The 115343-nt window shown below is 38.6% G+C and carries 109 protein-coding genes (1 of these 109 running past the window's edge); 80 read left to right on the top strand and 29 right to left on the bottom strand.

Annotation, left to right across the window (positions count from 1 at the left end; all coding sequences use genetic code 11):
* Both galT and galE read left to right on the top strand, forming a co-directional pair.
* Positions 1-61, top strand: partial view of a UDP-glucose--hexose-1-phosphate uridylyltransferase gene (galT, locus tag BZZ03_RS08320; RefSeq protein WP_086582996.1) — the end only. Its footprint begins 1418 nt before the window's first position; the window shows 61 of its 1479 coding nt (coding positions 1419-1479); the start codon falls outside the window, past its left edge; the stop codon is at positions 59-61.
* Positions 62-132: 71 nt separating this feature from the next.
* Positions 133-1122: a UDP-glucose 4-epimerase GalE gene (gene galE, locus BZZ03_RS08315; protein ID WP_086582995.1), complete on the top strand. Its 990-nt coding sequence runs from the start codon at positions 133-135 to the stop codon at positions 1120-1122.
* Positions 1123-1207: 85 nt separating this feature from the next.
* Here galE and BZZ03_RS08310 read toward each other — a convergent pair whose 3' ends face one another.
* The 6 genes from BZZ03_RS08310 to BZZ03_RS08285 form a co-directional block, all read right to left on the bottom strand.
* Positions 1208-2416, bottom strand: coding sequence for a tyrosine-type recombinase/integrase (locus BZZ03_RS08310; protein ID WP_086582994.1), 1209 nt, complete (start codon positions 2414-2416; stop codon positions 1208-1210).
* A 2-nt stretch (positions 2417-2418) separates the two neighbouring features.
* Positions 2419-2613: a DUF3173 family protein gene (locus BZZ03_RS08305; protein ID WP_086582993.1), complete on the bottom strand. Its 195-nt coding sequence runs from the start codon at positions 2611-2613 to the stop codon at positions 2419-2421.
* Positions 2614-2736: 123 nt separating this feature from the next.
* Complete coding sequence (locus BZZ03_RS08300) at positions 2737-3765, bottom strand: replication initiation protein (RefSeq protein WP_233128970.1); 1029 nt, start codon at positions 3763-3765, stop codon at positions 2737-2739.
* A gap of 149 nt (positions 3766-3914) precedes the next feature.
* Positions 3915-4178, bottom strand: coding sequence for a hypothetical protein (locus BZZ03_RS08295; RefSeq protein WP_086582992.1), 264 nt, complete (start codon positions 4176-4178; stop codon positions 3915-3917).
* Positions 4179-4379: 201 nt separating this feature from the next.
* Positions 4380-4706 carry a hypothetical protein gene (locus BZZ03_RS08290; protein ID WP_086582991.1) on the bottom strand — a complete coding sequence of 109 codons (327 nt, stop codon included), beginning with the start codon at positions 4704-4706 and terminating at the stop codon, positions 4380-4382.
* Positions 4703-6028 carry an FtsK/SpoIIIE domain-containing protein gene (locus BZZ03_RS08285; RefSeq protein ID WP_086583041.1) on the bottom strand — a complete coding sequence of 442 codons (1326 nt, stop codon included), beginning with the start codon at positions 6026-6028 and terminating at the stop codon, positions 4703-4705. Before BZZ03_RS08285 ends, BZZ03_RS08290 begins: the two co-directional genes overlap by 4 nt.
* 75 nt (positions 6029-6103) lie before the next feature.
* Between BZZ03_RS08285 and BZZ03_RS11910 the strand changes: the two genes are divergently transcribed.
* Positions 6104-6313: a hypothetical protein gene (locus BZZ03_RS11910; protein WP_143466335.1), complete on the top strand. Its 210-nt coding sequence runs from the start codon at positions 6104-6106 to the stop codon at positions 6311-6313.
* A gap of 113 nt (positions 6314-6426) precedes the next feature.
* On the opposite strand, the gene BZZ03_RS08270 is transcribed toward BZZ03_RS11910, so the two are convergent.
* From BZZ03_RS08270 to BZZ03_RS08260, 3 genes are all read right to left on the bottom strand, one after another.
* A complete protein-coding gene (locus BZZ03_RS08270; RefSeq protein ID WP_086582988.1) occupies positions 6427-6675 on the bottom strand; it encodes a hypothetical protein in 249 nt (82 codons plus the stop codon).
* A gap of 28 nt (positions 6676-6703) precedes the next feature.
* Entirely contained in the window at positions 6704-6985 is a 282-nt protein-coding gene (locus BZZ03_RS08265; protein WP_086582987.1) for a hypothetical protein, read from the bottom strand.
* A 292-nt stretch (positions 6986-7277) separates the two neighbouring features.
* Positions 7278-7481, bottom strand: a complete 204-nt coding sequence (locus tag BZZ03_RS08260; RefSeq protein WP_086582986.1) for a hypothetical protein — start codon at positions 7479-7481, stop codon at positions 7278-7280.
* A 203-nt stretch (positions 7482-7684) separates the two neighbouring features.
* On the opposite strand from BZZ03_RS08260, the gene BZZ03_RS08255 reads away from it, so the two are divergent.
* Entirely contained in the window at positions 7685-8827 is a 1143-nt protein-coding gene (locus BZZ03_RS08255; protein ID WP_086582985.1) for a hypothetical protein, read from the top strand.
* A 390-nt stretch (positions 8828-9217) separates the two neighbouring features.
* Positions 9218-10678 (top strand): basic amino acid/polyamine antiporter, encoded by a 1461-nt coding sequence (locus BZZ03_RS08250; RefSeq protein ID WP_086582984.1) that lies wholly within the window; start codon positions 9218-9220, stop codon positions 10676-10678.
* Positions 10679-10700: 22 nt separating this feature from the next.
* Here BZZ03_RS08250 and BZZ03_RS08245 read toward each other — a convergent pair whose 3' ends face one another.
* From BZZ03_RS08245 to BZZ03_RS08235, 3 genes are read right to left on the bottom strand one after another with little or no spacing between them, the layout of a single operon-like run.
* Positions 10701-10922 (bottom strand): hypothetical protein, encoded by a 222-nt coding sequence (locus BZZ03_RS08245; protein ID WP_064305340.1) that lies wholly within the window; start codon positions 10920-10922, stop codon positions 10701-10703.
* On the bottom strand, positions 10894-11988 hold the full coding sequence (gene recF, locus BZZ03_RS08240) for a DNA replication/repair protein RecF (RefSeq protein ID WP_019292209.1): 1095 nt from the start codon (positions 11986-11988) through the stop codon (positions 10894-10896). Before recF ends, BZZ03_RS08245 begins: the two co-directional genes overlap by 29 nt.
* Before the next feature lie 2 nt (positions 11989-11990).
* Complete coding sequence (locus BZZ03_RS08235; RefSeq protein WP_086582983.1) at positions 11991-12353, bottom strand: RNA-binding S4 domain-containing protein; 363 nt, start codon at positions 12351-12353, stop codon at positions 11991-11993.
* A 133-nt stretch (positions 12354-12486) separates the two neighbouring features.
* Here BZZ03_RS08235 and yfmF point away from each other — a divergent pair, with 133 nt between their 5' ends.
* The 8 genes from yfmF (at position 12487) to BZZ03_RS08195 (ending at position 21842) form a co-directional block, all read left to right on the top strand.
* Positions 12487-13731, top strand: coding sequence for an EF-P 5-aminopentanol modification-associated protein YfmF (gene yfmF, locus BZZ03_RS08230; protein ID WP_086582982.1), 1245 nt, complete (start codon positions 12487-12489; stop codon positions 13729-13731).
* On the top strand, positions 13712-14995 hold the full coding sequence (gene yfmH / locus BZZ03_RS08225; RefSeq protein WP_086582981.1) for an EF-P 5-aminopentanol modification-associated protein YfmH: 1284 nt from the start codon (positions 13712-13714) through the stop codon (positions 14993-14995). The genes yfmF and yfmH overlap by 20 nt, the downstream gene beginning before the upstream one ends.
* 51 nt (positions 14996-15046) lie before the next feature.
* Entirely contained in the window at positions 15047-15955 is a 909-nt protein-coding gene (locus BZZ03_RS08220) for a helix-turn-helix domain-containing protein (protein ID WP_086582980.1), read from the top strand.
* A gap of 48 nt (positions 15956-16003) precedes the next feature.
* Complete coding sequence (pgsA, locus tag BZZ03_RS08215) at positions 16004-16555, top strand: CDP-diacylglycerol--glycerol-3-phosphate 3-phosphatidyltransferase (protein WP_019292204.1); 552 nt, start codon at positions 16004-16006, stop codon at positions 16553-16555.
* A 321-nt stretch (positions 16556-16876) separates the two neighbouring features.
* The gene (gene hisS, locus BZZ03_RS08210) at positions 16877-18160 is read left to right on the top strand and encodes a histidine--tRNA ligase (protein WP_019292203.1); all 1284 of its coding nucleotides are present in this window, start codon (positions 16877-16879) and stop codon (positions 18158-18160) included.
* Between the two features lie 55 nt (positions 18161-18215).
* A complete protein-coding gene (aspS, locus tag BZZ03_RS08205; protein ID WP_061414399.1) occupies positions 18216-19964 on the top strand; it encodes an aspartate--tRNA ligase in 1749 nt (582 codons plus the stop codon).
* 10 nt (positions 19965-19974) lie between these two features.
* Complete coding sequence (locus BZZ03_RS08200) at positions 19975-20838, top strand: YitT family protein (RefSeq protein ID WP_029343371.1); 864 nt, start codon at positions 19975-19977, stop codon at positions 20836-20838.
* A gap of 122 nt (positions 20839-20960) precedes the next feature.
* On the top strand, positions 20961-21842 hold the full coding sequence (locus tag BZZ03_RS08195; protein WP_017368602.1) for a YitT family protein: 882 nt from the start codon (positions 20961-20963) through the stop codon (positions 21840-21842).
* Between the two features lie 40 nt (positions 21843-21882).
* On the opposite strand, the gene BZZ03_RS08190 is transcribed toward BZZ03_RS08195, so the two are convergent.
* The 4 genes from BZZ03_RS08190 to hslO all read right to left on the bottom strand — a co-directional run bounded on the left by BZZ03_RS08190 (position 21883) and on the right by hslO (position 25700).
* Positions 21883-22125, bottom strand: coding sequence for a hypothetical protein (locus BZZ03_RS08190; RefSeq protein WP_019292200.1), 243 nt, complete (start codon positions 22123-22125; stop codon positions 21883-21885).
* 66 nt (positions 22126-22191) lie between these two features.
* Positions 22192-23187, bottom strand: a complete 996-nt coding sequence (dusB, locus tag BZZ03_RS08185) for a tRNA dihydrouridine synthase DusB (RefSeq protein WP_086582979.1) — start codon at positions 23185-23187, stop codon at positions 22192-22194.
* An 87-nt stretch (positions 23188-23274) separates the two neighbouring features.
* Positions 23275-24819 carry a ClC family H(+)/Cl(-) exchange transporter gene (locus BZZ03_RS08180; protein ID WP_086582978.1) on the bottom strand — a complete coding sequence of 515 codons (1545 nt, stop codon included), beginning with the start codon at positions 24817-24819 and terminating at the stop codon, positions 23275-23277.
* Positions 24816-25700: an Hsp33 family molecular chaperone HslO gene (gene hslO / locus BZZ03_RS08175; RefSeq protein ID WP_061414405.1), complete on the bottom strand. Its 885-nt coding sequence runs from the start codon at positions 25698-25700 to the stop codon at positions 24816-24818. Before hslO ends, BZZ03_RS08180 begins: the two co-directional genes overlap by 4 nt.
* 308 nt (positions 25701-26008) lie before the next feature.
* On the opposite strand from hslO, the gene BZZ03_RS08170 reads away from it, so the two are divergent.
* From BZZ03_RS08170 to BZZ03_RS08150, 5 genes are all read left to right on the top strand, one after another.
* Positions 26009-27298, top strand: coding sequence for an adenylosuccinate synthase (locus BZZ03_RS08170; RefSeq protein WP_017368598.1), 1290 nt, complete (start codon positions 26009-26011; stop codon positions 27296-27298).
* 184 nt (positions 27299-27482) lie between these two features.
* Positions 27483-27623, top strand: a complete 141-nt coding sequence (locus tag BZZ03_RS12175; RefSeq protein ID WP_231863413.1) for a hypothetical protein — start codon at positions 27483-27485, stop codon at positions 27621-27623.
* 363 nt (positions 27624-27986) lie between these two features.
* The gene (gene pheS / locus BZZ03_RS08160; protein WP_086582977.1) at positions 27987-29027 is read left to right on the top strand and encodes a phenylalanine--tRNA ligase subunit alpha; all 1041 of its coding nucleotides are present in this window, start codon (positions 27987-27989) and stop codon (positions 29025-29027) included.
* Positions 29028-29075: 48 nt separating this feature from the next.
* Positions 29076-31484 carry a phenylalanine--tRNA ligase subunit beta gene (gene pheT / locus BZZ03_RS08155; protein WP_086582976.1) on the top strand — a complete coding sequence of 803 codons (2409 nt, stop codon included), beginning with the start codon at positions 29076-29078 and terminating at the stop codon, positions 31482-31484.
* Positions 31485-31643: 159 nt separating this feature from the next.
* Positions 31644-32675 carry a 3D domain-containing protein gene (locus BZZ03_RS08150; RefSeq protein WP_086582975.1) on the top strand — a complete coding sequence of 344 codons (1032 nt, stop codon included), beginning with the start codon at positions 31644-31646 and terminating at the stop codon, positions 32673-32675.
* A 151-nt stretch (positions 32676-32826) separates the two neighbouring features.
* Here BZZ03_RS08150 and BZZ03_RS08145 read toward each other — a convergent pair whose 3' ends face one another.
* The 4 genes from BZZ03_RS08145 to BZZ03_RS08130 all read right to left on the bottom strand — a co-directional run bounded on the left by BZZ03_RS08145 (position 32827) and on the right by BZZ03_RS08130 (position 34735).
* Positions 32827-33021: a hypothetical protein gene (locus BZZ03_RS08145; RefSeq protein ID WP_086582974.1), complete on the bottom strand. Its 195-nt coding sequence runs from the start codon at positions 33019-33021 to the stop codon at positions 32827-32829.
* A 23-nt stretch (positions 33022-33044) separates the two neighbouring features.
* Positions 33045-33818, bottom strand: a complete 774-nt coding sequence (locus BZZ03_RS08140) for a S24 family peptidase (protein ID WP_086582973.1) — start codon at positions 33816-33818, stop codon at positions 33045-33047.
* A gap of 114 nt (positions 33819-33932) precedes the next feature.
* Positions 33933-34139, bottom strand: coding sequence for a helix-turn-helix domain-containing protein (locus BZZ03_RS08135; RefSeq protein ID WP_019292191.1), 207 nt, complete (start codon positions 34137-34139; stop codon positions 33933-33935).
* A gap of 14 nt (positions 34140-34153) precedes the next feature.
* Positions 34154-34735 (bottom strand): DUF2975 domain-containing protein, encoded by a 582-nt coding sequence (locus BZZ03_RS08130; RefSeq protein WP_231863414.1) that lies wholly within the window; start codon positions 34733-34735, stop codon positions 34154-34156.
* Between the two features lie 92 nt (positions 34736-34827).
* On the opposite strand from BZZ03_RS08130, the gene rsgA reads away from it, so the two are divergent.
* The 19 genes from rsgA to BZZ03_RS08035 all read left to right on the top strand — a co-directional run bounded on the left by rsgA (position 34828) and on the right by BZZ03_RS08035 (position 62157).
* Positions 34828-35709, top strand: coding sequence for a ribosome small subunit-dependent GTPase A (rsgA, locus tag BZZ03_RS08125; protein ID WP_019292189.1), 882 nt, complete (start codon positions 34828-34830; stop codon positions 35707-35709).
* A complete protein-coding gene (locus BZZ03_RS08120; protein WP_019292188.1) occupies positions 35681-35887 on the top strand; it encodes a hypothetical protein in 207 nt (68 codons plus the stop codon). Before rsgA ends, BZZ03_RS08120 begins: the two co-directional genes overlap by 29 nt.
* A gap of 8 nt (positions 35888-35895) precedes the next feature.
* Positions 35896-36555, top strand: a complete 660-nt coding sequence (gene rpe, locus BZZ03_RS08115) for a ribulose-phosphate 3-epimerase (protein ID WP_086582972.1) — start codon at positions 35896-35898, stop codon at positions 36553-36555.
* Positions 36552-37838, top strand: coding sequence for a DNA recombination protein RmuC (locus BZZ03_RS08110; RefSeq protein WP_061414427.1), 1287 nt, complete (start codon positions 36552-36554; stop codon positions 37836-37838). Before rpe ends, BZZ03_RS08110 begins: the two co-directional genes overlap by 4 nt.
* 1 nt (position 37839) lies before the next feature.
* A complete protein-coding gene (locus tag BZZ03_RS08105; RefSeq protein WP_003133400.1) occupies positions 37840-38784 on the top strand; it encodes a 3'-5' exoribonuclease YhaM family protein in 945 nt (314 codons plus the stop codon).
* Positions 38785-38799: 15 nt separating this feature from the next.
* Positions 38800-39669 (top strand): aldose 1-epimerase family protein, encoded by an 870-nt coding sequence (locus tag BZZ03_RS08100; RefSeq protein WP_086582971.1) that lies wholly within the window; start codon positions 38800-38802, stop codon positions 39667-39669.
* A 90-nt stretch (positions 39670-39759) separates the two neighbouring features.
* Positions 39760-40887 (top strand): cation:proton antiporter, encoded by a 1128-nt coding sequence (locus BZZ03_RS08095; protein WP_003133404.1) that lies wholly within the window; start codon positions 39760-39762, stop codon positions 40885-40887.
* A 74-nt stretch (positions 40888-40961) separates the two neighbouring features.
* Complete coding sequence (gene upp, locus BZZ03_RS08090) at positions 40962-41591, top strand: uracil phosphoribosyltransferase (protein ID WP_003133406.1); 630 nt, start codon at positions 40962-40964, stop codon at positions 41589-41591.
* Between the two features lie 149 nt (positions 41592-41740).
* Positions 41741-42349 (top strand): nitroreductase family protein, encoded by a 609-nt coding sequence (locus BZZ03_RS08085; RefSeq protein ID WP_086582970.1) that lies wholly within the window; start codon positions 41741-41743, stop codon positions 42347-42349.
* Positions 42350-42554: 205 nt separating this feature from the next.
* Positions 42555-42872, top strand: a complete 318-nt coding sequence (locus BZZ03_RS08080; protein ID WP_003133409.1) for an ATP cone domain-containing protein — start codon at positions 42555-42557, stop codon at positions 42870-42872.
* A 192-nt stretch (positions 42873-43064) separates the two neighbouring features.
* Positions 43065-50783, top strand: coding sequence for an LPXTG cell wall anchor domain-containing protein (locus tag BZZ03_RS08075; RefSeq protein ID WP_086582969.1), 7719 nt, complete (start codon positions 43065-43067; stop codon positions 50781-50783).
* 192 nt (positions 50784-50975) lie between these two features.
* Positions 50976-51923 carry a ferrochelatase gene (gene hemH / locus BZZ03_RS08070; RefSeq protein ID WP_086582968.1) on the top strand — a complete coding sequence of 316 codons (948 nt, stop codon included), beginning with the start codon at positions 50976-50978 and terminating at the stop codon, positions 51921-51923.
* A gap of 361 nt (positions 51924-52284) precedes the next feature.
* Entirely contained in the window at positions 52285-54225 is a 1941-nt protein-coding gene (gene thrS, locus BZZ03_RS08065) for a threonine--tRNA ligase (RefSeq protein WP_017369132.1), read from the top strand.
* A 157-nt stretch (positions 54226-54382) separates the two neighbouring features.
* Positions 54383-55279 carry a class II fructose-bisphosphate aldolase gene (locus tag BZZ03_RS08060; protein ID WP_017370538.1) on the top strand — a complete coding sequence of 299 codons (897 nt, stop codon included), beginning with the start codon at positions 54383-54385 and terminating at the stop codon, positions 55277-55279.
* A 451-nt stretch (positions 55280-55730) separates the two neighbouring features.
* On the top strand, positions 55731-56222 hold the full coding sequence (locus tag BZZ03_RS08055; protein ID WP_086582967.1) for a YcjF family protein: 492 nt from the start codon (positions 55731-55733) through the stop codon (positions 56220-56222).
* A 191-nt stretch (positions 56223-56413) separates the two neighbouring features.
* A complete protein-coding gene (gene licT / locus BZZ03_RS08050) occupies positions 56414-57253 on the top strand; it encodes a BglG family transcription antiterminator LicT (RefSeq protein ID WP_017370540.1) in 840 nt (279 codons plus the stop codon).
* A gap of 80 nt (positions 57254-57333) precedes the next feature.
* The gene (locus BZZ03_RS08045) at positions 57334-59259 is read left to right on the top strand and encodes a beta-glucoside-specific PTS transporter subunit IIABC (RefSeq protein WP_086582966.1); all 1926 of its coding nucleotides are present in this window, start codon (positions 57334-57336) and stop codon (positions 59257-59259) included.
* A gap of 14 nt (positions 59260-59273) precedes the next feature.
* The gene (locus tag BZZ03_RS08040; RefSeq protein ID WP_019294068.1) at positions 59274-60719 is read left to right on the top strand and encodes a glycoside hydrolase family 1 protein; all 1446 of its coding nucleotides are present in this window, start codon (positions 59274-59276) and stop codon (positions 60717-60719) included.
* A gap of 1 nt (position 60720) precedes the next feature.
* A complete protein-coding gene (locus BZZ03_RS08035; protein ID WP_086582965.1) occupies positions 60721-62157 on the top strand; it encodes a glycoside hydrolase family 1 protein in 1437 nt (478 codons plus the stop codon).
* Positions 62158-62171: 14 nt separating this feature from the next.
* Here BZZ03_RS08035 and BZZ03_RS08030 read toward each other — a convergent pair whose 3' ends face one another.
* A complete protein-coding gene (locus tag BZZ03_RS08030) occupies positions 62172-62903 on the bottom strand; it encodes an alpha/beta fold hydrolase (protein ID WP_086582964.1) in 732 nt (243 codons plus the stop codon).
* Between the two features lie 199 nt (positions 62904-63102).
* On the opposite strand from BZZ03_RS08030, the gene BZZ03_RS08025 reads away from it, so the two are divergent.
* The 4 genes from BZZ03_RS08025 to BZZ03_RS08010 all read left to right on the top strand — a co-directional run bounded on the left by BZZ03_RS08025 (position 63103) and on the right by BZZ03_RS08010 (position 66605).
* Complete coding sequence (locus BZZ03_RS08025) at positions 63103-64734, top strand: glucosaminidase domain-containing protein (protein ID WP_086582963.1); 1632 nt, start codon at positions 63103-63105, stop codon at positions 64732-64734.
* Between the two features lie 150 nt (positions 64735-64884).
* Entirely contained in the window at positions 64885-65973 is a 1089-nt protein-coding gene (locus BZZ03_RS08020) for a DUF4097 family beta strand repeat-containing protein (protein WP_061414469.1), read from the top strand.
* 37 nt (positions 65974-66010) lie between these two features.
* Positions 66011-66211 (top strand): PspC domain-containing protein, encoded by a 201-nt coding sequence (locus tag BZZ03_RS08015; RefSeq protein ID WP_017369124.1) that lies wholly within the window; start codon positions 66011-66013, stop codon positions 66209-66211.
* Positions 66212-66245: 34 nt separating this feature from the next.
* Positions 66246-66605, top strand: a complete 360-nt coding sequence (locus tag BZZ03_RS08010) for a PspC domain-containing protein (RefSeq protein WP_017370547.1) — start codon at positions 66246-66248, stop codon at positions 66603-66605.
* A 67-nt stretch (positions 66606-66672) separates the two neighbouring features.
* On the opposite strand, the gene BZZ03_RS08005 is transcribed toward BZZ03_RS08010, so the two are convergent.
* On the bottom strand, positions 66673-67422 hold the full coding sequence (locus BZZ03_RS08005; protein WP_017370548.1) for a biotin--[acetyl-CoA-carboxylase] ligase: 750 nt from the start codon (positions 67420-67422) through the stop codon (positions 66673-66675).
* A gap of 145 nt (positions 67423-67567) precedes the next feature.
* On the opposite strand from BZZ03_RS08005, the gene metK reads away from it, so the two are divergent.
* The 12 genes from metK to pknB all read left to right on the top strand — a co-directional run bounded on the left by metK (position 67568) and on the right by pknB (position 81607).
* The gene (gene metK / locus BZZ03_RS08000) at positions 67568-68761 is read left to right on the top strand and encodes a methionine adenosyltransferase (RefSeq protein WP_086582962.1); all 1194 of its coding nucleotides are present in this window, start codon (positions 67568-67570) and stop codon (positions 68759-68761) included.
* A gap of 299 nt (positions 68762-69060) precedes the next feature.
* On the top strand, positions 69061-70677 hold the full coding sequence (rny, locus tag BZZ03_RS07995; RefSeq protein ID WP_019294063.1) for a ribonuclease Y: 1617 nt from the start codon (positions 69061-69063) through the stop codon (positions 70675-70677).
* A gap of 152 nt (positions 70678-70829) precedes the next feature.
* Positions 70830-71459, top strand: coding sequence for a guanylate kinase (gmk, locus tag BZZ03_RS07990; RefSeq protein WP_017369120.1), 630 nt, complete (start codon positions 70830-70832; stop codon positions 71457-71459).
* 116 nt (positions 71460-71575) lie between these two features.
* Positions 71576-71935 (top strand): DNA-directed RNA polymerase subunit omega, encoded by a 360-nt coding sequence (rpoZ, locus tag BZZ03_RS07985; protein WP_003133436.1) that lies wholly within the window; start codon positions 71576-71578, stop codon positions 71933-71935.
* A 151-nt stretch (positions 71936-72086) separates the two neighbouring features.
* The gene (locus tag BZZ03_RS07980; protein ID WP_086582961.1) at positions 72087-74414 is read left to right on the top strand and encodes a primosomal protein N'; all 2328 of its coding nucleotides are present in this window, start codon (positions 72087-72089) and stop codon (positions 74412-74414) included.
* A gap of 246 nt (positions 74415-74660) precedes the next feature.
* Entirely contained in the window at positions 74661-75317 is a 657-nt protein-coding gene (locus BZZ03_RS07975) for a deoxynucleoside kinase (protein WP_019292455.1), read from the top strand.
* Complete coding sequence (locus BZZ03_RS07970) at positions 75314-75868, top strand: LOG family protein (RefSeq protein ID WP_017370553.1); 555 nt, start codon at positions 75314-75316, stop codon at positions 75866-75868. Before BZZ03_RS07975 ends, BZZ03_RS07970 begins: the two co-directional genes overlap by 4 nt.
* On the top strand, positions 75852-76331 hold the full coding sequence (locus BZZ03_RS07965) for a nucleoside 2-deoxyribosyltransferase (protein WP_086582960.1): 480 nt from the start codon (positions 75852-75854) through the stop codon (positions 76329-76331). Before BZZ03_RS07970 ends, BZZ03_RS07965 begins: the two co-directional genes overlap by 17 nt.
* 309 nt (positions 76332-76640) lie before the next feature.
* Positions 76641-77594 carry a methionyl-tRNA formyltransferase gene (fmt, locus tag BZZ03_RS07960; RefSeq protein WP_086582959.1) on the top strand — a complete coding sequence of 318 codons (954 nt, stop codon included), beginning with the start codon at positions 76641-76643 and terminating at the stop codon, positions 77592-77594.
* Positions 77584-78855 (top strand): 16S rRNA (cytosine(967)-C(5))-methyltransferase RsmB, encoded by a 1272-nt coding sequence (gene rsmB / locus BZZ03_RS07955; protein WP_017370556.1) that lies wholly within the window; start codon positions 77584-77586, stop codon positions 78853-78855. Before fmt ends, rsmB begins: the two co-directional genes overlap by 11 nt.
* A 20-nt stretch (positions 78856-78875) precedes the next feature.
* Positions 78876-79649, top strand: a complete 774-nt coding sequence (locus BZZ03_RS07950) for a Stp1/IreP family PP2C-type Ser/Thr phosphatase (RefSeq protein ID WP_017370557.1) — start codon at positions 78876-78878, stop codon at positions 79647-79649.
* Positions 79649-81607, top strand: coding sequence for a Stk1 family PASTA domain-containing Ser/Thr kinase (gene pknB, locus BZZ03_RS07945; RefSeq protein WP_086582958.1), 1959 nt, complete (start codon positions 79649-79651; stop codon positions 81605-81607). The genes BZZ03_RS07950 and pknB overlap by 1 nt, the downstream gene beginning before the upstream one ends.
* Before the next feature lie 80 nt (positions 81608-81687).
* Here the strand turns inward: pknB and rpsO are convergent, their stop codons facing one another.
* Positions 81688-81957 carry a 30S ribosomal protein S15 gene (rpsO, locus tag BZZ03_RS07940; protein WP_017369110.1) on the bottom strand — a complete coding sequence of 90 codons (270 nt, stop codon included), beginning with the start codon at positions 81955-81957 and terminating at the stop codon, positions 81688-81690.
* Between the two features lie 143 nt (positions 81958-82100).
* Positions 82101-82892, bottom strand: coding sequence for a pyrroline-5-carboxylate reductase (gene proC, locus BZZ03_RS07935; RefSeq protein ID WP_017370559.1), 792 nt, complete (start codon positions 82890-82892; stop codon positions 82101-82103).
* Positions 82893-83049: 157 nt separating this feature from the next.
* On the opposite strand from proC, the gene glmU reads away from it, so the two are divergent.
* The 15 genes from glmU to ileS all read left to right on the top strand — a co-directional run bounded on the left by glmU (position 83050) and on the right by ileS (position 98380).
* Positions 83050-84426, top strand: a complete 1377-nt coding sequence (glmU, locus tag BZZ03_RS07930; protein WP_017370560.1) for a bifunctional UDP-N-acetylglucosamine diphosphorylase/glucosamine-1-phosphate N-acetyltransferase GlmU — start codon at positions 83050-83052, stop codon at positions 84424-84426.
* Between the two features lie 32 nt (positions 84427-84458).
* A complete protein-coding gene (locus tag BZZ03_RS07925; protein WP_017370561.1) occupies positions 84459-85043 on the top strand; it encodes an NUDIX hydrolase in 585 nt (194 codons plus the stop codon).
* Positions 85036-85314 (top strand): cell wall synthase accessory phosphoprotein MacP, encoded by a 279-nt coding sequence (macP, locus tag BZZ03_RS07920; RefSeq protein WP_003133453.1) that lies wholly within the window; start codon positions 85036-85038, stop codon positions 85312-85314. The genes BZZ03_RS07925 and macP overlap by 8 nt, the downstream gene beginning before the upstream one ends.
* Before the next feature lie 94 nt (positions 85315-85408).
* Positions 85409-86089 carry a 5'-methylthioadenosine/adenosylhomocysteine nucleosidase gene (locus tag BZZ03_RS07915; protein WP_061414501.1) on the top strand — a complete coding sequence of 227 codons (681 nt, stop codon included), beginning with the start codon at positions 85409-85411 and terminating at the stop codon, positions 86087-86089.
* A gap of 75 nt (positions 86090-86164) precedes the next feature.
* Positions 86165-87475 (top strand): aminopeptidase C, encoded by a 1311-nt coding sequence (gene pepC, locus BZZ03_RS07910; RefSeq protein ID WP_017370563.1) that lies wholly within the window; start codon positions 86165-86167, stop codon positions 87473-87475.
* Positions 87476-87524: 49 nt separating this feature from the next.
* Positions 87525-88253 (top strand): 23S rRNA (guanosine(2251)-2'-O)-methyltransferase RlmB, encoded by a 729-nt coding sequence (gene rlmB, locus BZZ03_RS07905; protein WP_017370564.1) that lies wholly within the window; start codon positions 87525-87527, stop codon positions 88251-88253.
* A 10-nt stretch (positions 88254-88263) separates the two neighbouring features.
* Complete coding sequence (locus BZZ03_RS07900; RefSeq protein ID WP_086582957.1) at positions 88264-89136, top strand: DegV family protein; 873 nt, start codon at positions 88264-88266, stop codon at positions 89134-89136.
* A 119-nt stretch (positions 89137-89255) separates the two neighbouring features.
* The gene (ftsA, locus tag BZZ03_RS07895; RefSeq protein WP_017370566.1) at positions 89256-90617 is read left to right on the top strand and encodes a cell division protein FtsA; all 1362 of its coding nucleotides are present in this window, start codon (positions 89256-89258) and stop codon (positions 90615-90617) included.
* Between the two features lie 27 nt (positions 90618-90644).
* Positions 90645-91919: a cell division protein FtsZ gene (gene ftsZ, locus BZZ03_RS07890; protein ID WP_017370567.1), complete on the top strand. Its 1275-nt coding sequence runs from the start codon at positions 90645-90647 to the stop codon at positions 91917-91919.
* Positions 91919-92590: a YggS family pyridoxal phosphate-dependent enzyme gene (locus BZZ03_RS07885; RefSeq protein ID WP_017370568.1), complete on the top strand. Its 672-nt coding sequence runs from the start codon at positions 91919-91921 to the stop codon at positions 92588-92590. Before ftsZ ends, BZZ03_RS07885 begins: the two co-directional genes overlap by 1 nt.
* Positions 92591-92630: 40 nt before the next feature.
* On the top strand, positions 92631-93209 hold the full coding sequence (locus BZZ03_RS07880) for a cell division protein SepF (protein WP_086582956.1): 579 nt from the start codon (positions 92631-92633) through the stop codon (positions 93207-93209).
* A 6-nt stretch (positions 93210-93215) separates the two neighbouring features.
* Positions 93216-93461, top strand: a complete 246-nt coding sequence (locus tag BZZ03_RS07875; RefSeq protein ID WP_003133468.1) for a YggT family protein — start codon at positions 93216-93218, stop codon at positions 93459-93461.
* The gene (locus BZZ03_RS07870; RefSeq protein WP_086582955.1) at positions 93458-94255 is read left to right on the top strand and encodes a YlmH family RNA-binding protein; all 798 of its coding nucleotides are present in this window, start codon (positions 93458-93460) and stop codon (positions 94253-94255) included. Before BZZ03_RS07875 ends, BZZ03_RS07870 begins: the two co-directional genes overlap by 4 nt.
* A gap of 26 nt (positions 94256-94281) precedes the next feature.
* Positions 94282-95133, top strand: coding sequence for a DivIVA domain-containing protein (locus BZZ03_RS07865; RefSeq protein ID WP_086582954.1), 852 nt, complete (start codon positions 94282-94284; stop codon positions 95131-95133).
* 460 nt (positions 95134-95593) lie between these two features.
* The gene (gene ileS, locus BZZ03_RS07860; protein WP_086582953.1) at positions 95594-98380 is read left to right on the top strand and encodes an isoleucine--tRNA ligase; all 2787 of its coding nucleotides are present in this window, start codon (positions 95594-95596) and stop codon (positions 98378-98380) included.
* A 58-nt stretch (positions 98381-98438) separates the two neighbouring features.
* Here ileS and BZZ03_RS07855 read toward each other — a convergent pair whose 3' ends face one another.
* Positions 98439-98555, bottom strand: a complete 117-nt coding sequence (locus BZZ03_RS07855) for a DUF4044 domain-containing protein (RefSeq protein ID WP_004259413.1) — start codon at positions 98553-98555, stop codon at positions 98439-98441.
* 61 nt (positions 98556-98616) lie between these two features.
* Positions 98617-98799: an SPJ_0845 family protein gene (locus BZZ03_RS07850; protein WP_017370573.1), complete on the bottom strand. Its 183-nt coding sequence runs from the start codon at positions 98797-98799 to the stop codon at positions 98617-98619.
* A gap of 181 nt (positions 98800-98980) precedes the next feature.
* Here BZZ03_RS07850 and tuf point away from each other — a divergent pair, with 181 nt between their 5' ends.
* Positions 98981-100168, top strand: coding sequence for an elongation factor Tu (gene tuf, locus BZZ03_RS07845; protein WP_003133474.1), 1188 nt, complete (start codon positions 98981-98983; stop codon positions 100166-100168).
* Between the two features lie 117 nt (positions 100169-100285).
* Here the strand turns inward: tuf and BZZ03_RS07840 are convergent, their stop codons facing one another.
* Both BZZ03_RS07840 and BZZ03_RS07835 read right to left on the bottom strand, forming a co-directional pair.
* Positions 100286-100630 carry a DUF1831 domain-containing protein gene (locus BZZ03_RS07840; protein ID WP_017370574.1) on the bottom strand — a complete coding sequence of 115 codons (345 nt, stop codon included), beginning with the start codon at positions 100628-100630 and terminating at the stop codon, positions 100286-100288.
* A gap of 3 nt (positions 100631-100633) precedes the next feature.
* Complete coding sequence (locus BZZ03_RS07835) at positions 100634-101695, bottom strand: cysteine desulfurase family protein (protein WP_225210210.1); 1062 nt, start codon at positions 101693-101695, stop codon at positions 100634-100636.
* 509 nt (positions 101696-102204) lie between these two features.
* Here BZZ03_RS07835 and BZZ03_RS07830 point away from each other — a divergent pair.
* Positions 102205-102579, top strand: coding sequence for a hypothetical protein (locus tag BZZ03_RS07830; protein WP_017370576.1), 375 nt, complete (start codon positions 102205-102207; stop codon positions 102577-102579).
* Between the two features lie 192 nt (positions 102580-102771).
* Here BZZ03_RS07830 and BZZ03_RS07825 read toward each other — a convergent pair whose 3' ends face one another.
* Positions 102772-103737 (bottom strand): ribose-phosphate diphosphokinase, encoded by a 966-nt coding sequence (locus BZZ03_RS07825; RefSeq protein WP_017370577.1) that lies wholly within the window; start codon positions 103735-103737, stop codon positions 102772-102774.
* A gap of 431 nt (positions 103738-104168) precedes the next feature.
* Here BZZ03_RS07825 and BZZ03_RS07820 point away from each other — a divergent pair, with 431 nt between their 5' ends.
* The 10 genes from BZZ03_RS07820 (at position 104169) to mnmG (ending at position 115089) form a co-directional block, all read left to right on the top strand.
* Entirely contained in the window at positions 104169-105110 is a 942-nt protein-coding gene (locus tag BZZ03_RS07820) for an ABC transporter substrate-binding protein (protein WP_086582951.1), read from the top strand.
* The gene (locus BZZ03_RS07815; RefSeq protein ID WP_086582950.1) at positions 105088-106107 is read left to right on the top strand and encodes a FecCD family ABC transporter permease; all 1020 of its coding nucleotides are present in this window, start codon (positions 105088-105090) and stop codon (positions 106105-106107) included. The genes BZZ03_RS07820 and BZZ03_RS07815 overlap by 23 nt, the downstream gene beginning before the upstream one ends.
* Before the next feature lies 1 nt (position 106108).
* Positions 106109-106885: an ABC transporter ATP-binding protein gene (locus BZZ03_RS07810; RefSeq protein WP_086582949.1), complete on the top strand. Its 777-nt coding sequence runs from the start codon at positions 106109-106111 to the stop codon at positions 106883-106885.
* A gap of 354 nt (positions 106886-107239) precedes the next feature.
* Positions 107240-109519, top strand: a complete 2280-nt coding sequence (gene pnp / locus BZZ03_RS07805; protein WP_086582948.1) for a polyribonucleotide nucleotidyltransferase — start codon at positions 107240-107242, stop codon at positions 109517-109519.
* A 63-nt stretch (positions 109520-109582) separates the two neighbouring features.
* The gene (cysE, locus tag BZZ03_RS07800) at positions 109583-110182 is read left to right on the top strand and encodes a serine O-acetyltransferase (protein ID WP_017370582.1); all 600 of its coding nucleotides are present in this window, start codon (positions 109583-109585) and stop codon (positions 110180-110182) included.
* A complete protein-coding gene (cysS, locus tag BZZ03_RS07795) occupies positions 110166-111518 on the top strand; it encodes a cysteine--tRNA ligase (RefSeq protein ID WP_086582947.1) in 1353 nt (450 codons plus the stop codon). The genes cysE and cysS overlap by 17 nt, the downstream gene beginning before the upstream one ends.
* Positions 111511-111912 (top strand): Mini-ribonuclease 3, encoded by a 402-nt coding sequence (locus BZZ03_RS07790; RefSeq protein ID WP_017370584.1) that lies wholly within the window; start codon positions 111511-111513, stop codon positions 111910-111912. Before cysS ends, BZZ03_RS07790 begins: the two co-directional genes overlap by 8 nt.
* A gap of 85 nt (positions 111913-111997) precedes the next feature.
* On the top strand, positions 111998-112369 hold the full coding sequence (locus tag BZZ03_RS07785) for a DUF1033 family protein (RefSeq protein ID WP_017370585.1): 372 nt from the start codon (positions 111998-112000) through the stop codon (positions 112367-112369).
* Between the two features lie 142 nt (positions 112370-112511).
* Positions 112512-113060: a hypothetical protein gene (locus tag BZZ03_RS07780; protein ID WP_019294348.1), complete on the top strand. Its 549-nt coding sequence runs from the start codon at positions 112512-112514 to the stop codon at positions 113058-113060.
* A gap of 154 nt (positions 113061-113214) precedes the next feature.
* Complete coding sequence (gene mnmG, locus BZZ03_RS07775; protein WP_019294347.1) at positions 113215-115089, top strand: tRNA uridine-5-carboxymethylaminomethyl(34) synthesis enzyme MnmG; 1875 nt, start codon at positions 113215-113217, stop codon at positions 115087-115089.
* Positions 115090-115343: the final 254 nt, after the last annotated feature.

The raw sequence follows: 115343 nt of genomic DNA, 5'->3' as shown, positions 1-115343 counted from the left end.
TAAAGATGACAAAGCAGGATATGCCGGGTTTAAGCGCTTCATTGATTTTATAAATGAATAAGGTTATACTTGTAAGTGATTGATAAATAGTATTTAAAAACTTTGTACATCAAAGTAATGGAGGATAAATAAATGACAGTCTTAGTACTTGGAGGCGCAGGTTATGTAGGTAGCCATGCTGTTGATATTCTAGTATCACGTGGTTATGATGTGGCCGTTGTAGACAATCTTGTGACAGGACATCGTGAAGCTGTCCCAGCAGATGTACGCTTCTATGAAGGAGATGTGCGCGATCAAGCTTTTTTGGCTGATGTTTTTACAAAAGAAAAAGATATCGAAGGTTTAATGCACTTTTGTGCCTATTCATTGGTGGGTGAATCAATGCAAAAACCCCTGATGTATTTTAATAATAATGTTGGTGGGGCACAGGTTATTCTTGAAACCATGGAAAAATTTGGTATTAAGCATATTGTCTTTTCGAGTACGGCTGCAACTTTTGGAATACCCGAAGAAAGCCCTATTTCTGAAAAAACTCCACAAAAACCAATCAATCCTTATGGCGAAAGCAAACTCATCATGGAAAAAATGATGAAGTGGCAATCAGAGGCAACGGATATGACTTATGTAGCACTGCGCTACTTCAATGTTGCTGGTGCTAAACATGACGGAAGCATTGGTGAAGCACATAAAAATGAAACGCATTTGATTCCGCTTATTTTACAAACAGCTTTAGGCCAACGTGAGTTTATCACTATCTATGGCGATGATTACAATACGCCTGATGGTACATGCGTACGTGACTATATTGACATGGAAGATTTGATTGAAGCACACATCAAAGCCTTAGAATATCTTAAAGCGGGCGGTGCTTCGGATCAGTTTAATCTTGGCTCTTCAAAAGGCTACTCTAACCTTGAGGTCTTGGAAACTGCACGCCGTGTTACCGGTAAAGAAATTCCATCACAAATGGGAGAACGTCGTCCTGGCGATCCAGATATGTTGGTGGCAGACTCGACGAAAGCAGGAGAAGTCTTGGATTGGCACGTGAAAAATAATTTAGAATATATTATCGAGAATGCTTGGAAATGGCATAGTAATAATCCAACAGGTTACGAAAAATAGCATTAGAAAAGCCCGGTCCTATCTATAACCGTGGCTTTTTCTTGAATCATTTATCTAAGTTTTTCCCATATTTTTTCCCATTCTGTTATTGTTTTTCATCATTTTGGGGAGTTATCTCTTTATCAATAGAAGAAATATTAATTTGTCCCTTATGGTCGAATAATCTTTTTATACTATCTATCTGCTTTACAATATTCTCATCAATAGCGTGCCCATAAATCTTAATTAACATCATCATATCTTTATGACCTAGTAATTTTGAAACTACGTCCATGGAATATCCTTTAGCAAGAAGAACTGATCCAAAAGTGTGCCTTGCTCCTTTTGTGGTAATGACGGGCTCTATTTTGAGAGACTTTAAAACTTTTGCAAGATGGTAATTTATGGCCATACTATGAGGAACTCCATGGGGGTTATATGGATGATAAAATATCATGTCATATTGATTTTCATAATCAAGGGTTTCTAAAATAAAATTTTGCTGTTTCTGAAGCTCTTTTAAAATTTCTAGGTCGCTAGGACTAATTGGAACTTTTCTTATTGAAGTTTCGGTTTTTGCAGGGACATACTTGTTTATGTTGGTGTTAAAACGTCTATGATTATTAAAGTAACCTGTTTTAAAATCTATATCATGCCATGTTAAGCCGACAAGCTCACCATATCTAAAGCCTGTGCGGAATAAAAAATATAAGATATGGTTATGTGATGATTTTTTATAATCAAGATTTTTACGAAAATAATTAACTACCTTATCATAGTCTGCAAGGCTGTGAAGATATTTTTCATCAGCAGTTTGTGGTGTGAAATTAGATTGAATCACAACATTGACAGTGAAATCTTTGATAAAGACATCATCATCTTTAACCATTTCAATAGTTTGCCTAATTACAGAGTTAACACGAATAAGAGTATTATAGCTAACTTTGTCTTCAGTACCTAATTTATTCATTATTTTTTGATATTGGCTTGGCTTAATACTTGTTATGGGAATACCATCAAAATTATTTTTGATAATTTTTCCAAAGTAGCGATATTTATAGAGTGTCTGTTCAGAACGTCCACTATGAAGAACCTTTAGGTTATACCATTCTTGATAAAGTGTAGGCAAATCAGTTTTTTTATCAATAGTTAGTCCAGTTTTAAACTCTCTGAGAATAGAGAGACCATCTATTTGAGCTTCTTTCTTAGTAGAAAATCCACTTTTTGATTTTAAAGTCTTATCAGCGTGACGTATTTCATAAGCCCAAGTAGTTCCCTTTTTAGATTTTCTCTGTCTGTACCTAATAGAAGCCATGATTAAAGCTCCATTCTTAAAATTTGAGCAACTATATCCCTTGGCACAACTCCAAGACGTTTATTTGCGTACCATTCATATCCTTGAGTAACTAACTGCTCTTTTGCCAATCTTACTGCCTTTTTTGCTGTCGCAGGCTGCAAATGTAGTTCGGTAACTAATTCATTAGCAGTTATTCCTTGCTTTTTATTTGACATAATTTTTATCCTCTTTCTATGGTATAATTTTTTATAAGTATTTTCTAAGTCGTCATTGCCGTGGCGACTTTTCTAGTTTTCTTGATGTATCAATAAAATAACTGGCTAATAATTTATATTTGCTTATAACTTTGGAATATTTCCCGAAAGCATTGAAGTCATAAAATCGAAAAAACTAACCATACAAGGCTCTTGATTGAATATCTCTGTATAATCTAAAGCATTTTGAAAGAATACATTGAGATTTATTTCAGAAATACTCTCAGCTAATTTTTTGTATTTTGCAACAGTTCTTTTATCTGAATCAGCAAATAATTCGGGTTTATTACGTAATGCAAAAAGATAAATTTTTTCGTTAACGCCCAAATTGTTAAACTCTAATCCCTTAAAATTCTCAATAAAGACAGGAACCTTTGCCAAAAAGGGAAGCCCATTTTTTAATTCTTTTTTGATATTACCTTCATTATAAAACTTATATTCTATTCGCCATAGATTTTCATATTGCATATAAATTTCTATCTCCGCCATATCTCCACTATCAAAACGCTCTTTTAGTTTATTGTATGCAGTTAAATGATAGTTTCCCTTAGGGGCTCCAAAATCCATTGTTTCTAATTTCATACCTTTATAGATAGGTCTATACATAACTTTAGGCCAATTGACACGTAGGGAAGATAAATCTCTCTCAAAATCATATGCTAAATGGAAAGTAGATATAGCTATATTCCTCATATATGGAAATAGTATGTGGAATACTGAAAGAAAATGTTTTTTTGAGACCTTTGAAGGTGTGAACTCAATCTTCAAAGGGCGCTTATTCATCTTAATTGAAGCAATGGGAGTATATTCTATATACCAGTTTTCTTTATTGTTATCGAAGAATTGCCCTTTATAACTGGATAATTCGCCATCCCTTGTTAAATTTGGTTCAACAATTCCAAAATAATCATAAAGTAAAAAAGTACCATTCAAAATATCTTTATAAAAGTCTTCAGTTACATCGGCAGTTAAACTCAATTTATCAAGTTTTAATCCTACGAAGCCATATCTATAAGAAACTTCATCTTGGAACTGCGAATATGATGGTTTTGACATTTCATGTATCGTTATCGGGCTATTAGAGGGAGCCCGATTTTTAAAATCATCTTTCAAGATTCCTCCAATAATTTTTCATTTTTCGAAAGCACAAAGCACTTTCATATCTCTAAATCTTAGAGCAACAATGTCGCTCCGCTGAACCCGCTCTGCTTGCCAGCTCTGCTGGCAGTTCCCATTCTTGTTCTAAGATAAGAGATATAATACTATTTGTTTTTTGTTATCTCAATTAGTTCTTCAAAAGTACCAATTTTACGAGCTTGTAAAACCTCATACTGTGGATTTTGTCCAAACCCAGCATTATTAGCTAACTCTACATCATAAAGACCGGGGGCAACAAATATGTTGCCAAATTTTAATTTGTCAAAGTGCATGCCAAGGTCGCCCCAGGAATCTCGTAAAGTGGCAACTTTGAGCCAGCCCTTTTCCTTTTTAGTGGAAATGGCGAGTACTACAATTATTTCTTTCATATCGAAAAAACCTTTCTTTCAGCTTTTACTGTCAATCAGTTCTTTTTGGACATTAAATTTCAATTTTTCAGCTTTTCAAGCTGACTGCCCACACTCGGCAGCCCCGTGCGAATTGTTCGTACAGTTGATTCAAAAAATCACTGAATCAACTGTACGAACAATTACTTTTAGTTATAAATTTTTATTGTTAGCTGGCTAAGGTTATTCTAATTCATTGTCTGCCAAACATTGATAAGCTCTAGTTATAATGCGTGACAAAGCAATATAGGTGATATTTTTTTCTATCAATGCAATAGTTCTCTTATCTGGCAGAATGATTTCTAGTTTGATATCAGCATGTGTCGAAACATCTATTTCTTTATCTTTATCAGGATAAAAATAATTAGTGAACCCTGAGAAAAATAGCTGCACATCTTGTAATATTTCGAGGATACATTTGTAAGGATTATCATTATACTCAATATCACTCATAAAGCTACCATCAGATAGTTGAACGCTAACTGACATTTGATACATCATATCTTTCATTCCTTATCTATATAAAGATTTAATTCATTTATAAAGTCAAATTGATGAGTGTCTAAGAAAGGACTTTCCCAATACTGTGCTGTTTCTTTACCTGCGCCTTGTTTAAACAGAAATCCTGAACCTTTAACTTCAATCGGTTGTGGTTCAGGTGTTGCAGAACCGAACACCATGCGATATCCTTCGTTACTGTTTTGCCCTAGAGCTACCCTTAGACCGAGATTATCCCTAAGGTCAGTGTTGAGCGTATTTGCTGACATCTGCTGAGCTGAAATCAGAACAAATACTCCCGCTTGACGACCCAAAAGAATAATTTGTTTAATACCGTCCATAACTTCGTTGACCACTGCTTTAGAATTTTTATCCGTGCCACTTGCTAAAAAAGCTCCCATCTCATCAAATATCAGCCAAATAGGCTTAAATCCGTGATCATTGAAATTAGTTCCATATTTAAAGTTTTTCCTCATTTCACTATAACGCTCATGCATCTCTGTAACAGCTAATCGGATAATTCTAGCAATATTATTAGGAGTTGTAGCTACTCGCTCATTACCTAAGTAATAGGCTAAACTGCCCAAGTCAGAATTCTTAGGGTCTGCTATATAAATCGTCGAATTTCGCTTCAATAGCTCTAATATCAGAAAACTTATAAATACTGACTTACCTGAGCCTGTACCGCCCGCAACGAGTATATGCGGGCATGTTACTGGGTTGTACTTTACACCATACCCTAAATTAATCTCCAAATCATCTATACTTTCTTTTGAACTAGATTTTAAAACTAAGCGTGCTGGGCGCTCAAGAATAAATTTGTATTCAACAATCGCAGGCCTGATTATTTTTTCCTCCAACGGTAAATTAAAGAGCGCTGAGAGCTCCAAGTCGAGGTTCTCAAGTTTAGACGATAGTCCCCCAGCTTTGTATGCATAGATTATTAATTCCTTATCTGTTATTTCATATGATAATTCAGCACTCTCTAAATTATATTTATCTTTTAATAATTCATTATCGACTAGAAAATTTAATAATAAATAATCAAATCTATAAATATATCGAATTGATTGTTTTAGAAAGTTAAACCATTCAAATTGCTTTAACAGAAGAAATATAAAGGAGAAACCGAGTACTAAGCTTATTAATTTTGTATTAGCAAACCAGGATAATATGAATATTAGGAAACTGACTAATATTAACAAAGCTCGTAGGAATTCAATGTATTTGGGGAAATTCAGAAACAAATTTTTATTATTCAAACTTACTTTTCCTACAGGATTTTCTTGATGTTGCTTCTTATAGAATTCAACCCAAAATAAGAAAAATTTCATAATCATCTCATTTCTCTAAAAAAAGAAATAATACTTTTTATTTTCTGCTTTATCATGTAGTAAAAGGAGATGATAATGAGCACTACTCCTATCAAAGCAGCAATCACTTGCATAGAACCAGTAAAGGGAATACAAATCAGTAAAGAAATAATTGCTACAGCAAATGTAACGTTACTTTTAAATTTATCACTCATTAGTGTTTACCATCTTTCTTTTCTAAATATTGATTTAAAAATAAAGGTAACTGGAGAAGTAGGAGGATTACTCCGAAAATTAGTGAGATAATAGAGGCTTTAAAAGGATCAAACATTAATACTTTGATAGATCCTGAAAATCCTGATAGGAAGGCTATAACGCCTAATAAAAATATTGTTGATATAGTCCAACCATTGTAGTTATTATTTTTTTTCATTTTTCTTCCCCTTTTTTTCTAATAAATAATTGTTAAATTCTAAAATCAAGTATATTACTGTACAAATGATGAGTGCCATCAAGCAATTTCTAAAATCAAAACCGTTAATTAAAAATTTTATACGTTGCTGAGGGTTTGAAGTTAAGAGAAATTTAGGTTCTATTCTTACACCACTAATAAGTGTTAAGAGGCTTAAAGAAAATAGAGTATAAATTTTAAAAACATTAATTTTCATTTTTTACCTTTTACTTTCTAAAATAAACCTATATTTCAAAACTGGAAGCTCTTTTTACTGACCAACCTTTCCCTGTCAAAAGATATTGATACATTGAAATTGTATGTGTTTCGATATCTAAAGCAATCTTTGAATATGCGAACCGCAACAGAAGCTTTTCCTCAAAAGGGGTGGTGAAATTTTCATACTCCTTTAAATAATTTTTAAACTGATTTTTATCTAAGTCTGTCAAACGTTTTACAGCTTCACCAGCTTGTACTAATTGCTCTTGAGTAAATCGAATAACTCTGAGTTTTTCCATTATATTCATGTTTAGTTCTCCATTTTTCTATTTTTATTTTTTGCTAGTTACTATAAAAAATGTTGGTGCTCTTGCCTGTTTAGCGTTATTCATTATCTTTTGTTCCCTTCAAACTTATAAATTATCATCATATTCCCAATTTAGTAATAGGCTTTGTTCTAATGCTAAGTTAATTTTTTCTTTCATTTTTCTATCCTTGATTTTTTTATATCTACAATTTATTTGTTAAATGAAAATAAACCATATAAAATTTATAAACCAGCTTATTTAGTTTTAATAAAACGGAAGAATATTCTACCGTTTATTTTTTATTATCATTGTTAACCAAGTAGTAGTTAGCAATATGATCAATAACTTGTCCTTGAGTTGGAGCAAATCCGAATTCTCTAACGAGTTCACCAGCGATAATTTCCAAGTTTAGTTTGGTAGATTTATCAATTACCGCTGAAATTTTAGTAGGTTCTTTAAAAATACTTTCTGCTGGAACAGGTTTTCCACGAGCCATAATTTACCTCTCTTTTTAAAATTTATAAAGCGTATAAACTTCTTTATCTTGCTTTATTTTAGCATGATATTTTCTAAAATGCAATATAAAAGCTATAAATAATAGTCTTTTTTGTGTACTGTATTATTCAATAGGACAGAATAATAAGGTTAAGTAATTTTTGTAGAAAAATTAAGGTTATGAAATCATGATATAATGTAACTATGGATTTAGATAATTTATTATATTATAGGCATTTAGAAAAAGAAAATATTGAGAATAAAGAACAGTTATTAGGAGTTATCAGTAATATTGATGATAGTTTTACTGGACGCTCAGATGTAATGTCATTGCATGTTTTTTTTATGGAATCAGCAAATATGTTAAAAAATAGTATTAAACAATTTGAATTAGGTTTTTTTGACGCTGCATTTTATAGTGTTCGGTCGGCTGTAGAAATTTCAAGAGTTCTTGTAAGAGTTTCAATTGAAGATGTTCCTATAGAGAGTGAACTTTATCAAAAGTGGATTAATCTTCAGAACTTCCCATTTGATGGAAAAATAAAACAGCAATTAAAGGAAATGAATCTAGTATATGAAGAAATAAGGTGTTCTTTTTCAGATTTTTTTTCTGAACAGTATGAAAGATTAGGTATAGTTAACAAATATATACACAAACAAGGATATAAAACATTTTATCAACCAAATTCGATTATGGAAGTTTTAAATAAAAGAAAAGAAGAGAGAAAGTCGTTGTTTGTTGAATTCATAAATAATTCGATAATTGAAATTATTCTTTTAAGACTGTGTATAGATCCTTTTCCTTTACTTCTTAATGATGAAGAAATTATGTATAAAATACATTTTCAATCGATGACCTTTCCTTTTAAGGAAGATACGCTTGAATTTTTGGGAAAAGATTTTATAGATAAGTATAAGAAAACAGAGTTTTATAAAGGTCATTTAAATATGTTTCAAGGTAACGAAAGTATGACTGAAGCAACATACAACATAGTTAATCATGAGTATTATGAGCGAGAAAAATGGGATGAAGTCAGGGAACAATTACACTTGCTAACTAAGAATGCAATTCGCGCAGTTAAAATTTTTAACTTACTTGAAGATGCAACACATATATATTTTGTTAATGGGTTCATATCGTATTATAGCAATACTCCCTCTCTTAGAACGGAACTTTCATTTAGTAGTAAAAAACTGACAGATTTAAAGTTAAAACAAAAAAAGATTAATACCGACTATGATGGAGCTTTTTTGTCATATTTTGATAGTGATGGTGAAGATATTTGGGTGGTGCATAATTCTGAACTTGATCAAAATCAAATTGAAGATATTCTAAAAATAAGATAATGTGGATGAAGTATATAAAATAGAATCTAAAAAAATATAGACTAATAATTCCCATAAATTTCCCACTTTCATTTATGGGATGGGTAATAGAAAAAAATCAAATCATTAAAAAACGAATAAAGGTGTATTTGGAAGTTTAAAATATTTAAAATATCTTGAAGAAATGCTTGGAAATGGCATAGCTCTCATCCAAATGGATATTAATACAAATGGAAAAAGCAATCTTTTAATTTGGGTTGCTTTTTCGTTATTTTTGTAAGAAAACGCTTCGAAATGTAAAAATATAAAGAAAACAGGATTGAAAGCAGATGAAAGTTGCATGAAAATGCAAAAAATGTTATATTAAGAAAATATTTCAATATAAATAAAATGGAATTATAGGAAAAATAAATGGAAAATAAAAAAGGGATGGGGCTGATAGCCCTTGTCTCCATCGTTGTCTCCAGTGCTATTGGTGGTGGGGTATTTAACCTTTCCAACGATTTAGCCAATGGAGCTACTGCAGGTGGTGTAATCGTAGCATGGCTCTTCGTTGGTTTAGGGCTTTTAGCGCTTGTCTTGAGCTTAAACTATCTGATTATTAACAAACCACAACTTTCAGGGGTTTCTGATTATGCGCGAGAAGGCTTTGGCGATTTGGTAGGTTTTCTTTCTGGGTGGGGTTACTGGTTGTCCACATGGTTAGGTAATATTGCCTTTGCCGTGCTCATGATGATATCTATGGATTACTTTTTCCCTGGTAAATTTGCAGATGCAAATGGAAGTCTAAGCGTTTTTGCAGTAGTGTCCGTATCGATTCTTTCTTGGCTTTTAGCTTTGATGGTGAGTAAAGGGGTCGAATCTGCAGCGATTGTGAATACCATTGTTCTGGTTTGTAAATTAATCCCAATCTTTGTTTTCATGATTACAGGAATCTTTATGTTCAAAGCAGGAGTATTCACTGCAGGTTTTTGGAACAATATTACAGAAAATGCTCAAGGCTTGGTTCAAGCTCAAGGGTCAATGACCGCTGGCGGCTTACTCGATCAAGTGAAAAGCTCTCTTATGGTCATGATTTGGGTCTTTGTCGGGATTGAAGGTGCGGCAATGATGGGCGATCGTGCCAAGAAAAAATCTGATGCAGGCCGCGCGACAATCATTGGTCTTATCGTTTTACTTTTTATTTACATCTTGCTTTCACTCTTACCTTTCGGCTATTATGATCAAGCAGAATTAGCTGCCATGAAAACGCCAGGCATGGTTTATATGCTAAAAGATATGCTTGGTAGCTTTGGAGGCGCATTGATGGCCAGCGGTCTTGTTGTTTCCGTTTTAGGGGCTTGGATATCATGGACGATGCTTCCAGTGGAATCAACAACACAGTTGGCCAATCAAAAATTACTCCCAGAATGGTTTGGGCGCTTAAATAAACATAACGCTCCTGCAAATTCTCTTTGGCTTACACAAATCTTTGTTCAATTTTTCATCATCGTTACTTTTTATGTCGCAAATGCTTATAATGTAATGGTGTACCTCTGTACAGCATGTATCATGATCTGTTACGCTTTGGTCGGTGCATATATGATGAAACACGGTCTTGAAGAAAAAAATACAAAAAATATAGTCATTGGCTTTGTGGCCCTTGCTTTCCAAATTTTAGCGCTGTGGCTTTCAGGCTGGCAGTATGTTTGGATGGCTTCGATTCTCTATGCAATTGGTTTTATTTTCTACTACTTAGCGAAGAAAGAAAATGGTAAGACACTTTCTCGTGTAGAAATTATTGTTCTTTTTGTAATTATCGGTTTGTCTATCTTTGCAGCTTTTGGCTTGATTGGCAATCATTATGGTTTAAGAGAGTTACTTGGCTTATAAATAACGTAAAAAAAATTCGGAATTAATGTTCCGAATTTTTTTGCTCTAATTGTGAGTAATGGCTATTTTTGATATGAACCAATACACGTAAATCTTCTTCGAGTTTATCTTTTTGTTGACGTAATTCACGTTCTTGTTCAACAAGAAGTGAAATACGCTTTAATAACGTAGAATCCCCTTCTGCCTCCAGTGCCTTAAATTTGATCAGGTTATCCTCAGTCAGTGGTGGTTCTTTCTTGTCCATTTGTTTCAATTTCTCCTTGCTTCACATTGAAAATACTTAAGTTTTCTGGCAGGTTTTTGAGGTGGTCAAGCGTCGTTGTAGTAATAAAGGTTTGTGTTTTTCCGAGCGTTGTTTCTAAAAGATCCAACTGACGGCTATTATCGAGCTCACTCATGACATCGTCGAGCAAAAGAATAGGATATTCTCCAGTCTCTTCAAAAATTAAATCAATCTCAGCGAGCTTGACAGATAAAGCAACGGTTCTTTGTTGGCCTTGGCTGCCAAAGTCCGCAACATTAATACCATTGACAAAAAAAGTCAAATCATCTCGGTGAGGACCGACAGAGGTCTGATGACGAAAGATATCCTTATCACGTGCGCTTTTCAAATCTTCTAAGAGAGCTGTAGAATTAACTTTATAATTAATCTGCAGCTCCTCAAGCCCATGAGTGAGTTGAGCATGAATTTTTTGTGCCAGCTTTTCCAGTTTGTCAATAAAATTTTGACGTTCAGTACTAATCTTCTGACCGTGTTCTGCCAGTTGGCTGTCTAAAACATCTAAAAAAGTAGTGTCAATTTGTTTGCGTTCCATCTTGAGGTAAGCATTTCGCTCTTTTAAAGCGCGGTTATAGCGCACCGAATCATAAAGATAAACGGGACGTATTTGACCAATCTCCATATCAAGGAAGCGACGGCGAATGCTTGGTGCACCTTTGATAAGTTCTAAATCTTCAGGTGCAAACATGATAAGGTTCAGCTGACCGATATAGTCTGCTAAGCGGTTTTCTTTCAGATGATTGACATGAGCCGTACGTCCTTTAGGAGTTAAAGCAACTTCTAGAGGGATATTACTGTGGCCTTTTGTGACAGTACCAGAAACCTTCATTTCTTTGGCATCCCACCGAATCAGTTCCCGATCATGATGGGTGCGGTGGCTACGTGTTAAAGCAAGAAAGTAGATACTTTCTAAAAGATTTGTTTTACCTTGGGCATTCTGTCCTAAAAAGATATTGAGATTGGGATGAAATTCAAGGGAAAGCTTATCATAATTTCGGAAATTATAGAGCTGTATATTGTTAAGTTTCATGCTTATTTAGCGCCGGGGAATCTTGGCTTGGCCGCTTTTTTGGGCTTTTGAGTTTTGACTTGAGCGTTCATTTTCTTGACAAGTGCTTTGACGCGTTCTTCCTCGGCCTTATCTTCTTCACGTTCAGCAATTTCTTCTTCAGAAGCGTGGACAAATGTGAGAATCAGTCCAAATTCAGGAATCTCCAAAACATCTCCCGCACGCAGTTTTTTGCCACGGCGATTTTCAGCTTCCTTGTTTAAGAAAATATTGCCTTCATTTTCAGCGAGAAAAAGCTTAGCTTGGCCTCCTGTATTGACAATGGCCAATTCTTTAATGACTTGTCCTAAAGTGATGTATTCTTCAAATAAAATGTAATTTTGCATAACTCTATTTTAGCATAAAGAGTCTCAAAAATAGTGGAAAATTTGCTATAATAGAGATATTACAGCTCCTGCTCTTTTTAGGATTAAAAGAAGTTCCTTTAAACTTAAAAAGAGGAGTAGACAAGGGATATCTATGAAACTAGCCAGCGGAGTAAATCTCCATGTTATAAAAGAAACAAAATTCAAAACAATACGTCTCATGGTGCGCTTTCGTGAAGAACTTTCGCGAGAAAATATTGCTAAGCGTGTGATTATCTCTAATTTATGGGAAACGACCAATGCAGCATACCCAACAGCTCAAGCATTTTCAAGCCGCTTGTCAGAACTTTATGGGACATCTTTCTCAACTGCAGTAAATAAAAAAGGCAGTCAACATTTGTTGAGCATTCATATGAATCTTGTTAATCCTAAGTTTGTTGATGTGGATACTTTGGCAGGTGCCGTTGACTTTATGCATAAAGCGCTCTTTAGTCCAGATAATAATGTTGAAGTTTTCCAGCGGGAAAAGACAAATCTCATCAACTACCTTAAAGCTATGAATGAAGATCGCTCTTATTATGCCAGCCGTCAGTTGGCTGCCCTTTTCTTTACGGATCCAAAACAATCTCTCCCAGGTGTAGCAACGGTGGAACTTTTGCAGGCAGAAACAGCAGAAGCTGTTTTTAATTATTACACTGAAATGCTTAATCACAATCTGATTGATATTTTTGTTCTAGGTGATGTGGAAGAAGCTGAAGTTGTACGTTTGTTCCAAAACTTTGACTTTAAGGATCGCCAGGGGCATTCTGAAATTTTTTATAAGCAAGAGCTCAAGGATTATCAAGAAAAAATCGAAGCTAAAGAGGTGCAACAGTCTATTTTACAAATGGCCTTTGCGCAACCGACAACATATGGCAGCAAGGATTACATGACTTTACAAGTGATGAATGGCCTTTTTGGTGGTTTTGCACATTCTAAATTATTTATGAATGTGCGTGAAAAGGCAAGCTTGGCTTACTATGCAAGTTCAGCTTTTGATAGTTTTACAGGCCTGCTAAGAGTTAATGCAGGAATTGATGCAGGAAATTATCAACAGGCACGAGAGCTGATTCTAGAACAACTTCAAGCCATGCAATCTGGAGACTTTACCGCACAAGAAATTGAGCAAACTAAAACAATGCTAAAAAATTCTTACTTCATGTCGCTTGACTCTTCTTCGAATCTCATCGAACAAGCTTTTATTCACGAAGTTTTGCCTGAACTTTATGTTGATGAAGCAACTTTTTTGAAAGCATTAGAAGCTGTGAGCAAAGAAGATATTATGCGCTTGGCGCAAAGTTTAAAACTACAGGCTCAATATTTCATGAAAGGAGAAGTTTATGCAGAAGAAGAGCTATGAAAAAACGGGTGAAATCTTATATACTGATGTTCTAGCCAACGGTTTAACGGTTTATTACTTACCGAAACCTGATTACAATCGGACCTACGGTCTTTTTACGACAAACTTTGGGTCATTGGATACCTCTTTTGTCCCTATGGGAAGTCAAGAGATAAAGACTTTTCCAGAAGGTATCGCTCACTTTTTGGAGCATAAACTCTTCGAGAAAAAAGAAGGGGATGTAATGTACAAGTTTGGTGCCTATGGGGCGCAAACCAATGCTTTTACAAGCTTTTCGAGAACGTCTTATCTTTTTTCGACACGTGAAAATATCTATGAGTGTGTGAACTTACTGCTTGATTTTGTGCAAGAACCTTACTTTACGGAAGAAAATGTTGTAAAAGAGCAAGGTATTATTCAACAAGAAATCCAGATGTATCAAGATGATAGTGACTGGCGTTTGTTTGCAGGGCTTTTAGCTTCGCTTTATCCTGAGTCACCATTGGCAGATGATATTGCTGGTACTCCACGTTCGATTAAGGAAATTACCGCAGCTGACTTGTATGTTAACTATGAAACTTTTTATCATCCCTCAAACATGAACCTCTTTTTAACAGGTCCTTTTGATGTGGATTACATGGCTGCATTTGTAAATGAGAATCAAGAGAAGAAAGCTTTTGTTAAAGCTGAACCCATACAGAGAAAAACTGTTGAGGGGAGTCAGCCGATTGCAGGAAAAACTCTTGCGTTTGAAGTTGCGATGCCCAAGTTGGCTCTTGGTTTTCGTGGAGAAGATGCTTTACCAACTGATGCCCGCGAATTATTAGAATATAAACTTTCAAATCAGTTGCTTCTCGATATGCTTTTTGGGAAAACGAGTCATCGTTATGAGGAAATGTATAATGCAGGTTTAGTTGATGATTCTTTTGGCTATGGTTTTGATATGGATAAAAGTTTTCACTTTGCGAATATTACCGTAGATACTGAAAAACCAGAGCAAGTAAGTAAAGTTTTGCAGGAAGCCCTAAAAAGTTATAAAATAGATAAGGATTTTGAAAAAGAAAATCTAGAAATACTGAAACGCGAAACACTAGGGGACTATTATAAATCCCTAAACTCTTTAGAATATATCGCCAATCAATTTTCATCAAATATTTATGGCGAGATTAACTTCTTTGATCTACCTGAAATTTTATCAGGATTAACCCTTGAAAAAGTCAGCAAACACGCTGAAAAATTTGTTGAGAATATGCAAACTGTAGATTTTATCATCTACCCTAAATAATACGAACAGTTATGAATAAATCCATGTATTTCATAAAGCTGAGAGGAGGACATGGTGGCAATTAAAACAATAGGCGAAGTCCTCAAAGACAAGAGGACGGAACTTGGCCTCGGGCTAAGTGAAGCCGAAAAACTTACAAATATTCCGAAATTATATATTATTGCTTTAGAAACAGGGGATTATAAGGCTTTACCCGGTGATTTTTATATTAAAGCTTATCTTAAACAATATGCAGAAAAGTTGGATCTTGATGCAGATCAAATCATGTTTGCATATGAGAAGGATGGATCAATGTCTGTTGAAGAACACGAAGACATCCAAGAAACTTATCGATTTGTGAAACCAAGTGAACGCGTAGAAGAGGATGAGGAAGAGGAAGAAAGTAATAAGCCTGCATGGCGTCATTATGTTCCCATTATCTTGCTTTCTGCTGTTGCACTAGCCATTGTCGGAAGTGTCACAGCTGTTGTATTACTTACGCGCCCGCCAAAGCCAGACTTGAGTGATACGTCTTATACTTATAAAACGAGCGAAACAAAAAAGGCAACAGAAGAACAAAAGAAAACAACAGAATCATCAGAAAAGCCTGTTGAATCAAAACCAGAGCCCCAAAACCAAATTACGGTTACTGGAAGTGGTGCGCAGCTTAATGTCAAGGTAGAAAATGCTACGAGCCCAACACAAATTGTCTTTACAACAGCAGCTGGGGCAGTGACAACTGTTTCATTGACCAATGCGGATTGGGCAACAGTACGCACGTTATCTGATGCCGAAAACACAGCTACAGCAACGCTCGGAGCAGGATTAACTAACTCCTTGATTAACCTGTCCAATACCCAAGGACTTACAATGACAATCAATGGTAGCACTGTCGATTTGTCTGCTCTTACAGTAGGCGTTCCAGTTCAAGTGCAATTAACGGTGACTTATGCAAGCACTACAGCACCTGTAACACAATAAAAAGTTGAGCCACGAGCAGGCCAACTCTAAGAAGCGAAGAAAGTAATTATGAAAAAAGAAAAACTCCCTAATCAACTAACGATACTAAGAATCTTTATGATTCCTGTCTTTCTCATTGTCCTTTATCTGCCACATGGTGCAGCTGTGGGTACAAGCTATGTTTCATGGATTGTTGCAGCAATTATCTTTGCTGTAGCTTCAATTACAGACTGGCTTGATGGCTATTTGGCGCGCAAATGGAAAGTTGTTTCTAATTTTGGTAAATTTGCAGATCCTTTAGCGGATAAAATGTTAACAATGGCTGCATTTGTGATGCTAATTGCTCTAGGCTTAGCTCCAGCTTGGGTTGTTGCAATCATCGTATGTCGTGAACTTGCTGTGACTGGACTTCGCCTTTTACTGGTTGAACAAGGTGGTGCAGTCTTGGCTGCAGCTATGCCAGGAAAAATTAAAACATTTACACAAATGTTGTCTATTATTTTCTTACTAATTGGTGATCCCATTTATATTGGCACAATCTTACTTTATGTTTGCCTTATCTTCACGATTTATTCCGGCTATGATTACTTTGCCAAAAATATGCAAGTTTTTAAAAATTAATGTGAATTTAAAGCTTGAAAAAAATAGAAGTCTGCGTTATACTTAAACATACAGAGAGTAAGACTTGGCTGAAAGCTTACAAAACCTAAAGTGACGATAAAAAACGGTAGCAACGTTATAGCTAAACTGAGGTTCTGGAAGACAGGACAAATTTAGGTGGTACCGCGATAAGATTACTGACGCCCTAGAGCTTTTATGCTTGGGGCGTTTTAATTTGCTACCAGCATTGCACCTAAAGGTGCTAATGCTGAACGGCAAGGCTCACAAAGGCTTTCTTAATAATGTTTAAATCATAAATGTATTCGATACAAAGGAGATAATATGAAATTACAAAAACCAAAAGGTACGGCAGATATTCTGCCTCAAGAGTCACAAAAATGGCAATATGTAGAAATGATGGCACGTGCAGTATTTGAAGATTATAATTTCAAAGAAATCCGTACACCCCTTTTTGAAAGTTATGAGCTGTTCAGTCGTGCAACAGGTGAAACAAGTGATATTGTGACGAAAGAAATGTATGACTTTGACGATAAAGGTGGACGTCATATTGCCTTACGTCCTGAAGGAACTGCTTCAACTGTTCGCGCTTATATTGAAAATAAACTCTTTGCCCCAGAAGTGCCAAAACCTGTCAAAATGTATTATATGGGTTCAATGTTCCGCTATGAACGCCCTCAATCTGGACGTTTACGTGAATTCCACCAATTTGGTGTAGAGTGTTTCGGAGCAAAAAATCCGGCAATTGATGTCGAAATTATCGCCATGGCGCAATCATTATTTGAACAAATCGGTATTTCTGGTGTGACACTTCACTTGAATTCTCTGGGGGATTTAGAAACACGTAAGGCTTATCGTACAGCTTTGGTTGATTATTTGACACCTTTTGAAAAACAACTTTCAAAAGATAGCCAACGTCGTCTTCACGAAAATCCTCTTCGAGTACTTGACAGCAAGGAAAAAGAAGACAAAGAAATCGTCAAGGATGCACCATCTATCTTGGACTTTCTTACAGAAGAGTCTCAAAATCACTTTGACATGACACGTGATCTGCTCGATGGTTTAGGCATTGAATATGTCATTGATACTAATATGGTTCGTGGTTTGGACTATTATAATGATACAATTTTTGAATTTATCGTAGATGTCAAAGGACAAGAATTGACGGTTTGTGCAGGCGGCCGTTATGATGGTTTGGTTGAATACTTTGATGGTCCAGCCACACCAGGTTTTGGATTCGGACTGGGTGTAGAGCGCTTGTTGATGGTTGCTGAAATGCAAGGTGTTGATTTCCATGAAGAAGATACACTTGATGTTTATATTGCCGTTATGGGGAATAAAGCCAGCTTAGCAGCGACACAACTCGCAGAAAGCCTCCGTGCTCAAGCCTTTAAAGTCGAACGTGATTTCTCTAATCGCAAGCTTAGCGCACAATTTAAATCAGCAGAAAAAGCAAAAGCAGAAGTGATAATTACGCTTGGGGATAATGAAGTGGAAACAGGTGAAATTACAGTTAAACATAACCAAACGCGTAAAGAAGTGAAAACAACTTTGGCAGAAGTTGCGAAAGGATTTGCGCCTATCTTTGAGGAAGCGCTTGGAGAATAACAAAGTTCAGTAGTTCTAGAGAACACGAGTACTAAAAAACATAAGGAGATTAAATTTGAAGAGAACAAACTATGCAGGAAATATTACCGAAGAATATTTAAATCAAGAAGTTACCGTAAAAGGTTGGGTTGCGAAGCGTCGCAATCTTGGAGGCTTAATCTTTATTGATTTGCGCGACCGCGAAGGTATTGTCCAGATAGTCGTTAACCCAGAAACAGCAGCAAAAGAAATTGTTGAGGTAGCGGATAAAGTCCGGAACGAATACGTCCTTGAAATTACAGGTAAAGTTGTTGAACGTGCCAGCAAAAACGAAAATATTAAAACAGGTGGAATTGAAATTGAAGCCAACCAAATGCAAATTCTCAGCACTTCAAAAACAACGCCTTTTGAGATTAAAGATGGAGTTGAGGTGCTTGATGATACACGGTTGAAATACCGTTATCTCGACTTACGTCGTCCGGAAATGCTTAATAATATTACGATGCGTCATGCGACAACACGTGCTATCCGTAGCTACTTAGATAATCAAGGCTTTATCGATGTTGAAACACCTTTCTTGAATAAATCAACTCCAGAAGGTGCACGTGATTACCTTGTTCCTTCTCGTGTTAATAAAGGCGAATTCTATGCTTTACCACAAAGTCCACAACTTATGAAACAATTGTTGATGACTGCGGGCCTTGATCGTTACTATCAAATCGTGAAATGTTTCCGTGACGAAGACTTGCGTGGTGACCGTCAACCAGAATTTACCCAGGTCGACTTAGAAACAAGTTTTCTTGGGGAAGAAGAAATTCAAGATTTAACTGAAGGCTTGATTGCGAAAGTTATGAAGGACGTTAAAAACGTTGATGTAACTTTGCCATTTCCGCGTATGAAATACGATGATGCTATGAATTTCTATGGTTCAGATAAGCCAGATACACGCTACGAGATGCTTTTGACAGATTTGACAGACCTTGCGAAAACTGTAGATTTCAAAGTGTTTAGTGAGGCGTCAGTTGTTAAAGCCATTGTTGTTAAAAATAATGCCGATAAGTACTCTCGTAAAGCTATTGATAAATTAACAGAGCAAGCCAAACAAAATGGTGCCAAAGGCTTAGCTTGGATCAAATTTGAAGACGATAAATTGGCAGGTCCAATTGCTAAATTCTTGACAGATAAAACATCAGAATTCGTTGAAACTTTGGGCTTAGAAAACAACGACTTGGTTCTCTTTGTGGCGGACAGTTTAGAAGTGGCAAATTCAGCACTGGGTGCTTTACGTCAAACGATTGCCAAAGAGCAAGGCTTAATTGATTATTCGAAATTCAATTTCCTCTGGGTTATTGATTGGCCAATGTTTGAATGGTCAGAAGAAGAAGGGCGTTATATGAGTGCGCATCACCCGTTCACTTTACCAACTGCTGAAACACAAGGGGAACTTTCAGGAGATCTTAGTAAAGTGCGTGCGCATGCTTACGACATTGTTTTGAATGGTTACGAACTCGGTGGTGGTTCACTTCGTATTAATACGCGTGAATTACAAGAAGAAATGCTCAAAGCGCTAGGCTTTAGTTTAGAAGATGCCAAAGAGCAATTTGGTTTCTTGTTGGAAGCTTTAGATTATGGCTTCCCACCACACGGAGGATTGGCCCTTGGTTTGGACCGTTTCGTTATGTTGCTTGCAGGAAAAGACAATATTCGTGAAGTTATTGCCTTTCCTAAGAATAATAAAGCCACAGACCCGATGACACAAGCGCCATCAGTAGTCAGTGAGAGCCAACTGGAAGAATTGAGAATTAAACTTGAAAAACTTGACTAAATTTATCAACATGTTTGGTGGCTGGGAAAAGTTGACACATCGTTTCTCAGCATCTGTCTTATATGGAATCACATCTGCTTTTGCATTGAACTTCTTTTATCAACCCGGAAGAGTTTATGCAAGTGGCGCGACAGGGGCAGCACAGGTGGCAACGGAAATTTTAACACGAATTTTGGGGCACAACTATCTTCCCATATCAGCCACGCTCTTCCTGATCAATGTCCCCTTAATGATTTTAGCTTGGTTCCGTTTAGGGAAACAGTTTACTCTGTTTACTTTGTTAACGGTTACCATGAGCTCCATTTTTATCCACTTTGTTCCTGAAACAACGCTGACACCTGATCCAATCATCAATGCCATCTTTGGTGGTACCATCATGGGTGCAGGTGTTGGATATGCCATGCGTAATGGTATCTCAAGTGGTGGTACGGACATCATTGCCCTTTATATCCGGAAGAGAACAGGCCATAATGTTGGTACACTAGGTTTCATTGTCAACGGAGTAATTATCTTTACTGCAGGCGTACTCTTTGGCTGGGAATATATGCTGTATTCTATGATTGCTATCTTTGTGAGCTCACGTGTCACAGATGCAATCTTTACGCGTCAAAAACGTATGCAGGTGATGATAGTTACCGAGAATCCTGAAATCATCATCCGCAAACTCTTTGAAAAAATGCATCACAGTGCAACAATTTTGAACAATGCTGAAGGTGCATACTCACATGAGAAACGGACAATTTTGTTTACGGTTATCACCATGTATGAGTATCAAGATTTTAAAGAAATCATCACAAAATATGATCCGAAAGCTTTTGTCTCTATCTCAGAAAACGTTCGTGTAATAGGGAACTTTAGTGAGATTACTGATTAAGTTGACAAAATGACCGTTTTAGTATAAATTAGAGAAGGCCTCTGTCAACTGTGACAGAGGTTTTACAAGAAATTATAAAGCCATTTTTATAAGGTAAAAATGGTATTAGATTGGAGAGTTGTATGAAGGATATGAGCCTCATTAAAATCCATTTTCGTAACTTTATTGCCATCAGCTTAGGCGCAATTATCTTTGCTTTTGGTTTTGTAAAGTTAAATATGGCCAATCAGTTGGCTGCAGGTGGCCTTTCCGGTATTACCTTGATCTTGCACGCATTATTCAAGTTGGATCCGGCCCTAAGTCAGTTCATTCTGAATATCCCCTTGCTTTTTATTGGTTACCGTTTCTTAGGACAACGGACCTTTACCTATACGGTCTATGCGATTGTTAACATCTCGCTTTTCCTTTCAGTTTTCCAAGCATTTGATTTTAGTATTAATCTTTTGCATGATAACTTAGTCGCAGCTCTCCTGGCCGGGGTATTTGCCGGAACGGGGATTGGGATTATCTTCCGCTTTGGCGGAACAACTGGAGGTTCAGACATCATTGCTCAGCTGTTGCAAATTAAGCGAGGCACAGCAGTGGGGCGTGTGATTTTCACAATAGACCTTTTTGTAATGACACTTTCTCTCACTTACATTGATGTTAATCATATGGTTTATACATTAATTGCAAGTTTCGTAAGTGCTCAAGTTATTAACCTTATCCAATCTGGTGGTTATACCGTTCGTGGGATGCTTATTATCAGTCCTAAGTATCAAGAAATTTCAAATGCCATCCTGGCAGAACTTGGACGTGGTGCAACATTCTTACATGGTGAAGGCGCATATTCAGGTACAGAAAAACGTGTGGTCTATGTGGTGCTTAACCCTCGAGAAGTCATGACGGTTAAAGCTCTGATTGCTGAAATAGATCCTCAAGCCTTCTCAACAGTAATAAATGTTCATGAAGTTATGGGAGATTTTACTTATCCACAAAGTAAATATAAACGTAAGAAAAAATAAAAAAAGAGCCAGATTTTGGTTCTTTTTATTTTAATGGCTATTATTGAAAAAGTTTTGAAGTTAGACGTTCGCCTTCAAGTCGACCTACAGAAGAAACACCTTCTACATCAGAAGAATCAGCATTAACGCCGTCCTTAAGAATTTGTAAGCGATCGATAGCTTGATTGATTTGAATGAGGCTTTGAGTTTGGTTTTCAAAGCTATAATTACTAATCTCACGTTTAGCTTTCTTGAGGTGAATAATTGCCTTTTCGATTTCGACAAGAGCTTTTGATGTACGCATAGAGTCCCTCCTTGTTTTATGATACTAACCTTATTATAAACAAAAAGACTGGCAAAAGCCAATCTCTTAATTTTGAGAAACGAAATCATCTAAAATCTTGACAATTTCTGCTTGTGTTTCTGCTTGATTTACAGCTACTTTAACTTTTGCAGCACGTTTTGCACCTTTGAGGTAGTAAGCTGCATGTTGACGAAATTCGCGTGACGCTAAGTTATCGCCTTTGAGGTCAACAAGACGTTGCAAGTGAATCTTAGCGATACGCATTTTTTCATCCACAGTTGGTTCAGGGAGTAGTTCCCCTGTGCGAAGGTAGTGTTCCGTACGGTGAAGCATCCACGGATTTCCGAGAGCTGCTCGACCAATCATGACTGCATCAACACCTGTTTCATCAATCATGCGTTTAGCATCTTCAGGTGTTTTAATATCGCCGTTACCGATGAAAGGAATGTTAATATTGCTTGCTACTTTTTCAAGCCATGTCCAGTCAGCTTTACCTTCATAGAGTTGAGCGCGTGTCCGTGCGTGCATTGCAACAGCTGCACCACCAGCTGCTTCAATAGCTTTGGCATTTTCGACAGCGTAGAGATGATCAGAATCCCAACCGATACGAATTTTCACAGTGAGTGGTAGATCAATCGCAGAGCTGACAGCTTTCACAACATCGTACACCTTATCTGGGTCAAGTAGTAAGCGACTTCCCGCTTCATTTTTTGTTACCTTCGGAACAGGACAGCCCATATTGATATCAATGATGTCTGCTACTGTATTTTCTTGAACAAATTTCGCTGCTTCAACCAGTGTATCAACTTCACCACCAAAAATCTGCATGGAAAGTGGATGCGGAACACCTTCAAAGTCCATCATTTGAAGCGTTTTTTTGTTACGATGCTCGATACCTTTATCAGAAATCATTTCAGTAACAACAAGTCCGGCTCCAAACTCTTTAGCTGTTGTCAGGAAGGCTTTATTATTAATTCCCGCCATTGGAGCGAGTACAATTTTATTAGCAATTTCTATATCCCCAATTTTCCATGGGCGTGTGTATTTTGAATCCATAGTCATAGAGAATATTTTACCATTTTTTAGGGGATTTGCTAAAACTTTGCACTGGAAAAACCTTCGTAGATAAATAAACGAAGGTTTTTTAGCTTAATCGGTAAATAAGTGCTTTATTTTTTGGCGTACAGAAACTTCCTGAGCTTGAGTGGTTAAAAAGGTTGCAACATCTCCAGCATGGAGTAGTGTATCTCCTCGTGGAATAATTTTTTCACCATTTCTTTGAATAGCAATCAGAAGACTATCTTTAGGAAGATGGAGATTTTGAACCGGTTGATGGTCAGCTTCCGAATCAAACTGTACCAAGGCTTCAATCATAATATGACCTTCTTTTTCAGTAGCTATTTCCGAATCAACAGTAAGTAGATTGTGGAGTAATGAGTGGTAGATTGGCTCAGAGTGTAAAAGCTCGGCCACAAGATAGGAAATTAGAGAAACAAAAGCCAGAGGTAATAAATGATCAAAGGAACCTGTCATCTCAACTAAAAGGAGAATTCCAGTCATTGGTGCACGAACGATAGCAGTAAAAGTTGCAGCCATCGCTAAAATAATAAAATTTGGGAAAAGATTGGGTGACAAATGCAAGAGAGGAATGACTGTTGTAGCAAAAATGCTACCAAGACTAGCACCGAGTACTAAGAGGGGGAAGAATATTCCTCCGGGAACACCTGAAGCATAGCTGATGAGGGAAATCAAAAACTTTGCAGCAAAGACCAGACAGAGAAAGGCAAGTCCCCAGGTAAGCGTCAATTGGTCAATCAACTGGTGACCACTGCCGCTGATTAGTGGAAAGAAGAGTGCGACAAGAGCAGAAGCAGCAAAACTGAACAAGACACGAAGAAAAGGACTTTTTATCTTCCCCTTCATGAGGCTTTGACTCTTTAGAAGAGCAGCATTATAAACTGCACCAAAAATTCCCATAAGGATACCTAAAAGTAAGAGTAGCCAATAATCTGAGAGGGGAAAGCTGCTCACGATTTGGAAATCAAAGATACTGGCTGGACCAAAAATAATACGCGAAACGGCATCAGCCATAATAGCAGAGCTCATACAAGTTAATAATATCAAAGGTGAGAAGTATTTGAATACTTCTTCAAGCGTAAACATGATTCCCGAAAGCGGTGCATTAAAAGCAGCAGATAAACCAGCGGAAGCTCCCGAAGCAATCAACAAACGTTGGTGTCGCTCAGTAGAGGAAAATCTTTGACCAAAGGCTTGTCCCATCGCAGCCCCGAGCTGGATTGACGGTCCTTCACGACCTAAGGATAACCCAGCAAACATGGCCAGTGTTCCTCCGACAAACTTAGCCCAAGCCGTTGAAAACCAGTCTGGTTTAAAGTAGCCCAGCAATTGCCCTTTAACTTGAGGGATTCCGCTACCAGTCGACATAGGGTATTTTTTCATCAAGGTACTGACAATAAAGACAAGGAGAAGCAATGTGGGAAGGAGGAAAAGCCCATAAATAAGATGAATACTGGCTTGATGGTAGAGAACAGCACCTAATTTTTCAGCTAGAGAAAGGGCCAAACGATAAAAGCTGGCTAAGAAGCCAGCTGCCAGTCCAACCAATAGACTTAAAAAAATTAAACCTATATTTTTGTTTGACGATTGTGAAAGATCTTTAATCAATAGTCTCATTTTTGAGCAGCTCCCAAGATTAAATCATTGAGTTCTTTTTCTGTAAATTCATATTTGCGTCCGCAAAATTGGCAGAGGACTTCAGCCCCATGATCTTCTTCGATAATTTCGGTGAGTGCTTGACTACCGAGGCTTTGCAATCCTTCAGCAAATCGATCCTTTGAACAGTCACATTCGAAGGCTAAGGGTGATTCAGCTAGAATCGTATATTCAAGCTCACCATAAAGTGCAGCAAGCATGGCTTCGAGCGGATTTTCTTTTAAAAGCATTTCCGAAATACTTGGCATTGCTTTAATATTTTTTTCCATTAGTGTGATTTCATCATCAGTTGCATCGGGCAAGGCTTGGAGCATAAATCCCCCTGCGATTTTAACACTGTCCTCCCCATCATTGAGCAAGACATTTAAACCAACAGAAGAAGGTGTTTGCTCACTAGAGAGAAAATACCAGGCCAGATCTTCCCCAATTTCTCCAGTAATTAAATCAGTTTGGCCTGTATAAGGTTGACGAAGTCCCATATCTTTAATGACGACAAAGAAGCCATTGCCAATGAAAGGAGCAACAAGTACTTCTCCTGTCGAAGCTTTTTTATAGTCTAAATCTTTGTTTTGAACATAACCTTTAACATTTCCTTTAGCGTCTGCTACGGCAACAATTGCACCCATAGCACCATCACCCAAGATTTTGACCGTAATTTTACTGTCCCCTTTTTCATTAGCGCCTAAAATTTGGGCAGCAATCAAGGTACGACCAAGGGCAACAGTAGAAGTAGGCATCGTTTGATGACGTTCCTGAGCTTCACGGACAGTTAATGTTGAATCAAGAGCAAAAGCACGAAAGTGACCATTTTTTGAAATGGATTTTAATATTTTATCAGTCATAACTTCTTCTATTTTAACATATTTTTAACGTCATGGATTGTTAGGATTTTATTTTGACACTGATGTTTTATAACGAGAACGAAGGTAGTCAAAAAAGTAAGATTATTAGAAAAAATAGAAATAAAGTTAGATATTTCCGAACAAAATAGTAGTTTTATAGAAAAAAACTCGTTTCTTACTCAAAGTAAATTATATTTTTTGCTATAATAGGAATAGTGCGATAGGAGCTTTTCAATATCAAAATGCCAGCTGTGCCTCTTGAAAAGGAGACATAGAGCGTACAAATATTAAAAGAAAAGAGAGCTATTATGCCATCAGTTGTTGTTGTAGGAACGCAGTGGGGAGATGAAGGAAAAGGTAAAATTACTGACTTCCTCAGCTCAGACGCAGAGGTTATTGCGCGTTACCAAGGAGGGGACAATGCCGGTCACACTATTGTTATTGACGGCTTTAAGTACAAACTCCACCTTATCCCATCTGGTATTTTCTTCCCAGAAAAAACATCTGTTATCGGTAATGGTGTAGTCATCAACCCCAAAGCCCTGGTAAAAGAAATTGCTTACCTCCACGAAAACGGTGTAACAACAGACAATCTTCGTATCTCAGACCGCGCCCACGTTATCTTGCCTTACCATATCAAGTTAGATGCCCTTCAAGAAGAAGCTAAAGGCGATCAAAAGATTGGTACGACAATCAAAGGTATCGGCCCAGCTTACATGGATAAAGCGGCACGTGTCGGTATCCGTATCGCAGACCTTCTTGATAAAGAAATTTTTGAAGAACGTCTACGTACAAATCTTGAAAATAAAAACCGTGAATTTGTTAAACTTTACGATAGTGAAGCACTTGATTTCGATGAAATCTTTAACGAATATTATGAATACGGTCAACAAATTAAAAAATATGTAGCGGACACTTCAGTAATCTTGAACGATGCGCTTGATGAAGGGCACCGTGTCCTCTTTGAAGGTGCACAAGGTGTTATGCTAGATATCGACCAAGGAACTTATCCTTTTGTTACATCTTCAAACCCATTGGCAGGAGGAGTAGCTATCGGTTCAGGTGTTGGTCCAACAAAAATTGATAAAGCAGTTGGTGTATGTAAAGCCTACACTTCACGCGTTGGTGATGGTCCATTCCCAACAGAGCTTTTTGATGAAACAGGTCACCAAATCCGTGAAGTTGGACATGAATATGGTACAACAACAGGTCGTCCACGCCGTGTAGGATGGTTTGATGCGGTCGTTATGCGTCACTCACGACGTGTTTCAGGTCTGACTCATCTTAGCTTGAACTCTATTGATGTTCTGGCAGGATTACCAACAGTGAAAATCTGTGTCGCTTACGAACTTGACGGAAAAGAAATCACTCACTACCCAGCAAGTCTTAAAGAATTGGAACGTTGCAAACCAATTTACGAAGAAATGCCAGGATGGTCTGAAGATATTACTGGAATGCGTACTCTGGAAGAACTTCCAGAAACAGCACGCAACTATGTTCTTCGTGTTGCAGAACTCGTTGGTGTCCGTATCTCAACATTCTCTGTTGGTCCAGACCGTGACCAAACAAACGTTTTGGAAAACGTTTGGGAAGCCTAAGGAAATAAATCTAAGAGCAAGCAATCATTGAGTTGATTGCTTTTTTTGGTGCCTTTTTTCTCGTATTAGTTGCTAAAAATTAATTATTGATTTTTGGAGGAGAATATTATTGAAAAAGAGAATAAGAGTAGTGCTGTTTGTGAGCCTGAGTTTTGTCCAAATACTTATTGCTATGTTTATAGTCGTGAAAAAATGGCTCCGTACGGCTTTTGAAACGGATGCTGCAGTAGTAAAAACGATTGAAGATGGGATGTTTTCAGGAAATGCCGTAGTCTATCCCACCTATGTCCGCCAGCTTTCAATCTGCCACCAGAAACAGAAGTAGAAGAAAAAGAAATCAATAGGCGTAAGGGGTATATCCTTAAAATCAAGAAGTAATAATTCTTTGAAATTGTTAATAATTGTGGAAAATGCTTAAGGCAGCGATAACCATTGACAAATGAGATAAATCTGCTAAAATAAGAACATATAAAGAATGAGAAGAGTAGGTTACTGGAACGTTTAAGGGAGTGATGTCGTCGACTGCAAATCATCACACGGAAAAGTTATTGAAGTTCACCTCGTTCTAATTTAAAATAGTCTTTAATTAAGTGATAAAATAGGATGGTACCGCGGTTTTCGCTCCTTTGTGTAGGGGTCGAAATCGTGGTTTTTTTGTCAACACGGTTAGAAGGTATTAGGAGAAAAAATGAATTTACAAGAAAAAATTGAAGCTTTACGTGAACAAGCTTTGAATAATTTAACAGCAGCTGTTGAAGAAAGAATGCTGAATGATTTGCGAACAGCAATCATGGGTAAAAAAGGTGAGCTGACAGAAATCCTCAAAGGGATGAAAGACCTAACAAATGAAGAACGTCCAGTTATCGGTGCTCTAGCTAATGCCTTCCGTGACGAATTCGGAGCGAAACTTGAGGAGAAAAAAGCAGAGCTTGAAGCAGCAGCCATGAATGCAGCCTTAAATTCTGAAACTTTAGACGTGACTTTACCCGGTCATGCATCTAAAAAAGGTGCGCGTCATATTTTGACTCAAACAGCAGAAGAGATTGAGGAAATTTTCTTAGGTATGGGTTATGAGATTGTTGACGGCTATGAAGTCGAAACGGATCATTATAACTTTGAGCGTATGAATTTGCCTAAAGATCATCCCGCGCGTGATATGCAAGATACTTTCTATGTAACAAACGAGGTATTATTACGCACACATACATCGCCAATGCAAGCGCGCACGATGGACCAACATGACTTTAGTAAAGGTGGTTTACGCATGATTGCTCCAGGTCGCGTTTACCGCCGTGATACGGATGATGCTACTCACAGCCACCAATTCCATCAAGTTGAAGGCTTAGTTGTGGATAAAAACATTACGATGGCCGATCTTAAAGGTACGCTTGAACTTGTCATTCAAAAAATGTTTGGTGCTGACCGTGAGATTCGTCTACGTCCTTCTTACTTCCCATTTACGGAACCTTCTGTTGAGGTCGATGTAAGCTGCTTCAAATGTGGCGGCAAGGGATGTAATGTCTGCAAATATACTGGCTGGATTGAAATTCTCGGTGCGGGTATGGTTCATCCTAACGTTTTAGAAATGAGTGGTATCGACAGCAAGGAATATTCTGGTTTTGCTTTTGGTATGGGACAAGAACGTATCGCAATGCTCCGCTATGGTATCAACGATATTCGTGGCTTCTATCAAGGTGACTTACGTTTCTTAGAACAATTCGGAAAATAATTTCAGAAGTAAAGACATAAAAGAAAACGGAATAAAAGGAAAAATAAAATGTTAGTATCATATAAATGGTTAAAAAAATTAGTCAACGGTCTTGATGATGTTCCTGTTGCTGATTTGGCAGAAAAAATGTCACTTTCAGGTATTGAAATTGAAGGTGTAACTGTACCAGGACAAGGTTTGTCAAAAATTGTTGTCGGTCAAGTCTTGACTTGTGAAGATGTACCTGAAACACATCTACATATTTGCCAAGTTGATGTTGGTGAAGAAGAACCGCTCCAAATCGTCTGTGGTGCTCCAAATGTCAAAGCTGGAATTAAAGTCATTACAGCACTTGTGGGTGCACGTATCGCGGATAACTATAAAATCAAAAAAGGAAAAATCCGTGGTATCGTTTCCTTAGGAATGCTGTGTGCACTTGATGAAATTGGTATTCCTGAATCTGTTAATCCAATGAAGCATGAAGATGGTATCTATATTTTACCTGAAGATGCAGTGATTGGTGACAGTATCTTGCCATATCTTGACTTAGATGATGAAATTATCGAACCCGATATCTTGGCCAACCGTGCTGATGCAATGTCAATGCGTGGTGTTGCTTATGAAGTAGCAGCTATCTATGGTAAAACAGTCAACTTTGAAGAAAAAACGGTAACCGAAGTAGCCAAAAAAGCGGCTGACAAGGTAGCTGTAAAAGTGGAAACAAGTACAGAACAAGTTCCGACTTACAAAATTCGTATGATTGAAAATGTCAAAATTGCTCCATCACCACTTTGGCTACAAAATACCTTGATGAATGCTGGTATTCGCCCCATTAATAATGTCGTTGACGTAACCAACTATGTTTTGATGTACTACGGCCAACCGCTTCATGCTTTTGATTTTGATAAGTTTGGTGCAGATGAAATTGTGGTGCGTCAGGCGGATCAAGGAGAGAAGATCGTTACTCTCGACGAGCAAGAGCGTGAACTTAGTCCTGAGGATATCGTAATTACAGCTAATGGACAACCGGTAGCTCTTGGAGGTGTCATGGGTAGCTTTGACAGTGAAATTACTGATCAAACAGTCACAGTAGCTTTAGAAGCTGCACTTTTCAACGGCACTTCAATCCGTAAAACTTCACATAAGTTTGCCTTACGTTCAGAATCTTCAAGCCGTTTTGAAAAAGGAATCAACCAAGGTACCGTACGTGAAGCACTAGACTTTGCAGCAGCCATGATTCAAGAACTGGCTGGTGGAGAGATTCTCTCAGGTGTGGTAGAGTCAAATGACTTCATGCCCAAGCTTCAAGAAGTTAACATTACTTTGGGCCGTATCAATGCGGCTTTAGGAACATCACTTGAAGATGCAGAAGTACTTGCGATTTTAGCGCAACTTGGTTTTGAAACACAAGAAAAAGAAGGACAATTTAATATTCAAATTCCTTCACGCCGTTGGGATATCAAGATTGAAGCCGATATCGTGGAAGAAGTAGCTCGTATTTATGGCTATGATAATTTACCTAGTACTCTACCTTCAGGTGCGACAGCAGGTGAATTAACTGCCATGCAAAAATTACGTCGCAAGGTACGCACAAACGTTGAAGCGGCAGGACTTTCAGAAGTTATTGGTTATTCTTTAACCACAGCAGAAAAAGCGCAAGAATTTGTAGAAAAACAAGGGCCAACAACATCGTTGATATTACCCATGACAGAAGATCGTCAAACCTTACGTGGCAGTCAAATTCCGGGTCTCTTAGATATTGTTAATTACAATCAAAACCGCAAAAATGCAGATGTTGCAATTTATGAAGTAGGCAATATTTTTGTAGCGACAGATTCTGAAGATACACGTCCTCTTGAAATTCCACATCTTGCCTTTGCTATTTCTGGAAATGTAGAAGACAAAACCTACAGTTCTGATGCTGTAGCTGTGGACTTTTATTATGCAAAAGCTATTGTTGAACAACTCTTAGCAGGTTATGACAACCTTGCTTTTGAAGCTTATTCCGAAGTCAAAGAAATGCACCCAGGGCGTACTGCACGTATTCTTTTAGGTGACCGTCAAGTTGGTTTCGTTGGGCAAGTTCATCCTGCAACAGCAAAAGCTTATGATGTGAAAGAAACTTATGTGGCTTCACTGGACTTGGATGCAATGCTTGAGCTTGCACCAGCGCAGACAGTCTTTGTGGAAATTCCAAAAGTTCAAGCTGTGCATCGTGACATTGCGATGCTAGTTGATGCAGAGAAAACACATGCTGAAATCGTAGAAACAATCACTTCAAGTAAAGTTAAAACATTAAGCAAAGTTGAGCTCTTTGATATTTATCAAGGTGAAAACTTACCAGAAGGTAAGAAATCAATGGCTTATAGCTTAACTTTCCAAAGTCGTGAAAAGACAATGACAGAAGAAGAAATTGCAAAAGCAATGGCAAAAATCACGAAAAATCTTGTAGAAACTTTAGCGGTTGAAATCCGTTAAATGAAAAACCTTAGAAGTATATTCTAAGGTTTTTATTATGAGTTTTAAAAAAAGTCAAGAGATAAAGTATTAATAAAAGCGGTTTACATTAAGTTTGTATGTCTCTGTGTAATGTATTTGACATCAACCTGCGTTCTTTTTGTGTTAAAATAGTAAAATATGAAAAAGAACAATTGGAAAAAAGGTGCAACTTTACTTGGACTGTCAGTCGGAATGCTGACAATGGGCCTACAAGTTGCTAAAGCTGACGAAAGTACGATTAATAAAGATATCGAGAACTTTCAACAACAGCTCAACTCAGAACTTTCTCAGACAAATGCTATCTACGCAAAAGCAACTGATTCGCAAAATAAGCTAAAAACAACGCAAGAAAAGATTGCAAGTCTGAATCAAGAAATTGAAAGAACTGAGGGAAAATACAATTCTTTAAAAGAAACAGTAGCGAAGCAAATGCGTGCCATGCAAGCTCACGGTGGAGCTTCAGCTTCTGTTCTTAATGTAGTATTGAATGCTAATGATTTTCATGAAGCAATACAGGCTTGGACAAACCTGAGTGTGATATTAAGAGCTGAGGATGCGCAAGCTAAGGACTTAGTTGACACGCAGAAAAATTTGGAAACAATGCAAAGCTCACTTATGCAAACCAAAGATGAGTTAAAAACTGCTCAGGCAGACTACCAAGAGCAAGCGGAGAACCTTGAAGAGAGTATTCATACCCTAAAAAATAAAATGGCTGATAACCAAAACATACTGGAGGAGATGAAAGCCAAAGCAGAAATGGCTAAAGATACAACAGTAGACGAGAATGCAGATCAGCCTAAAATAGAGCCGTTGGCTTCAAAGAAAAATGAAGCACCTCAAGTTTCGGAGCCTAAAGATACGACGATTACAGCTCCGAGTAGTGATGGTGGAACTTCCTTGACTGTTTCGGCTACAGCTTACTCCTCAGATAACGGCTTAGGTTTTATCACAGCTACAGGGATTAACTTGCACCAAAATCCAATGTGTATTGCTGTAGATCCTTCTGTCATTCCCTTAGGAAAGATGGTTGAAGTCCCAGGTTATGGCATTGCTATTGCAGGTGATACAGGAGGAGCTATCAAGGGAAATATTATTGATGTTCACCTTCCAACAACAGCTCAAGCGCAAGCTTGGGGTCGTAAAACAATTCAGATTAATGTACTTGCTTAACAAACAAAAGCATATCTACAGTAGCCTTTCAAAACTACTTTAAGTATGCTTTTTCTTTTGCATTTATGAGTACTAAAAAAAGCACAAGAAGAGGTTATTCAAAGTCTTCTTGGGCTTTTTTTTGTGAGCTAAGGCTGCACTTATCTTTCTTTCATGAAACTTTCTGACCAGTTTTTAACTTTATCGCCGTTGGCAGAGTGATGAATTTTTGAGCTTCAACTTGTTTTACTTTTTTAGTCTTACGAAAATCTCGCTCCTCAGGACTGAACCAGAGGGCTATTTCATAGAGCGCCGCAAAACCTAAGCCCATTCCACCAAACATTAAAACAATTTCTATAAATTCCATTGTGACCTTCTTTTATAATATTCTTAGTTCTCGATTAATTCGGGGGTTATTTCTTCGATACAATCAACGACAGGGCCGACGATTCTTGAAGTTTCTTCATCTAAGTAAAAATCCTTGTATTGCGGATCGGTGTTGAGTGAGTGACAGCGGAAACTTTCTCCGTCTCGAAAAACTTGCTTGCAATACAGCTGTTCTTCTCCGGGTCCGCCCTCTGAAATGACATAAATATCGCCATCTCTATCAAAACCAGTCGTAACAAAGGTGACAATAGAGAAGTTAGGATACTCTGGTTGCATAGAGTCTCCTTTGATGCGTGCAGCACCGTCATAACGGCCTGGACGTACATCTGTAAAGATGGTGTAAGTCTCTTGGGTGTCATTCAGAGCCTGACCAAAACCAGCAGATAATTGCTCATCAGCTACCTCAATCGTATATAGTTCCTCACGACGGTAAGTACGTAAAGGAATGATATTATCTGAGTCAGGAATAGGTTGTGGTTTCTGACTGGCAAGAAACTGTGAAAAATTCAAGACATTCTTTTGCTGTTCAGTATCTAACTGTTTGTAAATATCGAGAAGCTCAATAAAAGGAGAATGCTCTTGATTTTCGTTGAGGATAAGATCAATAGGTGTTTTGTAAATATCTGCAAGTTTAGTAATCATTTCTAAAGCAGGATTACTGGTTTTCTTCTCCCAAAGCGCATAAGTCCCTTGAGTGATGTCAAGCATCTTGGCAATGTCTTTTTGAGTAAACTGATGTTCTTTACGTAGCTTTTTTAAGGTTTGTCCTAGATTCATGCTTCCATCCTCTTTTATTGAATTTATCAATATTATAAGCTAAAATAGAATAGAAGTCAAGCTAAAAAATTGAATGAGTCAATAAAAGGAAGCGGGCTTGCTTCCTTGCATTTATTAATCTTCTCGATATTCAAGGAGATCTTTAGGTTGACAGTCGAGTGCTTTACAAAGTGCTTCAAGTGTAGAGAAGCGTATTGCTTTAGCCTTACCATTTTTTAAAATAGAAATGTTAGCCATTGTGATACCCACTCGTTCTGAAAGTTCAGTCACAGACATTTCACGCTCTACAAGCATTCGATCTATATGTACTTTTATTGCCATTTTATACTCCTTTCTTAAACCGTGAGGTCATTTTCTGACTTAATCTGAATGACACTTTGCAGGAGCTTTTCAATTGTTGCAATAAAGATAGCAACGATTAAAGGAGTAACACTAATGGCTACACCAATAACCATAATTACCGGTGCATGAATCACCTCGATGATGTGATAGGTCATAGGTAAAATTCCAAGAAGCACAAAGAAAGTTGCAAATGATAATTTTTTAATAGTAGAAATTATCTTTAAGGCCGGCTCAGTAAAGGCTGTACCACGCTCAATAAGTAACAGTATACGATAGACAAAAATCGTTACGACAAGAGATAGGGCCGCAGCTATGTAAAGCGCCAAATAAAAGAGAATTTTTACAAAATAAATATCATGATCAGAGTAGGAACTGATGAGCCCTTGTGTCAAAACAACAAAGAAAAAAAGGATAAATGCAATAACAGGTACAAGTGCAACCTTGAGAAAGGTGGTCTTAATTTTCGATATTTCTTTCATGTTGTTCATTATAAGTGATGGATGATTGATTGTCAAGATGAAAATATCGTTTTGCGATATGAGTTGACTATGGTTTTGTACGTATAGATGTATCATTCAAAGAACAATTGTTTTTTATAAGAGAGATAGTCGTAAGGGTTTCAAGGAGCAGAGAATAATAATTATATGAAATGTGTTAAAATATCAGTATGGTAAAAAAAGGACGTATTATTAAATCTTTAGCAGGGTTTTACAATGTAGAATCTGAGGGACAAGTTTATCAAACGCGAGCGCGTGGTAACTTTCGTAAGAAAGGGATGAAACCAATCGTTGGTGATTTTGTGGACTTTTCAGCTGAAGAAAATTCAGAAGGTTATATCTTAGATATACACAAACGCAGAAACAGCTTGATTCGTCCTTCCATTGCGAATATCGATCAGGCTGTCATCATCATGTCAACGGTTAATCCTGATTTTTCCTTGAACCTGTTGGATCGCTTTCTTGTGTTTTTGGAACATAAAGATATTCAGCCTCTCATCTACATTTCGAAACTAGATTTGCTTGAGGATGTCAGTGAGTATGAACAGTTCAAAAAAAATTATGAAACGATTGGCTATCAAGTTTTCTTTGACTGGAAAGAACTGACAGAAGTATTAGCAGATAAAGTTACGGTCTTTATGGGGCAAACGGGCGCTGGAAAAACAACTTTGTTGAATCTAATTGCGCCAGGTATGAACTTGGCTACGGGAGAAACTTCAGACAAACTAGGACGTGGACGTCACACTACGCGTCATGTGGAATTCTTTGAAGTGGCATCAGGCTTAATTGCAGATACCCCAGGATTTTCAAATCTAGACTATGATGTCTCTAACCAACCCGATTTAAATGCGGCCTTTCCAGAAATTTTACGAGAAAGTCATGGGTGTAAGTTTAGAGAATGTACCCATACACATGAACCTTCTTGTGCTGTCAAAGAAGCACTTGAAGAAGGTAGGATTTTAGCGAGCCGTTATGAGAACTACCTACAATTATTAACTGAAATAAACAACACGAGGGAAACTTATGCCAAACAAAGAAAAAAACAAAATTAAAGGGAACATTTGGATGAAGCAAGCCGGCTTTTTAGGTTTAGTGATTCTTTGGGGCCTTATCATTCTGTTTAAAAATAGTTTAGGAGATTGGAAGTGGCCACTTTTTGGCTTGCTTGTTGTCTTAACTATTTGGGGTTTATACCAAATCAATAAAGCTTTCTTTGGCTTGAAAAAATAGGAGGAAACATGAAACAATATACAAATAAAATCGCACCATCTATTCTCGCTGCTGACTTTGGTGCTTTTACAGCAGAAGTCGCAAAGATTAAAGCTGCTGGTGCTGATTATGTACACATTGATGTTATGGATGGTCATTTTGTTGACAACTTGACTTTTGGCTCTGGTGTCGTTGCTGCACTTCGCCCACATACAGATATGGTTTTGGATGTGCACATGATGGTCGAAAATCCAGAAAAATACGTCACAGAGTTTGCGAAAGCTGGTACGGATATCATGAGTATTCATGTTGAAGCAACAGCACATATCCATGGTGCATTGCAAAAGATTAAAGCAGCCGGGATGAAAGCAAGCGTGGTTATTAACCCAGGAACACCTGTTTCAACGATTGAACCTGTTCTTGGCATGGTGGATATGGTCTTAGTGATGACTGTCAATCCTGGTTTTGGAGGTCAAGCCTTTATCCCTGAAACGATGGATAAAATTCGTGAACTTGTGAAATTGCGTGAGGCTAACAATCTAGAATTTGATATTGAAGTTGACGGTGGCATTGATGATAAAACAGTTGATCAAGCACGTGAAGCAGGTGCCAATGTATTTGTGGCTGGATCTTTTGTCTTTAAAGGCGATGTAGCTGATAACATTCAAAAGTTAAGAGATAGATTATGAACGTCGTCATTATTATTCTTTTGATTTTGGCCGTTCTGATCGGAATTGCTAATTTTTTCAAAAAGCCAACGTCTAACACCAAACTGAATGCGCGGGTCGAAAATCTGTCTTCAAACCTGACAGAGTTACGTATAGAAATGTCGCAACAGTTGGGGCAAAATCGCCAAGAAATTTCCGGAACAGTTTCAAGCTTATCGCATAATATGAATGCAAACTTAGGAAATCTGACAGAAAATATCAATGCTAAATTTGATTACCAGTTTAAGGATTTACAAAGTTCCAACGAGCAAAAACTAGATAAAATTGCGCTTAACTTAGCAGAAATGTCAGCAGCTATTACGGATAAATTTGACCGTAAGTTTCAGGAGCTGCAAGAAGCCAATGATAAAAAGCTCAGTCAAATTCAGAATACGGTGGATGAAAAGCTTCAGGAAACATTAAACAAAAGGATTTCCCAAAGCTTTGAACAGGTCACAAATCTTCTGACTTCAGTTGATAAAGGATTAGGCGAGATGCGTAACCTAGCCAGTGATGTCGATAGCCTACAAAAAGTAATGACGGGTGTGAAGACACGAGGTATTATTGGCGAGGTACAACTTGGCCGTATCTTAGAGCAAATTTTCACCTCAAGTCAGTACCAGGAGCAAGTCAACATTCAAGACCGAAATGCAGTAGACTTTGCGGTTATCATGCCTGGTAAAGTAGCAGGCAGTGATGTTTTATTGCCGATTGACTCAAAGTTTCCTTTGGAAGACTACCAACGCCTGCAAACTGCGCTTGAAACAAACGATATGCTAGCGATTGAAGCATCACGAAAAGCCTTGTTTGCCGCGGTTAAAGCTCAGGCAAAATCAATTTCGGAGAAATACATCTTACCGCCAAAGACAACCGACTTTGCAATCATGTTTTTACCTATTGAGGGGCTTTTCATGGAAGTGGTAAATAACACAGAACTTTATGAGCAACTCAGCCGTGATTATAAGGTAAATGTTACTGGTCCAACAACCATGACAGCAGTCTTGAATAGCTTGCAAATGGGATTTAAGACCTTACAGATAGAACAAAAATCAAGTGAAGTTTATGAAATGCTTGGGGCTGTTAAAACCGAATTTGGTAAGTTTGAAACCTCGCTTAAGAAAGTTCACGAACGTTTGCAACAGTCCGAAAAAGAAATCAATACGCTGATTACGACAAGAACGAATGTCATGAATCGTAAATTGCGCACGATTGATGCCGTTGACAAAGACACGAGTGCTGCGCTTTTAGAAATAGAAGGGGACTAAGATGGTTCTGATAAAAAACATAGCTATGGGAGAATTTTTTGAAGGATTCTACCTGATAAAATCAGTCGAGCTTCGTCGAACACGCGCAGGTAAGGATTTCCTTGCGATTGTTTTTCAAGATCGGACAGGAACAATCTCGGGCAATATTTGGGATGCCAATCCTAAAGCTGTTAAGCAGTTTGTTGCGGGGCGTGTGGTTCATATGAAAGCCTTAAAAGAACTCTACAACGGTATGCCGCAGGTCAATCGAATTAGCCTACGTTTGCCGGAAGGTAACGAACCAGCTAACCCTGCAGATTATCGTGAAAAATCACCGGTAAATGAGACGGATCTCCGTAAATATGTTGAAAGTATTGTTTTCCGTATTGAAAATGCAACATGGAATCGTATCGTTCGTCATATCTTGAAAAAATTTGACCGTGAATTTTATCAGTTTCCTGCTGCGAAAACCAATCATCATGCCTTTGAAGGTGGATTAGCTTATCATACAACCACGATGCTCCAACTGGCCGAAAAAGTATGTGAAGTTTATCCACAGCTCAATGAATCTTTGATGTTTGCAGGTATTCTTTTGCATGATATGGCCAAATGTTTAGAGTTTACTGGTTATGAAAACACAAGTTATACGTTGCGTGGAAATCTCTTAGGACACATCGTTCTTATCGATGAAGAAGTCAGTAAAGCAGCGATCGAACTTGACATCAGTGATGAAAAAGAGGACTTGCTTTTACTGCGTCATGTCTTACTGAGTCATCACGGCCAGTTAGAATATGGCAGTCCTGTCCGCCCTAAAATCATGGAAGCAGAAATCATTCATCAGATTGATATGATGGATGCTAGCATGATGATGATGATGACCGCTCTAAATAATGTTGAACCGGGACAATCAAGTCAACGCGTCTTTGCCTTGGAAAATCGTAACTTTTATAAACCATTAGATAACTAAAGAGAAGAAGAAAAGATGAAACACACACTTAAAAATAATACATTAACGGTTGCAGTTGACACTTTTGGTGCAGAATTACACTCTGTTCAAAAAGAGGATATCGAATATCTTTGGCAAGCAGACCCAGCGTTTTGGGGACGTCATGCTCCTGTTCTTTTCCCGATTGTTGGGAAGTTAAAAGACGGACATTACAGCTACGCAGGTAAAAACTATGAGATGTCAGGACACGGCTTTGCACGTGATACAGAATTCAAACTCGTACAGGAAAAAGAGGATGAGTTGGTTTATGAAATTACCTCGAATGCTGATACACTTGCACAATATCCTTTTGAATTTAGCTTTAAGGTAAGTTACAAATTGACAGGAAATCAAGTGCGCGTACGTTATCAAGTGGAAAACAAAGATGAAAAGACGATGATTTTTGGCGTGGGTGCTCATCCAGCCTTTAATGTTCCTCTCGAAAAAGGCAGCTTTGAAGATTACACCTTGACGATAGCCCCAGCCGAAAAACGTACATTTATTCCTTTAGATTTACCAACGGGTACGCTTAAGAGAGAAGAGCAATCTGAGGTTGAGGTGAGTGATATAGCACTGAACCATGAACGCTTTTCTAAAGATGCGCTCGTTTATACATCATCAGATGAGATGTCAGTGGCTTTAACAAACCGTTTAGATAGTCGAAGTGTGAAAGTCACTTGGGAAAATATGCCTTTCTTTGGTCTTTGGAGTCCCTATCCAGCTGAAGCTCCTTTTGTTTGTATCGAACCTTGGGCTGGTATAGCAGATGAAGTTAGCACAACAGGCGAACTTACCGAAAAATTTGGGATGAATCAACTTGCTCCACATGAAACTTTTAGCTGTGAATATGTCATTGAAATAAACTAAGACAAAAAGATAGACAGTAAGTCTATCTTTTTCTAAATTTTTAAGAAAGACCGCGAGAAAAAGCAGCTGTAAATTGCTATAATAGAAAGTATGAATGATATTTTCCAACTTACACTGATTTTAGTGGCTTCATTAGTCGCAACTTTAATCGCAAGAAGAATAAGAATTCCCGCAGTAGTCGGTCAAATACTGATTGGTATTGTCTTAGCACCTGCTGCTTTGGGATGGTTGCAAGGAGGACACACCATTGAGGTCCTCTCCGAAATTGGGGTGATTCTGCTCATGTTTCTGGCAGGGCTAGAGAGTGACCTAGGGGTCTTAAAGAAAAACTTTAAACCTGCTTTACTGGTTGCCCTAGCGGGTGTCCTTGTTCCTTTACTGGTTTTCTGGGGCGTAACAACGATGATGGGCTATGCCTTCTCAACGGCTATCTTTTATGGTATCGTCTTTGCAGCAACCTCTGTCTCGATTACAGTTGAAGTTTTGCAAGAATACGGTAAGCTTTCCACAAAGGCAGGCTCTATTATCTTGGGTGCGGCTGTTGTAGACGATATTCTGGCTGTTTTAGCTTTATCTATCTTCACATCTACACAAAGCTCTTCTGGCAACTTGCCAAAGCAGTTTTTCATGGAATTTCTCTTCCTTCTTTTCCTTGTCTTGGTACACAAGTCAATCCCTAAAGTTTGGCGCTTTGTGGAGAAACTTCCGGTCTACGCAAAAAATACAACAGCGGCGCTCATTCTTTGTTTGGTTTTAAGCCTCCTTGCTGATGCAGCGGGTATGTCAGCTGTGATTGGTTCTTTCTTTGCTGGATTAGCTTTAAGTCAAACAGACGTTTCTCATAAGATTGAGGAATACAGTTCCGCTATTGCTTATGTCGTCTTCATCCCAGTTTTCTTCGTTTCCATTGCGATTTCCGTAACTTTCGAGAGCATCTTTGAACATCCAATCTTGATTCTCTTCTTTACTTTATTAGCCGTATTGACGAAGTTTATTCCGGCTTATTTCATCGGGAAATCAACAGGACTTACAAGCTCAGACAGTGCCTTGGTTGGTACAGGAATGGTTTCTCGTGGTGAAATGGCTTTAATCATCGCGCAGATTGGTCTTGCTTCACAAGTGATTAATAGCGATATTTATTCAGAGCTGGTTATCGTGATTATCCTCAGCACGCTGATTGCACCGTTCCTAATCAAGCTCTCTTTGAAAAAAGACTAAAATAACAATAATAACAGACTTATGACAAGAAAAATGATAAAATAGTCAAAGTATATAAAATGAAGGGGTTTCTTATGTCAAACTGTCAAGTAGTAAAACATCCACTTATCCAACACAAACTTTCAATCTTGCGTCGTGCAGACGTTTCAACAAAAGAGTTCCGCGAACTCGTTGACGAGATTGGTATGCTTATGGCTTATGAAGTATCTCGTGACTTGCCTGTACAAGATGTCGAAATTGATACTCCTGTTGCGCACATGACTGCGCAAGAACTTGCAGGGAAGAAATTAGCAGTTGTGCCAATTCTTCGTGCAGGTATCGGTATGGTAGATGGTATCTTGAAACTTATCCCAGCAGCGCGCGTGGGCCACATTGGTATGTATCGTGATGAAGAAACGTTCAAACCAGTTGAATACTTGGTTAAACTCCCAACAGATATCGCTGAGCGCCAAATCTTTTTGGTTGATCCAATGTTAGCTACAGGTGGTTCAGCAATTCTTGCAATTGATAGCCTTAAAAAGCGTAATGCTAACAATATCAAGTTCGTTTGTCTTGTTGCAGCACCAGAAGGTGTAAAAGCAGTACAAGAAGCGCATCCAGATATTGATATCTATGTTGCAGCACTTGATGATCACCTTAACGAACATGGCTACATCGTTCCAGGACTTGGTGATGCTGGAGACCGTTTGTTCGGAACAAAATAATAAAACTTTAAGACGTTGGAGAGTAAAAGCTTTCTAGCGTTTTTTTTATAAAAAAATAATAATCCTGAGCTAAATAGTTTACAAACGTAAATTTATGTGTTAAGATTACACTTGTAAACATAAATAAGAAAATAAAAGGAGACATTACTATGTCATTTATCAACTCACTCAAAAATCGTCGTTCAATCTACGCACTTGGTAAAGATGTTAAAGATCCAGACCAAGCTATCGAAACAATTAAAGAAGCAGTAAAACACAGCCCATCAGCTTTCAACAGCCAAACAACACGTGTACTTATCGTTACAGGTGAGGCGCAAGAAAAACTTTGGGGCCAAATCGTGGCTGACGAATTGAAAGCAACAATGAAAGCACAAGGTGTTCCTGAGTCAGCTTGGGAAGGTACAAAAGCAAAACTTGATGGTTTCAAAGCAGCTTATGGTACAGCCCTCTTCTTCGAAGATCAAGACGTTGTAAAAGGTTTGCAAGAACAATTTGCCCTTTATGCAGACAACTTCCCAGTATGGAGCGAGCAAGCTTCAGGTATTACTTCAGTCAATGCATGGACTGCGCTTGCAGAACTTGGTATTGGGGCAAACTTGCAACACTATAATCCAGTTATTGATGAAGCAGTTGCTAAAGAATGGAACGTTCCAGCAAACTGGAAACTACGTGGTCAACTCGTATTCGGTTCTATCGAAGACGAAGCAGGAGAAAAAACTTACATGGCAGATGATGATCGTTTCATTATCGTAAAATAAGTTAATAAAGGCCTTAGGGCTTTTTTTTGTAGGAAAAATGATAATTTGCTATAATAAAAGAAAGTAATACTACTCGAAAAAGACTAGCGTTGCTACTGTTTGAGGCAATAAAATATTTTGAGATAATCAAGATATGAGCCAAAATATGATTTCGAAAAATTCCTTAGAACTAAGGACGCAAGATACAGCACATAAAGGAGAAGATATGGAAGCAAAATTGCTCAATAAAGTAGTGATAAAACGTAATGGTCGCGTTGTCGATTGGGATTCATTTCGTATACAAACAGCAGTTTTTAAAGCTGCAATTAATGGAAAATACAAAGACAAACCCTTGCATGCCAATATGATTGCCAACAATGTTGCCAAGGTTGTTGAGAAAGTCATCGCTGAAATTCCTTTTGATAAGATTGAGATTGACACAATTCAAAACCAAGTGGTCAATCAGCTCAATGACTTTGACAAAGAAGTGGCAAAAGATTTCCTTGAATATAAAGTGAAACAAGAAATTAATCGTAAGCACTAATAGCCAGACTAGATTGAACATAAAAAGCAGATTCTCAAAGAATCTGCTTTTTGTGTTCCTTAATTAAAAATAAATGAGTGTAATATTACTTCTTTATAATTTTAATCTTTGATATAATTTGTAATATGAGAAACATTACGTTATATCCGAGCGGTATCATGAGATTCCCCAAAGATTTCAGGAGAAGAATATATGACAGAAAGAAAAGTAATCAAAGCAAAGAAGCAAGCCATACGTCGTGCGCGGCTTAAAAAAGCAGGCACTGTCGCTGCAATGTTGCCACTTGTAATGTCCAAAGGTGCACCTGTAGCTACACTCAGCCGGGGCCGACATGATGAAGAAGTGCCCGGTATCGAACAAGTTGTCGAAATGCCTGAGCAGGAAATCGCAGACGTTGTCTTGCCAGAAATGCCTGCTGAAGCAGATTATGAAGAAGAAAAAGAAACCGAAGTGTTAGAAGAACTGGAGATACAGGAAATTTCCGAAACTCCAGCTACTTTTGAAGCGCCACAAAAATTTGAGGCACCACGTTTTTCTGAAGGGGGATTGACTCAGTTTGAGGCCAGTGATGCCTATGTGGGGATTGTGCCTTTGGCAGGGGATTGGGCGGTTAAAGATACATGGCCTTATGCGGCTATTCTTAGTGTGCAGTGGGCTACCCAAACTCGTGTTAGGATTGAGTTTTCAACAACTCTTTCTGACGGCTCTACAACTCTAGGTGGTGGTCAGATTAAGGACATGGAATTGAGAGTAGGGATAATAAGCAGTGATGGTTTCTTGGATGTGCAACTCGTTGGTTCAGAAGGTGGTAACACATATGCTATTGTTTTGGAGGGGATACCGCAAGATTCCTTTGGTGATATCGGCATTTATATACGTGATACTCATCACAGACATGATAACTCCTTCCGCCTCCATGGCGGTGTCTTACCACCTAACCCTTTCGTACCAATCGCTATCACAGAGGAACATATTCGTCTTGGTAGGGTTGCAGACAAGTTTGTCAATGACCCTCTAGAAGCTGACGTTATGCAATGGCCGTACTTGGAATTATCGGAGATAGGTTTTAGTGGAAGTCTTGATTTTACCGATAACATAGCAGACATCGTCTTTGCAAGCACAGCTACTGTTGGACCGTCACAAATCAATTATGGAGCTGTTGATTGGGAAAAGATACGTGGAGCTATTGAAGACGAACTTTATGACCAAACCAATCTCCCAACAGGGCAGTACTATCAAGTCGACCTTTCTGCCTTACAAAATTTTACTAACACAGGTCTTTTCGAGCAAGCACAAGTCCGTGAAAATGTACCTGTGGCGCTTCAAAATATCGTGGTCAATCGTGGTCGGGTAGAGACACGTCCTTTCGATGCAACTCGGACAGTAAAACATATCGAGGAGCACCTCTCACTTGCCTTTGAAATTGAAATGGCGAACGGTGAAATTATTGATGACACCCCACTGTTAACGATTGAACTGCCCGTAGAGAGTTTGCTTTACGATCAAGCAGGACTTTGGGCCTCTTTCGTTCATCTGGCAGGACATGGCGATCAGCGTGCAGCAGTTCAGGAAGCTGTAGCGCAAGCCGTTGCTGAGGTTTCGCTTCCAGAAGAACTTAGCGAAAAATTGCTCCAACAACTGACCGAGAGCATCATCGCTCAGTCAATGGTACGTAATCAACCTAACGCAAATGGTCTCTACGACGGTCAGATAAGCCTTGCTGATGCCAGTTTTACGCCAACGACTATTGGTCAACTCCAAAGTGTGCCCAATAAGGTTTTTGATAATACTGACCTTGTCGTGGGTGCCCAAGACGAATATGTCTTTGAGTTTGCAATCATGGGAGATAGTCCTGGTGGAACGCAACGTTTTGCCACAGCAAGCTTGGTTATCGAGCGTGAATATTTGAAATTTGCCGGCTCTCATGCAGGCACTCACAAAATCATAATCTCGCCTTATGTTTACACGACCTTGGACTTCACTGCTGGAGCAACTGATGCTTTCAACGCAGAAGATTTGACAGTTTTCGAAGCGGAATACCGTGAGGAACTCGAAGCGAAAATTCAGACTCTGGCAGAGAATGGCGGACTCTTTAGCGATGCAGAAATTACACCTCGACCAGTCCCATGGACCGTAGGAACTGTCGCTGACAAGGATTATGACGGGACTACGAATGTAATAAGATTTGTAGCACCTGAATTAACTGGTTTCGTTGATGGTGACGATAATATCATTACTGTTGACTTTGGTACTAACTTGGCAGAACGTTTGCAGTTTGCTCAAAGTTTACCGGGGACGTGGAAGATTGAAGGGCTTTATTTCGATGAAAGTATGCTCAATCGTCTGGATGAGAATATAGCTGGTAATTTCAACTATGAGATTGTTGGCACTCCGACCTTTAATCCTGCGACCATTCATCCTTTGGTTCTAGATGTTGACGATATTGACCGCCTTGTTTTTGATAAAGCTCCGGTTAATCGTGAATATGATGCAACAGATGTTTACACGAACAATTTGCCACGAATTAATGTTTCTATTACAGGTGTGTATGATGAAAATACCTATCAGTTTGTCTTTGAAGCAGCTGCTCTTCTACGTTTTCCTGAGCGACATGTCACATCTGGTTTGGTTTCGGTAGTTTTGGAAAACTCAGCGATTGGTTTACAAAGTCAGGGAAGTACGGATCAACCTGTTCAACTTTCCTCAGACTTGCAAGAGGCTCTACGTGGAGAACTTTTCCTCGGCAAAATTACGCCACGTGAGGTTTTCTGGGGCATGGGTGAGGTGAAAGACAAGGATTATGATGGAACTGACACAGCCGAGATTTCAGTATATCCACAACTTTTGGTAGCAAGTGATGGAAGTACTGGTATCTTTGCTATAGATGAAGATGGTTCTGAAGCTCTTGTCGTAAACAGAGGGTCAGCTGCATTCGCGTCTAAAAATGTTAGGCGTGAAAATCGCAATATTGTGGCACAAGAAGTTACTGCTACAGGAGATTGGAGCATTGGAGGAGGTACCAATAGGAAAAACTATATCATAGTGGTGCATCCAGATGCAAGGACGATTGGCTTTGACATGCCAAACAATCTTTTCGGTCAATCTGCCTTCGGAATGCCCAACTTCTTGCATAACGCACTTCTGAACCCGAGCTTTGCTGATGCAACGATTCACCCGCTAGATGTTCATTTCACCGGTGGCTCTTTACAGAACGACAGCAGGGAATATACAAGTATGCCGATAAACCCAGCAAGAGACGAGTTCAATCTGCCAACTTTACGCACGGTTCTTGATGACAAGCAAGTCGTATTAGACCAAGAGTTGGGGAGTAGAATAACGGCAGTTAAGGGTGATTTTACGCATGTTAATAATCTTAACGCAGGTACGGCAAGCTCGAAGTTGGTAGGTTGGGATATTGACGGACCTTACCATACCAACTATCGCTTAGGAGATTCTCCCACTATTGAGTGGGAAATAACTGCTCAAGAGGTACAGCATTGGGGAGATATAGCTGGTGCACAAGCAGGTTTTGCGACCAAACTCTTTGATGATACAACTCATGTTACGGAAGAGCATATCTCGCATCTGCCACGCTTGTCTGGCGAGAACTTGGAGATTGACAGTTGGGAGCTATCCTTTAACGATAACAATGTGATATTTGCGAATACACTGACTATTGGAAATGATGCAGGTGTTCGTGAGCAACTGAATGACTTGATTGGTCCTAACCAAAAGCTTGCTGATGACTTTAACTTCGACAGTCTCTTTGAGGCAAAAATCACACCGCGTGTCCTGCGCTGGGAGGGCGGTCGTATACCATCACGTACGTTTGACGATACGGATGAAATTGATATTAGGGAAGTTGTCGCACCAGACTTAATCCCAGCAATAACAGGACATGATATCCTAGATAATCATGTGGGTGTAGAGTATGATGCAGATGGACTTGCTTTCCCAAATTCAGTGGTAGGAAGCTATGAATTTAGCTGGCACGATGATGTGGCTTTAGAAGTCGTATTTGATGACCCAAGGCATGAAAATAACTATGTCGTTCCAGATTCTGGTACTACTTGGGCGTCAATCTTACCACTAGACATTGAAAAGTATGATATGGTTTATAACTTTACTGTTGAGAGCCGAGAATATGACGGTACAACTGACATTGCTGAGAATAGCTTTGTGGCTACGATTGTTCTTGACGGGGGTTATGAGATTCAACTGCCTTACCGTGTGAAAGGCCTGCACTTTAAGGAAGTACATGCTGGCACAAATGAGCTTAACTTTTACGATATTGTCTTTGATGAGAAGCTCTATGAATTCTTCGGTCCAGCGGATGAAGGAGAGATTCGTGAGCATACTATACAGGTAATCCTAGACTATCAAGAGGCACAAATCACACCACGTCATATTGAGTGGACAGTCGGCACAGTTGCCAACAAGGAGTGGGATGGCACTGATGAAGTACACCAAATTCTTATCGAACCTGAATTAGGACGTCATGGCAATAGAAATGAAGTCTCTATCGTTGCGCGTGACCAAGATTACATTACTGTAGATAAAGGCTGGGCAAGATTTAACCAGACAGCAGTCGGCGATGATATTGCGGTCCATTCAGATGGTAACTGGAATCTGTTGACAGAGGACGCCATTAATCATCCACTGCAAAATTATACTTTTGGAAGTCCTTACGAGGCAGGAGAAATAGACCAACCAGAGTTCAGACCAGCCAACATCAAGCCAGTTGCTGTCACAGAAGTACGCCCAATGCCAGCAGATCCAGATGAGATGGAAGCCAACGTCCTTTACATCCAGACAGGCTATATCCAACGGCAATATAATGGTAGCGCTGAGATTGACCTCAACGAAGATGTGCGGATCGAACCTGTCTTTGCCCTCCGCAATGCACAAGATAAAGAAATCGCACTTTCACTAGCTAACTTGGTAAATCTTGATGTCCGTTTCTTTGACAAAGATGTCGAATACGACAACGGAAATATTATCGACAAGGACATTCTCACAAGTGTTGCAGGCTTTACGCATGACAACATCACTCTTGCTGACAATGGCTTACATGAGATTGAGCGCCTGCTCTTCACCGGACGAATCACACCGCAGGAACTTACAGCGGAAGACATTCGGCTTGGCGGAAATCGCACGATTCATAAGATTTACGACGGCGAAACAGATTGGGAAGTTGCAGAACGGCCTGATCCAGTTAATCCAGGACAGACGATTAGAGCTTTCCCAGAGCTTTGGGTTGAGATTAAGGAAACGGACGAAAGAATTTCTATCCGTTTTGACGAAAACAATTATGCGATTGCCTTTGCGGATCGTCATGCAGGTAGTGAGAAGACAGTCACAATAGACGGTTTCTATCTTGATTCACGAAATGTAACCTTGAGCAATGACCTCAAAGTATGGATGAGTGACAACTTACTGACGGGAACCATTAGTCCAATGTCGATTCGCTGGACACAAGGACAGGTCGAGAGGCGTTCCTATGATGGCACTGAAGATGCAGTGATTTCGTCTATGCCAGACTTGCCTATCCTGCCTATCGACCGTGAAGATGATGGTGTTATTATCCAGAGGGGCGAAGCGCGCTTTGATGATAGGAATGTACGTTTTGATGATGCGGACAATGTTGTTGCTATGCCGGTTCATGCGACAGGCGAGTGGAGTATTTCTGGAGTAAACTCGGGCAATTATCATTTACAATTGCCACTCCACCGCGTACTTCATGCAATGATTCCAACAAGCCAGACTCTTTCGACTATCATGCCACGACCAGAACAACGTGTAAATCCATTATTTGAAAGCCAAATCATTGACCCGCTTTGCCTACGCTTTAACGGTCGGAAAATAGCAGAGCGTGTCTTCAATTACGATTACTACTTCACGGTAGAAGATAAGTTTTACGAGTACGGTATCGAAGCTGGTTTTACTAATCCAGAAAAATGGACAAATGTAGAAACCGGCCAACCGATGAACGTGTTGGGCGACTACTATTTAACGATAGTTTTTGTGGATCAGATGTCACGCTTGGCAAATGGTCAAGCACACGTTGGCGAAGATGAGTTGGTCTTTGTTGACGAGCAAGGCAATGAAATCGGAAGAGCAGATGTTCGTGTAGAGTTGCGGGATGAGCAAGGTAATGTCAACCGTAACTATCAGTATGTTTTTGATGAGAATGTTGAAACGATAGGGCGTATTACCAAGGCTCAAGGTTTACCAGTCACGCGACCACAAGCGGCACGCATCACTGAAACAGAGATTGAACTTTTCCACTCAACTCTCACGAAACATCAACCCTTACTTGAAGAAATGCCTTTCCTCTTTGAACCTTTCAGCTTTGGTGATGCAGATACAGCCGATGGAAGAAGTGAAAATATTTTTGCGCCAACTACAGCCTTTGACCCAGGGCCTTACGAGATTGAATATGCGGTTTCATTGTCAGATAATCCAGAGGACTTAGGAGCAGCTGATTGGCAGACGTCAACGCTCTTTACAGATTTGACACCAGCTACAGAATACTTCCTCTTTGCCCGTCAAGCGGATCATCATAACCGTTATGCTGGAGCGATTATTTCGGGGCTTGCTTCGGTAGTGACACTTGAACAAACAACTGTCACGGACGTGCGCCCAATGCCAACGGACCCAGAAGATATGGAAGCCTTTGTCCTTTATATTCAATCGGGGCATATCGTACGCCCATATGACGGCAGTACTGATATTAATCTAGAAGATATACAGATTGAACCCAAACTTGTCCTACGAGATGCGCAAGGGGAAGATATCGAATTTTTACGAGCGAATTTGGAAGAACTTACCCTTCGTTTCCTAGACAAGAATGTCGCCTACGATAATGGCAATATTATCGATAAAGAAGTAGTTACAAGTATTGAGGCCTTTACACATGAGCGTTTCGTACTTACTGATGAGCAATTGTCTAAGGTTGAGGACCTCCTGTTCACAGGTCGAATCACACCTATCCGCCTCAGTCTTAATGATGGTCGAAAAATAGCCGAACGTGTCTTCAACTATGATTATCGCTTCATGCCAGAAGATATGTCTTATGATTATGATAGGCAAGCCGGTAAATGGCGCAATGCGGACACCGGTCAAGTGCTGGACCTTATCGGCGATTATTACTTGACGCTAAGCTTTGTGGATCAAATGTCCCGTTTGGTAAATGGTCAACCGCACGTTGCTGAGGACGAATTGGTCTTTATTGATGCGCAAGGCAACACTATCGAAAACGCAGATGTACAGATAGAGCTACGTGACGAACAAGGCAATGTCAACCGAAACTATGAGTATATCTTGGATGACGAAGTGGAAACGATTGGACGAATTACTAGAGCACAAGGTTTACCGGTAACGCGACCGCAAGCAGCTCGTGTCTCTGAAACAGAGATTGAGCTTGCTCCATCTGAAGTGCTGACTTTCCGCTTTGACCCATTTGCCTTTAGGGAAGCAGGTGCGGAAAATCTCTTTGTCGCCACAGCTAGAGCTTTTGACCCAGAACCTTACGGACCTTACGTGATAGAATATGCGGTTTCAAGAACGAATAACCCAGCAGATTTAGGCGCAGAGGATTGGCAAGAGTCAACAACATTCACAGGTCTGATACCGGCTACAGAGTACTACCTCTTTGCGCGTCAAGCAGAGCACCATAATCGTTATGAAGGGGAGGTTAGTGAGGGGCTTGCTGTTGTGACTTTGGGAGAAAGAGTTCCGACTCCAGTACCAACACCAGATACAGTTCCAAGTCCAATTCCTGATAGGAAGGTAGATGAAAGAGCAGAATTACCAAGGACAGGAGATATGGTTGCCTCTGGACTTGGTATCCTTGGCTTAGCAGCTCTAGCCAGCGCAGCTATTTTACGAAAAAAGAATAAAAAAGAGTAAGCTCTACTCTTGAAAAGAATGTTTCAAAACGAGAAGATATACGGATTTTCTCGTTTTTTTCTTGCCATTTTTGCTCTAAGTCATAGATTTTCTCAAAATATTAATGAATAACTTATGAAATTCAGGTAAAATAGAAAATAGGATAATTGGATTGTCCGTTGAATTTTAGAAAATACAGGAGACATATATCGCATGAAAAAAAGAGGCATTCTCTTAGTTAATCTTGGTACACCTGAGAATACATCGCCCCAAGCTCTAAGAAAATATCTGAAGAAATTTTTATCTGACCGGCGCGTGATTAAGACTCATCCTTTGCTCTGGCAACCGCTTCTCAATGGTATCATTCTTAATACTCGGCCGAAAAAATCAGCTAAGCTTTACGAAAAGATTGTCAAAGACGGCGCGTTTCCACTGCTTACCTACACAGCAGCTCAGGAAAAAAACCTGCAGCAAATCTGTCCTGACGTTGAAGTAGCTATGGGGATGTCCTACAGTGAACCAAGTATTGAAAGTAGTCTGGAAAGTCTCTTGAGTAAAGGTGTGGAGGAGTTAACGGTTCTTCCTATGTATCCACAATATTCAGGGACAACAGTAGGTTCGGTCTTTGATAGTGTCATGAACTTTTTTTTGAAAAAAGATCATATTGTGGATTTAAAGTTTATACGCTCCTTTTATAAAGAACCTCTCTATATCAAATATTTTGCTGAGAAGATAAAAGAAACCCTTGCAAATGAAGAGGACATTGAAGCTGTGGTCTTTTCTTACCACGGTATCCCGCTTTCTTACGTAACGGATGGAGATGCTTACCCAGACGAATGCACGGAAACGACACGTTTAATTATGGAAGAACTTGGCGATTTCCCACATTATCAAACCTATCAGTCAAAATTTGGCCCCGCCGAATGGCTGACTCCCGCAACCGATGATACCTTGAAGAAACTTCCAGGACAAGGTGTCAAAAAAATTCTTATCGTTGCACCTGGCTTTGTAGTTGACTGTTTAGAAACGATTGAAGAGCTTGAAGAGGAAAATAAAGAATACTTCCTTGAAAATGGTGGTGAAAAGTATGTCTATGTCTCACCGTTTAATGAAGATATGGCTTTTGCTGAGCTTGTCAAAGAGATTGCAGAGGAAAAATAAATATTATTTTCTAAAAAATCAAAAAACTTACTCAAAAGGACTTGACAAAAGATAAAGAAAATCCTAAAATGGTCATTAGAGACAAGTCTTTAACCAATTCTTTCCAAGAGAGCGAGTGTGTGGTGCGAACTCGTATTGTGATTGCTAAAGATACCACTCTGATAATTCTTTCTGAGAACAGAAAGCGTGGCTGACACGTTACGTCAAAGATGAGATATTTTTGAAGCTTTTTATGCCGAAAAAATTAAGAAGGTGGTAACACGCAGATCGCGTCCTTTAGAGGGAGTTGATCTGCGTTTTTTTATTTCCTCAGTGCTCATCCCCAAAACTAAAATATGTTAACAAAAAATTGGAGGCTTATATGATTAAAATCACTTTCCCAGATGGTGCTGTCAAAGAATTTGAGGCAGGCATCTCAACACTTGAAATTGCGAAATCAATCTCACCTGGTTTGGCTAAAAAAGCCTTGGCTGGTAAAGTCAACGGCAAACTTATTGACGTGACCCGTCCAATCAAAGAAGATGCAACTTTTGAAATTGTAACACCGGATCATGAAGATGCTTTTGGTTTACTTCGTCACTCTGCAGCTCACTTATTTGCTCAAGCAGCACGTCGTCATTTTCCAAATATTCACCTTGGTGTAGGTCCAGCTATTGAAAATGGTTTCTACTACGATACTGATAATGAAGAAGGACAAATTTCAAACGATGATTTGGAAAAAATCGAAGCAGAAATGCGTCGTATCTCAAAAGAAAATTTCCCTTCAATTCGTAAAGAAGTAAGCAAAGAAGAAGCGAAAGAAATCTTTGCTGGTGATCCTTATAAGCTTGAGCTTATCGAAGAACACAATGAAGATGAAGGCGGCTTGACAATCTATAGTCAAGGCGAATACACAGATCTTTGCCGTGGCCCACATGTGCCATCAACTGGCTTTATTAAATTCTTCAAATTGCTTAATGTGGCAGGAGCTTACTGGCGTGGAAATAGTGATAATGCAATGATGCAACGTGTTTACGGTACTGCTTGGTTTAATAAAGAAGACCTCGAAGAAAACTTGAGAATGCGTGAAGAAGCGAAAGAACGTGATCACCGTAAGCTCGGTCGAGAGTTAGATCTCTTCTTCAATGAAGCTTCTTTGGGAGCAGGTACAGCTTACTGGCTTCCAGATGGAGCAACTATTCGCCGTACAATCCAACGTTTCGTAGAAGACCGTGAAATCGCTGCAGGCTACTTGCACGTTAACACACCAAACTTGATGAACTTGGACATTTATAAGCAATCAGGTCACTGGCAACATTATCATGAAGACATGTTCCCACCAATGGATATGGGTGATGGTGAGCAAATGGAGCTTCGTCCAATGAACTGCCCATCGCACATTGCTATCTATAAACACCACGTACACAGCTACCGCGAATTACCTATCCGTATCGCTGAGTTCGGTACAATGCACCGTTATGAAAAATCAGGCGCACTTTCAGGTCTTCAACGTGTACGTGTGATGCAACTGAATGATGGTCACACATTTGTGACACCTGATCAAATCCAAGAAGAATTTGGAAAAATTCTTGAATTGATTATGGAAATGTACCGTGATTTTGGTATCGACGATTACAGCTTCCGTCTGTCATATCGTGACCCGGAAGACACAGAAAAATATTTCCCAGACGATGCAATGTGGGAAAAATCACAACGTATGCTTAAAGCAACAATGGATGATATGAATCTTGACTACGTTGAAGCTGAAGGCGAAGCAGCCTTCTATGGACCAAAATTGGACATCCAAGTTAAGACAGCTTTAGGTAATGAAGAAACACTTTCAACTATCCAGCTGGACTTCCTTAACCCTGAAAACTTTGACATCACATATGTTGGTGCAGATGGTGAGAAACACCGTCCAGTCATGATTCACCGCGGTGTAATTTCAACTTTGGAACGCTTTACAGCTTACTTGATTGAACTTTATAAAGGTGCGTTCCCAACTTGGTTGGCACCTACTCAAGCAATCATCATTCCTGTAAACAACGAAATTCATGCCGATTACGCATGGGAAATCAAAAAACGTCTCCAAGAAAAAGGATTGCGTATCGTTGTTGATGAATCAAATGAAAAAATGGGTTATAAAATCCGTCAAGCCCAAACACGTAAAGTTCCTTATCAAATCGTTGTGGGTGACCAAGAAATGGCAGATGGTACTGTAAACATTCGCCGTTATGGTTCAACAGATACCGAAGTTATTAGCTTGGATCAATTTATCGAAAATATTCAAGAAGACGTAGCTAACTACAGCCGTACTAAATAATAAAAAAGAGAGGAAACTCTCTTTTTATTTGTTATTACCATAGGTTTTATTTTCTAAAAAAACCAGAATACAAGCGCATTCACGACTTATAACTAGAAAAATAGTTCACAAAATGCTATACTAAGACAGTAATAGAAAATATTCGGAGGAATTTGAAATGGCAATCGTTTCAGCAGAAAAATTCGTACAAGCCGCTCGTGACAATGGTTACGCTATCGGTGGTTTCAACACAAACAACCTTGAATGGACTCAAGCTATCTTGCGCGCAGCAGAAGCTAAAAAGACTCCAGTACTTATCCAAACTTCAATGGGTGCTGCTAAATACATGGGTGGTTACAAAATGTGTAAACTCCTCATTGAAACTCTTGTAGAATCAATGGGAATCACTGTACCAGTAGCTATTCACCTTGACCACGGTCACTTTGATGATGCTTTGGAATGTATCGAAGTTGGTTACTCTTCATTGATGTTTGACGGTTCACACCTTCCAATCGAAGAAAACCTTAAACTTGCTGAAGAAGTTATCACAAAAGCTCACGCTAAAGGTATCTCAGTTGAGTGTGAAGTTGGTTCTATCGGTGGTGAAGAAGACGGTATCGTCGGTGAAGGCGAACTTGCTCCTATCGAAGATGCAGTAGCAATGGCTAAACTTGGTGTTGACTTCCTTGCAGCTGGTATCGGTAACATCCACGGTCCTTATCCAGAAAACTGGAAAGGTCTCCACATCGATCACTTGACTAAATTGAACGAAGCACTCGTTGAAGCTATGGGCAAAAATGTTCCTATCGTATTGCACGGTGGTTCAGGTATCCCTGACGATCAAATCCGCGAAGCAATCGCTAACGGTGTAGCTAAAATCAACGTAAACACAGAATGCCAACTTGCATTTGCAAAAGCAACTCGTGAATTCGTCGTTGAATTTAACGCTAATGAAGCTGAATACATGAAGAAAAAACTCTTCGACCCACGTAAATTCTTGAAACCTGGTTTCGACGCAATCACTGCATCAGTTGAAGAACGTATCGACGTTTTCGGTTCAGCAAACAAGGCGTAAGCCTTGTTCTGCGAAGCAATCTCTGATTGTGAGCAAACAAATATAGTTTTTGATTTGCGAAGCAATCTCTGATTGTGAGCAAACAAATATAGTTTTTGATTTGCGAAGCAATCTCTGATTGTGAGCAAACAAATATAGTTTTTGATCTGCGAAGCAATCTTTGATTGTGAGCAAACAAATATAGTTTTTGTTCTGCGAAGCAATCTCTGATTGTGAGCAAACCAAGATTAATCAGTTTTTTGAAATATGATTAAAAGAACGCTTGTCACTTTTGGCAAGCTTTTTTTGTGTGAACTTCGGAGTAGGAAGTAAGTGAAGTCAGATTGAGTCAAAAATTTGAAAGAAAATGTTAAACTTAAAGAAGAGCAAAGAACATACGATTTGCAGGATAAATCTGAAACTTAGATCGATGAAGCTCAGACAATAAATAGTGAAGAAATGAGGGGGAGAGATGATAGGAATAAAAAAACGTAAGAATACAGAAGTTTCAAAAGAAATGAACGGACAAATACCTCAAACGGTAAAAAAATCTATAAGTAGTGATAAAGCTTCTAAGGTTCATAGAACAATTCACGGAGCCTCGATCACTGCTGCGGGCGTAGGTGCTCTGCCGATACCTATTGCTGATGCTTTAATTTTAGTACCTATTCAGTTAAAGATGCTGAAAAGTATTTATAATATTTATGACGTGAAGTTTAGTGATAAATTTGTCGTAAACTTTATAAGGGTGACATTGATTCCGTATATAGGAAGATCATTGGCTACTTTGATTCCAGGTGTAGGTAGTGTGGTCAATGCTTCAATAGCTGCGGTAATCACTGAAGCGATTGGCTGGAGTGCAGCTGCTTCATTAGAAAAAGGCATCGATATCACGAAAGATACTGAAAAATTCGAAGGAATACTGACAGATACACTTAAAACTTTAATTCAACAAAAAAAATAAAAACTGCTAGTCATTAGCAGTTTTTTTTATTTTAAAATTTATCCTTGACAAGATTTTGATAATACAGTATACTAATATAAAAGCGGTTTCATAAAAACGGATAGTGATTATTAAGTTAAGCTAGACCTTATCGTACTCTATTTTTGTCATAGGGGCGATAGGGTCTATTTTTGTGAAATGAGGGGTGAATTGTGGAAATCAGAAAAATCCTAAACAATAATGTGGTCATAGCAATTAATAGCAGAAATGAAGAAATCATCCTTATGGGGCTTGGTATTGGTTTCAAGAAAAGAATAGGTCAAGCAGTTGAGGTTGATAAAATCGAAAAGATTTTTGGTTTAAAAGCCAGTTCAGATATACAGAGTTTTTCGGAGATTTTAAACGAAATTCCGAGTGCTATCATTGAGCTTTCGATGGTGACTTTATCCGAGGTTAAAGTTAAGTTTGATAAGGAAGTTTCAGATACAACGCTTGTTGCTTTTGCGGACCATCTTCATGCAGCGCTTCTGCGTACTGAAGAAAACATCTCGGTGAAGAATTTTCTGCTCTGGGATATTAAACGTTTCTTTCCAGAAGAGTTCAAAATCTGTTTGAAAGCATTGGAAAAGGTCAAAGAACAATTTGGTGTAGAGCTGCCAGAAGATGAAGCAGGTTTTCTGACGATGCATATCGTTAACGGTACCCTTGGTACTGGTCATGAGTATGCGATGCAGCTGACCAAGCTTATGGAAGAAATTTTAACGACATTAAAGTATACTTTGAAAATCACCTTTGATGAACAAGATATTTACTTCCAACGCTTCATTACACATTTAAAATTCTTTACGGAGCGGATTTTAGCAGGTAGTGCTAGAGTAGAAGAAACCGACAAGGAACTTTTTGCTCTTATTGTGCGCAAATATCCCAATGCTTATCTTGGCACACGTAAAGTGAGCGAATTTTTAAATCAAACAAGGGATTATGAAGTCTCTGAAAGCGAACAGATTTACATGACTGTGCATTTGGCACGTATCTTGGAGAAAATCCAATAAAACTAAACTTTGGTAACAAATGGATCGTGACATTAAGTTGGCGAGACCTCTAAAAATATATTATATTATGGAGGTTTGTGATGGGCAAATATGAAGCTCTTGCAAAAGACATTGTAGCAAATGTGGGAGGGAAAGAAAACATCCTCTCATTGACAAATTGTATTACGCGACTACGTTTTAAGTTGAAAGACGAAAGTCTCGCGAATACAGAAGTACTGAAGAAGATGAATGGTGTTGTCACTGTCATGCAAGCTGGTGGACAGTACCAAGTTGTCATTGGGAACCATGTTCCTGATGTCCGCGCTGACGTAGATAATGTTATCGGTAAGCTAGAGATGGATTCTTCTCAGACGAAAGCCAAGGGAAATATTTTCGATAAGTTTGTCGAAATGATTTCAGGAATTTTCCAGCCTATTTTAGCACCCTTAGCGGCAGCAGGTATGATTAAAGGGTTGAACGCGATTTTATCCTTTGCATTGGGTGCAAGCTTCCAGGCTTCATCAACCTATGCTGTCCTTAATTCTATGGGCGATGGACTTTTCTTGTTCTTACCAATTTTTATCGGCTATACAGCGATGAAAAAATTTAACGGTTCGCCATTTGTTGGGATGCTGATTGCCGCAGCCTTGGTTTATCCTGGATTTGTGGATGGTTCAGTCACAAAAACTTTCGCTGAGAGTGGAGGGCTAAACTTCTTTGGAATTCCATTTTCAGTGCCAGCAGCAGGTTATGGTTCATCAGTTATGCCTATTATCGCTATTACAGCTTTTGCGGCCTTTCTTGAACAACAGCTCAAGAAAATTATCCCTGACGTGGTGAAACTTTTTCTAGCACCTTTCTTTACAGCTTTGATTGCAATTCCTTTAGGTTTTCTCATTATTGGGCCAGTCATGAACATTGCTTCTGATGCTTTAGGGAAAGGACTTCTCGCCTTACAAGGATTCAGTCCAATTATCTTTGGACTTGTGTTAGGCTTTACGTGGCAAATTTTGGTTATGTTTGGCTTGCACTGGGCAATTGTGCCTTTTGCCATCATTTCTTTAGCACAAGGTGAACCAACTGCATTACTTATTGCAGCATCAGGTGCTTCATTTGCTCAGACTGGTGCAGTGGGAGCAGTAATGGTGAAAACAAAAGATAAACGATTACGTGAGTTAGCAATCCCTGCTTTCATTTCAGGATGGTTTGGCGTAACAGAGCCAGCAATCTACGGGATAACACTTCCAAAGAAACGTCCTTTCTGGGCTTCATGTGTGGTAAGTGGTATTATTGGTGCATTTGCTATGGGAATGGGTATTAAAGGATACACAATGGGCGGCTTAGGTGTCTTTAGTTTCACAACAAATATCAGTTTAGATGGTGATATTTCGGGAGCAGTTAAGATGATTATTTTAGCAATCATTGCTGTAATCGCAGGTTTTGCCTTGACATGGATTCTTGGTTTTGAAGATGAAAACTCAGAGGAAGAACAACCAAAAGAAACAACAAATAATCAAACTCGTGTATCACAAGCAGTAGGTGAAGAACATATTACGACTCCTTTAGAAGGCAAAGTCCTTCCGTTATCTGAAGCCAATGATGCAGCTTTTGCTGCAGGTGTGATGGGCAAAGGAGCAGTAATTGAGCCAACACTTGGTGAAGTTTATGCCCCATTTGATGGACAAGTGATGACTGTTTTCCCTACAAAACACGCTATTGGTTTAATTTCAGAGCAAGGAACAGAACTCCTTATACATGTTGGCATTGATACCGTGCAGCTAGAAGGAAAATATTTTGAATCCTTTGTTTCACAGGGACAAAAGATTCAAAAAGGCGATTTATTGTTGAAGTTTGATATGGAAGCTATTGAAGCTGCAGGTTTCAGTACACAAGTGCCGATTATTATAACTAATAGCAGTGATTTTGCAGATATTGTAATCACTGACAAGACAGTTATTCATAGAGCAGAAGAGTTATTAACTGGTCTTGTAAAAACAGCTGATGGTTTGGTTGTTCAGCCGGTATAAAAAAGGAGAGAGAAATGAGCTTTAAAAAAGACTTTTTATGGGGTGGAGCTATCGCGGCCAATCAGGCAGAAGGTGCTTATAATGTTGGTGGCAAAGGACTATCTGTAGCTGATATGAAAACAGTAGGTGGAAAAAACAAGGAACGTCATTTTACACCAGTGCTTGACGAGGAGACATATTACCCTTCACATCGCGCGATTGATTTCTATCATAATTACAAAGAAGACATTGCTTTATTTGCAGAAATGGGCTTTAAAACATTTAGACTGAGTATAAACTGGTCGCGCATTTTCCCTCAGGGAGACGAAACGCAACCTAATGAAGAAGGTTTACTCTTTTATGATCGCGTATTTGATGAATGTTTGAAACATGGCATTGAACCGTTGGTTACACTCAGTCACTTTGAAATTCCCTTGGGATTGATGGAAAAATATGACGGCTTTTTAAGCCGGGAAACCATTGATTTCTATGTGAATTATGCCAAAGTATGTTTTGAGCGCTACAAAGATAAAGTGAAATACTGGATCACTTTTAACGAACTAAATTTTGGTACAATGCCACACGGTGAACTTACAGTTTTAGGCCTTCATCCACATGGTGATTTTGCGCTCAATGCGATTCCAGAAGATGAGCATAAAAGATTTCAAGCATTACATCATACTTTTATTGCCAGTGCAAAGGCGGTCATTGAGGGCCATAAGATTAATCCAGAGTTTAAGATTGGCTGTATGATTGCTCATTTGACTATGTACCCTCTTACACCAAACCCAGAAGATATCTTGCAAACCAAAGAATACGACCTGCTTGTGAATAAGTTTGTCGGTGATGTCCAAGTTAAAGGGAAATATCCAGCGCTTATCGAAAAATACTTTCAAAATAAAAAAATTGAAATCCAAAAAGAAGAAGGTGATGATGCGCTGCTCCAAGAAGGAAGAGTTGATATGTACACTTTCAGTTACTATATGACACTTTGCGTAACGACTCAAGAAGGGGCAGAGCCTTCGATGGGGAACTTGATGGGAGGTGCAGCAAATCCTTATTTGGAAGCCAGTGAATATGGCTGGCAGATTGATGCGACAGGGTTAGAATATACCTTAATGGATTTGTATGACCGCTATGAAGTCCCGCTCTTTGTTGTGGAAAACGGTTTAGGTATGGAAGATAAAGTCGAAGCAGATGGTACAATCAATGATGATTATCGTATCGATTATTTCCAAAAACATATCAAGGCGATGAGCCGTGCAATTGATAAAGGTGTGGATCTCCTGGGTTATACACCTTGGGGCTGTATTGATTTGGTTTCAGCAGGAACTGGGGAAATGCGGAAACGTTATGGTTTTATCTATGTAGATATGGACAATGACGGTAAAGGAACATTAAAACGTTCAAAGAAAAAATCCTTTGACTGGTACAAAGAAGTAATTGCCTCAAATGGCGAAACGATTTTAGGAGAAAAATAAAATGACATTTAAAAAAGACTTTTTATGGGGCGGTGCCACAGCTGCTAATCAATTGGAAGGTGCCTTTGATGTGGATGGAAAAGGACTTTCGGTCGCAGATGCGATGCCAGGTGGGAAAGAACGCTTAGGAATTCTCAATTCACCAGACTTTGACTGGACCATTGATGAAGACAAATATGTTTATCCCAACCACAAAGGGATTGATCATTACCATCATTTTAAAGAAGATATCGCCTTGTTCGCCGAGATGGGTTTTAAAGCTTATCGCTTTTCTGTAGCTTGGTCCCGCATCTTTCCGAAGGGAAACGAAAGTGAACCTAATGAAGCCGGTCTTAAATTCTACGACCAATTGATTGACGAATGTTTGAAATACAATATCGAACCTGTAGTCACAATTTCTCACTATGAAATGCCGCTTCATCTTGCTAAAGCATATGGTGGATGGAAAAATCGGGAATTGATTGAGTTCTATGTTCGTTATGCCAAAGTTTTGTTGGAGCGTTATCAAGACAAAGTGAAATACTGGATGACTTTCAATGAAATTAACTCTGCAACTTTCTTTGCGGCTCTGGGTCAAGGTTTAGTACCTTCAAATGGTGGAGATGATAAAAAGAATGTCTTCCAAGCTTGGCATAATCAATTTGTTGCAAGTGCATTAACTGTAGAATTTGGACATGCCTTAAACAAAGATTTACACATCGGTTGTATGAGTATTTATTCGACAACTTATGCTTTTGATGCCAATCCAATCAATCAGATAGCTGCTCAACAAAGTATTCAAGAATTCAATTACTTCTGTAATGATGTTCAAGTGCGAGGGGAGTATCCTGTCTTTACACATCGACTTCATAAAAAATATGGTATTAAAAAAGAAGACTTAGAGATAACGAAAGAAGATTTGGAAACTTTGAAAAAAGGAACAGTCGATTACATCGGTTTTAGTTACTATATGTCAACTGTAGAATCGAAAACCCAAGAAGGAGTTGAAGCAAGTGGGAATATGGTACTCGGGGGTGTAAAAAATCCGTTTCTTAAAGAAAGTGAATGGGGTTGGGCCGTTGATCCTGATGGATTACGTTATGCCTTAAATGATCTTTATGGACGATATCAGGTTCCACTCTTTATAGTAGAAAATGGCTTAGGAGCTATCGATAAAGTCGAAGCTGATGGCAGCATTCAAGATGATTACCGTATCGATTATTTACGCAGACACATTATCGCCATGGAAGAAGCAGTTGAAGATGGTGTGGACTTGATGGGCTATACACCTTGGGGCTGTATTGACCTTGTTTCTGCCTCAACTGGAGAAATGAGCAAACGTTATGGCTTCATTTATGTGGATTTGGATGATGAAATTCATGGTACAGGAAAACGTTCGAAGAAAAAATCCTTTGATTGGTATAAAGAAGTCATTGCATCAAACGGTCAAAGACTTTGAAATAAAAAACCACTTTAAGTGGTTTTTTTATTGAGAGCTTTATTAACAGGAGGTTTCCAAGTATCCTCTAGAAAATGACGGACAATCTGACTGAAATTTGTGGGACGAAAATAGAAACTCAGATGGCTTCCCCAAGGGATAATAAAAAACTGACTGTTAGGAATATGCTTTGCAATATCATGCGCATGGGCAGTTTTAACCACATCAAACTGGCCATTGATGACAAGTGTGGGAGCAGTGATATTTTCTAGTTCATCCATATTTTGAAGCACATCTTCTAAAAGAAGTTGCAAAGCAGGTGAAGGTCTACGCAGTAAATGTGCACAAATGTTTAGTGATTTTACTGTGAAGCGTACCAAGCTATAAAGTCCAGCATAGGTGGAATTGCCAGCGTTAAGGATTAAGCGATGTATGCGCGTAGGGTACTTGCTGGCTAGAAGCATTGCAATATTTGCGCCATCGCTGAAACCAAGCAGATTGATAGACTGGAGATCTTCAGCTTGCATCACTTCAAGTACATCCTCCATTAAACGATTAAAACTAAGTTTTTTTCCGTTAAAAAGACTTTTTCCATGACCGCGTGTGTCGATTGAAATGCAAGTATAATCACTTTTTAGCCTTTTGATAAGTGGCTTAAAGATATTACTATTTTGTGAGTTGCCGTGTAACAGTAAAAGTGCAGGTCCTTTACCTTCAACTTTATAGTAAATTTTCACCTTATCACTTGTAATAATATATTTTTCCATTAGTTTGTCCTTGATGTTAGTATAGCAGATTAGCTTGGGAAATGGGGGCTTGTAAAATAAATGAAATAACTGTAAAATAATCGCTCATATTGGTTGAGTGAAATAATAATTTTTGTTAGAATAAAGTGACCAATCGTTTTATTAAAAAAAGATTATAAAACCAAGATTTTTTGATTGACTTGAGGAGATAAAATTAACAATGGCTGAAAAAAAATATAAACATATGAAGGTAAAGGAGCGTAAAGCTCTACCAAAGGTCACTCTAAGTGCAGCGGCAGTATTAGGCGTCGCTGCTTTTGGTGCGAATGCTCATGCGGATAGTACAACAACTGTTTCATCAGATTTCAAAGTGGTAACGAATGTAGATACTGTGACTCAGAACTCAGAGGTAAACAAGATTGAAGCTGGGGATGATGGGCAGTTGAGCAGTAGTAATTCAGAAAACTCAACGGATTCAACAAATCCAACGGACTCAGTTGACCCAACGGATCCAGTAGATCCAACGGACCCGGTTGACCCAACAGATCCAGTAGATCCTACAGACCCAGTTGACCCAACGGACCCAGTAGATCCTACAGACCCGGTTGACCCAACGGATCCAGTTGACCCAACGGATCCAGTAGATCCTACAGACCCAGTTGACCCAACAGATCCTGGTAAACCTGTGAACCCTTCTAAACCAAAACCAGAAAAGCCGAAACCATCTAAGCCAAAGCCTTCTAAACCAAAACCATCAACGCCAAAACCTAGTACTCCGGCACCGGCGCCTACACCAGCTCCATCTGCACCTAACTATAATTATGTGGCACCCGTTTATTCTGGAGCAAATTATACAGCACAGGATGCGGTAACGACTTATAAACAGGCAAGTACAGATGGCGATTTGAAATTCAATAAAACAAATATTGCAGTACCTCCATTGACAAAAATTAACAACACAACTGTTGAAGATTTTATCAAAAGTATTGCTCCTCGAATTTCACAACTTGCAGGACAAAATAATCTGTATGCTTCTTTAATTATTGCACAAGCTATTTTGGAGTCAGGCTACGGACATAGTAATGTCGCATCTATCTACCACAATTTGTTTAATATCATTGGTGCATTTAATGGACAGTCCGTAACAATTTCTTCGGGAACTTATCGGGCCTATGATAATTTTGACCAATCCCTTGTAGATTACATCAACTTGATGTTGCATGGGACAACTTGGAACAGCAAGATTTATGCTGGAAGCTGGAAGGTCAATAGTGACAGTGTTGAGGATGCAGCACGTTCATTGCAAGGAATTTTTGCTACGGATCCGGAGTATGCCGCTAAGCTCATTCAAATTATTAAAGAATACAACTTGACTCAGTATGACGATATTGAAAACTTGTCAGATGAGTTTAAAAATCTCGATGCTCCTGCAAGTCCATTATTGGAAAAAATGCCGACTGACTTGAAATTCCCAGAATATGATGGCAAACAATATCCAGGTGCCTCAAGCTATGCTTGGGGAAATTGTACACAATATGTGTATAACCGTATCTTCCAATTGGGTGGAAAAATTGGCCAATTCATGGGTAATGGTGGCGTTTGGGGTTCAAACGGTGCCGCACAAGGTTATTACACAACGACTATTCCACAAGTGGGTTATGCGGTAAGTTTCCCGCCGGGTGTAGCTGGAGCTTCTGCTGAGTATGGTCACGTTGCTTTTGTGGAAAAAGTAAATAAGGATGGTTCAATCCTTGTTTCCGAAATGAATGTTAAAGGCCTCAATGTTGTGGATTATCGTACGATATCTGCAAGCGATGCAAGTTTATCCACATATATTCAACCTAAAAAATAAAAAAACGGTTCGTAAGAGCCTTTTTTTGTTCTTTTTAAAAAAAGTTAAAGAAAAAAATCAGTCCAAAGACTGAGATTATCCACAATAAAGTATGGGATAATTTAAATATAGAGATTGACAGATCTCAGTTCTATAACAGGAGGAACAAAAATGAATAAAAAAGATAGAATTATGGACTTGATGCGTCGGGGAATTATCACCGAAGATGAAGCTTTGGAATTGCTTGATAAATCAAATCCTATGGCTGAAGAAGGCCAAAGCGAAAATAAAGAAAAATTTAATTATACAGATACAGAGGGATTTGTTAACCACGAGGTTGACTTTATGGACTCCTTCAAAGGTATCATGGACCAAATCGTGTCAAAAGGAAAAGTAGTGTTCAAAGATGCTTCGAAAGCAATCGATGACAATATCGACTTCTCTAAAGGCTTTCCAAAAGTAAAATCAACAGTAAAAACTGTGGAAAAAGATATTGAAGGCGACTTTCATTCCGTTAATTTAGACATTAAGGCAGGTAAAATTTCCGTTTATCCTGGTGAAAATGCTCATGTAAAAGCTGAATACAGAATTTACGGTGCAGTGGATCAAGAAAAAATTGATGAATATCTGGCTGAAAAAACAAAACTCGAAGTTAACGACGGCGTTTTAGAGATTACGACATCTGATAGCTTGCGTACAGCTGTTAATTTGGAACTTTACTTACCTGAAAAAGTGTATGAAACTTTTGATTTCAAGTTTGCACATGGGGATATTAAAGTAGAAAAAATAGCAGTGGATAACTTAGAGATTGATCAAGTCAATGGTGAAGTTGAACTTGTGGAAACAACCAACAAAGACATTAACGTAACTATTAAAAATGGTGAAATTAAAGTTTTAGATGGTTCAACAAATGTTTTGAAGTTGAATTCAGTCAATGGTAACATTCGAGTTACATCAGCTTTTGAAGATGGAGATGTCAACTTGGTTAATGGGAATATTCTCTTGACACAAAACCAAGATACACCAAGAAAATTAATGGTGAAAAATGTCAATGGTGATGTGAAACTTTCTGTACCAGAATATCTCGGTCTTGTTGGACATGTGCGTACAGTCTTTGGTGGCTATAAAACACGTTTGAACTTGGATAATCCTTTTGAAGCAAGTCGTAACGGTGCGGCAGTCGTTCGTACTGGTCCAGATACTTTAACCTTTGAACTCGAAACAAAATCAGGAACAATCTGGCTTAAAGATATTGACTAAGCAGAAATCCTTCCAAACTTTTTAGAAAGGAAAACATATGTCTAAAAGACAACTTACAAAATCATCGAGTAACCGTATGCTGACGGGGACCATAGCTGGCGTAGGCGAGTATTTTGGCTTAAGTCGTGATATAATTACACTAATGCGTATTTTGTATGTGTTCTTCGCTTTAGGAAGTTTTGGAACACTTGCACTTGTATATATCGTAGCGAGTTGGCTAATACCTAGCCCTCATTAATCATTCGAAGGACAGCTTCTAGAAAGGAAAGAAAATGTCTCAAAAACAATTAACAAAATCACCAAACAATCGAATGTTGACGGGTACGATTGCAGGTATCTGTGAATACTTTGGTTGGAGCCCTGATATCATTACTTTTGTACGGATCTTGTATGTCCTCTTAGCTTTCGGAAGTTGGGGAAGTCTTATTCCTGTATACTTTATTGCTAGTTGGATTATTCCAAGTGCTGGAAGTAATGCTGGGAGACAAAACTACCGCAGAACAAATGAAGAAAACTGGTCAAGCTATGCGGACCGTTGGCAAAGCAAATCTTCATCTCACTCATCTGGCCGTAAGATGAAAGAGGCTGAACCAGTTGAAGATGAGAAAAAAGATGACTGGTCAGATTTTTAAAAAATAATAATTCCGAATTTCCTAAACTCCTAATAATATAAATGAAAAAATTAAAACTGGACGTCCATCACGTCCAGTTTTTTAGCGAGATTTCACCGCTTGAGAGAGTTTTTATCTGACCATCTTCAAGGTGAACAATGAGTTGACCAGATGGTGTTAAGTCTACTGCGGTACCTCTATATAAGACTTTATTTTCCTCAAATTCTACTGTTTTCCCAAGAATGAAGGAATGAGTTTTATAAATTTCAAAGAAGTCTCTTTTAGAGAGCTGATGAAATTCTGACCAGATTTTGGCAACAAGCTCAGAGCGTGTTATTGTAGGAGTTTCTGTAAATAATGAGCCGGCTTTGTGAGCGATTGCTTCAGGAAATGTTGAAATATGAAAATTTATTCCGATGCCCAAGGCGACCTGCAAACTCGTATCTGGTTGGACTTGGGCCTCTGCGAGAATCCCTACAATTTTTTTATGATTGAGATAAATATCGTTGACCCATTTAATATCTACTTTCTTTGTGGTCAGTGTTTCAATTGCTGAAACGACAGCTGCAGCGGCAAGCAGTGTGTAATTAGGCAGAGTTCCCAAAGATCCGACAGGCTTTAAGAGGAGTGTCATATAGATACCTCCTTCAGGACTGGCATAGTATTCCCGCCCAAAACGGCCATAAATACCTGTTTGCTTTTCAGACATATATAAAGTGTTGGCTTGACCATCAGCTTTAGCATCCAACTGTGTTGAGATGGATTCATCAAGGATTTTAACGTCGTTTAACCAAGGATTAGCATCTAAAATAATTTTTTTATCTAAAGGATTTTTCATTTAGGCAAAGTATATCAAAAATTCTCTTTTTGTGCTAAAATAAAGGAGTTACAATTTCCGATGGCGGGAGAGAACTCTCCAAGTGAGCAATCACTACCATTAAGCCTGTAACCGAAAAATACTTAAGAAGTAGGGGAAATAAAGAATGTCAGAAAAACGTCTATTCACATCAGAATCAGTTTCAGAAGGACATCCAGATAAGGTTGCTGACCAAATCTCGGATGCTATCCTTGATGCCATTGTGGCACAAGACCCAGATGCACACGTAGCCTGTGAAACAGTAGTTTACACAGGTACAGTTAATGTATTTGGGGAGATATCAACATCAGCTTATGTTGATATTGCTGGAGTGGTTCGTGAGACAATCAAAAATATTGGCTATACAGACAGTGAAAATGGATTTGACTACAAATCAGTCGGTGTCCATGTTTCACTTGTAGAGCAGTCACCAGATATTGCCCAAGGGGTAAACGAAGCAGAAGAAGTTCGTGGTAAAGATGGAAAAATCATTGATCCACTCGATCTTATCGGTGCTGGTGACCAAGGGATGATGTTTGGTTATGCAACCAACGAAACAGAAGAATATATGCCACTTGCGATTTCACTTAGCCATAAGCTAGTGAAAAAATTAGCAGACTTACGTAAGTCAGGTGATATCAGTTACCTTCGTCCAGATGCAAAATCACAAGTTACAGTAGAATATGATGAAGCAGGACAAGTTAAGCGTGTAGATACAGTGGTTATTTCAACACAACACGCAGCTGAAGCTACTAATGAAGAAATTCACCGAGATGTCATTGAAAAAGTAATCAAGGAAGTTATTCCGGAAAATCTTCTTGATGATGAAACAAAATACTTTATTAATCCAACAGGTCGCTTTGTTATTGGTGGACCTCAAGGGGATTCTGGGTTGACTGGCCGTAAAATAATCGTAGACACTTATGGTGGGTACGCACCTCACGGTGGTGGTGCTTTCTCAGGTAAAGATGCCACAAAAGTTGACCGTTCAGCTTCATACGCAGCACGTTATGTTGCCAAAAATATTGTTGCTGCCGGTTTGGCAGATAAAGCTCAAGTCCAATTGTCTTATGCGATTGGTGTAGCTACACCAACCTCTGTAAATATTGAAACCTTTGGTACTGGAAAAGTTTCTGACGACATCTTATTGGCAGCTATCCGTGAAAACTTTGATTTGCGTCCGGCTGGTATCATCGAAATGCTAGATTTGCTCCGCCCAATTTATGGACAAACAGCCGCTTATGGTCATTTTGGTCGTACAGACATTGATCTTCCATGGGAACGTTTAGACAAGGTTGAAACACTTAAAGAATTGCTTTAAACAACAAAACTGTGTTATTATGCACAGTTTTTTTATTTTATAAAAATGCTATAAAGGACGTTATTACGCAGTTACTTTACTGGTTTTACTAATCATAATCTTTCATCTTTCAGTCTGCAGGATATCATGCTTTTAAAATCAAAATGTCAAAAAGTTGAAAGCGGTAAAATACTTAATTGAAACATATCCTAAAAAATGGTAAAATATAAGGAGTGTTTCTCTGCAAACACATATGAATTATAATCAAGCTATCTGCCTTATTGAACCGCGATAAGGCAGGTATGAATAAAAGGAGACAAATGAACGTCATATCACTCGTTCTGCTTGTCTTGTTGATTGTATTGGTTATTGCCTTTATTTTTTATGCCCAAAATATTAAGAAAAACAAGCAAGATGCTGAGAGTCTTTTTATGCAGGCAGAAAACAAGGCAAATGAGATAACGGCAAATGCACAGCGTGATGCTGCTCTTGTAAGAAAAGAAGCGGAGATCCTGAGGGACGAAGCAGAAGCATTCAAGAAAGAAGCACGCTTTAACCTTCGTGAAGAAGAACAAAAGCAACGCCGTGAAATCGAAGATGAATTTAAGCAAGATCGTAAGGAGTTAAAAGAAACTGAACAACGCCTAAAACAACGTGAAGAAGTTCTAGACCGTAAGGATGATAAACTTACAAATAAAGAACGTAGCTTAGACTCTAAAGAGGAAGCGCTCTCTAAAAAAACTGATACACTCAATAAACGTGAGCAAGAACTTTTAGAAATTGAAGAAAAGAAACAAGAAGAATTAGAACGTATCGCTGCTTTAACAAAAGATGAAGCGAAAGAAATCATTCTTAGTGAAACCCGTGATGGTTTAACCAAAGAAATGGCACAGCTGATACGTTCAAGTGAAGAAAAAGCACATGCTGAAGCTGATAAACGTGCGAAAAACATTGTTTCACTTGCAATCCAACGTGTCTCTAGTGATTCGGTTGCTGAACAAACGGTATCAGTAGTTACTTTACCAGATGATGGCATGAAGGGACGGATTATCGGACGTGAAGGTCGGAATATCCGCACCTTTGAAGCCTTGACGGGTATTGACGTAATTATTGATGATACTCCAGAAGCTGTTGTATTATCTGGCTTTGATCCGATTAGACGTGAGATTGCACGAATGACCTTGGAGCAACTGGTTCAAGATGGTCGTATTCACCCTGCACGTATTGAGGAACTTGTTGAGAAAAATCGCAAAGCATTGGATCACAAGATGCGCGAGTATGGCGAACAAGCTGCCTTTGAAGTGGGAGCACATAACCTCCATCCAGATTTAATGAAAATCATGGGGCGCTTGCATTTCCGTACTTCTTATGGTCAAAATGTTCTTGACCATTCAGTTGAGGTGGCAAATGTTGCTGGGAACCTTGCTGGAGAGATGGGCGAAAATGTGAGTCTTGCAAAACGTGCCGGCTTCTTACATGATATCGGTAAAGCTCTGGATCATGAAGTTGAAGGTAGCCACGTCGAGATTGGTACAGAACTTGCACGTAAGTACAAGGAAAATCCAATCGTTATTAATACTATTGCGAGTCACCATGGAGATACTGAACCAAACAGTAATATTGCTACTTTGGTTGCTGCAGCTGATGCTTTAAGTGCAGCACGTCCTGGGGCACGTCGTGAGTCGATTGAAAATTATATTAAACGACTGCGTGATTTGGAAAATATCTCAACAAGTTTTGACGGTGTTGAAAGTGCCTTTGCATTACAGGCAGGACGCGAAGTTCGTGTCATGGTTAAGCCAGAAAAGCTTACAGATGATCAAATTGTAATTCTTGCACGAGATGTGAAAAATCGTATTGAAGACGAGATGGATTATCCAGGAAATATTAAAGTTACAGTTATTCGTGAAACACGGGCTATTGACTATGCAAAATAAAAAGTACTCCCAGCAGTACTTTTTTATTTTGAAGAAGAATAAAAAAGTTATGTTACAATTGAGTTAATTAAAGTTACTTTGTGTTACGCGAAGTGGATATATAAGCCCAACTTTGCTAGAATAGATTGTAAACAATAAGTGAGGTTAAAAAGATGCCCGAACGTGGTTTATTAATTGTCTTTTCTGGTCCTTCGGGAGTAGGAAAAGGTACTGTCCGTGCGAAAATTTTTGAAAATGAAAATAACTTTGATTACTCTGTATCAATGACAACACGTGCACAACGCCCTGGTGAAGTAGATGGAAAAGATTATTATTTCCGCACACGTGAAGAGTTTGAAGAAATGATACGTAAAGGTGAGATGTTAGAGTATGCTGAATATGTCGGCAATTACTACGGTACACCTTTAACCTATGTCAATCAAACTTTAGATGAAGGTAAGGATGTATTTCTTGAAATCGAAGTGCAAGGAGCCTTGCAAGTTAAGGAGAAAGTACCAGATGGTGTATTTGTCTTCTTGACGCCCCCGGATTTGGAGGAGCTACGTGGTCGACTTGTTGGCCGTGGTACTGATAGTGCAGAAGTAATCAATAACCGGATGATGAAAGCAAAAGAAGAAATTCGCTTGATGAGTGAATACGACTATGCTGTTGTCAATGATAAGGTTGAACTTGCTGCAGAACGTGTCATCAAGATTATTGAGGCAGAACATTATCGTGTCGATCGTGTAATGGAGCGTTATGCACATATGATTGAGAAGTTAGACGAAGACGGTAAAAATTAAAAACAAGAGGCTTGAGATTTTAGCTGAAAGACGCTTAGGTTGTTTTAAATAAGAAGAACCCATTGGTGACTGAGATCCAATGCAACAGCGTACAGAAAAGAAAAGAGGAAACTGATATGATGTTAGAACCTTCAATTGACAAATTACTCCAACACGTGGATTCAAAATATTCACTCGTGGTTTTAGAAGCCAAACGTGCTCATGAATTACGTGATGGTGAACGTCCTACAATGGAATTTAAATCTGTTAAACGTACATTACAAGCCTTGGAAGAAATCGCGGCAGGAACAGTAACGATTCACCCTTCGCCAGATGCTAAACGTGAAACATTGAAAGAAAAACGTGAATTAGAACGTCTTCAACAAAAAATGGCTGAAAAACTTATCCGCGAACAAATCGCGAAAGAAGAAGCCGAAGAAGAAGCAAAACAAAAAGGTAATCGTGCAGCTAAAGCAGCTGCAGCTGCAGCTGAATAAGAAATGGTACAAGCTTTCAAAGATTTATTTTATATAGAAAATCTTTGGAAGTTTTTCTTTATCCCAAATTCAGAGTTGACATTCGGTTAGCTCTTTTTGCTATAATTAAATTACTATATTTAGATACAGAAGAAGTAAGCAGAGGAGAAAAATGTTCAAAAAAACAGCACGAATTATTGTAGACGTTCCTCTGATGCAGACAGACAAACCGTTCTCCTATGCTATTCCTACAGAATTGCAAGAGTTGATTGAGCCAGGAATGCGCGTTCATGTTCCCTTTGGTAAAGGCAATCGGCTGGTTCAAGGAATTATTATTGAAAGTGTAGATGAGGAAGAAGAGGGACTCAAAGAAATAGCGGAGCTGCTCGACTTAGAGCCTGTTTTGACAAAGGAACAACTCCGCTTGGCAGATGAAATGCGCCATACTGTCTTTTCTTACAAAATTTCTTGCCTGAAAGCCATGTTGCCTAATTTATTGAATTCAAGCTATGATAAGATTTTGACTAATCAAGAAGGCATTCAAACCAAATGGAGCGCGCTTAGTGAAAGTCAAAAAGTCCGAGCATTAAAAGATGTCAAGTCAGGAAAGTTATCCGTTAACTACTCTGCAAAGTCAAAAGAAAATAAGAAAACAGAAAAGTATTTAAAGGCTAATGCTAAATTGGCCACCTTTGAGATTGGCAAAGCGGCCAAAAAAAGAGCAGAATTGAAAGATTATCTTTTAAACCAAGAAGCAAGTGTGCGTCAAAAAGACTTACCATTTTCTTCGGCTATCATCAAGTATTTTATAGAAAATGAACTTGTTGAAGTGACTGAAAAAGAGATTTCAAGAACAGCGACTGTTTTTGAAGCTGTCGTTCCTGATAAAGCAAAAGTTTTGAATCATGAGCAGCAACTTGCCTTTGAGGCCATTGTTTCTTCTGCAGAAAAGCCCTTTTTACTGGAAGGAATTACAGGATCAGGAAAGACAGAAATTTATTTACAGGTTATTGAACATTTTTTGGAAAAGGGACAAACTGCAATTATGCTGGTGCCTGAGATTTCTCTAACACCACAAATGTCTAATCGTTTTATTGCGCGCTTTGGGGAAAAAGTTGCGATTATGCATTCGGGACTTTCGGACGGTGAAAAATATGACGAATGGCGTAAGATAAAGGAAGGACGAGCTCAGGTTGTTGTGGGGGCGCGTTCCGCTATCTTCGCACCTTTAGAAAATATTGGGGTTATTATTATTGATGAGGAGCATGAAACAAGCTACAAGCAAGATTCGAGCCCACGTTACCATGCCAGAGATATTGCCTTATTACGTGCACAATATCATCATGCACGGTTAGTTCTAGGTTCAGCGACCCCTAGTCTCGAAAGCCGAGCACGTGCTCAGCGAAATGTTTATCATTTATTGACACTCACACATCGAGCTAATGACCAAGCTTTCCTACCTGAAGTTCAAATCGTAGATATGCGTAATAACCTTAGTGACAAGTCGGCCAATTTCTCAGATATTTTACTACAAAAAATTCGCGAAAAAATTGAGCGAAATGAACAAGTAATCTTGATGCTTAACCGTCGGGGTTATAGTTCTTTTGTGATGTGTAGAGATTGTGGTTTTGTTGTTGAATGCCCGAACTGTGATATTTCTTTGACCCTTCATATGGATACAAAAACTTTGAATTGCCATTATTGTGGTCATCAAGAGGGGATTCCACAAACATGTCCGAGCTGTCAAAGTCGAAAAATACGGTATTATGGCTCAGGTACGCAGAAGGTTCAAGAAGAATTAGAAAAACTTCTACCAGAAATCCGCATTTTACGTATGGATGTAGATACAACAAAAACAAAAAATGCCCATGAGAAAATTTTAAAGAAATTTGGTCATCATGAGGCAGATGTACTTTTAGGAACACAAATGATTGCGAAGGGACTGGATTTTCCTAATGTGACACTGGTCGGTGTGATTAATGCGGACACTGGTTTAAATCTCCCCGATTTTCGAGCAAGTGAGCGCAGTTTTCAGCTGCTCATGCAAGTTGCAGGACGTGCTGGGCGTGCGGATAAAAAAGGTGAAGTTATCATCCAAACATTTAATCCAGGTCACTATGCGGTTAAACTTGTTGCTGATCAAGATTATGAAGCCTTCTACCGTCAAGAGATGTATTACCGGCAACAACTTTCTTATCCGCCCTATTATTTTACGGTTCAGATCTTAGTTAGTCATAAGGATGAGGATACAGTTGCAAAAAAAGCTTATGAGATAGCAAGCATAATTAAGGCCAGTTTATCAGAGAAGGCTAAAATATTAGGACCAACTCCAAAACCTATTGCACGAACACATAATCTTTATCATTATCAGATACTGGTGAAGTATCGTTTTGAGGAGCAACTGGAAGAAGTCTTAAATCAGGTCCTTGATTTAACACAAAAACGTGAAAATAAAGATGTTAGAGTTCTTATCGATAGTGAACCCCAAAGTTTTGTATAAAAATGACAAGCTACTTGTCGTTTTTTTTGTGGAACATTGTCTGAATTTTATCAGGTTTTCATTGCTTACATTTTTAAAGTTAGCACTATATGTTGTGTTGTGTTATAATTAAAAATGCCTTTAGCCACTACATGTTGTGTTTGTGCGTTGGGGCGATTTTGAACAAAAAAAGTGTGTTCATGAGCTCAATGAACCTTTTCAAATAGTATTCTGGGAGTAAGAATACAAAAAGTTAGGAAGGAAAAAATGGCAGTGTTAGTATTAGCTGGAACAATTGGAGCTGGCAAAAGTTCACTTACAGAGATGTTAGCAGAAGAGCTGGGAACAGAGGCGTTCTATGAGAGTGTAGATGATAATGAGGTTTTGCCTCTCTTTTATCAAGATCCACAAAAATATGCCTTCTTGTTGCAAATCTATTTTTTAAATAAGAGATTTGACTCGATTAAAAGAGCACTTTCGCATAACAATAACGTGCTTGATCGTTCAATTTATGAGGACAGTTTGCTTTTTCACCTGAATGCAGATTTGGGACGAGCAACAGAGATTGAAGTAGAGGTTTATGATGCTTTATTGGAAAATATGTTAGAGGAAATCAATACGCTAACTTTTAAAAAGCGCCCTGATTTATTGATTCATGTAAGTGTATCCTTTGAAAAAATGTTGGAACGTATCCAAAAAAGAGGACGCGAATTTGAACAATTGGAATACGATAGTTCATTGTATGGCTATTATCAAGAGTTAAATAAGCGTTACGAAAAATGGTTTGAGGATTTTGATATTTGTCCTAAAATTCAGATTGACGGCGATAAGTATGATTTTGTTGAGGATGAAGAAGCAAAATTGTTTGTCCTTGAACAAATTAAAGATAAACTCGCAGAAATTGAGAAGGAGAACAACAAATGAATCTGACTGTTTTCTTATCGGCTCGTGATGGGAAAAATCCGACACATTTATTACGCAGCAAGAAACTCGGTGAAGCGATAACGCGTTGTGGACATACCTTAGTTTATGGAGGTTCCCAAGAAGGATGTATGGGTGCTGTATCAGATGCGGTACTAGAGAATAAAGGACAAGTTATTGCTGTTTACCCGGATGGGGTTTTACCTTTAGAACCACCTCGCCAAAATGCAACAGAGCTCTATCTGGCCAAAAATATGGATGAACGCAAGCGCAAGTTGATTGATCTGGGCGAAGCATTTATTATTTTGCCTGGAGGATTTGGGACAATGGAAGAAGTTTTTCAACTCTTGACAGAAATGAGTATTGGGCAAACAGCAATTCGCCCAGTTATTTTCATTGATAAAGACTTTTATCTTCCTTTATTTAATATGATTCAACAACAAACCCAAGAAGAAATGTTATCTTTAGAAGTTTTAGAAGCCGTTCATCTTGTTGAAACAACCGAACAAGCAATGGAGTTATTAGGAGATTTAAATTATGAACAAGCCATTTGAACAGGCAGTAAAAGTATATCTTGCAGCACCCTTTTTCAGCGAGAGTCAAATTCAAAAAGTGAAAAAATTAGAAGCAGCACTTGCAAGTAATGAAACAGTAGCGTCTTATTTTAGTCCGATGCGTTGCCAACGTCCAGAAGGATTAGCAGAGGATATTGAGCCATTTACACCAGTGTGGGCAAAAGCTACGATGGAAAACGATGTTAAAGAAGTTGAAGCTGCTGATGTGATTGTTGCCATCTTAGATTATGATGGCCAGGATACTGATTCGGGCACTGCATGGGAATTAGGCTATTCGATTGCGAAAGGCAAACCGACTTTCTTAGTACGTTTTGAGGAAGATGTACCGGGAAATATTATGCTCACAGAGCGAAATACCGCCTTCTTTACCGAAGCTGAGCAAGTAGAAACATATGATTTTATGAAAGCTCAAACTATACCTTATACCGGCAAATATATATAGTTATTATTTATTTTTTATTCACTTCGGGGCGAACAAATAACAAAAAGAGAGGTATTGATTTTCTCTCTTTTTTCTTTTTTATCGTAAAGAAGAGTTATGCTGAGTTGAAAGCCTATAATTAAGGGTATGAAAAGGAATAGGGGGTAAGAAAATGTTATAATAAAGGGCACACATTTTTTATAGGATAAGAAAAAATTTTTTATGAAAAATAAAAGAGGAGGATGAAGAGCACGAGTAACCTGTTCAAGGAAATAATCATAAACTTGAAATATTAAGAAAAAGGTTTAGACAACGTGTTAAAATAATACTATGACAAAAACGAAAATCATATTTATGGGGACACCTCAGTTTTCTCAAACGGTTTTGCAAGGATTAATTGATAGCCAACGTTATGATATTTTAGCTGTGGTGACGCAACCAGATCGTAAGGTGGGACGTAAGCAAGAACTTCGACAAACACCTGTAAAAGAGTTAGCATTGAAAGCTAACTTGAAAATTTTACAACCAGAGAAATTATCTGGTTCGCCTGAAATGGAAGAATTGTTAGCCTTTGGCGCTCAAGGTGCAGGTATTGTAACGGCAGCCTTCGGACAATTTTTGCCGGGGAAATTGCTTGATGCAATGGCTTTTGCGGTAAATGTTCACGCGTCTTTATTGCCTAAATACCGTGGCGGAGCACCTATTCATTATGCAATTATGAATGGCGAAAAAGAAGCAGGCGTGACCATTATGGAGATGGTTAGAAAAATGGATGCAGGCGATATGGTTGCAAAAGCTTCTACTCCGATTTTAGAAGAAGATAATGTAGGTACAATGTTTGAAAAATTAGCTGTTGTCGGTCGTGATCTTCTTCTTGAAACACTCCCTCTCTATGTTGCAGGAGAAATCAAGCCAGAAGCACAGGATGAAACGCAAGCTACTTTTTCTCCAAACATTAGTCCTGAAGAAGAAAAAATAGACTGGACAAAAAATAATCGTCAAATCTTTAATCAGATTCGCGGTATGAATCCTTTCCCTGTGGCACATACCACCTGGAATGAAGGGCGTTTCAAAATCTACAATAGTCGTCCCATTGACACAGACAAACACGGACAGCCTGGCGAAATCATTGACAAAACAAAAAAATTGCTCGTAGTGGCAACAGGTTCTGGTGCCTTAGAACTTTTAGAAGTACAGCCGGCTGGAAAACCCAAAATGGATATTGTTAGTTTCCTCAATGGTTTAGGACAGAAAGTAAATATAGGTGATCAATTTGGCAAGTAATGCAAGACAAGTCGCACTCGATGTGCTTAACGATATTTTTGGGAATGATGCGTATGCGAATATCGCCTTAGATAGAACGTTACGTGAAGTACAACTTTCGGACTTAGATCGTAATTTTGTAACGGCTTTGGTCTATGGTGTAGTGTCCAAGGAAAAACTTTTGGAGTGGTATCTAGAGCCTTTCTTTAAAAAACAACCGAAACCTTGGGCCAAGATGCTTTTGATAATGACTATATATCAAATCCTTTTTATGGATAAAGTGCCAACTTCAGCTGCGGTTGATGAGGCAGTTAAGATAGCTAAACGTAAGGATGGACAGCAAGCAGGAAACTTTATTAATGCTGTTTTACGTAATTTTATGCGGTCAGAACGCCGAAATGAAGAACCAAAAACTTGGGAAATCAAATATTCTATGCCAAAACTTCTTTTGGATAAAATGGTACGTCAGTTTGGTGGGAAACGTACAGGAATGATTTTAGAGAGCTTAGAAAAACCAAGTAAAGCCAGTCTCAGAATAATTGATCCTCAAGTTACTATTCCTGACACAGTTCCTTCAGAACTCTCGCCGGTTGGCCGTGTGGCAGACCATGGTAATTTTGCTCATAGCCAAGCATTTATTGAAGGAAAAATGACCATTCAGGATGAGACAAGTCAGTTGGTAGCCCCACAACTTGATTTAACGGGAAGTGAACGGGTTCTTGATGCCTGTGCTGCCCCAGGAGGTAAAACAACACATATCGCTCAATATCTTGATACAGGACATGTTACAGCCTGTGATTTATACGATCACAAGCTAAAGCTCATTGAAGACAATGCGGAACGTCAAGGCGTGTGGGAAAAAATTACGACAGTCAAAGCCGATGCAACACAATTAGAAGAACGTTTTGCAGATGATGAGGACTTTGACCGCATCTTGGTTGATGCACCGTGTTCGGGTATTGGTTTAATTCGTCGCAAACCTGATATTCGCTATCGTAAAGAAAGCTCTGATTTTCTTAATTTACAGGAAATCCAACTGAGAATATTGGACAGTGCTTCGAAAAAGCTGAAGAAAAATGGTATAATGGTTTACAGTACCTGCACAATTTTTGATGAAGAAAACTTTGAGGTAGTCAATAAGTTCCTTGAGGCTCATCCAGAATTTGAACAGGTTGAAATTTCGCACGAAAAAGAAGATATTGTCACAGACGGTTGTATTTTCATTACACCGGAAATGTACCATACAGATGGTTTCTTTATTGCGAAATTCAGAAAACTTTAATTCTTTTATAAGGAGCAAAAGTGGAATATAGTATTTTATCAGACATTGGTATGAAACGTACTGCCAACCAAGACTTTGCAGGCACTTATGTTAACCGCGCAGGTTATCGTCTTTTTCTTTTAGCAGATGGTATGGGTGGTCACAAAGCAGGCAATGTCGCTAGTAAATTAACCGTAGAGGATTTGGGGAAATTGTGGTCCGAATCATTTTTTGATGATGGCACACCTGTTGCGACAATGGAAACATGGCTTCGCAATCAAATCCGTAATGAAAGTGAAAATATTGCAGATTTAGGTAAACTAGATGAATATCAAGGGATGGGAACAACTCTTGAAGCTTTAGTGATGCAAGAAGGACAAGTCATTTCGGCTCACGTTGGTGACAGTCGTACCTATCTCATTCGTGATGGACAATTGCAAAAAATTACAACAGATCATTCTTTAGTTCAAGAACTTGTTGATGCAGGTCAAATTACTGAAGAGGAAGCTGAAATACACCCTAACAAAAATATCATTACACGTTCTCTTGGCCAGTCAGCCGAAGTACAAGCTGATTTACAAGCTGTTGATGTTCAGCCAGGGGACTATCTGTTGATGAACTCTGATGGTTTGACCAATATGATTTCTGCTGAGGAAATTTTAGAAGTTGTTTATTCTGAGGCTAGTATTGAAGAGAAAACGGAAATACTTGTAGGTCTTGCAAATGAAGCAGGTGGTCATGACAATATCACAGTAATCTTGGTGAAAATTGACGAAGAGTCTGCAGTGGTGAATGAAGATGTGGAGGTTGACTGATGATTCAAATCGGAAAAATCTTTGCAGATCGCTATAAAATCATTAAAGAAGTTGGTCGTGGTGGTATGGCCAATGTTTATCAAGGTGAAGATACATATCTTGATAATCGGCAAGTCGCTATTAAAGTTTTGCGTTCTAATTTTGAAAATGACAATATTGCCATTGCTCGTTTTCAAAGAGAAGCATTCGCAATGGCAGAACTTTCTCACCCCAATATCGTTAGTATTTCTGATGTAGGAGAGTCTGAAAATCAACAATATATCGTAATGGAATATGTTGATGGTATGACTTTAAAGCAATACATCAATGAACACGCCCCTTTATCAAATGATGAGGCAGTGAATATTACTTCAGAAATACTTTCGGCTATGGAATGTGCCCATAACCATGGCATTATTCACCGGGATTTGAAACCGCAAAATGTGTTACTCTCACAAAGTGGTAACGTGAAAGTGACGGACTTCGGTATTGCCAAAGCCTTAACAGAAACGAGTTTAACACAAACGAACACGATGTTTGGTAGTGTTCACTACTTATCGCCAGAACAAGCGCGTGGTGCCAATGCAACGCTTCAGTCAGATATTTATGCTATTGGTATTATCTTGTTTGAGTTGTTGACAGGGCAGATCCCGTTTGATGGCGATTCTGCAGTAGCCATTGCCTTGAAACATTTTCAGGAAAATGTACCCAGCATTATCAACATCAACAAAAATGTACCTCAAGCGTTAGAAAATGTCGTAATCAAAGCAACAGCTAAAGATATCGACAATCGCTATGCGAATGTTGAGGAGATGATGACAGATCTCGCTACGGCTACCAGTTTGGATCGTAAAGGAGAACCGAAGCTTACCTTTGATAAGGATTTAGATGCAACTAAAGCTTTGCCTAGTAAGTTAATTAATCCTTATGATACGAAGCCATTAATTGATCATCCGCAAGCTGAGCAAAAGGATGAAGCTAAAGATAAAGCGTCTGAAGATAAGGCAAAAACAGATTCTGAGCCAAAAAAGAAAAAATCACGCAAAGGCTTAATTGCTTGGATTATCCTTGCCCTTGTACTTATTGCAGGCGGCGTCACAGCTTGGATGATTACAACACCTCAAAATGTTTCTGTTCCTGATGTGACAAATATGACACAGGCAGAAGCAGAAAGTAAACTGAAAGAGAAAAATCTTGCTGTAGGAAATATTATTCCCGAACTAAGTACGACGGTTGAAAAAGACAAAGTAACACGTACGAATCCTGAATCTGGATCAAATGTCCGAAAAAATAGCAAAGTAGATATCTATGTCTCACAAGGTGCAACCGGCTTCAAGATGGACGACTATGTAGGTCAAAAATATGAAGACGTTGTTGACGAGCTTGTTTTGAATAAAAATATCAGTAAGAGCCAAATTAAGGTTAACTACGTGACAAGCTCCGAAGATTCTGGCACTATTGTGAAACAAACGCCAGCTAAAGGAGAGTTTTTCGATCCGACAGGTAACGATCAAATTACATTTGATGTATCCGAAGGCGAGACAGTAATTATGCCTGCGCTTGCTCTTACTTCAGGTGGATTAAGCTCAACATCAGCAATCAGTTACCTCAATCAGCTTGAAAGTCTTGGTGTTCCTACATCCAATATAACTTTTGTTGATGCTAGCACGGCTAGCAAGGTTTCAAGTTCTAACCTCGATGGTTATTATGTAACACAGACCAGCCCTGAATCAGGAAAAGAATTTAATCCTTCAAATACAAAAATTACATTGACAGTGGCTAAAGCTAACAATAGTAATACTGGTGGCAATCAAACGCCAGAAACTACAACTGAAACAACTCCGGAAACAACACCAGAGACGACTCCAGAAACAACACCAGAGACTTCACCAGAACAAGGTAAAGACTCTTCCAACCAAGAAAAAGATTCTTCATCAAACAATGGAGACACGAATAGTACAACGGAACAAGCGTCTTGACACAAAAAAACTTCCAGATATCTGGAAGTTTTTTATATAGTAAAAGAAAAAAACTGCCCAAAGGCATTTTTTTCTGAGTCTTAACGACGAAGACCGAGTGAAGCGATAAGTTCGCGGTAACGTTGAACATCTTTTTCACGAAGGTAAGCAAGAAGGTTACGACGGTGACCGATTTTTTTCATCAATCCACGGTAAGTTGCGTGGTCTTTTTTGTGTGATTTGATGTGGTCGTTAAGGTGGTTGATTTCCCAAGTCAAAACAGCGATTTGAACTTCAGGTGAACCAGTATCGCCTTCAGTACGTGCATATTGCTTGATGATTTCTTGTTTTTTTTCTTTTGAGATTGCCATGAGTTTTTCTCCTTTTTATTTAGTGCTCATACCGAGTAGAGCGCAGGCAAAGCGCAAAACCAAGAATGAGTTGTAAAAAACTACCTACTTATCTTACACTATTTTTAGACTTTTTACAAGCTTATTAGGTAACAAAAGCTGTTTTAGTTTAAGGTATTTTCTTTTTCAATCGTTGCAGTGATTGCATCAATTACTGTGGCTACAAAATGATTTTGTTCTAAAGAAACAACACCGGCAACAGTGGTCCCGCCAGGACTTGAAACTTTATCGACCAAAGTCCAAGGACCTTCACCTGATTCCAAAATCATTTGAGCAGAAGCTGCAACGGTTTCTGCAACGATTTTGGTAGCTTGATCTTTAGGAATACCATGAAGAACACCAGCTCGGCTCAAAGCATCAACAAACATATAGATATATGCAGGACTAGAACCAGCAATCGCTGTGAAAGTAGAAAAATCTTTTTCAGCAACTTCATGAACAGTACCGATGGAAGAGAAGATTTCTTGAGTCAACTGATAGATATCAGAACTTACATACTCATTACGTACAATCGCAGAAGTCGATTTTTGAATTTGTGCGTTAATGTTTGGCATTACGCGAATGATAGGAAAGTCATATGTTTTAGACATGTCTGATAAGGCTTCTAAATCGAAACCGGCTGCGATAGAAATAAGGGTTTTATCTTTCGTAAACAGAGGGGAAATCTCTTCCATGATGTCAGGCAAAATTTGAGGTTTGACAGCCATAACGATAAGATCAGATTGTTCAACGAGCTCACCATGTGAGTGACTAGCAAACACACCCAATTTATCAGCTTGCTCCTGTGTCTTTCTCAAATCACGTCCCGAAATAAGCACGCGGACATTTGACTTATCAAGTCCAGTAATGATAGCAGATGCCATCTTACCGACACCTATAAAACCAATTGTTTTCATTTTATCTCCATTTTCTTTATAGTAGAACTTCCTTCATTTTAGCATATATTTTAGCATATTTATAGAAACAAAGACAATAATTAGAAATACTCTTAGAATGTGATATAATCGATGTATATTCTATTAGAAATTTAACAAGTTTTGGAGGCCATATAAAATGGAAAAATATGCAATTATACTCGCGGCTGGAAAAGGCACGCGCATGAAATCGTCTTTACCAAAAGTTCTTCACAATGTGGCAGGAAAAACAATGCTAGGTCACGTTTTACAAAGTGTGAATCAAGTGGATATGGAAAAACGTATCGTGATTGTTGGGCATGAAGCAGATAAAGTTATTGAAACTCTTCCTAAAGGAACAAACTTTGTGAAACAAGATGAGCAATTAGGAACTGGTCATGCGGTTCGCATTGCCTCAGATTTGCTTGAAAATGAAGAAGGTGCAACTTTGGTTATTGCGGGAGATACACCTTTAATTACAGGCGAAACTTTAGAACAATTATTTGAGTATCATGTGGCGCAAAAAGCTACCGCAACTATTTTAACAGCTATTGCACCAAATCCTACAGGCTATGGACGTATCATCCGCGATGCTGAGGATTGTGTGGAAAAAATTGTGGAGCAAAAAGATGCTTCTGCAGAAGAGCAAGCTATTCAAGAAATTAATACAGGTACTTATATCTTTGATAACAAGGCTTTGTTCTCAGCGCTTGAAAATCTCACAACGGATAACGCACAAGGTGAATACTACTTGACAGATGTTATCGAAATTTTCAAAAAGCAAGGAAAAACTGTTACGGCCCATATTTTAGAAGACTTTGATGAAAGTCTTGGTGTAAACGATCGTGTTGCTTTAGCACAAGCAGAAAAAATTATGCGTCGTCGCATCAACCATCAACATATGGTCAATGGTGTGACACTTATTGATCCAGAAACAACTTATATTGATGCAGATATCGAAATCGGTGAAGAAACGGTCATTGAACCAAATGTACAAATTATGGGTAATACCGTTATTGGTAAGAAAACCTTGATTACAAGTGGAAGCCGCATTGAGAATTCAGAAATTCATTCTCATTGTGAAATCCGTTCGTCATGGATTGAAAGCAGTAAAATGAACATTATGAGTAATGTTGGACCATATGCTCACTTACGCCCAGGAACGGTTCTCAGCGAAAAAGTTCATGTGGGTAACTTTGTTGAAATCAAGGGCTCAACACTCGGTAAAGGAACAAAAGCCGGTCACCTTACTTACATTGGTAATGCAACAGTTGGTGAAAAAGTGAACTTCGGTGCTGGAACAATCACTGTAAATTATGATGGTCAAAATAAATACAATACGGAAATTGATGATTTTGCCTTTATTGGTTCTAACTCAACATTAGTAGCACCACTTCGTGTGGGTAAAAACGCCTTGACTGCTGCCGGCTCAACCATTACTAAGGATGTTGCACCAGAAAGTATCGCAATTGGACGTTCACGTCAAGTTGAAAAGTCAGGTGCTGCACGTCGCTTGCCGCATTTTCGTGGTGAGTAAAATATAAGAAAATAAAGATAACGGAGATAAACATGCGAGAATTTGACGAGAAAAAGTTTGAAGAACCCACTTTGTCTCGTGAGCAAATTTTTCACGGACAAATTTTTCGAGTGGTAAAAGACTTAGTAAGTTTACCAGATGAAACAATGGCAACAAGAGAGCTAGTTTTTCATAATGGTGGTGTTGCTGTTGCACCAATAAGTGGAGATAAGCTTGTATTGGTAGGACAATATCGTAAAGCTTTTGAAAAATTTATTTATGAAGTGCCTGCGGGGAAACTAGAAGCCGATGAGTTGGATGACCCGAAAGCCGCCGCTTTACGTGAATTAGAAGAAGAGACGGGCTACACAGCAGAACAACTTGTCGAAATTACGAGCTTTTATGGTACACCTGGTTTTTCTTCTGAAAAAACATATCTTTATTTCCCTATTGGACTCACGAAGGTTGAAAACCCTCGTCCAAAAGACGAAGGAGAATTTCTTGAAATGATTGAAGTGACGCTTCCGGAAGCTAAGACAATGATTGAAGAAGGGCAAATTTGTGATGCTAAGACAATCATGGCTGTTTGGTACTGGGAGCTGAAAAATCTGAAAAAACAAGGAGATTTAGATGCCTAAACCACTTTTGACAGATGATATCATTGAGGATGCAGAGCGAAAAAGAAGACGTTTAGAGAGAAGTCTCAAAGAAGAATTAGAGCAAGATCGAGAAATATCAGAGAAATACGATAAACTTGAACGTGATTTATCAAAAAATGCGGTTTATAAAAGTCGCCGCATTGAAAATGCCAAGCAGAAAAAACGAAGTAGTCGTGTAAACAAATGGCTCCTTATTACTTCGCTTGTTGTAATTGGGATAGGAATTTTGTTTTTCTGGTACTATTTCTAAATGATATCTATACCTCACATATATGTGGGGTTTTATTTTAAACTTTTATACTATATAATGTACTTACCACAATGAAAGAAAAAGGAGAATAAAAATGAAATTAGGAATTATTTGTGCAATGGAAGAAGAGCTCCGTACTCTTGTAGAAAATCTTGACAATGCAAGTAAGATTACACGTCACGGTTATGTCTTTCATACCGGCTCAATAGGTCGTCATGAGGTTGTACTGGTCCAATCAGGAATAGGTAAAGTGATGTCTGCAATGGCAGTTACTTTGTTGGTTGAAGTTTTTTCCGTTGATGGGATTATTAATACAGGTTCTGCTGGTGCGGTTAATCACGAATTAAAAATAGGCGATGTTGTTGTTGCTGACAAGCTTGCTTATCATGATGTTGATGTTACAGCTTTTGGCTATGCTTTTGGGCAAATGGCGCAACAGCCGCTTTATTTTGAGAGCAGTAAATATTTTGTTTCAGAGCTTAAAAAAGCGATTGAGAATCCTGTTGTTGGTCTGATTACAAGCTCTGACAGCTTTATTTCTAGCGACGGCCGCATTGCTGAAATTAAAAAACACTTTCCAGATGTTTTGGCCGTTGAAATGGAAGGGGCTTCGATTGCCCAAGCAGCAACAGCCTTGAAAAAACCGTTTGTCATTATTCGTGCGATGTCGGATACAGCAAGCCACGATGCAAATGTGAAATTTGATGAATTTATTATTGAAGCTGGTCGCAAATCTGCCCAAACATTAATGAATTTTCTGAACAATATGGAATAAACGATAATTAGCTGACTTTTTCACCAGAAAAAGTTATAATAATAAAATCAATACATGGAAGTGGAGAAGAATGAAATGACTATTACTCAAGATTTCACACAAAAACTTTATGACAACTTTGCGGAAAACCCTAAATTTCGTGCTGTAGAGAATGCAGCGACGAAAAATGGGCTCCTGAATGCTTTGGAAGTTCGTAGCTCACATGCCAACAATATTCCAGAGTTTTCAATTGACCTTACCAAAGATAAAGTAACGAATCAAAAACAATCAGGTCGTTGTTGGATGTTTGCTGCTCTGAATACTTTCCGTCATAAAATGATTGGACAATTTAAGTTAGAAAACTTTGAACTGTCACAGGCTTACACTTTCTTTTGGGATAAATACGAAAAGTCAAATTGGTTTATGGAACAAATTATTAACCATGTAGATATGGACGATCGTCGCTTGAAATTTTTACTCCAAACACCACAACAAGATGGTGGACAATGGGATATGGTTGTGGCGCTTTTTGAAAAATACGGTGTTGTTCCTAAGGATATTTATCCTGAATCAGCAGCATCTTCTAATTCGCGTGAACTCAACCAGTATTTAGACAAACTGTTGCGCCAAGATGCTCAATTATTGAGAGAAGCACTGGCAAAGGGCGAAGATGTACAAGTTCTTAAAGAAGATTTGTTACAAGAAATTTTTAACTTTTTAGCAGCAACTCTTGGACTTCCTCCGCAACATTTTGAGTATGCATTCCGTGACAAAGAAAGCGCATTAGAAAAATTCTCAGGCACAGCCCAAGAATTTTATGCTCAATATGTAGATATCAAACTTGATGACTATGTTTCAGTCATTAATGCACCAACAGAAGATAAACCTTACAACAAATCATACACAGTTGAATTTCTGGGAAATGTGGTTGGAGCTCGTGATGTTAAGCACTTGAATCTTGACATGGATCGTTTCAAAAAACTCGCCATTGCACAAATGCAAGCAGGTGAAACAGTTTGGTTTGGTTGTGATGTTGGACAAGTTTCAAATCGTAAGGATGGTTTGTTGACTCTTGATGCATATGATTTTGAGACAGCGCTTGATATTCACTTTACACAGGACAAAGCTTCACGCTTAGATTATGCTGAATCTTTAATGACACATGCTATGGTTTTAACAGGTGTAGATTTGGATGAAAATGGAGCACCTACGAAATGGAAAGTTGAAAACTCTTGGGGGAAAGATGTTGGTAAGGAAGGCTATTTTGTGGCCTCTGATGCTTGGATGGATGAATATACCTACCAAATCGTAGTACGCAAAGATTTGCTCACTCCTGAAGAACTTGCAGCCTACAATGCTGAACCTCAGATCCTCTTACCTTGGGATCCTATGGGAGCTTTGGCTTAAAAGAAGAGAAGATGTCCCATATGGACATCTTTTTTGCTATAATAATATTATGGAAAATACGGATATCATATACGGCTTACATGCTGTAACAGAGTCACTCAATGCAGGAGTAGTCAATAAACTCTATGTCGAGGAAAAATTACGGGGTAAGAACGTTGAGAAAATCAAGGAACTTGCGCGTGAAAAAAAAGTAAACATCTCTTGGACACCCAAAACTGAATTAAATAAAATATCAGAAAACGGAGTTCATCAAGGTTTTGTTGCCCGTGTGGCAGAATTTGCTTATGCAGAATTGGCAACAATTTTAGCACAAGTTTCGGATAAAGAAACTGCGACAATTTTAATTTTAGATGAGCTGACAGATCCTCACAATTTAGGATCAATTGCCCGAACAGCAGATGCAACAGGAGTAGATGCGATTATTATTCCCAAACACCGCGCGGTAGGCATCACGCCAACAGCAGTAAAAGCAAGTACAGGTGCTTTGCAACATGTGCCCGTGGTACGTGTTACTAATCTTTCTCAAACGTTAGATAAACTAAAAGAAGCTGGTTTTTGGACTTTTGGAACCGACATGGACGGTACCACTTATTCTAAATGGAATACCTCGGGTAAAGTTGCCTTGGTGATTGGAAATGAAGGAAAAGGTATTGGTCAAAATCTGAAGAAACAAGTGGACGAGATGATTACTATTCCGATGGTTGGCCATGTTCAAAGTTTGAATGCAAGTGTTGCTGCCAGTATTTTGATGTACGAAATTTTTAGAAATAAGATGTAAGGGGAAAAAGATGACTTTTCGCATTGTTACCGATTCAACAGCGGATTTGAGTGAAGATTATTTAAAAAAGTACGACATAGCTGTATTAGGAATGACTGTCACTATTGGTGAGCAAACCTATCCAACTATTGGCGAAAATAGCCTGAGTAATGAACACCTTCTCCGAGAAATTAAAGCAGGCAAAACTGTTCAAACATCACAAATTAATTCTGGCCAGTTTTCCGAGTTATTCAAAAAATTTATAAGCCAAAATCCAGAAGAAGAAATTGTGTATCTGGCCTTTTCATCAGGCTTATCAGGTACTTATCAATCTGCCGTTATTGCTCGAGAGATGATTCTAGAAGAATATCCGAAAGCTAAAATTACGATAGTGGATACATTGGCCGCAGCTTCTGGAGAGGGTTTCTTGGTCCAAGAAATGGTGAATCTACGAGAATCTGGGAAGAGTTTGACAGAAGCGTTGCCTATTTTTGAAACACTTATTTTACGCCTTAAGAGTCTTTTCATGGTTGACGACTTGAATCATCTGGCACGAGGAGGACGTATTCCCAAAGCTGTTGCTATGGTTGGAACGATGGCCAACATCAAACCTCTCCTTACCGTAGATGCAGAAGGCAAGTTGACACAACTGACTAAAGTACGTGGCAAGAAGAAAGCGATAAAAAGTTTAGTTGACATGACACTTGAAGAGATGGACCCGGCTTATTCACATGTAATTGTGGCATATTCTGGGAGCGAAGCCACTGCTCAAGAAGTGAAACAACTCTTCTTGGAACAACATGTTGACAAGGTTGACATCCGTCCTCTGAGTCCAACGATTGTCACTCATACAGGTTCTGGTACTTTGGCGATTTTTTCAATTACTAAAAAAAATAGAAAATAATATAAAAAATCACAGTTGAACTCTTGTTTTACTGTGATTTTGTGTTAAAATATAGAGTGAGTGTAAACTCGATAAATTGAAAATATGAATTGTGATATGTGAGGAAAGGGGTCGCTTTTATGCTAAAAAGTGGACTTTATACGGGCGTTGACATCGGTACAAATACTATTAAAGTGTTGGTTGCGGAGTACGTCTCAGACGAAATGAATATAATTGGCGTCGGTAATGCAAAATCTGACGGTCTAAAAAACGGAATTATTGTAGATATTGAAAAGGTGGCAACAGCTTTACGCAAGGCTGTTAACGCTGCTGAAGAACGTGCGGGGATTACGATTGACAAAATTAATGTCAGTATTCCTGCCAATCAACTCGAAATGGAAAACTGCCAAGGCATGGTTCCAATTATCGGGACTTCAAAAGAAATTACAGAAGATGATGTAATGCAAACGGTGCAAAATGCATTGATGCGTGGTGTAGTTCCTGAACGTGAAATAATTTCTGTAGAGACAACTGAGTTTACAGTTGATGATTTCACAGGAATATCTGACCCTCGTGGGATGTTTGGTGTACGTTTAGGTATGCGTGGTATCATTTATACTGGCCCAAAAACATTAGTGCACAACATTCGTAAAGTTGTGGAACGTGCTGGCTTGATTGTGGATAATCTCGTGATTGCTCCGCTGGCTATGAGTCACTATGTACTTTCAGAAGGAGAACGTGAGTTTGGTACAGTAATGATTGATCTTGGTGCAGGCCAAACAACAGTTTCCGCTGTTCGTGATCAACAACTGAAGTTTGCACATACAAGCCCAGAAGGTGGCGATTATGTGACACGTGACATTTCTACTGTACTTAATACTTCATTGAGTGAAGCAGAAGATTTGAAACTAAATTATGGTGAAGCAAGTACTGAGCGCGCCAGTCAAGAAGAATACTTCCCGGTTGACGTTGTTGGACAAACAGACCCAGAAGAAATCACAGAATATTACCTTTCACAAATTATTGAAGCACGCTTAACACAAATTTTTAACCGTGTGAAATCAGATTTGGAAAACACACGTTCATTAGATTATCCTGGTGGAATTGTGGTTCTTGGCGGAGCTGCGGCAATGCCTGGCACAGTGAATCTTGCAACAAAAGTTATTGGGATGAACGCACGTCTTTTCGTACCAAGCGAAATGGGCTTACGTAACCCAGCTTTCGCTCAAGTAATCAGTGTTGTCAACTACGTTGGTGAACGCACAGACATTGATCGACTTGTATCACAAGCCATTGCTTCTGACAGCACATATGTTGCTCCTGTTGCGCAATATGAAGAACCTGTTCTTCCGGCAACAGATACAATGGATTATGAAGAAAATAACTTCTACCAAACAGAAGCTCCAACTCGTCCAGTTGCTCAACCAGCAGCTGAACCTGAAGAAGAAAAAGAAGGTGTTGTGGATCGTATGCGCAACATGTTCTCAAACCTTTTTGACTAAAACGACTTAATAACGGAGAAATAAAACATGGAATTTTCATTTGATACAGAAATCGCTCAAGGCGCTGTAATTAAAGTTATCGGTGTTGGTGGCGGCGGTGGTAACGCAGTTAACCGCATGATTGAAGAAGGCGTTTCTGGCGTTGACTTTATCGTAGCTAATACAGATGTACAAGCTTTGCGCAGTTCAAAAGCAGATACAGTAATTCAACTTGGTCCAAAATTGACACGAGGACTTGGTGCAGGTGCACAGCCTGAGGTTGGTCGCCGTGCCGCAGAAGAATCTGCAGAAACAATTGCCCAATCTTTTGAAGGCGCAGATATGGTCTTCATCACTGCTGGTATGGGTGGTGGAACAGGAACAGGTGCTGCTCCTGTAATCGCTCAAATCGCAAAAGAAATTGGTGCTTTGACAGTTGCAGTTGTAACTCGTCCATTTGGTTTTGAAGGCTCAAAACGTAGCTACTTTGCAACAGAAGGTATTGAAGATCTTCGTGCAAATGTAGACACATTACTTATCATCTCAAACAACAACTTGCTTGAAATCGTTGATAAGAAAACTCCTTTGACAGAGGCATTGCGTGAAGCAGATAATGTTCTCCGCCAAGGTGTTCAAGGTGTTACTGACTTGATTACAAATCCAGGTATGATTAACCTTGACTTCGCTGATGTGAAAACAGTTATGGCAAACAAAGGAGATGCCCTCATGGGTATCGGTGTTGCAACTGGAGAAGATCGTGTCATTGAAGCAACACGTAAAGCTATTTACTCACCATTGCTTGAAACAACAATTGAAGGTGCTGAAAATGTCCTTCTTAATGTTACAGGTGGTATGGATATGAGTCTTATTGAAGCTCAAGATGCTTCAGAAATTGTTATTCAAGCTGCAGGTAACGATGTGAACATCTTGTTGGGTACATCTATTGATGACTCACTCAGTGATGAAATTCGTGTTACTGTTGTAGCAACAGGTGTTTCACAAGATGCAACTGATGAATATTTAGGAACATCTACAGCTCCAGTTGTAGATGAACCACGTCGTCAACCTAACTTTCAACATACTTCGATGAAACAAGCCTCAGCGCCAACTTCACGACCAGCACAAGCTTCACAGCCTTCACAAGCACAACAAGCTCCTACACAAAAATCAGGATCTGCTTTTGGCGATTGGGATCTTCGTCGTGATGCTTCACCGCGTCAAAACGGAAATCAAAACCGTGAAAACTCATCCAATGTTACAAGCTTCTCAGGTATCCCATCTACAGATGAAGATATCGATACTCCACCATTTTTCCGTAAATAATGAGTATAGCAGAAAATGTTAAAAATATTTTGAACAAGGTAGATGTGGCAAAAGCTACATCTCCTTATTCAAATCAAGACGTTCAGGTGATTGCCGTAACCAAGTATGTCGATACTGCAAAAGCAGCACAAGTAGTTGAAGCAGGTATTCATCATTTAGCAGAAAATCGTACAGATTTATTTCTTGAAAAATATAAGGCTCTTGAAAACAAAGATATTACTTGGCATCTCATCGGAAATTTGCAACGCCGTAAAGTAAAAGATGTCATTAATTTAGTTGATTACTTTCATGCTTTAGATTCGGTCAAGCTTGCCAAAGAAATTGAAAAACGTGCGGAACATATGATAAAATGTTTCCTCGAAGTCAATATCTCAGGTGAAGAGACAAAACATGGATTTGCGCCAGAAGACATAGATCAAGCTTTAGCAGAAATTTCACAGTTAGATAATGTGGAAATTGTGGGCTTGATGACGATGGCGCCGATTGATGCTGATAATGAGCAGTTGGATAACATTTTCGCTTCGATGAAGCAATTGCAAATCGAAATTGCGGCTAAAGAAATTACTAATATTCCTTGTACTGAATTGAGTATGGGAATGAGCCGTGATTATACAAGAGCAATTCAACAAGGAGCGACCTTTGTTCGAATTGGTACAGCATTTTTTGAATAAAATTTGTATAGAATCTTAAGCATTGAAAACGGAGGGAAGTATGGCCTTAAAAGATCAATTTGATAAATTAAAAAAATTTTTCGAAGAGGACGACGATGAGTATGATGAACCCGTTGTAGCGGCACAAAAGCCACAACCACAACCGCAAAAGTCTTCAACAGTAAACACAGAAAAGAAAGCCACAGGTATGAATCGTCCGGTTCAACCTCAAAGACCAGCGCAAGCAAAATCAACTGCTAAACGCCCAGCACCCTTTTCTTCAACAACAAATAACACTAAAACAACAGAGAAAAAAGTTCAAAAACCTATGATGAATCAAGCCACAACAAATGCAGGACAAGTTATTGCCATCAAAGAGCCACGTGCCTATTCTGATATTATGGAATCTGCGCGCATCGTTAAAAATGGAGAGTCGGTTTTGGTTAATTTCAAGTTTATGCCAGATAACCAAGCACGACGTTCAATTGACTTCTTGACTGGTGTTGTATTTACACTTGATGGTGATGTTCAAAATGTTGGCGGACAAATTTTCTTACTCACACCGGCGAATATCACAGTTGATGCTTCCCAAGAATTAAGTATCTTGGCAGGGCAAAACTTTGAGAACTTCGATATTTAATAAACTATGATTATATATATTTTAATTCGACTGATTGGTCTTTATACATGGGTTTTGGTAGCTTATGCTCTGATGAGTTGGATACCAAGCCTTTATGATACAGCTGTAGGCCGTTTTATTGTCAAAATTTCAAGACCTTATCTGAGCTTATTTGAAGGTATTCCATTACGTTTTGCAGGATTAGATTTCACAATCGTGCTTGGTGTAATTGCTTTACAAGTTATTCAACAACTTCTTTTACGCTTCTTATGAGTCATGAAAATATATATCAACACTTTCATCCTGATGAAAAGCAATTTATTGATCGTGTCTTAGACTGGATGGATCGTGTGGAAAACAATTATTCTGTAGTTACTACTTATTTTCTAAATCCTAGAGAAGTTGAAATTCTCGAATCTTTAGCAAATAAGCGGGAACTTCAGATTTTTTCTACTCAGGATATTGCCCAGACCGAACTCACTAAGATTATTATTGCGCCTGAATTTTATCAGTTAGATGTCGCAGACTTTGACATAGCGTTGTTAGAAATTTTATACGCTAAGAAATTTTATCAACTCAAGCATTCCCAAATTTTAGGAAGTTTCTTAGGTCAAACGGGAATTCGGCGTTCAGAGCTTGGCGATATTATTTTAAGCGAAGGAAGGGCACAAGTTTTTGTTTCCAAACATCTTCTTGAAATCTTTCAGAATAATATCAAAAAAATTGGTTCTGCCACCGTACAATTTGTTGAAAAACCATTTGAAGAGCTGATAGAAACAGAAGCTGCCTCGGTAATGAAAGTAGTCTTAGTTTCGAGTATGCGTATTGACAAAATTATTGCAAGCACTTTCGAGATTTCTCGCAATCTTGCCGTAAATATGTTACAATCAAGAAAGGTAAAATTAAATTACCTTGAAATTGAAAAGAAAGATTTTACTGTCGAACAAGGAGATTTAATCAGTGTTCGTGGCCTAGGTCGTATTAAGATTCTAAGAATTTTAGGTGAAACCAAAAAAGGTAAACAGAAAATCGAATGTGAAATTACTAAGAATCATAAGAAAAGATAGAGTCTCTTGGGAGATTGGAGGTACTTATGGCATTAAATAGTTTAGATGTTCAAAATAAAACATTTAATACACAAATGCGTGGTTACAACAAACATGAAATTGAAGAATTTTTAGATATCGTTGTTCGTGATTACGATGAATTTGCACAAAAAATTAAAGATCAAGAGCGTGAGCTTAAGGCTTTACGTGAACGCGTAAAATATTTCGATGATATGAAAGATTCCTTGAATAAATCTATTGTCGTTGCACAAGATGCGGCCGACAATTTACGTGTTCAAGCACAGAGTGAATCAAACAGCATTATTGCTGAAGCTAGTCAAAAAGGTCAGCTCATTATTGAAGCCGCTAAAAAAGAAGCAGGAACAATCCTTAATCAAGCTTCGGATGATGCACGTCGCTTGGTTCGTGATACAGATGATTTGAAACGTAAAATGCGTCTTTATCACCAACGTATGACTTCAATCATTGAGGCTCAGTTGGCAAGTATTCATTCAGAAGATTGGCAAGATACTCTAGAAGCAACATCTTCACATATTACAAATCCTGAAGAAAAGCTTCAAGAAATTGTGGATATGCAGTTGAGTGATACATCTTTACAAGGAAATATCGCTAAAGATGAACCTGCTAAGGCTGAAGAAAACACTGTTGTAGAACCTACAGTTAAGGAAGAAACTGAAAAAATAGTTGAAGTTGAAGAAACTGAAATTCCACAGACTGTGAAAGAAGTTTTGGCTCCTGCTCTTGAAGAGGAAACTCAAAAAATACCCTCAGAAGAAGGGAAAGTTGCAGAAACTGAAAAAAATGAAGAAACTTCTTATCCAGTTTTTCCAGAAATGCAAACAGAAGTTCCAGAAGTAGAAGCACCTGAACATAAATAATTTAATTTTAGGACAAGAAAAGAAAAATATATTTACAGCAAGTGAGAGTTGATGGAAGTCTCATATTCCCTGTTTTTCGGATTATCACCTAAATTATTCTAAGCCCAAGTCAAGTAAGTTTAGACGCTGTACACGTTACGTACGTAAGAGTTCTCACTTTTCGTGAGAAAAATTAAGGTGGTACCACGGTCTTTCGTCCTTTTTCGGAAGACCGTTTTTTATTATCATTCTTTCCGCTTTAGCGGATTAGAATGATAATACGCAGGGAGCGAAGCGAGTTGTGAACCAAGAAACATTCTTTCCGCTTTAGCGGATTAGAATGATAATACGCAGGGAGCGAAGCGAGTTGTGAACCAAGAAATATTCTTTCCGCTTTAGCGGATTAGAATGATAATACGCAAGAAACAGAGAGTTTAGAGATACTGGTAAACAGATAAAGTTTAAAAGAAAGGTAAAAATTATGAAAATTAAAGATACATTGAATTTAGGGAAAACGGCTTTCCCGATGCGAGCAGGCTTGCCAAATAAAGAAGCTGGCTGGCAAAAAGGCTGGGAAGAAGCTAAACTTTATGAAGCACGTCAAGAACTGAATGAAGGTAAACCATCGTTTATGTTGCATGATGGACCTCCCTATGCAAATGGAAATATCCACGTTGGACATGCCCTAAATAAAATTTCGAAAGATATTATTGTACGCTATAAATCCATGTCTGGTTTCCGTGCACCATATGTACCAGGATGGGATACTCACGGTTTACCTATCGAACAACAACTTTCAAAAGCGGGTATGAACCGTAAAGAAATGGACATGTTAGACTATCTTGAGGAGTGTCGCAAATATGCGCTCAAGCAAGTAGATATGCAACGTTCAGACTTTAAGTCTTTAGGAGTTTTAGCAGATTGGGAACGTCCATATATGACACTTCTCCCAGAATATGAGGCTGCACAAATTCGTGTCTTCGGTAAAATGGCGGAAAAAGGCTATATCTACAAAGGTCAAAAACCAATTTACTGGTCTCCTTCATCAGAAAGTTCATTGGCAGAAGCGGAAATTGAATACCAAGATGTCCGTTCGGCATCAATCTTTGTGGCTTTCAAAGCAAAAGATGTTAAGGGCTTGTTACCAGAAGATGCAGAATTTGTTATCTGGACAACGACACCTTGGACATTGCCAGCAAATATGGGGATTTTTGTACATCCAGACTACGAATATTCAGTTGTAGAAGTAGGAAATCGTAAATTTGTTGTTGCTTCAGAAATGCTTAGCAAGGTGGCAGAGACTTTAGAGTGGGAAAACCCAACGGTAATTCAAACACTTAAAGGTTCTGAAATGGATATGATGACGGCTTATCACCCATTTTATGATCGTGAGTCATTAATTATGAATGGGGATTATGTCACACTTGATTCTGGTACTGGACTCGTTCATAGCGCACCAGGTCATGGTGAAGATGACTACTTCTTTAGCCGTAAATATAAACTTGAAGTTCTATCACCTGTGGACAACCGTGGTTACTATACGGATGAAGCACCTGGTTTAGAAGGTATCTTCTACGATGAAGGAAACAAAATTGTAAGTAAATGGTTAGAAGAAAAAGGAGCTCTACTGAAGCTTGACTTCTTTACGCACAGTTACCCACATGATTGGCGTACAAAGAAACCCGTTATTTTCCGTGCAACACCACAATGGTTTGCATCGATTGATGACTTCCGTGAAAATATCCTAAGTGAAATTGAACAAGTGGATTGGATTATCCCTTGGGGGAAAACACGTCTCTATAATATGGTTCGTGACCGTGGAGATTGGGTCATTTCTCGTCAACGCGCTTGGGGTGTTCCACTGCCAATCTTCTATGCGGAAAATGGAGAGGCAATCATTACGCCGGAAACAACAGAACATGTTGCCCAGCTTTTTGCGGAACACGGTTCAAAAGTTTGGGTTGAACGTGAAGCTAAAGAGTTGTTACCAGAAGGCTTCACTCATCCTGGTTCTCCAAACGGTAAATTCACAAAAGAAAAAGACATCATGGATGTCTGGTTTGATTCAGGTTCATCATGGAATGGTGTTCTGAACGAACGTGATTACCTATCTTATCCTGCCGATCTTTATCTTGAAGGTTCAGATCAATATCGTGGTTGGTTTAACTCTTCAATCACAACTTCAGTTGCTGTTAACGGTGTTTCTCCATACAAAGCAGTTCTGTCACAAGGCTTTGTTCTTGATGGAAAAGGACGTAAAATGTCTAAATCTATTGGTAATACAATTTTACCTTCAGATGTGACAGGAAAATTAGGGGCAGATATTCTTCGTCTCTGGGTAGCTTCTGTCGATACTGAAGCCGATGTTCGTGTTTCTATGGAGATCCTTAATCAAGTTTCAGAAGTTTATCGTAAAATCCGTAACACAATGCGTTTCCTAATCGCAAATACTACCGATTTTGATAAAAACACAAATGAGGTTTCTTATGAAAACTTACGTAGTGTTGATAAATATATGCTTGTCAAATTCAATACACTAGTAGAATCAGTACGTGAAGCTTATGATTCATACAATTTCATGAGTGTTTATAAGCAAGTGATTAACTTCTTGACCAATGATTTGTCTGCTTTCTATCTTGATTTTGCTAAGGATGTGGTATACATCGAGGCAGCCAATGCTGCAGATCGTCGTTCAATGCAAACCGTGATGTATACAATGCTTGCAGATTTGACAAAACTTTTAGTTCCGATTCTGCCGCACACAGCAGAAGAAATCTGGTCATACCTTGAAGCAGAAACGGAAGAGTTCGCTTATCTTGCTGAAATGCCTGAAGTTAAAGACTTCACTGGCTCAGAAGAGTTACTCGGTGAATGGGAAGCATTCCTTGATTTCCGAAATAAAGTACTTAAAGCGCTTGAAGAAGCACGTGAAGCAAAATTAATCGGTAAATCACTTGAAGCAAAAGTTACTGTATATCCTAATGAAGTGGTTTCAAGTCTTCTTGTAAGTCTTGATGAAAATGTTGCTCAACTTCTCATTGTTTCAGAATTCTCTGTATCAAATGAAGGAGCACCAGAAGAAGCTGTTAAATTTGATGATGTAGCTATTCTTGTGGAACAAGCAGCAGGTCAAGTATGTGACCGTTGCCGCCGTACAGATGTGACCGTTGGGACTGATGAAAATGAACATTTACATGCCCTTTGCTCAAGCTGTGCTACCATTGTAAAAAATGAATTTCCTCAAGTATTAACTGATGGGTTTGAATAAAATAAAAAGCTTGGATATCCAAGCTTTTTATAATATAAAAAACTGCTTCAAGCAGTTTTTAAAATGCAGACAGAGCCATAGCTAGGGAGCTAAAGACAATAAGTAGCAGCATCGCAACGACAACAACCATCGTCACTTTTTGAAAAGTAGATTTTTGTTTCTTTTTGTAAGCCATAGTTTCCTCAATATTTATTATTCTCAGTTCTATTCTAGCAATAAATTAGTAAAATGTCACACTATTTACCAGAATTGTCCGTTTCAGATTTTGAAGACTCTTTTGGTTCTAAGAATTTTGCAAATGGATCTTCTTGCTTCTCAGTTTTCGCTGTTGCTTTATCAGTGTCTAAATTACCGGTTGAGACGCCTAAATCATCCATCATTTTATCGAAATCATCACGTTTTCTAAAAGTTAATCCCATATCGATATTACTCCTTATCATTTTTTATATATTTTACTACGAAAAGTCAAAAAAAGCCAGATAAATAGCAATAAAGTTTGCATTTAAAGCGAAAATCCAGTATAATGTTATGGAACGGTAGTTTGTGTAAAGCACTGCTACCTATAAAAAATATATTTTTTCTCAAAGGAGACATTTTAAAATGGCTAAAGAAGTTTACGACCGTAGCAAACCGCACGTAAATATTGGTACTATCGGACACGTTGACCATGGTAAAACTACCCTCTCAGCTGCAATCTCTAAAGTATTGTCTGACAAAGGTTACTCTAAAGCGACTGATTTCGCATCTATCGATGCTGCGCCAGAAGAACGCGAACGTGGTATCACTATCAACACTGCTCACATCGAGTACGAAACTGATAAACGTCACTATGCCCACATCGACGCTCCAGGTCACGCGGACTACGTTAAAAACATGATCACTGGTGCTGCCCAAATGGACGGTGCGATCCTCGTAGTTGCTGCAACTGACGGACCAATGCCACAAACACGTGAACACATCTTGCTTTCACGTCAAGTTGGTGTTAAATACCTTATCGTATTCCTTAACAAAGCTGACCTCGTTGATGACGAAGAACTTATGGAACTTGTTGAAATGGAAGTACGTGACCTCTTGTCAGAATACGACTTCCCAGGTGACGATACTCCAGTAATCGCTGGTTCAGCTCTTGGTGCTTTGAACGGTGAACCTCAATGGGTTGCTAAAGTTGAAGAACTTATGGACATCGTTGACGAATACATTCCAACTCCAGAACGTGACACTGACAAACCATTGTTGCTTCCAGTCGAAGACGTATTCTCAATCACTGGTCGTGGTACAGTTGCTTCAGGTCGTATCGAACGTGGTACTGTTAAAGTCAACGACGAAATCGAAATCGTTGGTATCAAAGAAGACACTAAAAAAGCTGTCGTTACTGGTATCGAAATGTTCCGTAAAACACTTGACGAAGGTCTTGCCGGCGATAACGTTGGTGTACTTCTCCGTGGTGTTCAACGTGACGAAATCGAACGTGGTCAAGTTATCGCTAAACCAGGTTCAATCACTCCACATACTAAATTCGAAGGTGAAGTTTACGTATTGAGCAAAGAAGAAGGCGGACGTCACACTCCATTCTTCGACAACTACCGTCCTCAATTCTACTTCCACACAACTGACGTTACTGGTTCAGTTAAACTTCCAGAAGGTACTGAAATGGTAATGCCTGGTGATAACGTTCACATCGATGTTGAACTTATCCACCCAGTTGCCATCGAACAAGGAACTACTTTCTCTATCCGTGAAGGTGGACGTACTGTTGGTTCAGGTATCGTAGCTGAAATCAAAGCATAATTCGTTAAGAATTATTGAAGTGAACTCACTTCCTAAAAAAACCTCACATTTTGTGAGGTTTTTTTGATGAATGGGTTTGAGATTAGAAAATAAAAAAGCTCCCATTTGGGAGTTTTTTTAGACTTCATTTTTAATAAAGATTTCACGATCAACAAAAGTATCCATTTGGAAATAAAATTTTTCTTGGATAATTTCGCTAGCATTTTTAAAGATATTCACATTACGTAATCCAGATTTATCAGTAACTGATAGTTTAAAACCTGTTAAATCAGGATTAATAATAATTTTAAGGAGAAAACCTTGACCAGAATTTGGAACTTCTTCAAGTATACGTTTAAATTCAAAGTTTCCAATATTATTTTGAGAAAAAGTTGTGTCTTTGAGAGTAAATTTCTTAACTTTTGGTGATAATGTGTAGCTGTATTTGCAGCCCTCAAGTTTTTTTTCAGTAATAAAAGCCATCTTTTATAGTGCCCTTTCTTTTAGTGTTTGAACAAAATTGTGAATTTCTTCTTCAGTATTGAGTTCTGAAAAAGAAACACGAATATTTTCTTTAAGTTTTGGTGATTCACTACCATATACAGCTTCGAGAACATGAGAAGGATCAACTGTTCCAGCGGTGCAGGCTGAACCAGTTGAAATTGCCACACCAGCAAGATCAAGTTTTGCGAGTAATAAATCATGATTTTTCCCTGGGAACCCGATATTTACAACATGTGGCATACTCGGACCAAATTCGTGTGTATAATACTCAATATCTGCAAGATCGTCTAGAAGTGAAGCTTTCAGTTTTTCAACATGGGCATAATTAGCACTCATGTTATCTGTTGCAATTTGTAGTGCTTTTGCCATACCCAAAAGAGAATGAAGATTTTCTGTACCTGCACGTCGTTTTTCTTCTTGTTCGCCGCCGTGTATAATACTGTCAAATTTTAGTCCGGAACGATGATAAAGAAAGCCAACACCTTTTGGACCATGGAATTTGTGAGCACTAGCTGATAGAAAATCTATTTTTAGCTCCTCAGGATGTACGGGGATTTTACCCATTGTTTGTACTGAATCAACATGAAAAACAGCTTGATGATTTTCTAAAAGTTGCCCCACTTCTTTGATGGGAAGTAGTTGCCCAGTTTCATTATTGGCCATCATCATTGAAACAAGAATTGTCTCTTCCCGCAATTCATTTTCAATCAATTGGGCGGGGAATGAGCCATCAGTTTTGGGTTGAACAAAAGTAATATCAAAGCCATGACGTGTTTTCAAGTAGTCAAGGGCATTAAGTACTGATGGATGCTCTAAGACAGTGGTGATAATATGATTACCATTTTGACGGTTGGCTAAAGCGTAACCGACCAAAGCGGTGGAGTTGGATTCACTTCCGCCGGAAGTAAAAGTAATTGTTCCAGGTGAAACTTGAAGTGCCTTAGCTACTGTTTCTCGTGCCTGACGTACGAGTTGGCTCGCTTGGCGACCAAAAGTGTGCGTACTGGACGGATTGCCAAAATTGTTAGCAAGAACTTCCGTCATGACATCAACAACTTCAGGAAGTATCGGTGTTGTTGCGGCATTATCTAGATATATAATTGTTCTTTCCTCTCTTTCGAGTTTCTATTAAAAGTCTTATTTCAAGGACATGTAAGGTTCTATTAACTTAACCTTTTAATAAATGTGTGTATTTCATTTATGTACTCTATACGAAAGCTTAATGATAATCGTAAGTTTCCATTATCTCTATATTACCATGTTTTATATTTTTTTTCTGAAATTCGAACGCTTCCGCTAATTTTTTAGATAAATGAAGTTATAAGAGGAGAAAGAAGTGACTAAAGTAAGTACAGGTTATGAAAAAAGCCACCTAGGCAGAGAGGTGACCTTTGAAAGATGTATTAATTATATTATTGTGATCTGCCTATACCAATTATAACACTGACAAAGGCTAAAGTATAATTTTTTAAACGAAGTGGAACAATCTAATAATGAAGGATATAATAAATTTAAGCTGGTAAACAGTCTTATAGGAAAGGAAGAGCAGACAAATGGAATATAACTTATTAGGTATCTCGGCATTAATTGTAATTATTTTAGGATTAACATGGCTCAAGGATGGCGAAAAAATGGATCCGCCTTTGAAGAAAAGAATAGTGATTGATGTTGTAACGATAGCAATCTTTTGGGGTGTTTTCGAGTTTTACAAGTTTTCAAATGTAAAAATGTACAACCATGAAATAGAATTTGTTATCAATAGTTCTTTACTTTTTTTCTTTGCACGAATGCTTCAACTCATTTGTCAAATCAATCCATTATTTCAAGAACTCTTTCTCTATCTCAAATCAAAAGGATTTACTCTTGAGGACAAAAAAATAAAGGAAGAAAATTATAAAGAAAAGAATGATAAAAAAAGAGATAGCTAACCATTTCTAGCTCTGTTAACAAAAGGTAACGTTATTGATAAGCAAATATGATATATTGGATATGGCAAATCAAAATATCGATAAAAATTTCCTGAATATGAAGTCTCGTTTTGCCAGCGTGGCTTTTTTTCATATAAAAAAACCAGCTAAAAGCTGGTGCTGAATGAACTTAAATATTGTTCAGAATAGACTTTAGTCTTGATTTTTATCAAATTTGAAGAGCGGAGATACAGGACGTCCTTCATGAATACGAAGAATTGCATCTGCCATGTGTTTATCGACACTAAGGTATTTTACATTGTTAGGTTTACGATTTTTAGTAGCTACCGAGTCTGTGACGAGAACTTCACAAATTCCAGACTTTTCAAGTAAGTCAGCTGCCGTTTTAGTGAAGAGACCGTGACTTGCTACGGCATAAACATCTCCAGCACCTGCTTCGCGCACGACAGAAGCAGCATTTGAGAATGTTACACCTGAGTTGAGGATATCATCAATAAGAATAACTTTTTTCCCTTCAACATTACCGATGATATAACCATTTTCACGTTTTGCATCGTCATCTTCATAGTCAACGATGGCAATAGGAGCTTCTAAATATTCCGCAAGACTACGCGCGCGTTTGATACCTGAGTTTTTAGGTGCAACAACGACAACGTCATCGCCAGACAACCCTTTATTCATGTAGTACTCAGCAAAAAGCGGTACAGTAAAGAGATTATCGACAGGAATATCAAAGAAACCTTGAACTTGAACTGCATGGATGTCTAAAGTGAGTACACGATCTGCTCCAGCTTTGACGAGCATATCAGCTACAAGCTTAGCTGTGATTGGTTCACGGCTTGAAGCAGTTCGGTCTTGACGCGCATAACCAAAGTATGGCATAACGATATTGACTGAATGTGCAGATGCACGGACGCAAGCATCAATCATAATCAACAATTCCCAAATGTTGTCATTGACTGGCCAACTTGTTGACTGGATAATATAAACATCATGATTACGAACACTTTCTTCCATGTTAATCATGATTTCTCCGTCAGAAAATTGTTTTGAAGTTACTTTCCCCAAAGGAACATCCATAATTTTGCTAATTTTTTCAGCTAATTCAGGATTCGAGTTCAGTGAAAAAAGTTTAAGTTGTGCGTCAGAATAAGTCACAGTTTTTCTCCTATAATATTATGATATGTCTATTCTATCAAATTTGAGGGGGATTTCATAGCGCTATTTACGTGAAAGGTTTCACGTTATATAGGTAATGGTTAAAATAAAAAAATTTTTAATGGAAGATGTTTGATATTTAGAGTTGTCTCATTATCTTATATATCCTCTGTAGTAAGCCAAGTGTTTTAGTTACCGAAGTTAAGTGTGGACATGGTAAAATAAGAGGAATGTTATGTCTCAAGATGAGATAAATAAAAATAATACAAGAACAGCGGCAAGTATGGAAAGAGGGTAACTTCTTAGCAGCACTTAAATGGCTGTGAGGGACCAGACTAAGTCATATTTGTGGGTGACACTGTTAGCAAGGGCCTTGGTTTCAAAAATAAGGGCTTTACATGATGAGAGCTTTTTTTAGTGAGGGAGAACAAATGAAAAAGAAAACACTAACGATAATTGGTTTGCTGTTTATGGTGGTTAGTCTATCAGCATGTACAAAAAATAAACACGTGACTCAGGAAGCAAACTCATCTAAAGTTGAAATTACGACACCACAAGGTGAGAGAGTAAAAATTCCCAACAATATTCAGAGAGTTGTGTCACTCTCACCTGCGGTGACACAAGTGATTAACGATCTGGGGCAAAAAGATAAACTCATTGCTGTAGATACGCAAAGCCCCAAGTATGTTAAGGGTTTGGAAAATGTGCAGCAGACAGACCTTATGAACTTGGATCTTGAAAAAATAATGGCGCTCAAGCCAGAACTTTTATTTGTGAGTGATTTGACCCTGTTCCAATCGGAAGATAAAATTAAGAAGCTACAAGATAAAGGAACGAGTGTTGTCGTCCTACCTACTGAAAAGAATTTTAAAGAAATTGAAAACAATATTCGTCTCGTGGCGACAGCTTTAAACCAAAAAGAAAAAGGAGAACAACTTACTGGTCAGATGGAGAAGGATATCTCTGCTTTTAAAGAACAAGCTGCAAAAATAAATCATAAGAAAAGGGTTCTGTTTGAAATCGCGGCTTCCCCAGAAATTTATAGTATGGGAAAGGACACTTATATCAATGAAATGATTGAAACAATTGGAGCTGAGAATGTGATGGTCAAAGAAACAGGAGCCATCAAAGTTTCAGAAGAGGCAGCAATTATGGCTAATCCAGATGTAATATTAACAAATGTTGAATATGTTCCGGATCCTATTAACGACATTTTAAAATTGAAAGGTTGGGAAGAAGTGAAGGCAGTAAAAAATAAAGCCGTTTATTCTATTGATAACGAAAGAAGCTCGCTTCCTAATCAACATGTAATAAAAGCAATGACAGAAATGGCAAAAGCGGTATATCCTGATGTATTCAAAAACTTCAAATAAGAATAGAATAAGCATTATTGTGATGCTTTTGGCCCTGTCTTTACTGGCAATGCTTTTAAGCCTTCAAATAGGAAGTGCTCCGATATCAGTCGGTGATTTAATGAATATGATATTGGGCAGAGGGAAAGATTCTGCTCCTCTTTTGCAAAGTATTCTTCTTGAAGTTCGCATGCCTCGGATTTTGCTTAGCTTTCTTGTCGGATTAGCCTTGGGTGCTAGTGGAACAGTGATGCAATCACTTTTACAAAATCCTTTAGCCTCTTCCTATACCTTAGGCGTATCATCAGGTGCTTCATTAGGCGCTTCGACTGTGATGTTACTCGGTATTAATTTTATGAGCACTTCTATTTCGATGAGCCTTGCGGGCTTTGCTTTTGGATTTGTAACTGTTTTTATCGTTTTACTCTTTGCTCAACAATTTTCCCAATCATTAGATAATCAAACTATCATTTTGGTGGGAATGGTATTTTCTTTGTTTGTTAATTCTTTTTTAACTTTAATGATGACCTTTTCGCCGGATTATATGCAACGTATCATTTTCTGGCAATTGGGGAGTTTTTCAGGAGCTTCATGGGAAAACGTACAGCTCCTCACTTTACTCTTTGTCTTTAGTTTCGTCTGCTTACTTTACTTTCACCGAGAAATGGATATTTTGAGTTTTGGTGATACCTTTGCTTTGAGTCAAGGAGTAGAAGTCAAACGGACGAAAGTTATTTTAATTAGCTTATCGACTTTGCTCACAGGAGCCAGCGTAGCAATGACGGGAGTGATTGGTTTTGTCGATTTGATTGCACCTCATATCGCTCGTCGTTTGTTTGGTGCGACACATAAGTGGGTTCTTCCAAGCTCAGCACTTATAGGCGGCCTGCTCTGTGTTCTTGCAGATACTGTAGCAAGAAGTGTTTTCCAAACAAGAGAATTACCAATTGGAGCAGTAACAGCCCTCATTGGTGCGCCATTTTTCTGCTATATTTTCTTTAGAAAAGGACAAGTATGAGATGTTAAAAGTTGAAAATATGAAGGTTGAGTATTCGGGAAAAGAGATTCTTTCTGATATTAATTTTTCTGTCAAGGCAGGGGAAAGGTTAGCAATTTTAGGACCAAACGGTAGTGGGAAATCAACGCTTTTAAAGAGTCTAGCTGGTTTGCTAAAATATCAAGGAAAAATTGAGCTAAACGAACAATCATTGACCACATTAAAAAGAATTGAATTAGCAGAAAAAGTGGCTCTTCTTTCTCAAAATCCAGCTGTATATTTTTCTTATTCCGTCTACGAAACTTTGATGATGGGACTCTACACCCAGCTGAGAAAACGATTTATGGCAGTGGCAAGCGCCCAAGATAAAGCACGTGTAGCCGAAGTAATAGCCGCATTTGATTTGGATACGATAAAAGATCAACAACTGTCAACACTTTCTGGCGGCCAGCTGCAGCGTGTCTTTTTAGCCCGGACTTTATTACAGAACCCTCAGATTGTTTTATTGGATGAACCCAATAATCATTTGGATATTTATTATCAACTAGAAATGTTGCGCAATATTGATGAGTATTTTGCTCAAAATCAAATCATCATTGCTGTTTTTCATGATATTAATTTAGCTCTGTCTTTTTCAGAAAATGTTCTAGTTTTATATGAGGGAAAAATAGTAAAACAAGGAAAAGCAAACGAAGTACTTTCTAGAAGTTTTTTGGAGCAAGTTTACCAAACCGATGTTCTTGCTTATATGCTTGAAAAACATAAATTTTGGCATGAAATGGATAAAAAGCGAGAATAGTTATCTGCTTAGCTGATACAATGGAAAAATGTATTGAGATACTTAAAGTAAAAATATACCTTTACCAAAAAGCAACGTACAGTTGCTTTTTTTTGTATGAAGAGAATGATTATTTTTTACAATCCTTTTTATAAGAGAAGTTAAAAATTTCATTGGAAAGTGAGCGTTTTCTTTTGTGGCGCCCGAATGCCTAAAACCGTTATAGATTGCTCTTACAAAGCTTTTTTTATCCTCAAAAATATAGTATAATGAGCACAGTGCTATTCTATACAAAAATGAGTTTACTTTTGAGAAAGCAAATTGATTTTTGGATAGAAATGAGAAGCACTGAAATCTCGAAAAGTGGGAGAAAACATGACAAAAGAAACTTTCAGAATGAATTTTGCAGGACGCGAGCTTGTTGTTGAAACAGGTCAAGTTGCCAAGCAAGCCAATGGCGCAGTTATTGTTCGCTATGGAGACACAACCGTGCTAACTGCAGCGACCATGTCGAAAAAAATGGCAAACGGTGACTTTTTCCCTTTGCAAGTTAATTATGAAGAAAAAATGTATGCCGCAGGAAAATTTCCTGGAGGTTTTAATAAGCGTGAAGCACGACCATCCACTTATGCTACTCTGACTGCCCGGTTGATTGATCGCCCTATACGCCCAATGTTTGCTGACGGTTTTCGAAATGAAGTACAAGTAATCAATACTGTACTCTCTTATGATGAAAATGCAAGTGGGCGTATGGCAGCGATGTTTGGAAGTTCCTTGGCATTAGCTATTTCAGATATTCCTTTTGACGGTCCGATTGCGGGTGTTGAAGTGGGCTATATCAATGGTGAAATTGTCATTAATCCCGATGTTGCACAGATGCAAAAGTCTGATTTGGATCTTGCTGTCGCTGGGAATATTGATGCGATCAATATGGTAGAGTCAGGTGCAAAGGAACTATCAGAAACAATCATGCTCGATGCCCTCCTTGCAGGACACGAAGCAATTAAAGAACTTATTGCTTTCCAAAATGAGATTGTAGCCAAAGTTGGTAAGAACAAGGCAGAAGTTGAACTTTTGCGTGTTGATGAAACATTGAAAGCCCAAATTATTGCAGACTATAATAAAGACTTACAAGCTGCTGTACAAGTAGAAGAAAAGCTTGCGCGTGAAGCGGCCACTCAAGCTGTTAAAGATCGTGTCAAAGCAGAATATGAAACAGCTTATGCCGAACATGAAGAGTTTGAGCGCATTATGCGTGATGTTTCTGAGATTCTGGAGGGAATGGAACATACAGAAGTCCGTCGCCTCATAACAGAGGATAAAATTCGCCCTGATGGTCGTAAAGTCGATGAGATTCGTCCTTTAGAAGCAGAAATCGACTTTACACCGAATACAATTACACACGGCTCAGCTCTCTTTACACGTGGGCAAACGCAAGCCTTGTCAACTTTGACTCTGGCTCCGATGGGGGAAGCACAAGTCATTGATGGCTTGGATCTGGAATATAAAAAACGTTTCATGCACCACTATAATTTCCCGCAGTATTCAGTGGGAGAAACTGGACGTTATGGTGCACCTGGTCGCCGCGAAATAGGGCATGGTGCACTTGGTGAGCGTGCGCTTGAGCAAGTTATGCCGTCACTTGAAGAATTTCCTTATGCTGTACGTTTAGTTGCGGAAGTACTAGAGTCAAATGGTTCTTCATCACAAGCTTCGATTTGTGCAGGAACATTAGCCTTGATGGCTGGAGGAGTACCAATCAAGGCGCCAGTAGCTGGAATTGCTATGGGCTTAATCTCAGACGGCTCCAACTATACTATTTTGACAGATATTCAAGGTTTGGAAGATCACTTTGGCGATATGGATTTCAAAGTTGCTGGTACACGCGAGGGAATTACTGCTTTACAAATGGACATCAAAATTTCAGGAATTACTGCCGAAATTTTGGCAGAAGCACTTGCACAAGCAAAACGCGCCCGCTTTGAAATATTAGATGTGATTGAAGCCACAATTTCGGAACCCTGTCCAAATCTTGCACCATCTGCACCTAAAATTGATACGATTAAAATTGATGCGGATAAAATTAAGGTTGTTATTGGTAAGGGCGGCGAAACGATCGACAAAATCATCGAAGAAACAGGAGTCAAAATTGACATCGATGAAGATGGACTTTGTTCTATCTTTTCTCCTGATCAGACAGCGATTAACCGTGCGAAAGAAATCATTACAGAATTGGTCCGCGAAGCCAAAGTCGGCGATGTGTATGAAGCAAAGGTTGTAAGAATCGAAAAATTCGGTGCATTTGTTCATCTTTTTGGCCATACTGATGCGATGGTACATATTTCAGAACTTGCATGGAATCGCACAAACAAAGTAGAAGATGCTTTGAAGCTTGGAGATGTTGTTAAAGTTAAGATTACAAAAGTTGATGATAAAGGTCGTGTTGATGCCTCAGTACGTGCTTTGCTAGAAAAACCAGAAGGCTATGAAGAACCTGAGCATAAGCCACGCGAACGTCGTAATGGGAAGAACGGTAATGGTCACCGTGGATATCATAAAGAAAAAATTTCTGGTCCTAAATTTGAGCGCCGAGAACGCAAAGCATCAGTCATAGATGAAGAGTTTCCAGAATTATCAACAACTCGACCAGAGTGATAAAAAGGAGGAAGGCGCAGTGTAATGCGCTTTTCCTATAGATTTTTGCTATAATAAATGAATATGAAAAATAAAAAGAGAGGCTTTTGGCAGGAAGCCATCCGTGTCACAAAAGAAAATGATCCTGCTGCACGAACTGGGCTAGAAGTTCTCTTGACTTATCCGGGAGTAAAAGCTTTAGCAGCACATCGTTTTAGTCATTGGCTGTGGACACATAACCTTAAACTTTGGGCGCGTATGAATTCACAGTTTTGGCGTTTTTGGACACAAATCGAAATTCATCCAGGAGCAACGATTGCCCACGGAGTTTTTATCGATCACGGTTCTGGATTGGTTATCGGGGAGACAGCGATAGTAGAAACAGATGTTAAACTTTATCACGGAGTAACCCTTGGAGGGACAGGGAAAGATAAAGGAAAACGTCACCCTACGGTGCGTAAGGGGGCCTTAATATCAGCACACTCACAGCTGCTTGGTCCTATCGAAATTGGCGAAAATGCCAAAGTCGGTGCTGGTGCTGTTGTCGTAAGTGATGTCCCACCTGAAGTTACAGTAGTAGGTATTCCAGCAAAAGTTGTTCGAGTTAAGGGACAAAAAGACTCAGAGAAAATTTCGTCCATAGAAGAAAAAAGGGAGGCGAGCTACCATGCTTCACATCTATAATACAATGACAAGAAAAATCGAGGAGTTCCATCCTCTCGAAGAAAATAAGATAAAGATGTATGTTTGTGGACCAACAGTCTATAACTATATCCATATCGGGAATGCACGATCTGTTGTTGCTTTCGATTTAATCCGTAGATATATGGAATACCGAGGCTTTGAAGTGATTTACGTCTCTAACTTTACAGATGTTGATGATAAAATTATCAAAGGAGCCTCTCAGGAACATCTTACACCACTTGAATTATCCGACAAATATATTGCCGCATTTTATCAAGATACAGATGCTCTCAATGTTAAACGTGCAACGGTAAATCCAAGAGCTACTAACTATATCGACAAGATGATTACCTTTATTCAAGATTTAATGAATAAAGGGTTCGCTTACGAAGCCGAAGGCGACGTCTATTTCCGTGTTGCAAAATCAAAAGGTTATGCTAAGCTCGCAAATAAAAATTTAGAAGAACTGCTGCAAGGCGCTTCTGGTCGAACAGATGAAGAAACAGTACGTAAAGAAAGCCCAGCGGATTTTGCCTTATGGAAATCCGCGAAAAAAGACGAAATTTCTTGGTCAAGCCCTTGGGGTGAAGGACGTCCAGGGTGGCACATCGAATGTTCAGTGATGAGCAGTGACCTTTTAGGGGATACTTTAGATATACATGCGGGAGGAGCTGATCTGGAGTTCCCTCATCATACCAATGAAATTGCGCAATCAGAAGCTAAAACAGGTAAAAAATTTGTGAACTACTGGATGCACAATGGATTTGTAAATGTTAGCGGTGAAAAAATGTCTAAGTCTTTAGGAAACTTTAAAACCGTGCATGAAATGCTCGACGTAGTAAGTCCAACAGTTCTCCGCTTTTTCTTGGCTACGACTCATTATCGCCGACCTGTTAACTTTACAGATGAAGCCGTACAAGATGCAGAAAATAATGTCAAGAAGATTGAAAATGCTTACCGCAATCTTGAAGTAGAAGGTCAGGCTGACTTAGAAGTTCTTGCTAAATTCAAAGCAGAGTTTGAAACAGCAATGGATGAGGACTTTAATATTGCGAATGGTTTAACTGTTTTTTATAACTTTATCACTTGGGTAAATAAGGGAAATGGTGGATTAGAAGTTAAAGCCTTCTTTGAGGATGTTCTCTTAATTCTCGGTTTGCGTTTTGAAAATCAAGATACAAGATTAGATGCTGAAATTGAAGACTTAATCGAAGCAAGACAAGCGGCAAGAGCAGCACGAGATTTTGCACAGGCAGATAAGATTCGTGATGAATTAAAGGCACAAGGGATTGTGCTTGAAGATACTGCTCAAGGTGTGAGGTGGCATCGTGAATAAAAAAGATGCAGAGTTATTAAATGGTGTAGCACTCGCCTATATCGGAGATGCTGTTTATGAAGTTTTCGTTAGAGATTATCTCCTCGATAAAGGATTAACCAAACCTGGAGAACTTCAGCGACAAGCCACGCAATATGTTTCCGCTAAAGCACAGGCTGCCTTAATTCGTAAAATGGAAGATGTTGACTTTCTAACAGAAGAGGAACTTCTTTATTTCAAGCGTGGGCGTAATGCGCACTCTAAAACAACAGCGAAAAACACAGATGTTGTGACTTATCGTATATCTACAGGCTTCGAAGCAGTTGTAGGTTTCTTACACTTGACTAAAAAGACCGAACGTTTAGAGGAGTTTGCTGCGTTTTGCATTAAGAATATTGACATATCTGTAAAATAGTGCAAAATATTTCTCAAAAGCATATTTTTTCGTTACAATACATAACAAGAGATGTATATTAAAGAAAAGAAGCTGGACAAGAAATATGTATAGAGTAATCACAATGTCAGGCTATGATGAACCATGGTGGTTTTTTGAAGACTGGCAAAAAGATATTCAATCAGTAGATGAATATGAAGACTTCTATCAAGCTTTGAAAAAGTACAAAAGTGAATGGCTAAAAATGGCAAAAAGCTATAAAGAATTTAAAAGCCAAGATGACCTTTTAGCTGCATTCTGGAGAAGTGGAGATGAGATCTGGTGTGAAGAATGCGCAGGATATCTCCAACGCTATCAAAGTTTGATGCTTTTAGAAGATTGGCATGTACTTCCAGTAGAGAAAAAACGCTGGGCGTATGGTAAATCTTCTGGAGAATTACCTCCTAAATTTTGTAATAAATTTTGGGATAAAAATTAATCAAGTATAAAAGACTTTTAGCCATTAAGCTAGAAGTCTTTTAATGTCAAAAAGTCTCCAAGTAAAACGTTATTGAAGATTAAGTTATTTTGTTATAATTATTTTATAATCAAATTCTAATCGAAATGGAAAGGAGCTTTCCTTGAAAAAACTGCTTGTTATCACAGACGTTACATTAGTTCTTACTGCTGTTCTTTTAATTTTTGCTGTGAAACAGGATGAACATTCTGTTGTCGCGCCAACAATAGAGTTTGCGAAAGCAGACCAATACAGCCCAGCAAAAACAGTTAATATTGAGCAAATAAAGATGGGAAATTTTGAAACTATTCATGGGGATTGGGTTAATTATGAAAGTGATATTGATGGCAGAAGAGCACGTGTTTTGGATTCAAAAGTGACGAAGCAGAAACGGGATTTTTATCTCCAATATGGAGGTATAAATGAACAAACAGGACAGATTTATTTGTGGATGTATTTGGAAGGTATTGCTCCTGAAAATGGTTCCCGATTTGAAATATATCCTAAAGGCACACCTATTCCGGTCAAATTAAGGAACGGCACGATTGATTATTCTGGCAAATATGATCCGACATCTCGAGAAAAAGACAGAATACTACCAGAAGGCTCAGCACGAACAGTAGAGGAACTTGCTTCGTTGGTCTTGTATCGTGATGGTGAAGCAGTATCGTAAAAATAAATAGGAAAATACTCTTGAAAAAATTTTTGAAAAGAGTTAAAATAGTCCTATCATAAAAACTCGATGGTCAAGGCTCGGGAAGATATGTGCTTTTTAGCATGTATTTTTCACTGGCTTTGGCTTTTTGTTTTGTAAAAATGGAGAAATTATGGAATTTCAAGAAAAATATGATGTCATAGTGATCGGCGCGGGACATGCTGGTGTAGAAGCAGCACTCGCTTCAGCTCGTATGGGCACCAAAACCCTTCTATTAACAATTAATCTCGACATGGTTGCTTTCATGCCCTGTAATCCTTCAATCGGAGGTTCTGCCAAAGGAATAGTTGTTCGTGAAATTGATGCCTTAGGTGGCGAAATGGGGCGAAATATTGACAAGACCTATATTCAGATGAAGATGTTGAATACCGGTAAAGGGCCTGCTGTCCGTGCCTTACGTGCACAAGCAGACAAGGCACTATATTCGCAAGAAATGAAGCATACAGTAGAAAATCAAGAGAATCTAACCTTACGTCAAGCTATGGTCGAAGAAATTTTGGTTGATGATGGAAAAGTAACAGGCGTAAAAGTTACAACGGGGGCGAAGTATGCTGCCCAAGCAGTTATTGTTACTACAGGAACTGCTTTACGTGGTGAAATTATCATCGGTGAGCTTAAATATTCCTCAGGACCAAATAATTCGCTAGCCTCTGTCAGCTTGGCTGATAACTTACGCAATTTGGGCTTTGAAATTGGACGCTTTAAAACAGGAACGCCACCACGTGTACTCTCATCAAGTATTAATTACGATGCGACAGAGATTCAACCAGGGGATGAAAAGCCTAATCACTTTAGCTTTTTGTCAAAAGATGAAGATTACCTTACAGAGCAAATTCCTTGTTGGCTGACGTATACAAGTAAGACAACACATGAGATTATACAAGAAAATTTGCACCGTGCTCCAATGTTTTCAGGGATTGTCAAAGGTGTCGGCCCGCGTTATTGTCCTTCTATAGAAGATAAAGTTGTACGCTTTGCAGATAAGCCCCGTCACCAACTTTTCTTAGAACCAGAAGGGCGGAATACAGAAGAAGTATACATCCAAGGTTTATCCACAAGTTTACCGGAAGATGTTCAGTTTGATTTGGTCCGTTCTATTCCTGGTTTAGAAGATGCAAAAATGATGCGTACTGGCTATGCTATCGAATATGATGTGGTATTACCTCACCAGCTCCGTCCAACACTGGAAACGAAACTAGTTTCAGGACTTTTCACTGCAGGACAAACAAATGGTACATCTGGCTATGAAGAAGCAGCTGGACAAGGTTTGGTTGCAGGAATCAATGCAAGTCTTAAAGTTCAAGGTAAAGAAGAGCTCATCCTTAAACGAAGTGATGCATATATCGGTGTAATGATTGATGATCTTGTGACTAAAGGAACTTTAGAACCCTATCGTTTACTGACTTCTCGTGCTGAATATCGTTTGATTTTACGCCATGACAATGCAGATATGCGTTTGACATCTATTGGACGAGAAATTGGCTTAGTTGGTGACGAACGCTGGGACGCTTTCCAAGATAAACTAACTTCTTACCAAACAGAGATTGCTCGTCTCAATAAAGAAAAACTTAAACCACTTGCCGATACGCAAGAAAAACTTGGGATGATGGGATTTGGGCCAATCAAAGATGCTTTGACGGGTATTGAATTTTTAAAACGTCCTGAAGTGAAGTATTCTGATGTAGTTAGATTTGTCGGTGAATCTTCTGAGAAACTTGATCGAACTGTTATTGAACTTATTGAAACAGAAGTTACCTATGAGGGATACATCAAAAAAGCAAAAGAACAAGTTGAAAAGATGCACCGTTTAGAAGCTAAACGCATTCCTAAAAATATGAATTGGGATGCATTAGACAGTATCGCAACGGAAGCACGCCAAAAATTCAAGAAAATAAATCCTGAAACTTTAGGCCAAGCAAGTCGTATTTCAGGAGTAAATCCTGCCGATATTTCCATTTTGATGGTTTATCTTGAAGGAAAAAGATAAAAAACAAGAAACCAGCCCCCAAAGTGTCTGGTTTTTTTATAGTCTTTAAACGTGACAACGGCGGGGTTTTCCGAACGAGTGTAAAAAAAAGGGAGAAAAATCACAGTTTATTCTTGACAGAACAGAGTGAGTTTGATAGAATATAATAGTTGTCGCGAGAGAGCGTATCTCTTACGAGAGCGATAGACCTTTGAAAACTGAATAAAGTAGAATGACTATATGCGAGAAGTTAACTTCTTGTATACCAACTGTCA

The organism is Lactococcus petauri (genome assembly GCF_002154895.1).
In the GTDB taxonomy this organism is placed as follows: domain Bacteria; phylum Bacillota; class Bacilli; order Lactobacillales; family Streptococcaceae; genus Lactococcus; species Lactococcus petauri.
Note: the sequence above shows the minus strand (reverse complement) of the source record. Positions and strands in the feature narration are given on the sequence as shown.

What these genes read in the sequence shown, in the direction of transcription:
- BZZ03_RS08190 (WP_019292200.1), bottom strand. Translation starts at nt 22,125, where the DNA reads ATGCGTACATCAAAAGCTCTTGTCGAAATCGAAAAGGCAATTATTCAC.
- mnmG (WP_019294347.1), top strand. Translation starts at nt 113,215, where the DNA reads ATGGAATTTCAAGAAAAATATGATGTCATAGTGATCGGCGCGGGACAT.
- BZZ03_RS08110 (WP_061414427.1), top strand. Translation starts at nt 36,552, where the DNA reads ATGAACGTCGTCATTATTATTCTTTTGATTTTGGCCGTTCTGATCGGA.
- yfmF (WP_086582982.1), top strand. Translation starts at nt 12,487, where the DNA reads ATGAAACTAGCCAGCGGAGTAAATCTCCATGTTATAAAAGAAACAAAA.
- BZZ03_RS08100 (WP_086582971.1), top strand. Translation starts at nt 38,800, where the DNA reads ATGAAACACACACTTAAAAATAATACATTAACGGTTGCAGTTGACACT.
- cysE (WP_017370582.1), top strand. Translation starts at nt 109,583, where the DNA reads ATGAAAAATAAAAAGAGAGGCTTTTGGCAGGAAGCCATCCGTGTCACA.
- BZZ03_RS08130 (WP_231863414.1), bottom strand. Translation starts at nt 34,735, where the DNA reads ATGATACATCTATACGTACAAAACCATAGTCAACTCATATCGCAAAAC.
- BZZ03_RS08040 (WP_019294068.1), top strand. Translation starts at nt 59,274, where the DNA reads ATGAGCTTTAAAAAAGACTTTTTATGGGGTGGAGCTATCGCGGCCAAT.
- BZZ03_RS08045 (WP_086582966.1), top strand. Translation starts at nt 57,334, where the DNA reads ATGGGCAAATATGAAGCTCTTGCAAAAGACATTGTAGCAAATGTGGGA.
- BZZ03_RS07840 (WP_017370574.1), bottom strand. Translation starts at nt 100,630, where the DNA reads ATGGCTTTTATTACTGAAAAAAAACTTGAGGGCTGCAAATACAGCTAC.
- BZZ03_RS08305 (WP_086582993.1), bottom strand. Translation starts at nt 2,613, where the DNA reads ATGTCAAATAAAAAGCAAGGAATAACTGCTAATGAATTAGTTACCGAA.
- BZZ03_RS08195 (WP_017368602.1), top strand. Translation starts at nt 20,961, where the DNA reads ATGAAGGATATGAGCCTCATTAAAATCCATTTTCGTAACTTTATTGCC.
- gmk (WP_017369120.1), top strand. Translation starts at nt 70,830, where the DNA reads ATGCCCGAACGTGGTTTATTAATTGTCTTTTCTGGTCCTTCGGGAGTA.
- BZZ03_RS07885 (WP_017370568.1), top strand. Translation starts at nt 91,919, where the DNA reads ATGAGTATAGCAGAAAATGTTAAAAATATTTTGAACAAGGTAGATGTG.
- BZZ03_RS11910 (WP_143466335.1), top strand. Translation starts at nt 6,104, where the DNA reads ATGAGCACTACTCCTATCAAAGCAGCAATCACTTGCATAGAACCAGTA.
- BZZ03_RS08260 (WP_086582986.1), bottom strand. Translation starts at nt 7,481, where the DNA reads ATGGCTCGTGGAAAACCTGTTCCAGCAGAAAGTATTTTTAAAGAACCT.
- BZZ03_RS08180 (WP_086582978.1), bottom strand. Translation starts at nt 24,819, where the DNA reads ATGAGACTATTGATTAAAGATCTTTCACAATCGTCAAACAAAAATATA.
- BZZ03_RS08005 (WP_017370548.1), bottom strand. Translation starts at nt 67,422, where the DNA reads ATGAAAAATCCTTTAGATAAAAAAATTATTTTAGATGCTAATCCTTGG.
- BZZ03_RS07965 (WP_086582960.1), top strand. Translation starts at nt 75,852, where the DNA reads ATGAACAAGCCATTTGAACAGGCAGTAAAAGTATATCTTGCAGCACCC.
- rsgA (WP_019292189.1), top strand. Translation starts at nt 34,828, where the DNA reads ATGGTAAAAAAAGGACGTATTATTAAATCTTTAGCAGGGTTTTACAAT.
- BZZ03_RS08085 (WP_086582970.1), top strand. Translation starts at nt 41,741, where the DNA reads ATGTCATTTATCAACTCACTCAAAAATCGTCGTTCAATCTACGCACTT.
- macP (WP_003133453.1), top strand. Translation starts at nt 85,036, where the DNA reads ATGCCTAAACCACTTTTGACAGATGATATCATTGAGGATGCAGAGCGA.
- BZZ03_RS08055 (WP_086582967.1), top strand. Translation starts at nt 55,731, where the DNA reads ATGATAGGAATAAAAAAACGTAAGAATACAGAAGTTTCAAAAGAAATG.
- galE (WP_086582995.1), top strand. Translation starts at nt 133, where the DNA reads ATGACAGTCTTAGTACTTGGAGGCGCAGGTTATGTAGGTAGCCATGCT.
- BZZ03_RS08105 (WP_003133400.1), top strand. Translation starts at nt 37,840, where the DNA reads ATGGTTCTGATAAAAAACATAGCTATGGGAGAATTTTTTGAAGGATTC.
- BZZ03_RS08010 (WP_017370547.1), top strand. Translation starts at nt 66,246, where the DNA reads ATGTCTCAAAAACAATTAACAAAATCACCAAACAATCGAATGTTGACG.
- BZZ03_RS07980 (WP_086582961.1), top strand. Translation starts at nt 72,087, where the DNA reads ATGTTCAAAAAAACAGCACGAATTATTGTAGACGTTCCTCTGATGCAG.
- BZZ03_RS08270 (WP_086582988.1), bottom strand. Translation starts at nt 6,675, where the DNA reads ATGAAAATTAATGTTTTTAAAATTTATACTCTATTTTCTTTAAGCCTC.
- BZZ03_RS08310 (WP_086582994.1), bottom strand. Translation starts at nt 2,416, where the DNA reads ATGGCTTCTATTAGGTACAGACAGAGAAAATCTAAAAAGGGAACTACT.
- BZZ03_RS08135 (WP_019292191.1), bottom strand. Translation starts at nt 34,139, where the DNA reads ATGGCAATAAAAGTACATATAGATCGAATGCTTGTAGAGCGTGAAATG.
- rpoZ (WP_003133436.1), top strand. Translation starts at nt 71,576, where the DNA reads ATGATGTTAGAACCTTCAATTGACAAATTACTCCAACACGTGGATTCA.
- fmt (WP_086582959.1), top strand. Translation starts at nt 76,641, where the DNA reads ATGACAAAAACGAAAATCATATTTATGGGGACACCTCAGTTTTCTCAA.
- rpe (WP_086582972.1), top strand. Translation starts at nt 35,896, where the DNA reads ATGAAACAATATACAAATAAAATCGCACCATCTATTCTCGCTGCTGAC.
- pgsA (WP_019292204.1), top strand. Translation starts at nt 16,004, where the DNA reads ATGAAAAAAGAAAAACTCCCTAATCAACTAACGATACTAAGAATCTTT.
- metK (WP_086582962.1), top strand. Translation starts at nt 67,568, where the DNA reads ATGTCAGAAAAACGTCTATTCACATCAGAATCAGTTTCAGAAGGACAT.
- hemH (WP_086582968.1), top strand. Translation starts at nt 50,976, where the DNA reads ATGAAAAAAAGAGGCATTCTCTTAGTTAATCTTGGTACACCTGAGAAT.
- BZZ03_RS08265 (WP_086582987.1), bottom strand. Translation starts at nt 6,985, where the DNA reads ATGAATATAATGGAAAAACTCAGAGTTATTCGATTTACTCAAGAGCAA.
- cysS (WP_086582947.1), top strand. Translation starts at nt 110,166, where the DNA reads ATGCTTCACATCTATAATACAATGACAAGAAAAATCGAGGAGTTCCAT.
- hslO (WP_061414405.1), bottom strand. Translation starts at nt 25,700, where the DNA reads ATGACTGATAAAATATTAAAATCCATTTCAAAAAATGGTCACTTTCGT.
- pheT (WP_086582976.1), top strand. Translation starts at nt 29,076, where the DNA reads ATGTTAGTATCATATAAATGGTTAAAAAAATTAGTCAACGGTCTTGAT.
- BZZ03_RS07975 (WP_019292455.1), top strand. Translation starts at nt 74,661, where the DNA reads ATGGCAGTGTTAGTATTAGCTGGAACAATTGGAGCTGGCAAAAGTTCA.
- BZZ03_RS08220 (WP_086582980.1), top strand. Translation starts at nt 15,047, where the DNA reads ATGGTGGCAATTAAAACAATAGGCGAAGTCCTCAAAGACAAGAGGACG.
- BZZ03_RS07830 (WP_017370576.1), top strand. Translation starts at nt 102,205, where the DNA reads ATGGAATATAACTTATTAGGTATCTCGGCATTAATTGTAATTATTTTA.
- glmU (WP_017370560.1), top strand. Translation starts at nt 83,050, where the DNA reads ATGGAAAAATATGCAATTATACTCGCGGCTGGAAAAGGCACGCGCATG.
- rpsO (WP_017369110.1), bottom strand. Translation starts at nt 81,957, where the DNA reads ATGGCAATCTCAAAAGAAAAAAAACAAGAAATCATCAAGCAATATGCA.
- ftsZ (WP_017370567.1), top strand. Translation starts at nt 90,645, where the DNA reads ATGGAATTTTCATTTGATACAGAAATCGCTCAAGGCGCTGTAATTAAA.
- BZZ03_RS07925 (WP_017370561.1), top strand. Translation starts at nt 84,459, where the DNA reads ATGCGAGAATTTGACGAGAAAAAGTTTGAAGAACCCACTTTGTCTCGT.
- BZZ03_RS07785 (WP_017370585.1), top strand. Translation starts at nt 111,998, where the DNA reads ATGTATAGAGTAATCACAATGTCAGGCTATGATGAACCATGGTGGTTT.
- pepC (WP_017370563.1), top strand. Translation starts at nt 86,165, where the DNA reads ATGACTATTACTCAAGATTTCACACAAAAACTTTATGACAACTTTGCG.
- yfmH (WP_086582981.1), top strand. Translation starts at nt 13,712, where the DNA reads ATGCAGAAGAAGAGCTATGAAAAAACGGGTGAAATCTTATATACTGAT.
- BZZ03_RS08150 (WP_086582975.1), top strand. Translation starts at nt 31,644, where the DNA reads ATGAAAAAGAACAATTGGAAAAAAGGTGCAACTTTACTTGGACTGTCA.
- BZZ03_RS08025 (WP_086582963.1), top strand. Translation starts at nt 63,103, where the DNA reads ATGGCTGAAAAAAAATATAAACATATGAAGGTAAAGGAGCGTAAAGCT.
- rlmB (WP_017370564.1), top strand. Translation starts at nt 87,525, where the DNA reads ATGGAAAATACGGATATCATATACGGCTTACATGCTGTAACAGAGTCA.
- BZZ03_RS07970 (WP_017370553.1), top strand. Translation starts at nt 75,314, where the DNA reads ATGAATCTGACTGTTTTCTTATCGGCTCGTGATGGGAAAAATCCGACA.
- BZZ03_RS07880 (WP_086582956.1), top strand. Translation starts at nt 92,631, where the DNA reads ATGGCCTTAAAAGATCAATTTGATAAATTAAAAAAATTTTTCGAAGAG.
- BZZ03_RS07870 (WP_086582955.1), top strand. Translation starts at nt 93,458, where the DNA reads ATGAGTCATGAAAATATATATCAACACTTTCATCCTGATGAAAAGCAA.
- pheS (WP_086582977.1), top strand. Translation starts at nt 27,987, where the DNA reads ATGAATTTACAAGAAAAAATTGAAGCTTTACGTGAACAAGCTTTGAAT.
- BZZ03_RS08200 (WP_029343371.1), top strand. Translation starts at nt 19,975, where the DNA reads ATGTTTGGTGGCTGGGAAAAGTTGACACATCGTTTCTCAGCATCTGTC.
- BZZ03_RS08075 (WP_086582969.1), top strand. Translation starts at nt 43,065, where the DNA reads ATGACAGAAAGAAAAGTAATCAAAGCAAAGAAGCAAGCCATACGTCGT.
- ileS (WP_086582953.1), top strand. Translation starts at nt 95,594, where the DNA reads ATGAAAATTAAAGATACATTGAATTTAGGGAAAACGGCTTTCCCGATG.
- thrS (WP_017369132.1), top strand. Translation starts at nt 52,285, where the DNA reads ATGATTAAAATCACTTTCCCAGATGGTGCTGTCAAAGAATTTGAGGCA.
- BZZ03_RS08250 (WP_086582984.1), top strand. Translation starts at nt 9,218, where the DNA reads ATGGAAAATAAAAAAGGGATGGGGCTGATAGCCCTTGTCTCCATCGTT.
- pknB (WP_086582958.1), top strand. Translation starts at nt 79,649, where the DNA reads ATGATTCAAATCGGAAAAATCTTTGCAGATCGCTATAAAATCATTAAA.
- rny (WP_019294063.1), top strand. Translation starts at nt 69,061, where the DNA reads ATGAACGTCATATCACTCGTTCTGCTTGTCTTGTTGATTGTATTGGTT.
- BZZ03_RS08030 (WP_086582964.1), bottom strand. Translation starts at nt 62,903, where the DNA reads ATGGAAAAATATATTATTACAAGTGATAAGGTGAAAATTTACTATAAA.
- upp (WP_003133406.1), top strand. Translation starts at nt 40,962, where the DNA reads ATGTCAAACTGTCAAGTAGTAAAACATCCACTTATCCAACACAAACTT.
- BZZ03_RS07875 (WP_003133468.1), top strand. Translation starts at nt 93,216, where the DNA reads ATGATTATATATATTTTAATTCGACTGATTGGTCTTTATACATGGGTT.
- BZZ03_RS08145 (WP_086582974.1), bottom strand. Translation starts at nt 33,021, where the DNA reads ATGGAATTTATAGAAATTGTTTTAATGTTTGGTGGAATGGGCTTAGGT.
- BZZ03_RS07820 (WP_086582951.1), top strand. Translation starts at nt 104,169, where the DNA reads ATGAAAAAGAAAACACTAACGATAATTGGTTTGCTGTTTATGGTGGTT.
- BZZ03_RS08015 (WP_017369124.1), top strand. Translation starts at nt 66,011, where the DNA reads ATGTCTAAAAGACAACTTACAAAATCATCGAGTAACCGTATGCTGACG.
- BZZ03_RS08035 (WP_086582965.1), top strand. Translation starts at nt 60,721, where the DNA reads ATGACATTTAAAAAAGACTTTTTATGGGGCGGTGCCACAGCTGCTAAT.
- BZZ03_RS08235 (WP_086582983.1), bottom strand. Translation starts at nt 12,353, where the DNA reads ATGCAAAATTACATTTTATTTGAAGAATACATCACTTTAGGACAAGTC.
- BZZ03_RS08120 (WP_019292188.1), top strand. Translation starts at nt 35,681, where the DNA reads ATGCCAAACAAAGAAAAAAACAAAATTAAAGGGAACATTTGGATGAAG.
- BZZ03_RS07855 (WP_004259413.1), bottom strand. Translation starts at nt 98,555, where the DNA reads ATGGCTTACAAAAAGAAACAAAAATCTACTTTTCAAAAAGTGACGATG.
- BZZ03_RS08080 (WP_003133409.1), top strand. Translation starts at nt 42,555, where the DNA reads ATGGAAGCAAAATTGCTCAATAAAGTAGTGATAAAACGTAATGGTCGC.
- BZZ03_RS07835 (WP_225210210.1), bottom strand. Translation starts at nt 101,695, where the DNA reads ATGACGGAAGTTCTTGCTAACAATTTTGGCAATCCGTCCAGTACGCAC.
- hisS (WP_019292203.1), top strand. Translation starts at nt 16,877, where the DNA reads ATGAAATTACAAAAACCAAAAGGTACGGCAGATATTCTGCCTCAAGAG.
- BZZ03_RS08295 (WP_086582992.1), bottom strand. Translation starts at nt 4,178, where the DNA reads ATGAAAGAAATAATTGTAGTACTCGCCATTTCCACTAAAAAGGAAAAG.
- BZZ03_RS07915 (WP_061414501.1), top strand. Translation starts at nt 85,409, where the DNA reads ATGAAATTAGGAATTATTTGTGCAATGGAAGAAGAGCTCCGTACTCTT.
- BZZ03_RS07810 (WP_086582949.1), top strand. Translation starts at nt 106,109, where the DNA reads ATGTTAAAAGTTGAAAATATGAAGGTTGAGTATTCGGGAAAAGAGATT.
- BZZ03_RS07865 (WP_086582954.1), top strand. Translation starts at nt 94,282, where the DNA reads ATGGCATTAAATAGTTTAGATGTTCAAAATAAAACATTTAATACACAA.
- BZZ03_RS08095 (WP_003133404.1), top strand. Translation starts at nt 39,760, where the DNA reads ATGAATGATATTTTCCAACTTACACTGATTTTAGTGGCTTCATTAGTC.
- dusB (WP_086582979.1), bottom strand. Translation starts at nt 23,187, where the DNA reads ATGACTATGGATTCAAAATACACACGCCCATGGAAAATTGGGGATATA.
- BZZ03_RS07900 (WP_086582957.1), top strand. Translation starts at nt 88,264, where the DNA reads ATGACTTTTCGCATTGTTACCGATTCAACAGCGGATTTGAGTGAAGAT.
- BZZ03_RS08140 (WP_086582973.1), bottom strand. Translation starts at nt 33,818, where the DNA reads ATGAATCTAGGACAAACCTTAAAAAAGCTACGTAAAGAACATCAGTTT.
- BZZ03_RS08170 (WP_017368598.1), top strand. Translation starts at nt 26,009, where the DNA reads ATGCCATCAGTTGTTGTTGTAGGAACGCAGTGGGGAGATGAAGGAAAA.
- BZZ03_RS08020 (WP_061414469.1), top strand. Translation starts at nt 64,885, where the DNA reads ATGAATAAAAAAGATAGAATTATGGACTTGATGCGTCGGGGAATTATC.
- BZZ03_RS08255 (WP_086582985.1), top strand. Translation starts at nt 7,685, where the DNA reads ATGGATTTAGATAATTTATTATATTATAGGCATTTAGAAAAAGAAAAT.
- BZZ03_RS07815 (WP_086582950.1), top strand. Translation starts at nt 105,088, where the DNA reads ATGTATTCAAAAACTTCAAATAAGAATAGAATAAGCATTATTGTGATG.
- proC (WP_017370559.1), bottom strand. Translation starts at nt 82,892, where the DNA reads ATGAAAACAATTGGTTTTATAGGTGTCGGTAAGATGGCATCTGCTATC.
- pnp (WP_086582948.1), top strand. Translation starts at nt 107,240, where the DNA reads ATGACAAAAGAAACTTTCAGAATGAATTTTGCAGGACGCGAGCTTGTT.
- BZZ03_RS08060 (WP_017370538.1), top strand. Translation starts at nt 54,383, where the DNA reads ATGGCAATCGTTTCAGCAGAAAAATTCGTACAAGCCGCTCGTGACAAT.
- BZZ03_RS08245 (WP_064305340.1), bottom strand. Translation starts at nt 10,922, where the DNA reads ATGGACAAGAAAGAACCACCACTGACTGAGGATAACCTGATCAAATTT.
- BZZ03_RS08290 (WP_086582991.1), bottom strand. Translation starts at nt 4,706, where the DNA reads ATGAAAGATATGATGTATCAAATGTCAGTTAGCGTTCAACTATCTGAT.
- ftsA (WP_017370566.1), top strand. Translation starts at nt 89,256, where the DNA reads ATGCTAAAAAGTGGACTTTATACGGGCGTTGACATCGGTACAAATACT.
- BZZ03_RS08285 (WP_086583041.1), bottom strand. Translation starts at nt 6,028, where the DNA reads ATGAAATTTTTCTTATTTTGGGTTGAATTCTATAAGAAGCAACATCAA.
- BZZ03_RS07850 (WP_017370573.1), bottom strand. Translation starts at nt 98,799, where the DNA reads ATGGGATTAACTTTTAGAAAACGTGATGATTTCGATAAAATGATGGAT.
- recF (WP_019292209.1), bottom strand. Translation starts at nt 11,988, where the DNA reads ATGAAACTTAACAATATACAGCTCTATAATTTCCGAAATTATGATAAG.
- tuf (WP_003133474.1), top strand. Translation starts at nt 98,981, where the DNA reads ATGGCTAAAGAAGTTTACGACCGTAGCAAACCGCACGTAAATATTGGT.